This window comes from Actinacidiphila sp. bgisy145, from assembly GCF_057708125.1.
The window spans coordinates 108,907-224,249 of the sequence record NZ_JBYIRL010000006.1 but is presented as its reverse complement, the minus strand read 5'-3'; the positions used below and the strand labels follow the sequence as shown (position 1 = coordinate 224,249).

General features: G+C 71.0%; 74 protein-coding genes, 3 tRNA genes and 7 pseudogenes (2 of these 84 only partly in view). 47 read left to right on the top strand and 37 right to left on the bottom strand.

What is annotated here, in order from left to right:
* The 3 genes in view from AC3ERT_RS08290 to AC3ERT_RS08280 are tightly spaced (at most 45 nt apart) and all read left to right on the top strand, a layout consistent with a single transcriptional unit that may run on beyond the window.
* Positions 1 to 9,128, top strand: the 3' portion of a protein-coding gene (locus AC3ERT_RS08290; protein ID WP_435173440.1) for a type I polyketide synthase. Its footprint begins 4,816 nt before the window's first position; only the last 9,128 of its 13,944 coding nucleotides appear in the window; its start codon lies beyond the left edge, outside the window; it ends in the stop codon at positions 9,126 to 9,128.
* A gap of 45 nt (positions 9,129 to 9,173) precedes the next feature.
* The gene (locus tag AC3ERT_RS08285; protein WP_435173438.1) at positions 9,174 to 20,273 is read left to right on the top strand and encodes an SDR family NAD(P)-dependent oxidoreductase; all 11,100 of its coding nucleotides are present in this window, start codon (positions 9,174 to 9,176) and stop codon (positions 20,271 to 20,273) included.
* The gene (locus AC3ERT_RS08280) at positions 20,270 to 23,479 is read left to right on the top strand and encodes a non-ribosomal peptide synthetase (protein ID WP_435173436.1); all 3,210 of its coding nucleotides are present in this window, start codon (positions 20,270 to 20,272) and stop codon (positions 23,477 to 23,479) included. The genes AC3ERT_RS08285 and AC3ERT_RS08280 overlap by 4 nt, the downstream gene beginning before the upstream one ends.
* A gap of 88 nt (positions 23,480 to 23,567) precedes the next feature.
* Here the strand turns inward: AC3ERT_RS08280 and AC3ERT_RS08275 are convergent, their stop codons facing one another.
* The 3 genes from AC3ERT_RS08275 to AC3ERT_RS08265 form a co-directional block, all read right to left on the bottom strand.
* Positions 23,568 to 24,233 carry a response regulator transcription factor gene (locus tag AC3ERT_RS08275; RefSeq protein WP_335984239.1) on the bottom strand — a complete coding sequence of 222 codons (666 nt, stop codon included), beginning with the start codon at positions 24,231 to 24,233 and terminating at the stop codon, positions 23,568 to 23,570.
* Positions 24,218 to 25,564: a sensor histidine kinase gene (locus AC3ERT_RS08270; RefSeq protein WP_435173434.1), complete on the bottom strand. Its 1,347-nt coding sequence runs from the start codon at positions 25,562 to 25,564 to the stop codon at positions 24,218 to 24,220. The genes AC3ERT_RS08275 and AC3ERT_RS08270 overlap by 16 nt, the downstream gene beginning before the upstream one ends.
* A 374-nt stretch (positions 25,565 to 25,938) precedes the next feature.
* Positions 25,939 to 26,631, bottom strand: coding sequence for a 4'-phosphopantetheinyl transferase family protein (locus AC3ERT_RS08265; protein WP_435173432.1), 693 nt, complete (start codon positions 26,629 to 26,631; stop codon positions 25,939 to 25,941).
* Positions 26,632 to 26,852: 221 nt separating this feature from the next.
* On the opposite strand from AC3ERT_RS08265, the gene AC3ERT_RS08260 reads away from it, so the two are divergent.
* Positions 26,853 to 27,314: a hypothetical protein gene (locus tag AC3ERT_RS08260; RefSeq protein ID WP_335984235.1), complete on the top strand. Its 462-nt coding sequence runs from the start codon at positions 26,853 to 26,855 to the stop codon at positions 27,312 to 27,314.
* An 83-nt stretch (positions 27,315 to 27,397) separates the two neighbouring features.
* On the opposite strand, the gene AC3ERT_RS08255 is transcribed toward AC3ERT_RS08260, so the two are convergent.
* A complete protein-coding gene (locus AC3ERT_RS08255) occupies positions 27,398 to 28,165 on the bottom strand; it encodes a thioesterase II family protein (protein WP_435126763.1) in 768 nt (255 codons plus the stop codon).
* Between the two features lie 1,068 nt (positions 28,166 to 29,233).
* Between AC3ERT_RS08255 and AC3ERT_RS08250 the strand changes: the two genes are divergently transcribed.
* The 3 genes from AC3ERT_RS08250 to AC3ERT_RS08240 all read left to right on the top strand — a co-directional run bounded on the left by AC3ERT_RS08250 (position 29,234) and on the right by AC3ERT_RS08240 (position 34,048).
* Positions 29,234 to 30,151 (top strand): ParB/RepB/Spo0J family partition protein, encoded by a 918-nt coding sequence (locus tag AC3ERT_RS08250; protein WP_435173430.1) that lies wholly within the window; start codon positions 29,234 to 29,236, stop codon positions 30,149 to 30,151.
* A 175-nt stretch (positions 30,152 to 30,326) separates the two neighbouring features.
* On the top strand, positions 30,327 to 32,060 hold the full coding sequence (locus AC3ERT_RS08245) for an ABC transporter ATP-binding protein (RefSeq protein ID WP_435126761.1): 1,734 nt from the start codon (positions 30,327 to 30,329) through the stop codon (positions 32,058 to 32,060).
* A gap of 11 nt (positions 32,061 to 32,071) precedes the next feature.
* Complete coding sequence (locus AC3ERT_RS08240) at positions 32,072 to 34,048, top strand: ABC transporter ATP-binding protein (RefSeq protein WP_435126808.1); 1,977 nt, start codon at positions 32,072 to 32,074, stop codon at positions 34,046 to 34,048.
* A gap of 48 nt (positions 34,049 to 34,096) precedes the next feature.
* On the opposite strand, the gene AC3ERT_RS08235 is transcribed toward AC3ERT_RS08240, so the two are convergent.
* The 3 genes from AC3ERT_RS08235 to AC3ERT_RS08225 form a co-directional block, all read right to left on the bottom strand.
* Positions 34,097 to 35,125, bottom strand: coding sequence for an RNA polymerase sigma factor (locus AC3ERT_RS08235; RefSeq protein ID WP_335984231.1), 1,029 nt, complete (start codon positions 35,123 to 35,125; stop codon positions 34,097 to 34,099).
* Positions 35,126 to 35,299: 174 nt separating this feature from the next.
* Positions 35,300 to 36,097, bottom strand: coding sequence for an ABC transporter permease (locus AC3ERT_RS08230; protein WP_335984228.1), 798 nt, complete (start codon positions 36,095 to 36,097; stop codon positions 35,300 to 35,302).
* Positions 36,098 to 36,131: 34 nt separating this feature from the next.
* Entirely contained in the window at positions 36,132 to 37,046 is a 915-nt protein-coding gene (locus AC3ERT_RS08225; RefSeq protein ID WP_335984227.1) for an ABC transporter ATP-binding protein, read from the bottom strand.
* 641 nt (positions 37,047 to 37,687) lie between these two features.
* Here AC3ERT_RS08225 and AC3ERT_RS08220 point away from each other — a divergent pair.
* The gene (locus tag AC3ERT_RS08220) at positions 37,688 to 38,020 is read left to right on the top strand and encodes a hypothetical protein (protein WP_335984226.1); all 333 of its coding nucleotides are present in this window, start codon (positions 37,688 to 37,690) and stop codon (positions 38,018 to 38,020) included.
* A 195-nt stretch (positions 38,021 to 38,215) separates the two neighbouring features.
* On the opposite strand, the gene AC3ERT_RS08215 is transcribed toward AC3ERT_RS08220, so the two are convergent.
* Together AC3ERT_RS08215 and AC3ERT_RS08210 are read right to left on the bottom strand one after the other, a co-directional pair.
* A complete protein-coding gene (locus AC3ERT_RS08215) occupies positions 38,216 to 39,664 on the bottom strand; it encodes an FGGY family carbohydrate kinase (RefSeq protein WP_435173429.1) in 1,449 nt (482 codons plus the stop codon).
* Positions 39,665 to 39,751: 87 nt separating this feature from the next.
* Positions 39,752 to 40,048: a YtxH domain-containing protein gene (locus AC3ERT_RS08210; RefSeq protein ID WP_335984224.1), complete on the bottom strand. Its 297-nt coding sequence runs from the start codon at positions 40,046 to 40,048 to the stop codon at positions 39,752 to 39,754.
* 179 nt (positions 40,049 to 40,227) lie between these two features.
* Between AC3ERT_RS08210 and AC3ERT_RS08205 the strand changes: the two genes are divergently transcribed.
* From AC3ERT_RS08205 to AC3ERT_RS08195, 3 genes are all read left to right on the top strand, one after another.
* Positions 40,228 to 40,300, top strand: a tRNA-Asn gene (locus AC3ERT_RS08205).
* A 4-nt stretch (positions 40,301 to 40,304) separates the two neighbouring features.
* Positions 40,305 to 40,377 (top strand) — tRNA-Asn (locus AC3ERT_RS08200).
* A 164-nt stretch (positions 40,378 to 40,541) separates the two neighbouring features.
* Positions 40,542 to 40,615 (top strand) — tRNA-Ile (locus AC3ERT_RS08195).
* Between the two features lie 134 nt (positions 40,616 to 40,749).
* On the opposite strand, the pseudogene AC3ERT_RS08190 reads toward AC3ERT_RS08195, so the two are convergent.
* A pseudogene (locus AC3ERT_RS08190) lies at positions 40,750 to 41,901 on the bottom strand (tyrosine-type recombinase/integrase); the annotation flags it as partial.
* Between the two features lie 172 nt (positions 41,902 to 42,073).
* Between AC3ERT_RS08190 and AC3ERT_RS08185 the strand changes: the two are divergent.
* The gene (locus tag AC3ERT_RS08185) at positions 42,074 to 42,220 is read left to right on the top strand and encodes a hypothetical protein (protein WP_435126756.1); all 147 of its coding nucleotides are present in this window, start codon (positions 42,074 to 42,076) and stop codon (positions 42,218 to 42,220) included.
* Positions 42,221 to 42,366: 146 nt separating this feature from the next.
* Here the strand turns inward: AC3ERT_RS08185 and AC3ERT_RS08180 are convergent.
* From AC3ERT_RS08180 to AC3ERT_RS08170, 3 genes and pseudogenes are all read right to left on the bottom strand, one after another.
* Positions 42,367 to 43,464 (bottom strand): annotated as a pseudogene (locus AC3ERT_RS08180) (MAB_1171c family putative transporter); the annotation flags it as partial.
* A gap of 542 nt (positions 43,465 to 44,006) precedes the next feature.
* A complete protein-coding gene (locus AC3ERT_RS08175) occupies positions 44,007 to 46,691 on the bottom strand; it encodes a family 78 glycoside hydrolase catalytic domain (protein WP_435173428.1) in 2,685 nt (894 codons plus the stop codon).
* Between the two features lie 17 nt (positions 46,692 to 46,708).
* Entirely contained in the window at positions 46,709 to 47,746 is a 1,038-nt protein-coding gene (locus AC3ERT_RS08170) for a LacI family DNA-binding transcriptional regulator (RefSeq protein WP_435126750.1), read from the bottom strand.
* 312 nt (positions 47,747 to 48,058) lie between these two features.
* Between AC3ERT_RS08170 and AC3ERT_RS08165 the strand changes: the two genes are divergently transcribed.
* The 9 genes and pseudogenes from AC3ERT_RS08165 to AC3ERT_RS08125 all read left to right on the top strand — a co-directional run bounded on the left by AC3ERT_RS08165 (position 48,059) and on the right by AC3ERT_RS08125 (position 59,135).
* Positions 48,059 to 49,558 (top strand): ABC transporter substrate-binding protein, encoded by a 1,500-nt coding sequence (locus AC3ERT_RS08165; protein ID WP_435173427.1) that lies wholly within the window; start codon positions 48,059 to 48,061, stop codon positions 49,556 to 49,558.
* An 11-nt stretch (positions 49,559 to 49,569) separates the two neighbouring features.
* Positions 49,570 to 50,613: a carbohydrate ABC transporter permease gene (locus AC3ERT_RS08160; protein WP_435173426.1), complete on the top strand. Its 1,044-nt coding sequence runs from the start codon at positions 49,570 to 49,572 to the stop codon at positions 50,611 to 50,613.
* Between the two features lie 3 nt (positions 50,614 to 50,616).
* Positions 50,617 to 51,510 (top strand): carbohydrate ABC transporter permease, encoded by an 894-nt coding sequence (locus AC3ERT_RS08155; RefSeq protein ID WP_435173425.1) that lies wholly within the window; start codon positions 50,617 to 50,619, stop codon positions 51,508 to 51,510.
* A gap of 79 nt (positions 51,511 to 51,589) precedes the next feature.
* Entirely contained in the window at positions 51,590 to 53,530 is a 1,941-nt protein-coding gene (locus tag AC3ERT_RS08150) for a heparinase II/III domain-containing protein (RefSeq protein ID WP_435126742.1), read from the top strand.
* Positions 53,531 to 53,655: 125 nt separating this feature from the next.
* Positions 53,656 to 55,899: a glycoside hydrolase family 5 protein gene (locus tag AC3ERT_RS08145; protein WP_435173424.1), complete on the top strand. Its 2,244-nt coding sequence runs from the start codon at positions 53,656 to 53,658 to the stop codon at positions 55,897 to 55,899.
* A gap of 80 nt (positions 55,900 to 55,979) precedes the next feature.
* Positions 55,980 to 56,969 carry a hydroxyacid dehydrogenase gene (locus AC3ERT_RS08140; RefSeq protein WP_435126738.1) on the top strand — a complete coding sequence of 330 codons (990 nt, stop codon included), beginning with the start codon at positions 55,980 to 55,982 and terminating at the stop codon, positions 56,967 to 56,969.
* Positions 56,970 to 57,054: 85 nt separating this feature from the next.
* Complete coding sequence (locus AC3ERT_RS08135; RefSeq protein ID WP_435173422.1) at positions 57,055 to 58,023, top strand: acetylxylan esterase; 969 nt, start codon at positions 57,055 to 57,057, stop codon at positions 58,021 to 58,023.
* 129 nt (positions 58,024 to 58,152) lie between these two features.
* A pseudogene (locus AC3ERT_RS08130) lies at positions 58,153 to 58,487 on the top strand (DDE-type integrase/transposase/recombinase); the annotation flags it as partial.
* A 222-nt stretch (positions 58,488 to 58,709) separates the two neighbouring features.
* Entirely contained in the window at positions 58,710 to 59,135 is a 426-nt protein-coding gene (locus AC3ERT_RS08125; RefSeq protein ID WP_435126733.1) for a Rossmann-fold NAD(P)-binding domain-containing protein, read from the top strand.
* A 116-nt stretch (positions 59,136 to 59,251) separates the two neighbouring features.
* On the opposite strand, the gene AC3ERT_RS08120 is transcribed toward AC3ERT_RS08125, so the two are convergent.
* Together AC3ERT_RS08120 and AC3ERT_RS08115 are read right to left on the bottom strand one after the other, a co-directional pair.
* The gene (locus AC3ERT_RS08120; protein ID WP_435126730.1) at positions 59,252 to 60,319 is read right to left on the bottom strand and encodes a LacI family DNA-binding transcriptional regulator; all 1,068 of its coding nucleotides are present in this window, start codon (positions 60,317 to 60,319) and stop codon (positions 59,252 to 59,254) included.
* The gene (locus AC3ERT_RS08115; protein WP_435173420.1) at positions 60,316 to 62,805 is read right to left on the bottom strand and encodes a glycoside hydrolase family 2 protein; all 2,490 of its coding nucleotides are present in this window, start codon (positions 62,803 to 62,805) and stop codon (positions 60,316 to 60,318) included. Before AC3ERT_RS08115 ends, AC3ERT_RS08120 begins: the two co-directional genes overlap by 4 nt.
* 329 nt (positions 62,806 to 63,134) lie before the next feature.
* Here AC3ERT_RS08115 and AC3ERT_RS08110 point away from each other — a divergent pair, with 329 nt between their 5' ends.
* From AC3ERT_RS08110 to AC3ERT_RS08095, 4 genes are all read left to right on the top strand, one after another.
* Positions 63,135 to 64,091 (top strand): ROK family protein, encoded by a 957-nt coding sequence (locus AC3ERT_RS08110; protein ID WP_435173418.1) that lies wholly within the window; start codon positions 63,135 to 63,137, stop codon positions 64,089 to 64,091.
* 194 nt (positions 64,092 to 64,285) lie between these two features.
* A complete protein-coding gene (locus AC3ERT_RS08105) occupies positions 64,286 to 65,608 on the top strand; it encodes an ABC transporter substrate-binding protein (RefSeq protein WP_435126724.1) in 1,323 nt (440 codons plus the stop codon).
* A gap of 127 nt (positions 65,609 to 65,735) precedes the next feature.
* Positions 65,736 to 66,701: a carbohydrate ABC transporter permease gene (locus tag AC3ERT_RS08100; RefSeq protein ID WP_435173416.1), complete on the top strand. Its 966-nt coding sequence runs from the start codon at positions 65,736 to 65,738 to the stop codon at positions 66,699 to 66,701.
* Positions 66,698 to 67,561, top strand: coding sequence for a carbohydrate ABC transporter permease (locus AC3ERT_RS08095; protein ID WP_435126718.1), 864 nt, complete (start codon positions 66,698 to 66,700; stop codon positions 67,559 to 67,561). Before AC3ERT_RS08100 ends, AC3ERT_RS08095 begins: the two co-directional genes overlap by 4 nt.
* A gap of 77 nt (positions 67,562 to 67,638) precedes the next feature.
* Here the strand turns inward: AC3ERT_RS08095 and AC3ERT_RS08090 are convergent, their stop codons facing one another.
* Positions 67,639 to 68,664: a LacI family DNA-binding transcriptional regulator gene (locus AC3ERT_RS08090; RefSeq protein WP_435173415.1), complete on the bottom strand. Its 1,026-nt coding sequence runs from the start codon at positions 68,662 to 68,664 to the stop codon at positions 67,639 to 67,641.
* A gap of 418 nt (positions 68,665 to 69,082) precedes the next feature.
* Between AC3ERT_RS08090 and AC3ERT_RS08085 the strand changes: the two genes are divergently transcribed.
* On the top strand, positions 69,083 to 70,702 hold the full coding sequence (locus AC3ERT_RS08085; RefSeq protein WP_435173414.1) for a cellulose binding domain-containing protein: 1,620 nt from the start codon (positions 69,083 to 69,085) through the stop codon (positions 70,700 to 70,702).
* Positions 70,703 to 71,139: 437 nt separating this feature from the next.
* Here the strand turns inward: AC3ERT_RS08085 and AC3ERT_RS08080 are convergent, their stop codons facing one another.
* Together AC3ERT_RS08080 and AC3ERT_RS08075 are read right to left on the bottom strand one after the other, a co-directional pair.
* Positions 71,140 to 72,435, bottom strand: a complete 1,296-nt coding sequence (locus AC3ERT_RS08080; RefSeq protein WP_435126710.1) for an MFS transporter — start codon at positions 72,433 to 72,435, stop codon at positions 71,140 to 71,142.
* Positions 72,432 to 72,872, bottom strand: a complete 441-nt coding sequence (locus AC3ERT_RS08075; protein ID WP_435126708.1) for a MarR family winged helix-turn-helix transcriptional regulator — start codon at positions 72,870 to 72,872, stop codon at positions 72,432 to 72,434. The genes AC3ERT_RS08080 and AC3ERT_RS08075 overlap by 4 nt, the downstream gene beginning before the upstream one ends.
* A 305-nt stretch (positions 72,873 to 73,177) precedes the next feature.
* Here AC3ERT_RS08075 and AC3ERT_RS08070 point away from each other — a divergent pair, with 305 nt between their 5' ends.
* From AC3ERT_RS08070 to AC3ERT_RS08055, 4 genes are all read left to right on the top strand, one after another.
* Entirely contained in the window at positions 73,178 to 73,693 is a 516-nt protein-coding gene (locus AC3ERT_RS08070) for a TetR/AcrR family transcriptional regulator (protein WP_435126705.1), read from the top strand.
* A 205-nt stretch (positions 73,694 to 73,898) separates the two neighbouring features.
* The gene (locus tag AC3ERT_RS08065; protein ID WP_435173412.1) at positions 73,899 to 75,320 is read left to right on the top strand and encodes an MFS transporter; all 1,422 of its coding nucleotides are present in this window, start codon (positions 73,899 to 73,901) and stop codon (positions 75,318 to 75,320) included.
* A 152-nt stretch (positions 75,321 to 75,472) separates the two neighbouring features.
* Positions 75,473 to 76,705, top strand: coding sequence for a metal-dependent hydrolase family protein (locus AC3ERT_RS08060; protein ID WP_435126699.1), 1,233 nt, complete (start codon positions 75,473 to 75,475; stop codon positions 76,703 to 76,705).
* A 44-nt stretch (positions 76,706 to 76,749) separates the two neighbouring features.
* Entirely contained in the window at positions 76,750 to 77,685 is a 936-nt protein-coding gene (locus AC3ERT_RS08055) for an alpha/beta fold hydrolase (RefSeq protein WP_435173411.1), read from the top strand.
* Between the two features lie 93 nt (positions 77,686 to 77,778).
* Here AC3ERT_RS08055 and AC3ERT_RS08050 read toward each other — a convergent pair whose 3' ends face one another.
* On the bottom strand, positions 77,779 to 78,327 hold the full coding sequence (locus AC3ERT_RS08050; protein ID WP_435173410.1) for an Lrp/AsnC family transcriptional regulator: 549 nt from the start codon (positions 78,325 to 78,327) through the stop codon (positions 77,779 to 77,781).
* Positions 78,328 to 78,466: 139 nt separating this feature from the next.
* Between AC3ERT_RS08050 and AC3ERT_RS08045 the strand changes: the two genes are divergently transcribed.
* Entirely contained in the window at positions 78,467 to 79,552 is a 1,086-nt protein-coding gene (locus AC3ERT_RS08045) for a Glu/Leu/Phe/Val family dehydrogenase (protein WP_435173408.1), read from the top strand.
* Between the two features lie 27 nt (positions 79,553 to 79,579).
* Positions 79,580 to 81,265, top strand: a complete 1,686-nt coding sequence (locus AC3ERT_RS08040; protein WP_435173407.1) for an alpha-keto acid decarboxylase family protein — start codon at positions 79,580 to 79,582, stop codon at positions 81,263 to 81,265.
* 562 nt (positions 81,266 to 81,827) lie between these two features.
* Here AC3ERT_RS08040 and AC3ERT_RS08035 read toward each other — a convergent pair.
* On the bottom strand, positions 81,828 to 81,956 hold the full coding sequence (locus AC3ERT_RS08035; protein WP_435173405.1) for a hypothetical protein: 129 nt from the start codon (positions 81,954 to 81,956) through the stop codon (positions 81,828 to 81,830).
* A gap of 466 nt (positions 81,957 to 82,422) precedes the next feature.
* Positions 82,423 to 83,322, bottom strand: a complete 900-nt coding sequence (locus tag AC3ERT_RS08030) for an NADP-dependent oxidoreductase (protein WP_435173404.1) — start codon at positions 83,320 to 83,322, stop codon at positions 82,423 to 82,425.
* Between the two features lie 239 nt (positions 83,323 to 83,561).
* On the opposite strand from AC3ERT_RS08030, the gene AC3ERT_RS08025 reads away from it, so the two are divergent.
* A complete protein-coding gene (locus AC3ERT_RS08025; protein ID WP_435126679.1) occupies positions 83,562 to 84,227 on the top strand; it encodes a TetR/AcrR family transcriptional regulator in 666 nt (221 codons plus the stop codon).
* Positions 84,228 to 84,656: 429 nt separating this feature from the next.
* Here AC3ERT_RS08025 and AC3ERT_RS08020 read toward each other — a convergent pair whose 3' ends face one another.
* Positions 84,657 to 85,112 (bottom strand): MarR family winged helix-turn-helix transcriptional regulator, encoded by a 456-nt coding sequence (locus AC3ERT_RS08020; RefSeq protein WP_435173402.1) that lies wholly within the window; start codon positions 85,110 to 85,112, stop codon positions 84,657 to 84,659.
* Between the two features lie 105 nt (positions 85,113 to 85,217).
* Between AC3ERT_RS08020 and AC3ERT_RS08015 the strand changes: the two genes are divergently transcribed.
* The 3 genes and pseudogenes from AC3ERT_RS08015 to AC3ERT_RS08005 all read left to right on the top strand — a co-directional run.
* A complete protein-coding gene (locus AC3ERT_RS08015) occupies positions 85,218 to 86,690 on the top strand; it encodes an MFS transporter (protein WP_435173400.1) in 1,473 nt (490 codons plus the stop codon).
* Complete coding sequence (locus tag AC3ERT_RS08010) at positions 86,687 to 87,262, top strand: YbhB/YbcL family Raf kinase inhibitor-like protein (RefSeq protein WP_435173398.1); 576 nt, start codon at positions 86,687 to 86,689, stop codon at positions 87,260 to 87,262. The genes AC3ERT_RS08015 and AC3ERT_RS08010 overlap by 4 nt, the downstream gene beginning before the upstream one ends.
* Before the next feature lie 224 nt (positions 87,263 to 87,486).
* A pseudogene (locus AC3ERT_RS08005) lies at positions 87,487 to 88,119 on the top strand (helix-turn-helix domain-containing protein); the annotation flags it as partial.
* On the opposite strand, the gene AC3ERT_RS08000 reads toward AC3ERT_RS08005, so the two are convergent.
* Complete coding sequence (locus AC3ERT_RS08000) at positions 88,058 to 88,588, bottom strand: hypothetical protein (protein ID WP_435126668.1); 531 nt, start codon at positions 88,586 to 88,588, stop codon at positions 88,058 to 88,060. The pseudogene AC3ERT_RS08005 and the gene AC3ERT_RS08000 sit on opposite strands and share 62 nt — an antisense overlap.
* Before the next feature lie 64 nt (positions 88,589 to 88,652).
* Here AC3ERT_RS08000 and AC3ERT_RS07995 point away from each other — a divergent pair.
* Positions 88,653 to 89,051, top strand: a pseudogene (locus tag AC3ERT_RS07995) (Tn3 family transposase); the annotation flags it as partial.
* A gap of 158 nt (positions 89,052 to 89,209) precedes the next feature.
* On the opposite strand, the gene AC3ERT_RS07990 reads toward AC3ERT_RS07995, so the two are convergent.
* The 5 genes from AC3ERT_RS07990 to AC3ERT_RS07970 all read right to left on the bottom strand — a co-directional run bounded on the left by AC3ERT_RS07990 (position 89,210) and on the right by AC3ERT_RS07970 (position 96,780).
* Positions 89,210 to 89,797 carry a cysteine hydrolase family protein gene (locus AC3ERT_RS07990; RefSeq protein WP_435126665.1) on the bottom strand — a complete coding sequence of 196 codons (588 nt, stop codon included), beginning with the start codon at positions 89,795 to 89,797 and terminating at the stop codon, positions 89,210 to 89,212.
* Between the two features lie 92 nt (positions 89,798 to 89,889).
* Complete coding sequence (locus AC3ERT_RS07985) at positions 89,890 to 91,314, bottom strand: MFS transporter (protein ID WP_435126662.1); 1,425 nt, start codon at positions 91,312 to 91,314, stop codon at positions 89,890 to 89,892.
* Positions 91,315 to 91,345: 31 nt separating this feature from the next.
* Positions 91,346 to 91,804 (bottom strand): MarR family winged helix-turn-helix transcriptional regulator, encoded by a 459-nt coding sequence (locus tag AC3ERT_RS07980; protein ID WP_435126658.1) that lies wholly within the window; start codon positions 91,802 to 91,804, stop codon positions 91,346 to 91,348.
* 468 nt (positions 91,805 to 92,272) lie between these two features.
* A complete protein-coding gene (locus AC3ERT_RS07975) occupies positions 92,273 to 95,233 on the bottom strand; it encodes an acid phosphatase (RefSeq protein WP_435173396.1) in 2,961 nt (986 codons plus the stop codon).
* Between the two features lie 68 nt (positions 95,234 to 95,301).
* Complete coding sequence (locus AC3ERT_RS07970; RefSeq protein WP_435173395.1) at positions 95,302 to 96,780, bottom strand: glycoside hydrolase family 76 protein; 1,479 nt, start codon at positions 96,778 to 96,780, stop codon at positions 95,302 to 95,304.
* Positions 96,781 to 97,157: 377 nt separating this feature from the next.
* Between AC3ERT_RS07970 and AC3ERT_RS07965 the strand changes: the two are divergent.
* A pseudogene (locus AC3ERT_RS07965) lies at positions 97,158 to 97,856 on the top strand (Tn3 family transposase); the annotation flags it as partial.
* 2 nt (positions 97,857 to 97,858) lie between these two features.
* On the opposite strand, the gene AC3ERT_RS07960 reads toward AC3ERT_RS07965, so the two are convergent.
* Positions 97,859 to 98,983, bottom strand: a complete 1,125-nt coding sequence (locus AC3ERT_RS07960; protein WP_435126650.1) for an FAD-dependent oxidoreductase — start codon at positions 98,981 to 98,983, stop codon at positions 97,859 to 97,861.
* Positions 98,984 to 99,077: 94 nt separating this feature from the next.
* On the opposite strand from AC3ERT_RS07960, the gene AC3ERT_RS07955 reads away from it, so the two are divergent.
* On the top strand, positions 99,078 to 99,803 hold the full coding sequence (locus AC3ERT_RS07955) for a TetR/AcrR family transcriptional regulator (protein ID WP_335983312.1): 726 nt from the start codon (positions 99,078 to 99,080) through the stop codon (positions 99,801 to 99,803).
* A gap of 619 nt (positions 99,804 to 100,422) precedes the next feature.
* Here AC3ERT_RS07955 and AC3ERT_RS07950 read toward each other — a convergent pair.
* Positions 100,423 to 101,348, bottom strand: a pseudogene (locus tag AC3ERT_RS07950) (DUF5655 domain-containing protein).
* A gap of 230 nt (positions 101,349 to 101,578) precedes the next feature.
* On the bottom strand, positions 101,579 to 102,532 hold the full coding sequence (locus tag AC3ERT_RS07945; RefSeq protein WP_435126644.1) for a GlxA family transcriptional regulator: 954 nt from the start codon (positions 102,530 to 102,532) through the stop codon (positions 101,579 to 101,581).
* A 72-nt stretch (positions 102,533 to 102,604) separates the two neighbouring features.
* Here AC3ERT_RS07945 and AC3ERT_RS07940 point away from each other — a divergent pair, with 72 nt between their 5' ends.
* Positions 102,605 to 103,294, top strand: coding sequence for an HD domain-containing protein (locus tag AC3ERT_RS07940; protein WP_335983304.1), 690 nt, complete (start codon positions 102,605 to 102,607; stop codon positions 103,292 to 103,294).
* A 77-nt stretch (positions 103,295 to 103,371) separates the two neighbouring features.
* A complete protein-coding gene (locus AC3ERT_RS07935) occupies positions 103,372 to 103,797 on the top strand; it encodes a RidA family protein (protein ID WP_335983302.1) in 426 nt (141 codons plus the stop codon).
* Between the two features lie 51 nt (positions 103,798 to 103,848).
* Here the strand turns inward: AC3ERT_RS07935 and AC3ERT_RS07930 are convergent, their stop codons facing one another.
* The 4 genes from AC3ERT_RS07930 to AC3ERT_RS07915 form a co-directional block, all read right to left on the bottom strand.
* The gene (locus tag AC3ERT_RS07930; RefSeq protein WP_435173444.1) at positions 103,849 to 104,679 is read right to left on the bottom strand and encodes a dioxygenase family protein; all 831 of its coding nucleotides are present in this window, start codon (positions 104,677 to 104,679) and stop codon (positions 103,849 to 103,851) included.
* Between the two features lie 104 nt (positions 104,680 to 104,783).
* Complete coding sequence (locus AC3ERT_RS07925; RefSeq protein ID WP_435173393.1) at positions 104,784 to 105,638, bottom strand: dioxygenase family protein; 855 nt, start codon at positions 105,636 to 105,638, stop codon at positions 104,784 to 104,786.
* 24 nt (positions 105,639 to 105,662) lie between these two features.
* The gene (locus AC3ERT_RS07920) at positions 105,663 to 106,652 is read right to left on the bottom strand and encodes an amidohydrolase family protein (protein ID WP_435173392.1); all 990 of its coding nucleotides are present in this window, start codon (positions 106,650 to 106,652) and stop codon (positions 105,663 to 105,665) included.
* A 6-nt stretch (positions 106,653 to 106,658) separates the two neighbouring features.
* Positions 106,659 to 107,222 (bottom strand): NADPH-dependent FMN reductase, encoded by a 564-nt coding sequence (locus AC3ERT_RS07915; protein WP_435173391.1) that lies wholly within the window; start codon positions 107,220 to 107,222, stop codon positions 106,659 to 106,661.
* A gap of 130 nt (positions 107,223 to 107,352) precedes the next feature.
* Between AC3ERT_RS07915 and AC3ERT_RS07910 the strand changes: the two genes are divergently transcribed.
* A complete protein-coding gene (locus tag AC3ERT_RS07910; RefSeq protein WP_335983286.1) occupies positions 107,353 to 107,838 on the top strand; it encodes a MarR family winged helix-turn-helix transcriptional regulator in 486 nt (161 codons plus the stop codon).
* Between the two features lie 247 nt (positions 107,839 to 108,085).
* Positions 108,086 to 109,222 carry a glycosyl hydrolase family 18 protein gene (locus AC3ERT_RS07905; RefSeq protein ID WP_435173390.1) on the top strand — a complete coding sequence of 379 codons (1,137 nt, stop codon included), beginning with the start codon at positions 108,086 to 108,088 and terminating at the stop codon, positions 109,220 to 109,222.
* 65 nt (positions 109,223 to 109,287) lie between these two features.
* Here AC3ERT_RS07905 and AC3ERT_RS07900 read toward each other — a convergent pair whose 3' ends face one another.
* Positions 109,288 to 110,508 (bottom strand): phosphatidylserine decarboxylase, encoded by a 1,221-nt coding sequence (locus tag AC3ERT_RS07900; RefSeq protein WP_435173389.1) that lies wholly within the window; start codon positions 110,506 to 110,508, stop codon positions 109,288 to 109,290.
* A 259-nt stretch (positions 110,509 to 110,767) separates the two neighbouring features.
* Between AC3ERT_RS07900 and AC3ERT_RS07895 the strand changes: the two genes are divergently transcribed.
* The 3 genes from AC3ERT_RS07895 to AC3ERT_RS07885 all read left to right on the top strand — a co-directional run bounded on the left by AC3ERT_RS07895 (position 110,768) and on the right by AC3ERT_RS07885 (position 112,904).
* Positions 110,768 to 111,772: a YihY/virulence factor BrkB family protein gene (locus AC3ERT_RS07895; RefSeq protein ID WP_335983280.1), complete on the top strand. Its 1,005-nt coding sequence runs from the start codon at positions 110,768 to 110,770 to the stop codon at positions 111,770 to 111,772.
* Positions 111,773 to 111,988: 216 nt separating this feature from the next.
* The gene (locus AC3ERT_RS07890) at positions 111,989 to 112,252 is read left to right on the top strand and encodes a hypothetical protein (RefSeq protein WP_435173388.1); all 264 of its coding nucleotides are present in this window, start codon (positions 111,989 to 111,991) and stop codon (positions 112,250 to 112,252) included.
* A gap of 10 nt (positions 112,253 to 112,262) precedes the next feature.
* Positions 112,263 to 112,904 (top strand): carbonic anhydrase, encoded by a 642-nt coding sequence (locus AC3ERT_RS07885; protein WP_335983278.1) that lies wholly within the window; start codon positions 112,263 to 112,265, stop codon positions 112,902 to 112,904.
* Positions 112,905 to 113,137: 233 nt separating this feature from the next.
* On the opposite strand, the gene AC3ERT_RS07880 is transcribed toward AC3ERT_RS07885, so the two are convergent.
* A complete protein-coding gene (locus tag AC3ERT_RS07880) occupies positions 113,138 to 114,037 on the bottom strand; it encodes a LysR family transcriptional regulator (protein WP_435173386.1) in 900 nt (299 codons plus the stop codon).
* A gap of 121 nt (positions 114,038 to 114,158) precedes the next feature.
* Here AC3ERT_RS07880 and AC3ERT_RS07875 point away from each other — a divergent pair, with 121 nt between their 5' ends.
* Positions 114,159 to 115,343: the 5' portion of an MFS transporter gene (locus AC3ERT_RS07875; protein WP_435173384.1), read on the top strand. It continues 99 nt past the right edge of the window; the window shows 1,185 of its 1,284 coding nt (coding positions 1-1,185); its start codon is at positions 114,159 to 114,161; its stop codon lies off the right edge, out of view.

The window sequence follows — 115,343 nt, the reverse complement described above, 5'->3', positions numbered from 1 at the left end:
ATGAGGTGTGTGGGGTGTTGTCGGGTCTGGTGGGTGGGTCGGTGGGTGCGGTGGTGCGGGGTGAGGGCGAGGAATCGTGGCTGGGTGGGGGTGATGTGAATGAGACGGTGTGGGCGCAGTGCGGGTTGTTCGCGGTTGAGGTGGCGTTGTTCCGTCTGTTGGAGTCGTGGGGTGTGGTCCCGCAGGTCGTCGGCGGTCATTCGATCGGTGAGTTGGCGGCGGCTTATGTGGCGGGGGTGTGGTCGTTGGGGGATGCGTGTCGGGTGGTGGCGGCGCGGGGTCGGTTGATGCAGGGGTTGCCGTCGGGTGGGGCGATGGTGGCGGTGGAGGCGTCGGAGGTGGAGGTGCTTGAAGCCCTGGCGGGCCGTGCCGGTGTGGGGGTTGCGGCGGTGAATGGTCCGCGTGCGGTGGTGGTGTCGGGGGTGGAGGACGAAGTGCTGGCGGTCGCGGGGGTGTTGGCGGCGAGGGGTGCGCGGACGCGGCGGTTGCGGGTGTCGCATGCGTTTCATTCGCCGTTGATGGAGCCGATGTTGGCGGAGTTCGGCGAGGTCGTCGCGAGTGTGGAGAGCCGGCGTCCGCGCCTGGTGATGGTGTCGGGGCTGACGGGTGGTGTGGTGTCGGAGGAGGTCACCGACGCCTCCTACTGGGTGCGGCATGTGCGTGACGGCGTGCGGTTCGCGGACGCGGTGGAGGCGATGCGCGCCGCCGGAGTAGGGACGTTTGTCGAGGTCGGTCCCGATGGTGTGTTGTCGGGTCTCGGGCCGCTGACGCGAACGGAAGACGCGGACGACTCCGACGTGGTGGAGTCGTGGACGCCGGTTCTGCGGCGCGGCCGGGATGAACCGCGGGCGCTGCTGACGGCGTTGGCGAAGGTGTTCGTCCGCGGGGTCCCGGTGGCCTGGGAGAAGGTCTACGCGGGGACGGGCGCGCGTCGGGTGGACCTGCCGACGTATGCGTTCCAGCGTCGCCGCTACTGGCTGAACCCGGCCACCAGCAGCCGCGCCGAGGACCTCGGGTTGGCGGGTCCCGGGCACGCGCTGCTGGGTGCGTCGGTGGTGTTGCCGGCGAGCGGTGGTGTGGTGCTGACCGGGCGGTTGGCGCTGTCGTCGCAGCCGTGGCTGGCCGATCACGCGGTGGCCGGTCGGACGGTCGTGCCGGGTGCGGCGCTGGTGGAGATGGTGGTGCGGGCCGGTGACGAGGTGGGGTGCTCCCGTGTCGAGGAGCTGCTGAGCGAAGCCCCGCTCGTGCTGCCCGCGCACAGCGGGGTACGGGTCCAGGTGACGGTGGCGGAGCCGGACGACACCGGACGCCGTACCGTCACGGTCCACGCACAGGACGAGGCTGCCCCGGCCGAGGGCGAGTGGACCCGGCTCGCGAGCGGCGTGCTCGCCCGCTCCGGTGAGATCCCCGCGGCAGGGGAAGCGGCTCCGTGGCCGCCGTCCGACGCCGAGCCCGTCGAACTGGAGTCCCTCTACCCGGAGTTGGCGGCGCGCGGCCTGAGCTACGGGCCGGTGTTCCAGGGGCTGCGCGGCGCCTGGCGCAAGGGCGCGGAACTCTACGCCAAGATCGCGTTGCCGGAGGACGTGAGCACGGCCGGGTTCGGCCTGCACCCGGCGCTGCTCGACTCCGCGCTGCACGCGATCGTCGGCGCGGGGAACCGTACCGCCGGGCTGGAGGTGCCGTTCGCCTGGCGGGACGTCGAGCTGTACGCGACGGGTGCCAGGGCGGCCCGCGTCCGGATCGCACCGGAGGCCGACGGCGAAGGGGACGCCCTGACCCTGGCGGACAGCGACGGAACCCTGATCGCCCGCGTCGGCGGTGTCACCCTGCGCCCGTTCAAGGCCCCCGCCCTCGCCCCCGCCCCCGCAACGGACCACGGGCTGTACGGCGTCGAGTGGGCGCCCGCGAGCCTTCCTGACCAGGCCCCGGAACCGGCCGGTGGGCGCTGGGCGGTGATCGGCGGCGCGGACGCCGTACCCGCGCTGCCGGAAGCCGCCGCGTACCCCGATGTCGCGGCGCTGGCGGCGGCCGTCGCCGCAGGCGCGCAGGTCCCGGAGACCGTCGTGGCCCTGGCCCGGGCGGCAGTTGAGCCCCAGGACGAGGGCACGGCCCAGACCGCCCGCCGCGCCGCCGCGGACGCCCTGGCGCTGGTGCGGCAGTGGCTGGCGGCCGACGCGCTGTCCGGCGCCCGGCTGCTGCTGGTCACCCGGCGCGCGGTGGACGCGGGGCCCGAGGTACCCGTGGACCTCGCCGCCGCCACGGTTTGGGGCCTGGTGCGGGTCGCGCAGACGGAGCACCCGGGCCGGATACTGCTGGCGGACGTCGACGAGGCCACCGGCGGGGCGACGGTCGAGGCCCTGCGGACCGCCGCGGCCCTGGAACTCCCGCAGTGCGCGGTGCGGGACGGCCGGACACGCGTGCCGCGGCTTGCCCGTACGGCGGCCGCGCTGCCGCCCGCCGAAGCGGAGCGCAGCCGCCCGGGCACCGTGCTCGTGACCGGCGCCTCCGGCGCGCTGGGCCGGCTGGTCGCCCGGCACCTCGCGGAGAGCGGTCAGGCCGAGCACCTGGTGCTGCTCTCCCGCCGCGGCGGCGACGCCCCCGGCATGTCCGACCTCGTCTCCGCCCTCCATGAGGCGGGCGCGCGGACCACCGTCGCCGCATGCGACGCGGCGGACCGCGACCGCCTCGCCGAGGTCCTGCACGGCCTGCCGCTGACCGGGGTGGTGCACGCCGCCGGGGTACTGGACGACGGGCTGGTGTCCGCACTGACCCCGGACCGGCTGGAGTCGGTCCTGCGGCCGAAGGTGGACGCGGCCTGGAACCTGCACGAGCTGACCCGCGACCTGGACCTCGACACCTTCGTGCTGTTCTCCTCGATCGCGGGCGTGCTCGGCAACGCCGGGCAGGCCAACTACGCGGCGGGCAACACCTTCCTGGACGCACTGGCCGCGTACCGGCACCGGCAGGGCCTGCCCGCGGTGTCGCTGGCCTGGGGCCCGTGGGAGGACGGGATGGCCGGCGCGCTGAGCGACGTGGACCGGCTCCGGATGGCCCGGCAGGGGCTGCGCCCGCTGTCCGCGCCGGACGGCCTGACCCTCCTGGACGGCGCGCCCCGCACCGGTCACGCCTTGCTGGTCGCCGCCGCACTGGACCTGGCCGCGCTGCGGGGCGCGGGCGAGGTCCCGCCGTTGCTGGCCGGCCTGCTGCCGCAGACGCGCCACGGCCTTGCCCCCACCCGTCGCACCGCCGCCGCCCTGGCCGCCGGCGGCCGGAGCGCGCTGGCCGCACGGCTCGCCGGACTCGGCCCCGACGAGCGGACCGAGGCCGTCCTCCGGATCGTCGCCACCCAGGCCGCGCTGGTGCTGGGGATGGCCGGCCCCGAGGCCGTCGACACCCGGCGCTCGTTCCGCGACGTCGGCTTCGACTCGCTGACCTCCGTCGAACTGCGCAACCGGTTGAACACCGCGACCGGCCTGCGGCTGCCGGCCACCGCGGTCTTCGACCACCCCACCCCGGCCGCACTGGCCCACCGCGTACGGGCGGAGTTGCTCGGCGAGGACGAAGAGGGCGGCGGGGACGGCGGGGACGGCAAGGTCACGGCTGCCTACCCGAACACGTCCGGCGCGGTGACCCGCGCCGTGCCCGCGGAGGACGATCCCGCCGTCATCGTCGGGATGGCGTGCCGGTTCCCGGGCGGGGTGGCCTCGCCCGGCGACCTGTGGCGGCTGCTGGAGGCGCGCGGCGACGGCATCGGCCCCTTCCCCGCGGACCGCGGCTGGCCGACGGACCTGGTGGACCCCGACCCGGACGCCCTGGGCAAGTCCGTCTCGGGCGAGGGCGGGTTCCTCTACGGCGCCGCGGACTTCGACGCGGAGTTCTTCGGCGTCAGCCCGCGGGAAGCGGTCGCGATGGACCCGCAGCAGCGGCTGCTGCTGGAGACGTCGTGGGAGGCGCTGGAGGACGCGGGCATCGACCCGACCGGCCTGCGGGGCAGCGCCACCGGCGTGTTCGCGGGGCTCTTCTACCACGACTACCTGCCCTGGCACGCGGTCCCGCAGGAGGTCGAAGGCTACCTGGGTACCGGCAGCACAGGCTCCGTGGCATCCGGCCGGGTGGCGTACTCGCTGGGCCTGGAGGGTCCGGCGGTGACGATCGACACGGCGTGCTCGTCGTCGCTGGTGGCGTTGCACCTGGCCGCGCAGTCGCTGCGCTCGGGGGAGAGCACGCTCGCCCTGGCCGGCGGCGTGACGGTGATGTCCACCCCCGGCACCTTCATCGACTTCTCGCGGCAGCGCGGGCTGGCTGCGGACGGGCGCTGCAAGGCGTACGCGGACCGGGCAGACGGCACCGGCTGGGGCGAGGGTGTCGGTGTGCTGGTGGTGGAGCGGTTGTCCGATGCGCGGCGCAACGGGCACCGGGTGCTGGCGGTGGTGCGGGGGAGTGCGGTCAATCAGGATGGCGCGTCGAACGGTCTGACGGCGCCGAACGGTCCGTCTCAACAGCGGGTCATCCGGGCGGCGTTGGCGGACGCGGGGTTGGCGTCGGCTGATGTGGATGTGGTGGAGGGGCACGGTACGGGGACGGCGTTGGGTGACCCGATCGAGGCGCAGGCGTTGTTGGCGACCTACGGTCAGGGCCGTCCGGACGACCGGCCGTTGTTGTTGGGTTCGGTGAAGTCGAACATCGGGCACGCACAGGCCGCCGCGGGGGTGGCGGGCATCATCAAGGTGATTACTGCGATGCAGCACGGGGTGGTGCCTGCAACGCTGCATGCCGAGGTGCCGTCCTCGCATGTGGAGTGGGACGCGGGTGCGGTGGAGTTGGTGACGGAGGCGGTGCCGTGGCCGGAGACGGGCGGGCGGCCGCGTCGTGCGGGGGTGTCGTCCTTCGGGTTCTCCGGTACGAACGCGCACGTGATCGTGGAGCAGGCTCCGGTCGAGGGTGCGGTTGAGGAAGAGCCGACCAGTGGTGTGGGGTTGCCGGTGGTGCCGTGGGTGGTGTCGGGTCGGTCGGTTGAGGGGTTGGCGGGGCAGGCGGGGCGGCTGCGGGGATGGGTGACCGAGCATCCGCACCTTGAGCCTGCGGAAGTCGGGTGGTCGTTGGTGTCGTCGCGTGCGGTGTTGGAGCATCGTGCGGTGGTGCTCGGGGTGGATGGGGCGGAGTTGTGTGCGGGGTTGGGCGCGGTGGCGGAGGGGGCCGAGGCGCCTGGTGTGGTCAGTGGTGTGTCTGGTGGTGTGGGTCGGTTGGGGTTGGTGTTTACGGGTCAGGGTGCGCAGCGGGTGGGGATGGGGCAGGGGTTGTATGGGGCGTTTCCGGTGTTTGCGGAGGCGTTTGATGAGGTGTGTGGGGTGTTGTCGGGTCTGGTGGGTGGGTCGGTGGGTGCGGTGGTACGGGGTGAGGGCGAGGCGTCCTGGCTGGGTGGCGGGGATGTGAACGAGACGGTGTGGGCGCAGTGCGGGTTGTTCGCGGTTGAGGTGGCGCTGTTCCGTCTGCTGGAGTCGTGGGGCATAGCTCCGCAGGTGGTGGGTGGTCATTCGATCGGTGAGTTGGCGGCGGCTTATGTGGCGGGGGTGTGGTCGTTGGGGGATGCGTGTCGGGTGGTGGCGGCGCGGGGTCGGTTGATGCAGGGGTTGCCGTCGGGTGGGGCGATGGTGGCGGTGGAGGCGTCGGAGGTGGAGGTGCGGGAGGCGCTGGCGGGCTTTGCGGGTGTGGGGGTTGCGGCGGTGAATGGTCCGCGTGCGGTGGTGGTGTCGGGGGTGGAGGACGAAGTGCTGGCGGTGGCGGGGGTGTTGGCGGCGAGGGGTGCTCGGACGCGGCGGTTGCGGGTGTCGCATGCGTTTCATTCGCCGTTGATGGAGCCGATGTTGGCGGAGTTCGGCGAGGTCGTCGCGAGTGTGGAGAGCCGGCGTCCGCGCCTGGTGATGGTGTCGGGGCTGACCGGTGGTGTGGTGTCGGAGGAGGTCACCGACGCTTCGTACTGGGTGCGGCACGTGCGTGACGCGGTGCGGTTCGCCGACGCTGTGGAGGCGATGCGCGCCGCCGGCGTAGGGACGTTCGTGGAAGTGGGCCCGGACGGTGTGCTGTCCGCGTTGGGGCCCGCGACGCGAACGGAGGCCGCGGACGCCGCCGTTGAGTCGTGGACGCCGGTTCTGCGGCGCGGCCGGGATGAACCGCGCGCGCTGCTGACGGCGTTGGCGAAAGTGTTCGTCCGGGGCATCCCGGTGGCCTGGGAGAAGGTCTACGCGGGCACCGGCGCCCGCCGGGTGGAGCTGCCGACGTATGCGTTCCAGCGCCGCCGCTACTGGCTCAACCCGACCGCCGACACCGGCACCGACCCGGCCGGGCTCGGCCAGTCCGCCGTGCACCACCCCCTGCTGGGCGCGGCGGTGGTGTTGCCGGCGAGCGGTGGTGTGGTGCTGACTGGGCGGTTGGCGCTGTCGTCGCACCCGTGGCTGGCGGACCACACGGTGGCCGGCCAGACCGTCGTGCCCGGTGCGGCGCTGGTGGAGATGGTGGTGCGGGCCGGTGACGAGGTGGGGTGCTCCCGTGTCGAGGAGCTGCTGAGCGAGGCTCCACTCGTACTGCCCGCGCACAGCGGCGTACGGGTCCAGGTGACGGTGGCGGAGCCGGACGACACCGGCCGCCGTACGGTCACGGTCCACGCCCAGGACGAGGCCGCGCCGCCGGACAGCGAGTGGACCGCGCACGCGAGCGGCGTGCTCGCCCCGCCCGGCGAGGTCCCCGCAGCGGCGGAAGCGGCCCCGTGGCCGCCCTCCGACGCGGAGCCCGTCGAACTGGACGGCGTCTACCCTCAGTTGGCGGAGCACGGCCTCGGTTACGGGCCGGTGTTCCAGGGGCTGCGCGGCGCCTGGCGCAAGGGCGCGGAACTCTACGCCGAGGTCGCGTTGCCGGAGGACGTGGGCGTGGCCGGGTTCGGCCTGCACCCGGCACTGCTCGACGCGGCGCTGCACGTGATCGTCGGCGCGGGGGACCGTACCGGCGGGCTGGAGGTGCCGTTCGCCTGGCGGGACGTCGAGCTGTACGCGACGGGTGCCCGGGCGGCCCGCGTCCGTGTCGTCCCGCGTGAGGACACCGTCGCCTTGACGTTGGAGGACGCCGGCGGGACACCGGTCGCCTCGGTGGGAGCGCTCGTCCTGCGGCCGTTCGACGCGACCGCCGCCGCCGTACTCCCCGAGGGCCTGTACGCGGTGGAGTGGACGCCCGCCGCGGGCACGTCGGGTTCCGGCGCCGGGGAGGGGCCGTGGGCGGTGCTCGGCGAGGAGGTCCCCGGCACGGCGGCCTACCCGGACCTGGCCGCTCTGGTGGCGGCGGTCGAGGCAGGGGCCGAGGCCCCGCGGACCGTCGTGGTGCGCGCCGTACCGGACCCGGCCGCCGGGGACGTGGCCGCGGCCGCCCACCGCACCGCGGCCGACGTCCTGGAACTGGTGCGCGACTGGCCGTTGGTGGACGCGCTGTCCGGCGCGAAGCTGCTGGTGCTGACCGAACGCGCGGTGGACGCCGGGCCCGAGGCGCCGGTGGACGTGGCGGCGGCCCCTGTGTGGGGCCTGGTGCGGGTGGCGCAGGCGGAGAACCCCGGCCGGATTCTGCTGATGGACGTGGACGACACGGCCGTCCCCGACGCCGAACTGGCCGGCTGGCTGCGCGCCGGAGTGGAGCTGGACGAGCCGCAGTGGGCGGTGCGGGGCGGACAGGTCCGGGTGCCAAGGCTCACCCGCGCGGCGTCCGGCGCCGCTGAAGCGCCGGCCGCCGGCGCCGGGAGCCGTGCGGGCACCCTCCTGATCACCGGTGCCTCCGGTGTGCTGGGCGGCCTGGTGGCCCGCCACCTCGCGCGGACCGGGCGGGTCGAGCACCTGGTGCTGGTCTCCCGCAGCGGCGGTGAGGCCCCCGGGCTGCCGCAGCTCCTCGCCGACCTCGACCGCTGCGGCGTCCAGGTCACCGTCGCCGCCTGCGACGCGGGCGACCGCTACCAACTCGCCGACGTGCTCAAGGGCGTGCCGCTGACGGGGGTCGTGCACGCGGCCGGCGTGCTGGACGACGCGCTGCTGGCGACCCTCACGCCCGAGCGGCTGGCGGCGGTGCTGCGGCCGAAGGTCGACGCGGCCTGGAACCTGCACGAGCTGACCCAGGAGATGGGGCTGGAGCTGGACACGTTCGTGCTGTTCTCCTCCATCGCGGGCGTGGTCGGCAATGCCGGTCAGGCCAACTACGCCGCCGGGAACACCTTCCTGGACGCGCTGGCCGCCCACCGCCGGCAGCAGGGCCTGCCCGCCCTCTCGCTGGCCTGGGGCCCCTGGGAGAACGGCATGGCAGGCCGCCTCACCGACGCCGAGCACCGGCGGCTGGCCCGGCAGGGGCTGCTGCCGCTCACCGACGCGCGCGGCCTCGCCGTCCTGGACGCCGCCCTCGGCCGGTCCGAACCGCTGCTGGTGGCCGCCGAGTTGGACCTCGCCGCGCTGCACCGCTCCGGCGAGGTCCCCGCGCTGCTGTCCGGACTGGTGCGCGGCCCGCGCGCCACCGGGACCGCCCACCAGGCCCCCGGCGGCCGGCGCAGCGTCTCCGGCCAGGCCGCGGCGCGGCAGGAGTTCGCCGAGCGGCTGGCCGCGATGGGCCGCGGCGAGGCCGTCGAGACCCTGCGCGACCTCGTCCTGGCGCAGGCCGCCCGGGTCCTGGGCATGTCCGGGCCCGGCCGGCTGGACCCGGAGCGCTCCTTCCGCGACGTCGGCTTCGACTCGCTCACCGCCGTCGAACTCCGCAACCGGCTGAACGAGGCCACCGGACTGCGCCTGCCGCCCACCGCGGTCTTCGACCACCCCAGCCCGGCCGCGCTCGGCGGGCTCCTCGCGGAGGAGATGCTCGGCGCCCCGCCGGAGGAACCCGACGCGCTCGCCGCCCACGCGGGACTCGACGCGGTCGAGGCGTCCCTCGCCGGGCTGATGGCCGACGAGTCCGTACGGACCCGTGTCACGGCCCGGCTCAGGGACCTGCTCGGCGCGCTGGACACCACCGCGGCCGACGGCGACCACGGCAGTTCCTCGGTCGCCGACCGCATCCAGTCGGCCAGCGACGACGACATGTTCGACTTCATCGACAACCAGCTCGGGCTCTGAGTACGTCGCCGTACCACCGTGCGTAGCAAGGAAGGCGTCCATCGGATGGCGAACGAAGAGAAGCTTCGCGACTACCTCAAGCGGGTCACCACCGACCTCGCCCAGGTCAGGGAGCGCCTGCGGGAGGTGGAGGAACGCCGGCCCGAGCCGGTGGCGATCGTCGGGATGGCGTGCCGGTTCCCGGGCGGGGTGTCCTCGCCCGGCGACCTGTGGCGGCTGGTGGAGTCGCGCGGCGACGGCATCGGGCCCTTCCCCGACAACCGCGGCTGGCCGACGGACCTGGTGGACCCCGACCCGGACGCCGCCGGCAAGACACTCTCCGGCGAGGGCGGCTTCCTCTACGACGCCGCGGAGTTCGACGCGGCCTTCTTCGGCATCAGCCCCCGCGAGGCCCTGGCGATGGACCCGCAGCAGCGGCTGCTGCTGGAGACGTCGTGGGAGGCGCTGGAGGACGCGGGCATCGACCCGATCAGGCTGCGGGGCAGCGCCACCGGCGTCTTCACCGGGCTCTTCTACCACGACTACCTGCCCTCCCACTCGATGCCGGAGGAGGTGGAGGGATACGTCGGCGTCGGCGCGACCGCCTCGGTCGCCTCGGGCCGGGTGGCGTACTCGCTGGGCTTCGAGGGTCCGGCGGTGACGATCGACACGGCGTGCTCGTCGTCGCTGGTAGCGCTGCACCTGGCCGCGCAGTCGCTGCGTTCGGGCGAGAGCACGCTCGCCCTGGCCGGCGGCGTGAAGGTGATGTCCACCCCCAACACCTTCATCGACTTCTCGCGGCAGCGTGCCGTCGCCGTCAACGGGCGCTGCAAGTCCTACGCTGAGGGCGCCGACGGCACCGCGTGGGGCGAGGGCGTGGGTGTTCTGGTGGTGGAGCGGTTGTCTGATGCGCGGCGGAACGGGCATCGGGTTCTTGCGGTGGTGCGGGGGAGTGCGGTCAATCAGGATGGTGCGTCGAACGGTCTGACGGCGCCGAACGGTCCGTCCCAACGGCGGGTGATCCGGGCGGCGTTGGCGGATGCGGGGTTGGCGTCGGCTGATGTGGACGTGGTGGAGGGGCACGGTACGGGGACGGCGCTGGGTGATCCGATCGAGGCGCAGGCGCTGCTGGCGACCTACGGTCAGGATCGTCCGGAGGGACGGCCGTTGCTGTTGGGTTCGGTGAAGTCGAACATCGGGCACGCACAGGCCGCCGCGGGTGTGGCGGGCATCATCAAGGTGATCGCCGCGATGCAGCATGGGGTGGTTCCCGCGACGCTGCATGCCGAGGTGCCGTCCTCGCATGTGGACTGGGACGCGGGTGCGGTGGAGTTGGTGACGGAGGCGGTGCCGTGGCCGGAGACGGGTGGGCGTCCGCGTCGTGCGGGGGTGTCGTCCTTCGGGTTCTCCGGTACGAACGCGCACGTGATCATCGAGGCGCCCGAGGTGCCTGAGCCGGTCGAGGAGGGTGTCGAGGTTCAGGGTGCGCCTGGGCTCGTGGGCGGGGCCGGTGTGGGGTTGCCGGTGGTGCCGTGGGTGGTGTCGGGTCGGTCGGTTGAGGGGTTGGCGGGTCAGGCGGGGAGGTTGTTGGAGTTTGTGGGGGAGGGGTGTGAGCGGGCTGATGTGGTGGATGTGGGGTGGTCGTTGGTGTCGTCGCGTGCGGTGTTGGAGCATCGTGCGGTGGTGCTTGGTGTGGATGGGGTGGAGTTGTGTGCGGGGTTGGGTGCGGTGGCGGAGGGGGTCGAGGGGCCTGGTGTGGTGTCGGGTGTGGTGGGTGGTGTGGGTCGGTTGGGGTTGGTGTTCACGGGTCAGGGTGCGCAGCGGGTGGGGATGGGGCAGGGGTTGTATGGGGCGTTTCCGGTGTTTACGGAGGCGTTTGATGAGGTGTGTGGGGTGTTGTCGGGTCTGGTGGGTGGGTCGGTGGGTGCGGTGGTGCGGGGTGAGGGTGAGGCGTCGTGGCTGGGTGGGGGTGATGTGAACGAGACGGTGTGGGCGCAGTGTGGGTTGTTTGCGGTCGAGGTGGCCCTGTTCCGTCTGCTGGAGTCCTGGGGTATAGCCCCGCAGGTGGTGGGCGGTCATTCGATCGGTGAGTTGGCGGCGGCTTATGTGGCGGGGGTGTGGTCGTTGGGGGATGCGTGTCGGGTGGTGGCGGCGCGGGGTCGGTTGATGCAGGGGTTGCCGTCGGGTGGGGCGATGGTGGCGGTGGAGGCGTCGGAGGCCGAGGTGCGCGAAGCGCTCAATGGACGGCCGGGTGTGGGGATCGCGGCGGTGAACGGTCCCCGGGCGGTGGTGGTGTCGGGGGTGGAGGACGAGGCACTGGCGGTGGCGGAGACGCTGGCTGCGAAGGGTGCCCGCACGCGGCGGTTGCGGGTGTCGCATGCGTTTCATTCGCCGTTGATGGAGCCGATGTTGGCGGAGTTCGGTGAGGTCGTCGCGAGTGTGGAGAGCCGGCGTCCGCGCCTGGTGATGGTGTCCGGGCTGACGGGTGGTGTGGTGTCGGAGGAGGTCACCGATGCTTCGTACTGGGTGCGGCACGTGCGTGACGCGGTGCGGTTCGCGGATGCGGTGGAGGCGATGCGCGCCGCGGGCGTAGGGACGTTCGTGGAGGTCGGGCCGGACGGTGTCCTGTCCGGGCTCGGGCCGCTGACGCAAACGGAGGCCGCGGAGGACACGGAGGCGAACGGGGACATCGTCGAGTCGTGGACGCCGGTTCTGCGGCGTGGCCGGGATGAACCGCGGGCGCTGCTGACGGCGTTGGCGAAGGTGTTCGTCCGCGGGGTCCCGGTGGCGTGGGAGAAGGTGTACGCGGGGACGGGCGCGCGTCGGGTGGACCTGCCGACGTATGCGTTCCAGCGCCGCCGCTACTGGCTGGGAGTGGCGGCCAGCAGTCGTGCCGAGGATCTCGGGTTGGCGGGTCCCGGGCATGCGCTGCTGGGTGCGTCGGTGGTGTTGCCGGCGAGCGGTGGTGTGGTGCTGACCGGGCGGTTGGCGCTGTCGTCGCACCCGTGGCTGGCCGATCACGCGGTGGCCGGTCGGACGGTCGTGCCGGGGGCGGCGCTGGTGGAGATGGTGGTGCGGGCCGGTGATGAGGTGGGGTGCTCCCGTGTCGAGGAGCTGCTGAGCGAGGCCCCGCTCGTGCTGCCCGCGCAGGGTGGCGTACGGGTCCAGATCGCGGTGGCGGAGCCGGACGAGGACGGGCGCTGCGCGTTCAGCGTCTACGCCCAGGACGAGGACGTGCCCCCGGAAGGCGAGTGGACCCGGCACGCGAACGGCGTGCTCTGCGCCGCCGAGGCGGTGGCGGAGGAGACCGGCGACGGTTTCCGTCCGTGGCCGCCCTCCGACGCCGAGCCCGTCGAACTGGACTCTCTCTACCCGGAGTTGGCAGCGCGCGGCCTGAGCTACGGGCCGGTGTTCCAGGGGCTGCGCAGCGCCTGGCGCAAGGGCGCGGAACTCTACGCCGAGGTCGCCCTGCCCTCCGACGTGAGCGTGGCCGGGTTCGGCCTGCACCCCGCGCTGCTCGATGCCGCCCTGCATGTGGCGGCGGCGGACACCGGCGACGGCCTGACACTGCCGTTCGCCTGGAACGACGTCACCGTGCACGCCTCGGGAGCGACCGCGGCCCGCGTACGGGTGGCGCCCGCCGCCACCGGCGAAGGGCTCACGGTGACGCTGGCCGACCTCGGCGGCGGCCTCGTCGCCACGGTCGGCAGGCTGGCGGTGCGCACCGCCTCGCCCGCCGAACTCGCGGCCGGTGCGCACACGGCGGACGACGCCCTGTTCGGGGTCGAGTGGGTGCCTGCCGCGGCTCCGGCGCCGGACGGGCAGCGGCAGCCCGCGGGCAGTTGGGCCGTACTCGGCGGAACGGCGCACGGCGCCGCCCTCGAACTCCCGGGCGCGGCGGCGTATCCGGACCTGGCCGCTCTGGTGGCGGCGGTCGAGGCAGGGGCCGAGGCCCCGCGGACCGTCGTGGTGCGCGCCGTACCGGACCCGGCCGCCGGGGACGTGGCGGCGGTCGCCCACCGCACCGCGGCCGACGTCCTGGAACTCCTGCGCGGCTGGCCGGCCGCGGACCTGCCGGACGAGACGCGGCTCCTCGTCCTGACCGAACGCGCGGTGGACGCGGGACCGGAGGCCCCCGTGGACCTCGCCGCCGCCACGGTGTGGGGCCTGGTGCGGGTCGCGCAGACGGAGCACCCCGGCCGGATACTGCTCGCCGACATGGACGACGTGTCAGGCGGCGCGGCGGACCGGCTGGCCGCCGGCGTGGAGTCGGGCGAGCCGCAGTTCGCCGTCCGGGACGGGCAGCTGCGCGTGCCGCGGCTCACCCGGGTACGGTCCACGACCCCGCCCGCCGAGCGGGCAGGCCGCCGCGGCACCGTCCTCGTCACCGGTGCCTCCGGTGTGCTGGGCGGCCTGGTGGCTCGCCACCTCGCGCGGACCGGGCGGGCCGAGCACCTGCTGCTCGTCTCCCGCCGCGGCGGCGAGGCGGCCGGGATGCCGCAACTCCTCGCCGCCATCGAGGAGTACGGCGTCCAGGCCACCGCCGTCGCGTGCGACACCGCCGACCGTGCACAGCTCGCGGACGTGCTCAAGGGCGCGCCGCTGACGGGGGTCGTGCACGCGGCCGGCGTGCTGGACGACGGCCTGCTGGCGACCCTCACCCCCGAGCGGCTGGCGGCGGTGCTGCGGCCGAAGGTCGACGCGGCCTGGAACCTGCACGAGCTGACCCGCGACCTGGACCTCGACACCTTCGTGCTGTTCTCCTCGATCGCGGGTGTGGTCGGCAACGCCGGTCAGGCCAACTACGCCGCCGGGAACACCTTCCTGGACGCGCTGGCCGCCTACCGGCACCGGCAGGGCCTGCCCGCGGTGTCGCTGGCCTGGGGCCCCTGGGAGAACGGCATGGTCGGCGACCTCTCCGAGGCCGATCTCCAGCGCATGGCCCGCCAGGGACTGAAGCCGCTGTCCGGCACCCGGGGGCTCGCGGTGCTGGACGCCGCCGCCGACCGGGCCGAACCGCTGCTCGTGGCCGCGGCACTCGACCCCGGAGTGCTGCGCCACTCCGGCGAGGTCCCGCCGCTGTTCTCCGGCCTCGTCCGGGGCCGTACGACCGCGCAGGCCGCCCGTCGGACGGCCGGCCAGCCCGCCGCCGAGGACCGCAACGCCCTCGCCGCGCGCCTGGCCGGGCTGAGCCGGGCCGAGGGCCACGACGTCCTCCAGGACCTCGTCGTCACCCAGGCCGCCCTGGTCCTGGGCATGTCCGGCCCCGGCAGCCTCGACGCCGACCGCCCGTTCCGCGACGTCGGCTTCGACTCGCTGACCGCCGTGGAACTGCGCAACCGGCTCGGCAAGGCCACCGGCCTGCGGCTGCCGGCCACCGCCGTGTTCGACTACCCGACCCCTGCCGCGCTGGCCGGCTACGCCCTGACCGAACTCGTCGGCCGGCTGGACGCGGCGGACACCGCCCGCCCGGGTGCCGCGGGCGCGGCCACGGCGGGCGGCGGCGCGGTGGACGACGACCCGGTGGCGATCGTCGGGATGGCGTGCCGTTTCCCCGGCGGCGCCGCGTCCCCGGCCGACTTCTGGCGGATGCTGGCCGCGGGCGAGGACGGGGTGGGCCCCTTCCCCGCGGACCGCGGCTGGTCGACGGACCTGGTGGACCCCGACCCGGACGCCGTGGGCAAGACCGTCTCCGGCGAGGGCGGGTTCCTCTACGACGCGGCCACGTTCGACGCGGAGTTCTTCGGCGTCAGCCCCCGCGAGGCCCTGGTGATGGACCCGCAGCAGCGGCTGCTGCTGGAGACGTCGTGGGAGGCGCTGGAGGACGCGGGCATCGACCCGGCCGGGCTGCACGCCAGCGCGACGGGCGTGTTCACCGGCATGTTCCACCACGACTACCTCTCCGCTACCGGACTGCCGGAGGAGGCCGAGGGATACGTCGGCCTCGGCGCCACCGGATCGGTCGCCTCGGGCCGGGTGGCGTACTCGCTGGGCCTGGAGGGTCCGGCGGTGACGATCGACACGGCGTGCTCGTCGTCGCTGGTGGCGCTGCACCTGGCCGCGCAGTCGCTCCGCTCGGGCGAGAGCTCCCTCGCCCTGGTCAGCGGCGTCAACGTGATGTCCACCCCGGTCACCTTCATCGACTTCTCGCGGCAGCGCGGGCTGGCCTCGGACGGGCGCTGCAAGGCGTACTCGGACCAGGCGGACGGCACCGGTTGGGGCGAGGGCGTGGGTGTCCTGGTGGTGGAGCGGTTGTCGGACGCACGGCGCAACGGACACCGGGTGCTGGCGGTGGTGCGGGGGAGTGCGGTCAATCAGGATGGCGCGTCGAACGGTCTGACGGCGCCCAACGGACCGGCCCAACAGCGCGTCATCCGAGCGGCGTTGGCCGACGCGCGCCTGACGCCGGCCGATGTGGACGTGGTGGAGGGGCACGGCACCGGTACGGCGCTGGGTGACCCGATCGAGGCGCAGGCGCTGCTGGCGACCTACGGCCGCGACCGTCCCGCCGACCGTCCCCTCTGGCTCGGGTCGGTGAAGTCGAACATCGGGCACGCACAGGCCGCCGCGGGCGTGGCCGGGGTCATCAAGACGGTGCTGGCGCTCCAGCACGGTCTGGTCCCGCGGACCCTGCACGCCGACACCCCGTCCTCGCATGTGGATTGGGACGCGGGCGCGGTGCGTCTCGCCACCGAGTCCGTGCCGTGGCCGGAGACGGGTGGGCGGCCGCGTCGTGCGGGGGTGTCGTCCTTCGGGTTCTCCGGTACGAACGCGCACGTGATCATCGAGGCGCCCGAGGTGCCTGAGCCGGTCGAGGAGGGTGTCGAGGTTCAGGGTGCGCCTGGGCTCGTGGGCGGGTCCGGTGTGGGGTTGCCGGTGGTGCCGTGGGTGGTGTCGGGTCGGTCGGTTGAGGGGTTGATGGGGCAGGCGGGGCGGTTGTTGGAGTTTGTGGGGGAGGGGTGTGGGCGGGCTGATGTGGTGGATGTGGGGTGGTCGTTGGTGTCGTCGCGTGCGGTGTTGGAGCATCGTGCGGTGGTGCTTGGTGTGGATGGGGCGGAGTTGTGTGCGGGGTTGGGTGCGGTGGCGGGGGGTGTGGAGGGGCCTGGTGTGGTGTCGGGTGTGGTGGGTGGTGTGGGTCGGTTGGGGTTGGTGTTTACGGGTCAGGGTGCGCAGCGGGTGGGGATGGGTCAGGGGTTGTATGGGGCGTTTCCGGTGTTTGCGGAGGCGTTTGATGAGGTGTGTGGGGTGTTGTCGGGTCTGGTGGGTGGGTCGGTGGGTGCGGTGGTGCGGGGTGAGGGTGAGGCGTCGTGGCTGGGCGGGGGTGATGTGAACGAGACGGTGTGGGCGCAGTGTGGGTTGTTTGCGGTTGAGGTGGCGTTGTTCCGTCTGTTGGAGTCGTGGGGTATAGCCCCGCAGGTGGTGGGTGGTCATTCGATTGGGGAGTTGGCTGCTGCTCATGTGGCGGGGGTGTGGTCGTTGGGGGATGCGTGTCGGGTGGTGGCGGCGCGGGGTCGGTTGATGCAGGGGTTGCCGTCGGGTGGGGCGATGGTGGCGGTGGAGGCGTCGGAGGCCGAGGTGCGCGAAGTGCTCAATGGGCGGCCGGGTGTGGGGGTTGCGGCGGTGAATGGTCCGCGTGCGGTGGTGGTGTCGGGGGTGGAGGACGAAGTGCTGGCGGTGGCGGGGGTGTTGGCGGCGAGGGGTGCTCGGACGCGGCGGTTGCGGGTGTCGCATGCGTTTCATTCGCCGTTGATGGAGCCGATGTTGGCGGAGTTCGGCGAGGTCGTCGCGAGTGTGGAGAGCCGGCGTCCGCGCCTGGTGATGGTGTCCGGGCTGACCGGTGGTGTGGTGTCGGAGGAGGTGACGGATGCTTCGTACTGGGTGCGTCATGTGCGTGACGCGGTGCGGTTCGCGGATGCGGTGGAGGCGATGCGCGCCGCGGGCGTAGGGACGTTCGTGGAAGTGGGCCCGGACGGTGTGCTGTCCGCGTTGGGGCCCGGGACGCGAACGGAGCCTGCGGAGGCCGCCGTTGAGACGTGGACGCCGGTTCTGCGCCGGGGGCGGGATGAACCGCGGGCGTTGCTGACGGCGTTGGCGAAGGTGTTCGTCCGGGGTGTTCCCGTCGCGTGGGAGAAGGTCTACGCGGGGACGGGTGCGCGTCGGGTGGACCTGCCGACGTATGCCTTCCAGCGCCGCCGCTACTGGCTCAACTCGACCACCAGCAGCCGCGCCGAGGATCTCGGGCTGGCGGCTCCCGGGCACGCGCTGCTGGGTGCGACCGTCGACCTGCCGGCGTCCGGGGAGACCGTGCTGACCGGGCAGCTGGCCCTGTCCGCGCACCCGTGGATCGGCCGCTCGACGGTGGCGGGGCGGGTCGTACTCCCCGCCGCCGCGCTGCTGGACATGGCCGTGCGGGCCGCCGACGAGGTCGGCTGCGACCGCGTCGAGGAACTGCTCGTCGACACGCCCCTGGTGCTCCCCGCGCACGGTGGCGTACGGGTCCAGGTGACCGTGGGCACCGCCCGCGCGGACGGGCTGCGGGACGTCGCGGTCCACGCACGGCTGCCCGAAGGCGCGTGGGTGCGGCACGCCTCGGGCACCCTCGCCCCGGCCGGCGCCGGCACCGGCCCGGACCGCGGGCCGGACGACAACGCCACCGCGGACACGGCGCCCTGGAGCACCCCGTGGCCGCCGGCCGGCGCCGACCCGGCCGACGTGGCCGGGCTGTACGACGCGCTGGCGGCCGCCGGACTCGACTACGGCCCGGAGTTCCGGGGCGTGCGGGCCGCCTGGCGCCATGGTGACGAGGTGTTCGCGGAGATCGCCCTGCCCGAGGGCACCGACGTGTCCGGGTTCGGCGTCCATCCCGCGCTGCTCGACGCCTCGCTCCACCTGACCGCCCTCGCCGAGGCCGAGCAGCGCCGGGCCTCCGACGACGGGCCCCCGCAGCCGCTCGCCTGGAGCCGCGTACGGCTGCACGCGTCCGGCGCGACGGCCGCGCGGCTGCGCGTTTCGCCGTCGGCCTCCGGCGAGGGCGTGTCGGTGGAGCTCGCCGACCCGGCGGGCCGGCCGATCGCCTCGGCCGGTTCGGTGGCCGTGGTGCCGCTTGCCCCCGAGGCTCTCGACACGGCCGCTGGAGCAGCTCACGACGGGTTGTTCCGGGTTGCCTGGTCCGTCGCGGACACGGCGCCCACCTCCGCCGCGCCCGAACGCCCCTGGGCCGTGCTCGGCGACGAGGGCGGGGCGGACGTCCCGGGCGCCCAGGTCTACGCGGACGTCGCCGAGTTGGCCGCGGCGCTCGACGCGGGTGCGCCGGTACCCGGCACGGTGGTGTTCCGTGGCCTGCCGGACCCCGGACCGGACGAGGAACCCGCGGCCGTTCCCGCTGCCGTTCCCGTTCCCGCTGCCGTGCCCGCGCCCGTTCCCGAGACCGCACGCCGGGCCGCCGTGCGGACGCTGGAGACCCTCCGTGCGCTGCTGTCCGCGCCGCGGCTGGACGGCGCCCGGCTGGTGGTGGTGACCGAGTGCGGCGTGGACGCGGACTCCGGCACCGCGATACGGCTGGAGCACGCGGGCGTCGTCGGCCTGGTGCGTACGGCCGCGGCCGAGCATCCGGAGCGGATCGTGCTCGCGGACGTCGACCGGCTCGCCGGCTGCGGTCCCCTCCTGGTAGCCGGAACCGTCCTGGACGAGCCGCAGTTCGCGGTGCGCGACGGCCGGGTGCGGGTGCCGCGGCTGGCCCGCGCGGCCGGGGACGGACCCGCCCGCCCGGACGGCGAGGTGTCCGGGCAGGACCCGGCCGCGACAGCCGGGGAGACCGCGGACCCGACACCGTCCACCACCCCCGGGACGGTGCTGCTGACCGGCGCCTCGGGCGCCCTCGGCGGACTCCTCGCCCGGCACCTGGCGCGCACCGGCCGGGCCGGGCGGCTGCTGCTCACCTCGCGCCGCGGCCCGGTTGCCCCGGGCATGGCGCGGCTGGCCGCGGACCTGGCCGCGGCGGGCTGCCCGGCCCAGGTGCTGGCCTGCGACGTCGCCGACCGGGCCGAGTTGGCCGCTGTGACGGCCGGCGTCCCCGCGTCGGCGCCGCTGACCGGTGTGCTGCACACCGCGGGCGTCCTGGACGACGGCGTACTCGACTCGCTGACGCCCGAACGCGTCGACCAGGTGATGCGGCCCAAGGCCGACGCGGCCTGGCACCTGCACGAGCTGACCCGCGGCATGGACCTGGACACCTTCGTCCTGTTCTCCTCGGTCGCCGGTGTCCTCGGCACGCCGGGGCAGGCCAACTACGCGGCGGGCAACACCTTCCTGGACGCCCTGGCGGCCCACCGCCGGCAGCAGGGCCTGCCCGCGGTGTCGCTGGCGTGGGGCCCCTGGGAACAGGGCATGGCGGGCCGGCTCACCTCCGCCGACCGGCGGCGGATGGCCCGCCAGGGGGTGCGGCCGCTGTCCGACGCCGACGGGCTCGCCCTGTTCGACGCGGCGCTCGACCGGAGCGACCCGCTGCTGGTCACCACCCGCCTCGACCCGGCCGCGCTGCGCGGTGCCGGCAGCGCGGTGCCGGCCCTGCTGACCGGCCTGGTCCGCCCGGGCCGGCGCACCGCGGGCGGCGCCGGCGGCGACGCCGGCCGGAACCTGCTGAACCAGCTGGCGGCGCTGCCGGCCGCGGAACTCCGGGCGGCGGTGCTGGACCTGGTCCTCACCCAGGCCGCCCTCGTCCTGGGCCGGCCCGGCCCGGAGTCCATCGCCGCCGCCCGCTACTTCCGCCAGCTCGGCTTCGACTCGCTGACCGCGGTGGAGTTCCGCAACCGGATGAGCACCGCGCTCGGGCTGCGGCTGCCCTCGGCCGTGGTGTTCGACTACCCCACGCCCGCGGAGCTGGCCGACCACCTCCAGGAGCGGATCGCCCAGCAGGAGATCGACTACGCCCCGGTGCACGGCACCCTCGACCGGCTGGGCACGATGCTCGACGGGATCGTCCGGCGCGGGGGCAGGAAGGCCGACATCATCAGCCGCCTCGAACACCTCATGGAGGAGTTCCGGGGGGCGGAAGCGGACGACGCGTCGTCCGACGAGGACATCATCGACGCCACCGACGACGAGATGTTCGACCTCATCGACAAGGAGCTGGGAATCCAGCCGGGCACCGGAGGAGGAGCGGCGTGAGCAACCCCGCAGCAGGGCACACGCCGGCGAAGGCGTCGGACGGGTCCGGTGCCGCACCGGTGCCCCGGCACCCCGGCGGGGACGTCTCCCCGGAGGAGGAGGCGCTGTGGCTCCTGGAGTCGCTGGCGCCGGGCACCGCCGTGAACAACCTGTCCGTGGCGTTCGCCGTCGCGGGACGGGTGGACGCGGTACGGCTGCGGGCGGCGCTGGCCGCCGTCGCCCGGCGGCACGAGGCGCTGCGCACCGTCTACCGCGGCGACGGCGCACGGCTCACCAAGGAGGTGCTGGCCGCCGAGGCACTGACCGTCCCGCTCACCGAGGCCGAACTGCCCGGTGAACCCGCGCCCGCGGACCTCGCCCCCGTGACCGCCGCTCCGTTCGCGCTGGACGGCGGGCCGATGGTGCGGGCCGCGCTGTTCCACGGCACCGGGGCACCCGGCAGCCGCGACGTGGTCTGCGTCACCGCCCACCACCTGGTCCTCGACGAGGTCTCCGGGCCGCTGCTGAGGTCCGAACTGGCCGCCGCCTACGACCAGGACGGCACCGGCGGGGACCCCGTGCCGGTGCCGGGCCTGAGCAGGCCCGCGCCCCGCGCCGAAAGCCGCGCGTTCTGGCGGGCGGAGCTGGCCGGCACCGTCGCCGGGGCCGGCGAACTCGCCTGCGCCGCGCCCGAACCCGACCGGCCGACCCTGGCCACCGCGGAGGTCGACCGCACCCTCCCGCCGCACACCGCGCAGGCCCTGGACCGGCTCGCGGCGGCGACGGGCGTGCCCGAGGCCGCGATCCTGCTCGCCGCTTTCCACGTGCTGCTGGAGACCCACGGGGCCGGCTCGGACGTGCTGGTCGGCGTGCCCGTCGACCTGCGTCCCGCGGCCGCGGCCGGCGCCGTCGGCCGGCACACCCACCACGTGCCGCTGCGGCTGCGGGCCGCGTCCAAGGAGAGCATCCGCGACCTGGTGGTGCGCAGCGCCGAGCGGCTTGCCGCGGCCACCGCGCACGCCGACGTCGCCGTGGACGCGCACCCCGACCTGCTGCCCGCCCGGGCTTCCGGCCGCCACTCGCTGCCGTTCCGGTACGCCTTCGAGTACCGCGCGCCCGACGGCCCGCCGGGGTTCTCCTTCGGCGGGCTGCCCGCCGAGCCGTTCCCCGCGACCAGCGGCGCCGGCCGCTTCGACCTGCACCTGGCCGCGACCCGGCACCCCGGCCCCCAGGGCACCGTCGGGCTGCGGCTGCGCTACCGCACCGAGCTGTTCGACCCGGCGCCGGCCGCCCTGCTGCCGGCGCGCTACGAGGCGGTGCTGGCCTCGTTCGCGGCCGACCCGGACCGGGCCGTCGGGGACGTGGACTGGTGGAGCCCCCAGGACCACGCGATCATCGGCGCGGCCAACGACACGGCCGGTCCCGTCGAGCCCGCCACCGTGCTGGCGGCCGTCGAGCGGCAGGTGCGGCGCACCCCCGCCGCCGTAGCGGTCGTGGACGGCGACGACACCCTGGACTACCGGCAGTTGTGGCACGCCGCGCACACCGCGGCCGCCCTCCTGCGGGACGCGGGCCTGCGGCCCGGGGAGACGGTGGCGATCGCCCTGCCGCGCGGCGCCGAACTGGCCGCGGCGGTCCTCGGGACCTGGCTGGCGGGCGCGGCGTACATGCCGCTGGACGCCGCGCACCCGAAGGAGCGGCTGCGCCACCAGCTGTCCGACTCCGGCGCGCGGCTGCTGGTGGCGAACGGCGACACCGCGGCGCTCGGCGGCCCCGACGGTCCCGCGGTGCTGCTCGCGCCGCCCGCCCGCGACGCGGCGCCGCGACCGGAGGCCGACGCCCCGGCCGGGGCGGTAGGGGCGGCGGACTGCGCCTACCTGATGTATACCTCCGGGTCGACCGGGCGCCCGAAGGGCACCCGGGTCGGCCACGCCGCGCTGGCCAACCTGGTCGTGCACTTCGCCGAGCAGCTGGCCGCGGCCCCCGGGGACACCATGCTGTGGACCACCACGTTCGCGTTCGACATCTCCGGGCTGGAGCTGTTCGTGCCACTGGTCTCCGGCGGCACCGTGGTGGCCGCACCGGACCGTGCCAGGAGCGACGGCCGGGTGCTGCGCGCGCTGCTGGAACGGCACGACGCGCGGTTCGTGCAGGCTACCCCGACCGCCTGGCGGCTGGTCATCGACCGGGCCGCGGACAGCCTGCGCGGCCGCCGTGTGCTGGTCGGCGGCGAGCCGGTGCCGCTGCCGCTGGTCCGCCGGCTGCTGGCCGCCGGCTGCGAGCTGCACCACGTCTACGGCCCCACCGAGACGACGATCTGGTCCACCTCCCGTGTGATCGCGGCCGACCCCGGCACCCGCCTGGACGTGGGCCGACCGATCCGCAACACCCGCCTGCACGTCACCGACCCGCACGGCCGCGACCTGCCCGTCGGCGTACGGGGGGAGCTGTGCGTCTCCGGCACCGGCGTCGCCCTGGGCTACCACGGCCGGCCCGACCTCGACGCGGAGCGCTTCGGCGTCCACCCCGAGCACGGCCGCTTCTACCGCACCGGCGACATCGCCTGCTGGCGCGCGGACGGCCTGATCGACCTGTTCGGCCGGACCGACCGCCAGGTCAAACTGCGCGGCAACCGCATCGAGTTGGGCGAGATCGAGGCGACGCTGCTGGCGCACCCCCAGGTCGGTGCCGCCGCGGTCGTCCTGGTCGGCGACCCGAGCGGCGACGGAGTGCTCGTCGGCTGCCTCGAACCGGCCGGCGCCGAACTGGACCTCGCCGACGTGCACGCGCACGCCCGCGCCCGGCTGTCCCGCGCGATGCTCCCCGGGGAGCTGGTCGCGGTCGACGCCATGCCGGTCAACGGCAGCGGGAAGGTGGACCACCGGGAGCTGGCCCGTGTCGTCGAAGCCCGGCGGCCCCGGCCCGCCGTACCGGGTACGTCTGCCGCACCCGATGCGCCCGGCGGGCCGGAAAGCCCCACCGAACGGCTGACGGCCCAGCTGGTGGCGGTGTGGCGGCGCATCCTGCGCCGCGAGGACGCCGACGCCGATACCGACTTCTTCGCCGGGGGCGGGAACTCCATGCTGGCCGCCGTGGCGCTCCAGGAGTTCCAGAACGCCAGCGGGCGCTCACTGAGCCTCACCGAGATCTTCGAGCGGCCCACCCCGCGGGAGCTGGCCGCGCACGTCACCGACACCGCACCGGACGCGCAGGCGCCCGCCGGGTGAGACCCGGCGCGGTGTCCGGCCGGCGGCCCCGACGTGTACGACGCGCACGACGTGTACGCGTGTACGTCGGGGCCCCGGACGGCAGCTGTCACGACCCGTCGGCGGTGCTCTCGGCGTCGAGGTAGGCCAGCACGGCGCGGACCCTGCGGTTGGTGTCGTCGTCCGTGCCCAGTTCGAGCTTGGCGAAGATCGCGGTGGTGTACTTGCTGATGGCGCCCTCGCTGAGGAACAGCCGGCCCGCGATGGCCGCGTTGGACAGCCCCTCGGCCATCAGCCCCAGCACCTGCCGCTCGCGCTTGGTGAGCGACGCCAGCGGATCGGCCCGGGTCGGCCGCGCCAGCAGCTTCGAGACGACCGTCGGGTCCAGGGCGGTGCCGCCGTTCGCCACCCGGCTGACCGCGTCCAGGAACTGCTCGGCGTCCAGCACCCGGTCCTTGAGCTGGTAGCCGATGCCGCCGTGCCCGTCGGCGAGCAACTCCCGCGCGTACAACTGCTCCACGTGCTGAGAGAGGATCAGCACCGGAAGCCCCGGGATCTGGCGGCGCGCCGCCAGCGCCGCCTGGAGGCCCTCGTCGGAGAAGCTCGGCGGCAGCCGGACGTCCACGATCGCGACGTCCGGCCGGTGTTCGAGCAGCGCCTCCAGGGTGGCGGGCCCGGAGTCGACCGCGGCGACCACCGTGTGGCCGTACGCCTCGACGAGGTGCACCATCCCGTTCCGGAGCAGGAAGAGGTCTTCGGCTACGACAATTCGCACGGCACCGCCACGGTGATTCGAGTAGGTCCGCCGACGGGGCTGTCGATCTCCAGCCGTCCGCCGAACGCGTTCATACGGCGCTCGAGGCCGCGCAGCCCCGAGCCGGACGAGGGGTCGGCCCCGCCCACTCCGTCGTCCTGCACGCTCGCGGTGAGCACCCGCCCGTCATAGCCGAGCTCCACCGTCACGCGCCGCGCCGCCGCGTGCTTCGCGGCGTTCGCCAGCAGCTCCGCGACCGCGAAGTACACCGCCGACTCCACCGGCCGCTCGGGCCGGGAGGGCACCTGGCTGTGCACGTCGACGGCCACCGGCGAGTCGAGCGCGAGCGCCTGCACGGCGTCGACCAGACCGCGTTCGGTGAGCACCGGCGGGTTGATCCCGCGCACCAGCGTGCGCAGTTCGTCGAGCGCCGTCGCGGAGGAGGCGCGGGCCTCCGCGAGGATCGCCTTCGCGGCCTCCGGCTTGGTGTCGACCAGCTGCTCGGCGATGCCCATCGACATGCCCATCGCGACCAGCCGCGCCTGCGCCCCGTCGTGCAGACCGCGCTCGATCCGCTCCAGCTCCGCGGCCTGGGTCTGCGTGAGATCGGCGCGGATGGCCTCCAGTTCCGCCACCCGCCGGCCCAGCCGGGTGCTCGGGACCGGGCCGAGGAAGCGGGCCGCGACCGGGCGCAGCACCCGCCACGCGAACGGCGCCGCGGCCAGGCCCGCCACGATCGAGGCGGCGCCGTAGCCGGCGAGGGCGGGGGTGAACAGCAGGAAGACGCCGTACCCCAGACCGAGCAGCGGCAGCGCCGCGACCGGGAACACGGTGACCGACGCGACCACCGCCCACAGGCCGTCCCAGTGGAACTGCGGGTCCCGGAACCAGGCGTGCACCTTGGCACGGCGGCGGGCCTCCCGCTCGGTCTTGTGGTACTCGTGGCCGTCCCACCAGAAACCGGTCGCCATGCGCGTCACCGGCGGCACGGCGCGGTAGGCCACCTCGAGCCGCAGGTCCAGCCAGTCGGCGGCGCGGCGGCGCGCGGCCCCGGCCAGCGGCCGGCTCGCCAGCGGGTGCACCACCCACAGGGCGATGGCGACCCAGGCGATCACCACCAGGGTCTCCCCGAGCGTCGCGAGCACGCTGACCACCAGCGGCTCGCGCCGCCCCGCGCTCCAGGAGTAGGCCACCTCCGAACCGCCCACCCCCACGGGCACGGCGACGAGGGCCATCACGCAGGTGAGGCCCACCAGGACCGCGGACCGGTACAGCCCCCGCGCGGACGCGGCGCACCACCCCAGCGGACCGCCTCCAGGAGACATCCTCATCCGCTCGTTCCCTTCACCCACGGCGATCATTGTGTCAGCCGGGACGGCGGTCCGGGCCGACACGATCGACGGTACGCAGCCCGCGCCGCCCCCGATAGCCTGCTACGCCCCGCCGCCCGTGGGCCTAACCCCACCCGGCGCCGCCACCAGAGGCCGTGGCTGACGAATCCTGCCCGGCCGGCGGGGCCTGGCCCGCCCGCTCTCCCCCTGCCTTCGGCGGGTTGCGCCCCAGCGTTGCCGGTCGTCGGCGCAGCGCGCCGCGCTCTGTTCCCCAGAGCTTCGCCGGGGAGGGGCACCGCCCATGCTGGAGGCCACGGGGGAGCACCAGCCCCCGTCGGCCTGCGCCCGTTGGTCGGAACGACGCTGTCCGCCGGCCACGGCCTCGGCGCCCGGGATCAGGGATGCGGCACCGTCACCGCGGTGGCGGCCACGCCCCCGCCCACGATCCACCGCCCCTCGAAGTGCTGGAGCCGCCGCCCGCCCACCACCGGCCCGGGAACGAGCAGTTCGGCGCGGAACCGGCCCTGCGCCGCGTCACCCGCGGGCGCCCGTACGTCGATGTCCGCCTCGACGTCCGCCTCCTCGAAGCCCAGCCACCGCCCGGTCAGCGGGAACCACGCCTTGTAGACCGACTCCTTCGCGCTGAACAGCAGCAGGTCCCAGTGGACGTCCGGCCGCCGGGCCGCGAGAGCGGCGAGCCGCTGCCGCTCCGCGGGCAGCGAGACCGTCCTCAGCACCCCGTGCGGCAGCGGCGCGTGCGGCTCCGCGTCGATGCCGAGGGAGGCCAGGTCGGCGGCGCGGACCAGGGCGGCGGCCCGGTATCCGGCACAGTGCGTCATGCTGCCGCGCAGGCCCTCCGGCCAGCACGGGGCGCCGCCCTGGCCGGTCGGCACCGCCTGCGGCGGCACGCCCAGCTTCACCATGGCGCGGCGGGCGCAGGCACGCACGGTGGCGAACTCGCGGCGGCGCCTGTCCACCGCCTTCGCCACGAGCGCCGCCTCCTGCGGATACAGCGCGAGGTGCGCGGTCTCGTCGTCGCCGAGCGCCTCCACGACCGCCACCGGTTCGGGGAGGACCTGTTCGAGCACGAAGACCCCCTTCACCGGCAGGGCGCGATACGGCCCGTCCGGTTCGGCAGCAGTCCTACCAGAGCGCCGACACCCGGGCGGGCCGCGGACCGGGGCGGTTGAACACCGCGTGCGCCGGCCCGGGGGTGGGACTGGCCCCACCCAAGCGTGTGCCCAGGCCCATACCGGGCCCGCCGCGCCCTCCGTAACGTCGGCAGCACGTTCAGACGGAGGAGAAGGACATGGCGAACACCAGCGTCACCACGACCACCACCACGGCCCCGGCGACCGTCGAGGACCCCCGGGTCCAGGAGGCGTTCAACACGGCGAAGAAGTTCCTCGTGGTCTACGGCGTGATCAGTGTCGTCTGCCTCGGGACGGTCGCCGGGATGGCGATCGCCGGCCATGACACCAGCCCCTTCATGTGGGTGCGGGGCGCCATCCTGCTGCTCATCGCCCCCTGGCTGTACCGGCTGGCGACCCGCGCCCCGCAGGGCGACGCGCGCGCCTACGACCGGCTGGCCACGGTGACCGCGATCCTGCCGATCGCGATCATCGTCGTCGACGCGATCCCCGGCCTCTGCCCGGCCTGGTACGCCGCGATCCAGGGGGTGTCGGCGCTGGCCCTGATCGGCGCCGCGGTGCTCACCCGCGGGTCCGCGGTGCGCGGCGTCTTCCCGAAGCCGGCGAAGAAGAAGGCATGACGGGCCGACCGGACCCGCGGCGCCCCGGTGTTCAACCGATGCGCCCCGGGCATCCGGTCCGCCGGTGGTGGTGAGCGCCCCGGTCAGCCGGCGTGGCGTGCGCCCTGCTCCCGGAAGTGGTCCTCGAGGACCCGCATGACCTCCGCGGCGCGCTCGCTGATGAAGAAGTGCCCGCCGGTGAACACCCGCAGGTCGCAGCCGCCCCTGGTGTGCCGGTCCCACGCCTTCGCCTCGTCCAGCGTGGTCTTGGGATCGCTGTCCCCGGTCAGCACGGTGATCGGGGTGTCCACGGCGACGTCGGGCCCGCACCGGTACGTCTCGACGGCCCGGTAGTCGGCGCGGAGCGCGGGCAGCGCGGCCCGCATCATCTCGTCGTCGCTCAGCAGGGACGCCGCGGTGCCGCTCAGCTCGCGCACCTCGGCCATGATCGCGTCGTCGCTGCCGAAGGTGCTCTCGTCCCGGTGGGTACCCGGTGCGCGCCGCCCGGAGGCCATCAGCCGTACCGGCCGCACCCCGTCGGCCTCGAAGCGGCGGGCGAGTTCGAAGCCGATCACCGCGCCCATGCTGTGGCCGAAGAGGGTGAGCGGAAGCTCGGGCTGGCGCCGGAGCACCTGGTAGATGCCGTCGACGAGCACCGACAGGTCGTCGAGGGGGGCCTCCGCCCGGCGGTCCTGCCGGCCGGGGTACTGGATCGACACGACGTCGACCTGCGGACTGAGCGCTGCCGCCACCGGCAGGAAGAAGGGTGCCGAACCGCCCGCGTGCGGAAGGCACACCAGCCGGGCGGCCGGGTTCGGGGCAGGGCGGAAACGCCTGCACCACAGGTTGTCTCCGGACGAGGGCTGGGACATGCCGCTCCTGAGGTCGTCACACCGAATCGTCAAGTGGGACGAGAACGTAGCCAACCGCCGGAACCCCTGCAAGGCTCGCGGCCGCCGCACGCCGCCCACCCGGAGGCCACCCAATGAACAGGGGGGAAAGGGCAGTTGAACGGTGAGGGTGGCTGCGCCCCCGCGCCCCTTGATAGGAAGGACGGGACGGGGCCCGCCTGTTGCGTCGTCCCCCCGACGCGAAGCTCCGAACCGGGACGAAGTTCCCATCCCCCGTACGGCGGCCGCCTGTTCAACTGATGCGCCGCGCGCGGTTGAGCGCGCCGCGCGGAAGCCGTCGTCGAAGGACGTACGCACCCGGGCGCCGGCCGAGTTGAACGGCCGGGCGGTCCGCCTCTCCCCTGCCCCGCGGGCAGCGGCACCGCCGGTCGTCCGCGGATTTCCGCATGTCGGGCCGCGGACGCGGCGGAGCGAGGGATTCCGCCACGCGTGCGGGGAACCGGACGGACGGTGCGTGGCGTGTACCGGAACATGCCCGGCGGCAGAACGCTGTGTATCCGCTCGGGATTCCCGAGGGGCCTCATTCGGCCCTGCACCTTCAGGTTGAACGGGGATACACTCGCGATGTCCGGTTGACACCGCAGGCATTATCGCCGCAGGTCGGCGGAGGTCATCAGGCGGAGTTTGCTGCGGCGTGCAAATCTATTCACGCGGTGTCTACGGGGCGTCAGCGCCGCACAGCTTACCGTGATTGGCGAGAAATAGGAGAAATTTCGGGTTCACGCTCACTCCCGGTGATGGGCCGGGGCCCCGGCTCCTGCCGGGCGTCCACCGGACACAACGTGAGCTGCCGTGAACTACGGGGAAGTGTACGACGTTTCAGACATACCGCATGACCTCGGTATGTCTCGAGAGCCGTGGCAGGCGGCGTCTGGAGGCTTTTGGCTGCGCATGGCAAGCACGAGTTGTCAGGGGGAGGCAATGGTAGGTCTCGCTGAGACAAGCAGAGCGGTGGCCGCTGTGGTCGCCGTCCGGGGAGAACGGGGAGAACGGGGAGATGACGGACCGGAGATCGTTTCCGTCCCGATCATGCAGATTCTGCCCGGGGACTCACCGCGCCTGAAAGGTGAGGACAAAGGCCACGTACTGCAATTGGCGGCCATAGACGGCCCACTGCCGCCGATATTGGTCGACCGAAGAACGATGCGGGTCATCGACGGTATCCATCGTCTCATGGCGGCCTCCCTCAAGGGCCATAAGTACATCGACGTCAAATTCTTCGACGGCAGCCGTGAAGAGGCTTTCCTCATTGCGGTCGAGGCAAACGTCACGCACGGACTTCCGCTGTCGCAGGCCGACCGCACGGCCGCCGCGCTGCGCATCCTCAAGTCGCACCCCACGATGGCCGACCGGGTCATCGCCAAGTCGACCGGCCTGGGCGCCCGTACGGTCGCGGAACTGCGGCGCTCGTCCGACTCGGTGCCGCAGTCGGACTTCCGCATCGGCCGGGACGGGAAGGTCCGGCCGCTGGACGCGGCGCAGGGCAGGCTGCGGGTCGCCGAGCTGATCAGGGACAACCCGAAGGCGTCACTGCGTCAGGTGGCCCGGTCGGCGGGCATCTCACCGGCCACGGCGCTGGACGTCCGCCGCCGGCTGGAGCGCGGCGACGAGCCCGTACCCAGCCAACGCGGCCGGACCAGGGCCGAGGAGGGCAGCGCGCGCCCCGCACCGGCCGACCCGGACCCCATGGTGGCCAACCCGCCCACCGCCGCCACGCTCGAAAAACTCATGCGCGACCCGTCGCTGCGCCAGAGCGAGCTGGGACGGCGGCTGTTGCGGATGTTCCGGGAGAACGTGGTCGGGGCCAACGAGATGAACGACATCTGCGCCTCGGTGCCTTTGCACTGCATCGAACTCATCATCGAACTGTCCCGGCGCAATTCGCAGATCTGGGAAGGGTTCGCCCAGGAGCTGAACCGGCGGGCGCGGATCGTGAACCCCGACTGACCGCACCGGAAACGGAACCCGCCTGCCCGGACGGGGCGCCGGGGGGACACTTGAGGGCGGGGCCGGCCGCACGGCGACGCTGCGGCCGGCCCCCGCTCAACCTCCGGACGGCCCGCCGCGTCCTGTTGAGCGTCCCCACCCGTGCCCTGCCCGAGGCAACCCGAGGTACCCGCCCGTGCTGATCAGACTCCTGAGATCCCACCTCAGACCGTACAGACGCCCCATCGTGCTGCTGGTCTTCCTCCAACTGCTGTCCACCATCGGGGCGCTGTACCTGCCGACCCTCAACGCCGACATCATCGACAACGGCGTGGTCAAGGGCGACACCGGCTACATCCTCGGGATGGGCGGGGCGATGCTCGGGGTGACCGTGGTGCAGATCGCGTGCGCGATCGGCGCGGTCTTCTTCGGCGCGCGCACCGCGATGTCGGTCGGACGCGACCTGCGCCGGTCCGTCTTCACCCAGGTGCAGCGCTTCTCCGCCCGCGAGGTCGGCCAGTTCGGCGCGCCGTCGCTGATCACCCGCACCACCAACGACGTCCAGCAGGTCCAGATGCTGGTGCTGATGAGCTGCACCCTGATGGTGCCCGCCCCGATCATGTGCGTGGGCGGCATCATCATGGGCCTCGACCAGGACGTGCCGCTGTCCTCGCTGTTCCTCGTCGTGGTGCCGCTGCTGGGCATCACCTCGGCCCTGATCGTGCGGAAGATGCGGCCGCTGTTCCGCACCATGCAGGGGCGGGTCGACGCGGTGAACCGGGTACTGCGCGAGCAGATCACCGGCATCCGGGTGATCCGCGCCTTCGTCAAGGACGGATACGAGAAGGACCGGTTCGGCTCCGCCAACGACGAGTTGACCGCGGTGTCGCTGGCCACCGGCCGGCTGATGGCCCTGACCTTCCCGACCGTGATGGCGATCGTGAACCTCTCCAGCGTGGCCGTGCTCTGGTTCGGCGCGCACCGGATCAACAGCGGCGGCATGCAGATCGGCGCGCTGACCGCGTTCCTCACCTACCTGATGCAGATCCTGATGTCGGTGATGATGGCCACCTTCATGTTCATGATGCTGCCGCGGGCCGAGGTGTGCGCCGACCGCATCGAGGAGGTGCTCGGCACCGACTCCAGCGTGGTGCTGCCGGCCGCGCCGGTCACCTCGCTGCGCCGGCACGGCCATCTGGAGCTGCGCGGCGCCACGTTCGCGTATCCCGGCGCCGAGGCCGCGGTGCTGGTCGGTATCGACCTGGAGGCCAGGCCCGGGCAGGTCACCGCGGTGATCGGCTCCACCGGCAGCGGCAAGTCCACCCTGCTCGGGCTGATCCCGCGGCTGTACGACGCGACCGCGGGCCGGGTACTGGTCGACGGGGAGGACGTCGCCGCGCTCGACCCGGCGCTGCTGGCCGAGACGGTCGGGCTGGTGCCGCAGAAGCCGTACCTGTTCTCCGGGACGGTGGCGAGCAACCTGCGCTACGGCCGGCCGGACGCCACCGACGAGGAGCTGTGGCACGCGCTGCGGGTCGCGCAGGCCGAGGACTTCGTCCGGAAGCTCGAAGGCGGGCTGGAAGCGCCGATCGCGCAGGGCGGCAGCAATGTCTCCGGCGGGCAGCGGCAGCGGCTGGCGATCGCCCGCTGCCTGGTGCGGCGCCCGGAGATCTACCTCTTCGACGACTCCTTCTCGGCACTGGACTACGCCACGGACGCGGCGCTGCGGCAGGCGCTGGCGGCGGAGACCGCGGAGGCGACGGTGGTGATCGTGGCCCAGCGGGTGTCCACGATCCGTGACGCGGACCGGATCGTGGTCCTCGACGAGGGCCGCGTGGTCGGCACCGGTACCCACAGCGAGCTGATGCGGGACAACCCGACCTACCGGGAGATCGTGCTGTCGCAGCTCACCGAGCAGGAGGCGGCGTGAGCGGCGGGGGCATGAGCGGCGGGGGCGGGGACCGGCTGAAGAAGGCGCCGGCGCAGCGCGGACCGGCCCCGGCGGCGGGGCCGGCCCGGTTCATGGGCGGCGGACCCGTCGAGCGGTCGATGGACTTCAAGGGCTCGCTCAAGCGGGTGATCGGGCTGATGCGCCCGGACCGGCTGTGGTTGTGCCTCGTGCTGGCGGTCGGCGTGGTGAGCGTCGCGCTGACGGTGTCCGGGCCGCGCATCCTCGGCCGCGCGACCGACCTGATCTTCGCCGGGGTGATCGGCCGGCAGACCGGCGGCGGCAGCCGGGAGCAGGTCCTGGCGGACCTGCGGGCACACGGCAACGGCAAGCTCGCCGACGTGATGTCCGGCATCGACTTCACCCCCGGCAAGGGCATGGACTTCGGCGCGATCGGCACCGTGCTGCTGGTCGTACTGGCGGTGTACCTCGGCGCGGCGGTGCTCAGCGTGGTCCAGATGCGCACCGCGACGAAGGTGATCAACCGCGCGATCTACCGGCTGCGCCGCGACTGCGAGGCCAAGCTGTCCCGGCTGCCGCTGTCGTACTTCGACCAGCAGCCGCGCGGCGAGGTGCTCAGCCGGGTCACCAACGACATCGACAACATCGGCCAGACCATGCAGCAGACCATGGGCCAGCTGGTGAACTCGCTGCTGACCATCGTCGGCGTGCTGGCGATGATGTTCTGGATCTCCTGGCTGCTGGCGCTGGTCGCGCTCGTCACGGTCCCGGTGACCCTGCTGGTGGCGACCGTGGTCGGCAAGCGGGCGCAGCCGCAGTTCGTGCAGCAGTGGAAGACCACCGGCAAGCTGAACGCGCACATCGAGGAGATGTACACCGGGCACTCCCTGGTGAAGGTCTTCGGCCGGGCGGAGGAGTCCGCGGCGGTCTTCGAGGCGGAGAACGAGGCGCTGTTCCGCTCCGGTTTCCGGGCGCAGTTCATCTCCGGCACGATCCAGCCGCTGATGATGTTCATCGGCAACCTCAACTACGTGCTGGTGGCGGTGATCGGCGGTCTGCGGGTCGCCTCGGGCACGCTGTCCATCGGCGACGTGCAGGCGTTCATCCAGTACTCGCGGCAGTTCAGCCAGCCGCTCACGCAGGTCGCGAGCATGGCGAACCTGATCCAGTCCGGGGTGGCCTCCGCCGAGCGGGTTTTCGAACTCCTCGACGCCGAGGAGCAGTCCGACGAGCCTGCGCACCCCGCCCGCCCGCAGCAGCTGCGCGGCCGGGTCACGCTGGAGGACGTCGACTTCCGCTACCTGCCGGACCAGCCGCTGATCGACGGCCTGTCGCTGGCCGTCGAGCCCGGCCAGACGGTGGCGATCGTCGGGCCGACCGGCGCGGGCAAGACCACCCTGGTGAACCTGCTGATGCGCTTCTACGAGGTCTCCGGCGGCCGGATCACCCTGGACGGCACCGACATCGCCGCGATGTCCCGGCAGGAGCTGCGCGCCGCGATCGGCATGGTGCTCCAGGACACCTGGCTGTTCGGCGGGACCATCGCGGAGAACATCGGATACGGCCACCAGGACGCGACCCGCGAGCAGATCGAGGAGGCCGCCCGCGCCGCGCACGCCGACCGCTTCATCCGCACCCTGCCCGACGGCTACGACACCGTCATCGACGACGAGGGGACCGGCGTCAGCGCCGGCGAGAAGCAGCTCATCACCATCGCCCGGGCGTTCCTGTCCGACCCGGTGATCCTCGTCCTGGACGAGGCGACCAGCTCCGTCGACACCCGCACCGAGGTCCTCATCCAGCGCGCGATGGCCAAACTCAGCCACGGCCGGACCAGCTTCGTCATCGCCCACCGGCTCTCCACGATCCGCGACGCCGACGTCATCCTCGTCATGGAGTCCGGTGCCATCGTCGAACAGGGCACCCACGACCAGCTCCTCGCCGCCGACGGCGCCTACGCCCGCCTGTACTCCGCCCAGTTCGCCCAAGCCGTCGCCGAAGTCGACTGACCCCGCACCCGGGAGCCCCGTACCCGGGAGCCCCGCCCCGCGGCCGCCTCAGTCGAGGTAGCCGCGGAGGTGGGCGGTGTAGGTGTGGTCGCGGAGCTTGGTGAGGGTCTTGGACTCGATCTGGCGGATGCGTTCGCGGGTGACGCCGAAGATCTCGCCGATCTCCTCCAGGGTGCGGGGGCGGCCGTCGGTGAGGCCGTAGCGGAGCTGGACGACCTCGCGTTCGCGGTCAGCGAGGGTGGACAGCACCGCTTCGAGGTGCTCGCGCAGCAGCAGGAAGGCGGCGGACTCGACGGGGGAGGCGGCGTCGCGGTCCTCGATGAGGTCGCCGAAGGCGATGTCCTCCTCGCCGACGGGCGCGTGCAGCGAGACCGGTTCCTGGGCCAGCCGCAGCACCTCGGCGACCCGCGACGCGGGCAGCCCCAGGTGGTCGGCGACCTCCTCCAACGTCGGCTCGCAGCCGCGCTCCTGGACCAGCGCGCGCTGCACCCGCACCACCCGGTTGATCAGCTCCACCACGTGCACCGGCACCCGGATCGTCCGGGCCTGGTCGGCCAGCGCCCGGGACATCGCCTGGCGTATCCACCAGGTCGCGTACGTGGAGAACTTGTAGCCGCGCGCGTAGTCGAACTTCTCGACCGCGCGGATCAGGCCGACGTTGCCCTCCTGCACCAGGTCGAGCATGGTCAGACCGCGGCCGATGTAGCGCTTGCCCACCGACACCACCAGCCGCAGGTTCGCCTCGATCAGCCGCCGCTTGGCCATCCGGCCCATGACCACCAGCCGGTCGAGGTCGACCGCGAGCTGCGAGTCCAGGTCCGGGAAGGCCGCCAGCCGCTCCTCCGCGAACAGCCCCGCCTCGACCCGCCGCGCCAACTCGACCTCGTCCGCGGCGCTCAGCAGCGGGATACGGCCGATCTCCCGCAGGTACTGCCGGAACAGGTCGGCCGACGGCCCGGCCGCGGCGTCCGTACGGCGGCCGGGCAGCTCGCCGACGGGATCGGGCACCACCGGCTCGTCGAGGGCAGGGGGCACCGGCTCGTCGGGCGTGACCTGGACCTGGGCGTCTGTCCGCACGGAAGCGACCTCCGCGGTGAGCGCGTCGTCGGGCTCAAAAGAGGGCTCGGCACCGGGACCCCAGTGTGACCCACGACGCCGCCCGCCACGAGGGTGCTGCGGACCCTTTTTTCACGCCATGTCACCGCCTGCGCCCCGCCTGTCACCGCAGTGCCGGCCGGACCTGCCTGCGCGTCACTCCCACCGGAACAGCTTGGCCGAGGCGCCCAGCAGCACCACCGCCCACGCCACCAGGGTGAGGATCTGCATCCCGTGCGGCCAGTCGCCCTGCGAGGCGTCCTGGAGCGCCTGCACGGCCGCGCCCAGCGGCATGGCGTGGCTGAGGTGCTGGAGCGCCTTGGGCATCGCCGCGATCGGCATCCACAACCCGGCGAAGAACATCATCGGGTAGAAGAGGATCTGGCCGGCGTTCTGCGCGGTCTTCGCGGAGGGCGCCACCGACGCGATGAACAGCCCGATCCCCATCAGCGCGAGGTAGGTCAGGACGACCGCCAGCACGAATCCGCCGACCTGCTTCGGCAACGGCACGCCGTACCCCAGCCGCCCCACCACCAGCAGCACGACCGCGGTGACCAGCGCGATGCCGAGGTTCACGATCAGCTGGGCCGCCAGCACCCGCGACGGCCCGGCCGGGGTGGTGCGCAGCCGGCGCAGCACCCCGCGCTCGCGGTAGTCCGCCAGGGTCTGCGGCAGCCCGGTCAGAGCCAGCAGCGCACCCGAGAACGCGACGAGGATCGGCACGTACACATCGAGCGTCGTCTCGCCGTGGAAGGTGTCGCTGGCCTTGTTGAAGGACGGGATGGCGCCGAAGATGACCAGCAGGATCAGCGGCAGGGCGACCCCGAAGACCAGGCGCATACGCTCGCGGACGAGCAGCTTCAGTTCTATGGCGGTCAGCTGCCACAGCGCGTTGCGGCGCGGGGCGGTTCTGGTGGCACTGGCCATCGCGGTGCTGGCGGTGGTGGTCGACACGACGGGTCTCCTCGGGATCTCTTACTGCGCCGGGCTACTTCGAGTGGTGGTCGTTCTGCGTCAGGGCGAGGAACGCGTTCTCCAGCGTGGCCTGTTCGACGCGCAGGTTCATCGGCTCGACCTTCGCGTCCGCCAACGCCGAGGTGACGACGTTGAGGGAGTTGTTGTTGCCGGTGACCACCACGTACTCACCCTGGCGGGCCACCGAGGTCACGTCGGGCAGCCGGGTGAGGAGGCTGTCGTCGAAGGAGGTGGACGGCCGGAAGTGGATGCGCTGCTCCGACTCGACCCGGGAGATCAGTCCCGAGGGGGTGTCGATGGCCGCGACCCGCCCCTTGTCGATCAGGGCGATCCGGTCGCACAGCCGCTCGGCCTCCTCCATGAAGTGGGTGACCAGCAGGATGCTGACGCCGCTGGCCCGGACGGTCTCGATCAGCTCCCAGGTCTCGTGCCGCGCCGCCGGGTCCAGCCCCGTGGTCAACTCGTCGAGCACCGCCACCTTCGGGTTGCCGACCAGCGCCAGCGCCACCGACAGCCGCTGCTTCTGACCGCCCGACAGCTTGCTGTACGGCGTCTTCGCCTTGCCGGTCAGGCTCAGCGCGTCCATCAGCTCCTGCCAGTCCCGGGGGTTGCTGTAGAAGGAGCTGTACAGCGACAGCGCCTCCGCCACCCGCATCCGGTCCGGCAGTTGGCCGTCCTGCAACTGGACGCCGAGCTGGCGGGTGATCTCGGCGCGCTCCACCTGCGGGTCGAACCCGAGCACCGTGACCTCGCCGCGGTCGCGCTGCCGCAGCCCTTCCACGCATTCCACGGTCGTGGTCTTGCCGGCGCCGTTCGGACCGAGAATTCCGAAGATCTCGCCTTCCTCGATGGAGAAGGAGACGTCGTCGACCGCGACCGTGTCCCCGTACTCCTTGTGCAGGTTCCGCACCTCAACCACAGCCGTCATTGGGGGTTTCCTCCGAGTTTTCCGCGCTCCGCCGACCATGTCTTCCCGCCGACTTCCGCTGCGCGCTCAGCCTGTGAAGTTCCGGCGATATCGAGAACGTACCGGCGGCGCGGTTCCGGCGTAATCCTGTTACGCCCCGGACCGGGTGGGCCTGCACCCACCTTTTCGCCGGTGGCGCGCGGCGCCTGAGGCCGCGTCAGGTCTGGGCGGGCGGTCGGCGGCCACCGGCCACCGGCCGCGCGACCCGCCTGCCGCGCCCGGTTCCCACCGCCGGCGTCCATGGCTGCTCCCGTCACCGGCGGGGCCGGGTCCGCCCGGTCGGCAGGCCGAACCTATCGCCGCCGCCCGCCGCGGGACATCCCGCTACACCCCGTCCGCGGTGGGTCCAGGCCCACCCGCCCCGCTCCGGACCTGCGACGTGCGGTGCGGCCGCTCAACCGAGGGGGCCGCGGCAGTTGAACGGCAGCGGGCCGATCGCGCGGCTGAACGGACCCGACTTCCCTGCCCGCGCCGGTCCGTGGGCGGTCGCGATCCCGCCCGCTGTTCGCCGGCGCTCGGGCGGACCTGCTGAGCATTGCGTGCGCGCGGAAGCTCCGGCTAGCGTTTCTCATAAAGTCGCGACGATGAAGAGGTGACGCACAGTGGGGCACAAATTCTCACTGATTCTCAGCCGGGAGATCACCGACGAGGAATCAGTCACGTTCAAGCAGGCCGGCGGCGGCAGCGCCGTTTTTCTCGCCGACACGCTTCCGACCAATTCCGCCGTCTCCGTCACTCGGATCGACTTCGACGACGCGGTGACGGAGACCCTGGCCGAGTCGATCCAGTCGGCGCTGGACGTCGCCGGGGAGATTCCGGACCTGACGGTTCCCGGGCTCAGCGTGCCGGCCGTGCCGAAGGAGGAGCCGCCGGCGGGAGAGGCGGCCGAGGGCGAGCTCGCGGAGAGCGCGCAGGCCGTCGCCGCAAGCGTGTAGCCACGTTTTCCGGGTTCGGAAGACATCGATATGGCGGCGCCGTCCCGGTCGCCGCAGCGCCGTTCCCCCGCAGTCCGTTCCCAGGCGGGGGAACGGCTTTTCCGCCCCCGGCCCCCGGCGGCTTTCGTGCCCACCCCGCCAGGGGTACCGCCCCGGATGCTGCCGTCCGCCCCGGGTGTCGCCGTCCCCGCGGGCTCAGCGCAGCGCGTCGAAGGCGCCCGGGTGCGTGTGCTCGCGCACCGACGTGTACTGCTGGCGGACCGCGGTGCCCACGGCCGCGTCCTCGCCCGGCTCGAAGTGCCGGGCGCCCTCCAGCGCCCACGGCGGCGGCTCGCTCTGCGTCCGCGACCCGAGCACCGCGCCCAACGACCACGCGGCCTGCCTGGCGGCGCCCAGCGCGGCGTACTCCCCGGCCTGCGGCACCACCACCGGCGCGCCGAACAGCGGCGGCGCGATCCGCTGCACCGCGGGCAGCTCGGCCGCCGGGCCCAGCAGGAACACCCGGCGCACCTCGACGCCCTTGCCGCGCAGCACGTCCAGCGCGTCGGCGAGCGCGCACAGCATCCCCTCGAACGCCGCCCGCGCCAGGTGCTCGGGCTTCATCGAGTCCCGCCGCAGCCCGCTGAGGGTGCCCGCGGTGTGCGGCAGGTCGGGGGTGCGCTCGCCCTCCAGGTACGGCAGCAGCACCAGCCCGTAGGAGCCCGGCGTCGAGGTCAGCGCCCGCTCGGACAGGCCCGGCAGGTCGGTGCCGAGCAGTTCGGCGGTGCCGCGCAGGGTCCGGACCGCGTTGCGGACCTGGAGCAGCGGCAGGTGGTGGCCGGTCGCGTCGGCGTACGAGGTGATAGTGCCGGTCGGGTCCGGCAGGGCCGCGGTGTGCACCGCGAAGACGGTGCCGCCGGCGCCGAGCGAGACCACCGCGTCGCCGGGGCCCAGGCCCAGGCCCAGCGCGGCGGCCATCGCGTCGCCGGTGCCGGCGGAGATCAGCAGGCCCTCGGGGGTCTGCCCGGCCGGCTCGGCGGGGGCGAGCACGTCGGGCAGCCGGGCGCTGTGGCCGAGCGCGCGCTCCACCAGGTCCGGGCGGTACTCGCCGGTGGCCGCCGACCAGTAGCCGGTGCCGGAGACGTCGCCGCGGTCGGTGGTGCGGCGGTCCGGGCGGCCGAGCAGCTGCCAGACCAGCCAGTCGTGCGGGAGCAGCACCTCGGCGACGCGCTGGGCGGCGGCCGGTTCGTGCTGGGCCAGCCAGCGCAGCTTCGCCACCGGGAACGACGCCTGCGGCACCGCGCCGACCGCCTCGGCCCAGCCGGCCGGGCCGCCCAGCTCCTCCACCAGGTCCGCCGCCTGCACCTGGGCCCGCTTGTCGCCGCGCAGCAGCGCCGGGCGCACGGTGACACCGCCGGCGTCCAGCGCCAGCAGGCCGTGCTGCTGGCCGGCGATGCCGATCGCCTGCACGCCCTCCAGCACGCCGCCGCCGGCCGCCTCGCCCAGCGACAGCAGCCACGCCTGCGGATCGATCTCGGTGGGCTTCTCGCCGTCGTCGAGGGGGTGCGGGGCGTGGCCCTGCCGCAGCACCGCCCCGGTGTCCGTGTCGCACACGACGATGGTGGTGCCCGTGGACGAGCTGTCTATGCCGGCGACTTTCCCCATGGGCGAATGATGCCGTACGGCGGGGGCGCGCCGCGCGGGGGTCCGCCCTCGGCACCGGGCGGGGTGGCGGGCCGGGGGCGGTACGGGTCAGGTGTTCGAGGTGCCCCACTCGCTGTCGGGGCCGTGGCCGTTGCGGCTGGCGCGGATCTTCCCGGCCAGGGCGTCGGGCATCCGGTCACCGACCTTGGCGGTCACCGTCTCCTTCGCCCGGCCCGCCGCGGTGCGGCCCTGCTGCATGGCGGACTCGGCGGTGTTGCGCACCGCGGGGTTCTGCGCGACCTTGCGGGCGGCCTCGCGGATCTGCTCGTACCGCTCCCGCCCGGCGCGGGCCCCGAGCACGAAACCGACCAGGGCTCCCGTGATGAACGTCAGCCGGTAGCGCATGGCTCCACCCTTCCTCACTCAGGTTCTGCCGGTCTCTAGGCGCCTTACCCTGCGTCGCGGGGTGCAACCCCCTGCAAGCGGTTGGCGGAGCACCCCCCTGCTTGCGCTAATGTATGTGTCGCACCGAGCGTGCGCCCGCCGGGAGGTCCCTGTGGGTGCATTCGGCGCACACAGTGCGATCCCCTGTAGCTCAATTGGCAGAGCAGCCGGCTGTTAACCGGCAGGTTACTGGTTCGAGTCCAGTCGGGGGAGCTGGTCCCCTGTAGCTCAATTGGCAGAGCAGCCGGCTGTTAACCGGCAGGTTACTGGTTCGAGTCCAGTCGGGGGAGCGCAGGATCAGGACCCTCCGGGGTCCTTTTTCGTCTCCCGGCCACGCCGCGCCGTCAGTTCGGGCCGCGCCGCGTCCACCTGACGACCTGTCCGTACACCCGCGAGGGCGACAGATCGTATGAGCGGCTATGCTGCGGCAGACGGCGTGCACGGCACGCCGTACGGGGCGGTAGCTCAGCCGGTTAGAGCAGCGGACTCATAATCCGTCGGTCGTGGGTTCGAGTCCCACCCGCCCCACCCCGCGGCACCCCGCTCCCAGCGGCTTCCACCTGGGGAAACGCGGTTTCCCTAGCGGTTCCGGGCGAGCCCTTGGGGGTGGCTGGAAGGCCCTGTGAGCCCGGTGTGAGCCCGGGGGCGCCGCCTCCCCCGATCGGCCGAGCGCGCGGCACGATCCTGGCGGCCCTCTCGGCCACCGCGCGGTCAACCTCGGGCAGCAGGCTCGTGTACGTGTCCGAGGTGAGCGTGATCGTGGAGTGCCGCAGCATCTCCTTGATCGTGTGGAGGTCTCCGCCTCCCGCGTGAGCGAGCGTGGCCGCCACGTGGCGGAGGTCGCGGAGATTGATCGGCGGCAGGTTGGTGGCCCTCCGGACGCGTCGGAAGGCGTCGGACAGCATCTCCGGGTGGAGAGGGCTCCCGTCCTCCTGCGTGAAGACCTTGCCCGAGTTCTGCCAGGACCTTCCCCAGCTGAGGCGTTCTTTGCGCTGGCGGGCGCGGTGCAGACGCAGCACCCGCACGGTCAGGCTGTCGATGTGGATGGGTGAAGCGCTCCCGTCGGTTTTGGGCGCCGACTCGTACGGAGTCCACCCGTCCTGGACGATCTCCTTCGCCGGCGTCAGCAGACCCGCCTCCAGGTCGATGTCGACCCACTCCTGGCCGACCGCTTCCCCCCGGCGGAGGCCGCGGAACGCGATGAGATGGAAGGCCGCGTAGAGGCGGTCGTCCGCTGCCTCGTCCAGGAAGACACCCAGCTGAGGCGGCATCCAGACCATCACCCGCCCTGGTATTTCGCCGGTCTCCTGCCACCTGCGGACGCGTTCATCCGTCCACAGCAGTGGCTTGGGTCGCCTGCCGGAGTCCAACTCGACGTGTTCCGCCGCGTTGAAGATGATCAGCTGGCGCGCGATGGCCGCGTTCAGCGCGGCTCGAAGTGTGGAGCGGATGCGCTGTCGTGTCGCTGCTCCCGTGACCAGGCGGTACGGCGGCATCTTGGCGAGTGCCGCTCGCTTGGCCGCGAGGCGCGTGCGCTCTCCCGCGGTCGGCGCGCCCGGCTTGCCAGGGGTGCACCGTGCCACCTGTGCCCGGCGTGCCGAGTTCTCGGCGAGGATCACTTCGTTGTGGTCTTTGATGGCGTCGAACATCTCCTGGATGTGGCCGACGTTCAGTCGGTCCAGGCGTATGTGGCCGATGCGGGGCTTCAGGTGGTTCTCGATGTGCGAGGCGTATCCCCGCGTTGTCGTACGGCGGGTCTTCTTCGCGTTCAGCCAGCTGTCCAGCCACTCGCCCACGGTCATGTCCGACCGTAGATCGACTGCCGAGTAGAGCAGGTCCCGCCGCCCCGCCAGGTACCACAGGGCTTCGGCGAAGTGGAACACCGGATTGGCCTTCCGCGCGGCCAGGTACGGCAACCGCTGTCCGCCGTGTGCTCCACGCTGCCACCCGATTTCGCCGAACGACCACGAACAGGACACCCGCACGATGAACCCCGCGGTCCCCGCGCCCACTGCTTTACCCGCCAAAGAGCCCGACGCCACCACCGGCTCGGTACGGCAGTGGGCGATCACTACGACCACCGGAGAGCGCACCACCAGGTCGGGCGCTGCCGGGAAGGCCAGCATCCAGTAGTAGGCCCGATGCCCTGGACCCCATCCCGGCCGCTCCCAGTGGTTCGTCATCCGCGTCCGCCCGCTCCTGGCTGTCGTCCGCGTCGACCTCGTGAACCTCTTCCCTGGATGAGGTCGCCGAGCGCACGGGCGAATCGGACTTCGCCGTCAGACTCCGGCCGGCTCTGGCGGAGCGTCGTCGCGGACATGGATGCCGAGGCGTGTGTAGGCGGCGGCGACGCGGACGAGCCACTCGGTGTCTTCGCGGAGGTCTTCGCGGGGCACTGTGTCGACCCGCGGCTGTTCGACGTCTTGGGCGAGGTGGCCGGCGCGCATCGCGGTGAGTGCCGCGTTCACGGCAGCGGCCTCGACGAGCGCGTCTCGCTCGTACGCATCGACGTCAGCGGCGCGTTGGGCGCTCACCAGGGCCTGCTGGGAGCAGTAGGGGCGGAGGGCGAGGAGGGCGTCGTTGATCTCGACCACGCGGCGCTGGAGCCTGAAGTCCGGTTCGGCTGCGGGGCATCGGTCGTGGTGCAGGACGATGTGTGGCATCGCGGTGGTCAGGTCGTTCCACAGCGGGCCGAGCGCGGCGAGGGAGCGCTCCTCCCAGTGGCGGCGGCGGGCCTGGCTGATCGGGTAGGCCACGGCGGGCAGCGTCAGTCCGATGCAGAGAAGCAGCATCGAGAGCAGCGGGCATGTCATGCCGAAGAAGCACGGCGCGGTGACCAGTGATGAGCATCCGGTGTTGTCCGGGATGGCGTTCAGGCCAAGGCCCAGGGAGGCCACGACGCTCAGCTTGTACGCGGTGTACATCAGGGCGAAGGCGCAGCTGCCGGTGGCCAGGCCCAGGCCGAGTCGGACGCTGCTGCGGCGCGCGGTTGCCGACTGCCGCAGCGTCTGCTGCGCGAAGCCGATGATGGCGTAGCTGAGGTAGGAGATGTACAGCAGCACGTAGAGCGCGTACGCCTGCGGGGAGTCGTGGACCGTCTGCCGGTAGGTGAACAGCGTGGTCATCCCGAGGACTGTGGCGGCGAGGAGGGCCAGGTTGATCCGGACCAGGCGTCGTGCCTGCGCGGGTTCGACGGTGAGGTGGACGCACACGGCGAGGGTGAGGTGCGCGGCCGTCAGCGAGGAGCAGTTGCTCAGCAGCAGGTCCAGGTGCGGTACCGCCGTGTCGGCGGCGTTCGCGCCCAGTGGTGAGTTGAGGGCGAAGGCGATCGCGAAGGAACCGAGGAGCGCTCCGACTGTGCGGGTGCGGGCTGGGCGCGGCGTGCCTCGGCCGAGGCTCCAGTAGCCGCGGCCGCGGCGAGCAGGCTGTCACCACCCGGCCACCGGCCTGGGCGCCCAGTCCCTGTAGTCGGCATCAGCCAGGATCTCGACTACAGGCCCGTCGGCCAAGAGCTGACCACCCCCCCGCACCGCACGTGCAAGAAGAGCGCCCCGGACCGGTACGAGGAGATCCACGAGGGCCAGCGCAAGGCGCACTCATCACGACGTATCCGTGCCGAGCACGGCATCGCCCATCTGAGGAACTGGCGAGCCCCGGCCCGCCATCACGGCCGCCGCGAGCGTATGGGCGGCACCCTCCAAGCCATCGCCGGCCTGCTGGCCCACCAGCAGAGCGCGGACCCGAACCCGACATGGCACATGTGAAGCCGGGGCGCACCGAAGTTCGCGACGTCTCACCGCTTACCGTGCACGAGTTCGCCAGGCGGTGGTGCCCGGGCGCACAGTCGCTCGACGGGGACGAGTCCGCGCAGCGCGGGTGGAGTTCTCTCTGACGACCTGGACGTGGGATACCGCTCACCTCATGGCATGGGGGAGTGGAGGAGGGTGAACTCGTGGCGGCCCGGCCCGACGTAGAAGGGCGGCTGACCATCGGGGAGGTGGACCTGGGCCCGGGTGTTCGGCGGTATCAGTGCCGTGACGGTGAGGGTGCCGCCGTCGAGTCGCCAGTCGGCCTCTGCCCTGCCGTACGGCGTCTCGTGGGCGGCGCGGGCCCAGGTGAGTCCGGCGCCGGGGATGGGGGCGATACGGATGCGCCGCCAGCCGGGAGCGGCCGCGGCGAGCCCGGCAACCGTGCGGTGCATCCAGTCGGCGACGGCGCCCAGGGCGTAGTGGTTGAACGAGGTCATCTCGCCCGGGTTGATAGTTCCGTCGGGCAGTATCGAGTCCCACCGTTCCCATACCGTGGTGGCCCCCATCGTGACCGGGTAGAGCCAGGACGGGCAGCCGCGCTCCAGCAGCATGCGATAGGCGAGGTCGGGTTCACCGATGTCGCACAGCGCGTCGCAGATCAGAGGGGTGCCGGCGAAGCCGGTGGCGATCCGGAAGCCCGACGCCCGGACGATCTCGGCCAGTCGGCGGCCCGTACTCTCCTTCCTGCGGACGTCGGGTAGCAGGGCGAAGCGCACTGCGAGTGCGTACGCGGTCTGGGTGTCGCTGGACAGCCGCCCGTTCGCGGTGGCGAACTCGGCGCAGAACGAGTCCCTGACCCGGTCGGCCAGCATCCGGTAGGCATCCGCGTCCTGCCGCTTGCCCAGCAGGTCCGCGACGTCGGCGAGTACGTCGGCGGATCGCACCAGGTAGGCGTTCGCGACCAGGTCCCCGTCGGTCCGGGACGATCCCGGCTCGTCGGCGGGGGCGGCTGGGTCGAGCCAGTCGCCGAACTGGAAGTCCTGCCGCCACAGGCCGCCGCCCTGCTCGGCAAGAGTCGCAACCTTGTCGACCCACGCGGTCATGCTCGGGTACTGCGCCCGCAGCAGCTCCTTGTCGCCGAAACGCGTGTACAGCGTCCACGGCAGCAGCACGGCCACATCGCCCCACACGGCGTACATCTCCCCGACCCCGAACCCCGGCGGCAGCGCCTCCGGCACGACCAGCGGCGGCACCCGGTCGGGCCGGGCGAACTGCTCGGCGGCCAGGTCGCGGAGCCAGCCGGTGAGCATTCCGGAGCAGTCGTACAGGAAGCTCGCGGTGGGCCCGAAGACCTGGATGTCGCCGGTCCAGCCGAGGCGTTCGTCGCGCTGCGGGCAGTCCGTGGGGATATCGAGGAAGTTGCCGCGCATGCCGCGCACCACGTTGTCGTGCAGTCGGGTGACGAGCGGGGCGGAGCAGGAGAACCATCCGGTCCGCCGCATGTCGGTGTGCAGCACGACGGCCTCGATGTCGGCGGGGTCCAACGGGCCCGGCCAGCCCTCGATCTCGGCGTAGCGGAAGCCGTGGAAGGTGAACCGGGGTTCGTATGTCTCGCTGCCGCCGCGCAGTGTGTACCTGTCGGTGGCAGCGGCTTGCCGCAGCGGGCGGTAGGCGGGTTCACCGTTCTCCAGGACTTCCGCGTGGCGCAGCGTGACGGTGTGCCCGGCCGGGCCCGACACGCGTACCCGCAGCCGCCCGACGAGGTTGCAGCCGAAGTCCAGCACGGTGCGGCCGGCCGGGGTGCGCAGTACTTCCACCGGCCGCACGATCTCGGTCCGGCGTACCGGCGGTCCGGTGGGGGCGACCAACTCGGCCGTGGGCAAGGGGAGGTCTTGCACGCGTTGCCAGCCCGCCAGGTCGTGCCCGGGTAGTGACCACCCTGGGCGTTCGAGCCGCGCGTCGTACGTTTCGCCGTCGTACAGCTCCGAGCGGAGCAACGGCCCCTCGGCTGTGCGCCATTGGCGGTCCGTGCCGACGAACGTCGTGCTGCCGTCGAGGTGCCGGACCTCCAGTTGGGCGAGAAGGGCACGCCTGGTGCCGTAGCGGTTGCGGACGCCGCCGCCGAAGCCGAGCCGCCCGGTGTACCAGCCCTCGCCGAGGAGCGCGCCGATCGTGTTCCGGCCGGGACGTAGCAGGGCGGTGACGTTGTAGGTCTGGTAGCGCAGCCGGTGGTGGTAGGAGGTCCAGCCGGGTGCGAGAACGTGATCGCCGACCGGCTCGCCGTTGAGTTCCATCTCGTACACCCCGTATGCCGTGGCGTACAGCCGGGCGGAGACGGCGGGGGAGTGGAGGGTGAAGTCGCGTCGCAGCATTGCTACCGGAAGCGGCCCGGCGGGATCGTTCCAGTCGGGGGTGATCGGGCACGCCTTCCAGTCGGCGCGCTCCAGTAGGCCCGTCTCGACGGTCGTGGCCGCTGACCAGGCCGAAGGCGTCTCGTCCGCGGAGCCCCACACGCGTACCCGCACGTCCACCCGATCCCGTGAGCGCAGCGGGGCCCCGGGCCACGGCACGAGCACGGACTGTCCGCCCGGCATCCGTCCCGTGCGATGCAGGACGTGGTCGACCGCATCGGACGGGACGGGCGTACCGTCGGGACCGGCCGAGCAGACCGGGGTGCGGGAGTCGACCGTTCGGTCCCTGCCGACGACCTCGATCTCGTACCCGCCCTGCATCCAACCCGGCTGCCCGGTGACGGTCCGCCAGCTCAGGCGGGGCCTGCTCTCCCCGATGCCCACCGGCTCGCGGTGGTGCTCGACCGTCGGTGCCTCGACCCGCACGATGTCGGCTGTCTCCACCCTAGCCCTGAGCCCCCTCACGCCCGAGGCACCGCGGTGCTGCCGCGCACCAGCAACTCGGTGGTGGTGCCCCGCAGATGGCCGGCCTCCTCGCCGTCGACCAGCAGCACGAGCTGCCGGGCGGCGGCCATGCCGTACTGGAAGAGATCACGGTGCAGGGTGGTCATCGCCGGCCTGACCACCTCGGACAGTACGGAGTCGTCCCAGCCGATGATGGACAGGTCGTCGGGCACCGCGATGCCGCGGTGCTGGAGGTCGAACATGGCTTCCACCGCGAGGGTGGGGTCTTCGTGGATGAGCGCGGTCGGCGGATCGTTGGAGCGCAGCCAGCGGGAGAGGATGTCCTCCTCGCCGGAGTCGGACTTGTGGTGATAGCCCATCAGGTCCGCTGCCAGACCAGCATGTTGCATGGCGTCGCGGAACATCTGCTCGCGGGCGAGCGAGTGCCGGTACTGCGAGCGGACCCCGATCCGGCAGATCCGGCGATGTCCGAGGGCGGCCAGGTGTTCGACCGCGAGGTTCATCGCCGCCTCGTCGTCGGTCCACACCGACGGGATCGTCGACACCTCCCTGGTGTCGCCTATGATCACGGCGGGCAGGCCGATCTGCTCCAGGAAGGGCAGCCGTGGGTCGTCCTGGTAGGGGTTGAGCACCAGCACACCGTCCACTCGGCGCTCGTCGCGCCAGCTCTGGTATGTACGGTTGGCGGTGGCCAGGTCCGGGACGTTGTGCATGATCAGCAGGATGTCGCGGGCGGCTAGCTCTTCTTGGATGCCCGGCAGGAAGCGCAGCAGGAACTCGGGCAGCGCCCCCTTGATCTGGTTGGAACCGACAAGCACGATGCCGACCGCATCGACGCGTGAGCGGTGCAGAGCTCGGGCTGAGCTGTTGGGGCGCCACCCCATCCGGTCGGCGATCTCCAGGATGCGCCGCCGGGTCTCCTTGCTCACCCCGGGTAGATCATTGAGCGCGTACGAAACGGTGGCCGTGGACACCTGCGCCTGCCGCGCGATGTCGGTGATGGTGGCTCGTTTCGGCTCTCGCCTGGTGCCCATGTCCCGCACGCTCCTGATGGTGTGTGTGGTGCTGTCCGACTCGGTGCGGCCGTGCGGAGCCTGTTCGGGCAACTGTGTCCGGCCTCTTGCATCTTAAAGCTTTAAGGTGTTTCATCACCGTAACACAAGCCAAGGCGGCCGTGAGGTCGACCGAGAGAGCCACACGTACGCGCCGATGCGGTACTCGGAAACCGCCAACCCCTATGCACCGAGTTCGCCGCGGTGGGCGCGTCACCGAGAATCCCCCTGTTTTTTCAGACCGCCGGGGATGATTCCTGCCCATCGCATTAATCGATTAAGCCTGGAGAGACGATGTCCGCTTCGGACCCTTCGAGAACCCATCTCAGCCGGCGCGGCCTGCTCAGGTCGGCCGCAGCGCTCGGCGGAGCGGCCGCACTCGGCGGCGCACTCAGCGCGTGCAGCTCCTCGTCGGGTGGTAGCGGCGGCACCGCGATCACGCACTGGGACTACTACGACTCCCAGGAGCCGTGGGTGAAGAACGAGCTGGCGCTCTTCGGCAGGGCGCACCCCTCGATCCACGTGAAGCGCACCAAGAACGCCCAGGCCAGTTACGACAACCTCTTCAACCTGGCCGAGCGCAGCAACCGGGCCCCGGACACCTTCTTCCTCACCAAGCAGACCGTGCCAATCAACCAGCAGGTGCAGAAGGGCTGGCTGCTACCGCTGGACAAGTACGCCACCGCCGAGTGGATCCGGAGCTTCCCGCCCTATTCCTTCGTCGAGGGCCTGAACGTCTTCGACGGCAAGATCTACTCCGCGCCCTTCACCGGCAGCGGCCCCGCCAACCAGCTCTACATCAACAACAAGGTCTTCAGGGACGCCGGCCTCACCAACCCCGACGGCTCGGTGCAGGTGCCGAAGACCTGGGACGACATGAGCCGTGCGGCCGCCACGATCAAGGCCAAGAGTGGCGGGAAGACCTACGGGCTGGGCTTCGGCAACGGCTCGACCAACCTGTTCGCGTGGTGGTTCGACGTCCTGGTGCGCGCCGCCGGCAGCCCTGGTGGCGCCACCGGCCTCGACATGCGCACCGGAAAATACACCTACGGCACCGACCGCAACTACGCCGACCTGATCGAGCTGATCATGGGCTGGAAGAAAAAGGAGTATTTCTACCCGGATTCGCTGAGTATCTCCGACGAGATCGCCCGCGCCTACTTCGAACGCGGCAAGTTCGGAATGACGGTCGGCGGCGTGTGGAACGAAGCCGAGTGGACCTCGCACGGATTCACCGATTACAGCATCACCACGCTCATCGGGCCCGAGGAGACGAGAAAGGGCTATTTCTACACCACGCCTGCCAGTAGTCCCCTGCTCGCCATCAACGCGCATACGAAACATCCCGACGCCGCCTGGGAATGGTTCTCCTGGTGGTACGGCAAGGACGCCGGTGTGCGGTGGACGCAGAAGTACCACGAGGACCTGTCGGTCCACCCGGAGGCGAACGACGCGTCGAAGATCTCTTTCAAGCCGTTCGCGGACTTCGTGGCGCTGGACAAGCTCGCGATCGGCGGCCCGCAGCCGTGGATCCGCAACCCCGCCACCTCCAGCGTGGTAGTCCCCCCGGTGCAGCCTGACCTGGGCGCCGTGGTGGCCGGCGTCTACAGCGGCCAGATCAAGAACGTCAGCAGCGCGCTGAAGTCGCTCGGCGACCGCAGCCAGTCCGCGCTGGAACAGGGCATCCAGGAGGCGAAGAAGCAGGGCCTCAAGGTCAGCGCCGCTGACTGGGTGTTCAGCGACTGGGACCCCACCAAGCCCTACAAGTGGGACATCCCGGAGTACCCGAAGTGACCGAGCACCTGGTGAGACCACCTCGCACCGGACCACCGCCACCAGCCTCCGGCCGTCCGCGAAGCGCCGCGGTCCGGCCTGCGCGCCGCACCGGCTCCGGGCTACTCGCCCGGGTCAAGGCCGGCCGCTGGTCCTATCTCTACCTGACGCCGTTCGTGCTGCTGGTGGCGGCGTTCACGCTGTATCCGATCGGCGCATCGCTGGTGTACACGCTGTTCCAGTGGAACGGCGTGGGCTCGCCCAGCCACTACGTAGGGCTCGCGAACTTCCGCCAGGTCATCCACGACCACGTTTTCTGGCGGTCCTTCGGCCACACGTTCCAGTACACCCTGGTGCTGGTGCCGTTGCAACTCCTGCTGGCGCTGGTGCTCGCGGTGGTGCTGAACAACAAGAAGCTGCGCTTCTCCACCTTCTACCGCTCGGTGTTCTTCCTTCCGGCGGTGATGTCTCCGGCGATCATCGCCGTGGTCTTCCAGCTGATGCTGAGCAACTTCGGTGACAGCATCAACGCCTGGCTGATCAAGGGCCACCTGATGCACCACCAGGTGGACTGGCTTGGCGATCCGCACACCGTGATGTGGGTGGTCATCGCCATCGGTATCTGGAACACCCTCGGCTACAACCTCGTCTACTTCCTGGCCGGCCTGCAGTCCATCCCCGAGGAGTTGTACGAAGCCGCGTCGCTCGACGGTGCCGGTGCGTGGAGCAAGTTCTGGCACGTCACCCTGCCGGGGCTGCGCGAGGTCGGGTTGATGATCCTCTTCCTGGCGACTCTCGGCAGTCTCCAGGTCTTCGACCTCGTCCAGGTCCTCACCGGCGGTGGACCGTACTACTCCTCCAGCGTCGTCAACACCTACATCTACCAGGAGGCGTTCGGCGGGGGACTGTCCGCCGGCGGCGCCGGGATCAACGTGCAGCCGAACGTGGGGTTCGCCTCGGCCGCGTCGTTCTTCTACGGGCTGATCCTGATGGTGATCACGGTGTCGCAGGCGCTCCTGTTGCGGCGGATGCGTGCACGCAGGAACGCCGCCCGCGGCGTACGAGAAGGGCAGTGAACCATGGCCTCCACCGCCACCACACCCCCGCCGGCCGTGCGGCCGCGCACGGCGCGGAGCGCCCCCCGCCGTGGGCCCGGCCTGGCCCGGATGCTGCCGCACGTGGTGCTGCTGCTGTGTGCCCTCGCGTGGCTGTACCCGCTGCTGTGGGGCCTGTCCGGGTCACTGAAGAGCAACGCGGGCTTCCTCGACTCCGGCCTTGGCCTGATCCCGCACGAGTACCGCTGGCACAACTTCGTCGACGCCTGGAACGGCGCGAGCATCGGCACGTACTTCGTGAACACGGTGCTCATCACGCTGCTGACGGTAGCCTTCACGCTGTTGTTCTCCTCGGCGGCCGGCTACGTGCTGGCCCGCACCGACTTCCCGGGCCGCCGGGCGCTGCTGGCCGTGATCGCGGTGACGTTCTTCCTGCCCCGCGGCTACACGATCATCCCGATCTACGACCTGGTGAACCATCTCGGGCTGCTGGACTCCATCTGGTCGGTGGTGCTGGTCCAGGTCGCGAACGGCATGGTGTTCAACACCTTCATGTTCATGGGCTACTTCCGCACCGTCACCAAGGACATCGAGGAAGCCGCCATGGTCGACGGCGCCGACTTCCACCAGCTCTACTTGCGCATCGCGCTGCCGCTGGCCAGGCCGATGCTCGCGACTCTCGGCTTGTTCGTGTTCATCAGCTCCTGGAACGACTTCCTGATCCCCCTGGTGTTCACCCTCGGCCGCCCGGAGCGCCAGACCATCTCGGTGGGCTTGTACTCCTTCATCGGCCAGACCTCCACCGACTGGAGCGTGCTGTGCGCCGGCTCGGTCATCTCGCTGCTGCCGATCGTGCTGGTCTTCGCCTTCGCCCAACGGCATGTCGTCTCCGCCATCGCCGGAGCAGTCAAGGGCTGAGCACCGCCGACTGTCCCCACAGCCGCTCCACACCCTCCGCCGGACCCAACCAGCCGGGGACGTACCCAGGAAGCAGACCATGACCTCACCACGCCTCGACACTCAGACGGAACGGCCGGTGCTGGCCGAGTTGTTCTCCGGCCCTCTGCCGCGGGGTTGGACTCCGGCGCCTGCCGCCTCGGACCGCGCGGCCTGGGCGCACGTACCCGACGCCACCCGCGAGCACATCACGCGCACCGCTGCCGGCGATCTCGGCAAGCCGTGGACGGCGCTGCCCGCGTCGCTCTTCGCCCGGTTCCAGCGCGACGGCGACCGGGCCGCGTACGAACAGCCTTACTTCGCCCGCCGCCACCGTCTGGCCTGGGCCGTACTGGCCGCGGCCATAACCGGACCCGCACCCGGACCGGACCCCGCAAATGGAACCGGAACCGCGCTGCGCGGCCGCCTCCTCACCGACATCGTCGACGGTCTGTGGCTGTTGTGCGAGGAGTCCACCTGGTGCTTGCCCGCCCACGACCCCCGCACCTACCTGGAGGACCACCCACTGGCCGACCCCGCACGCCCCCAACTCGACCTGTTTGCCGCCGAGACCGCCGCACTGCTGGTCCTCACCGACGGCCTGCTCGCCGACGACCTTGACGTGTACGACCCGGTGGTGCGCCGCCGCCTTCGCCAGCAGGTCCGCGAACGGGTGTTGCGGCCCTACCTGGAACGCACCGACCTGGGCTGGTACGACGGCACTACCGTGCCCGCCAACAACTGGAACCCCTGGATCCACTCCAACCTGCTGCTGGCCGCGCTGCGCTGCGCCGAGTCCGACGAGGCGCTGGAGACCGTGGTGCGCAGGGTGCTGCGCGGCCTGGACCACTACCTGGCCGGCCAGCCCGCCGACGGCGGCTGCGACGAGGGCCTGCGCTACTGGTGGCGGGCGGCCGGGAGTCTTTTCGAGTGTCTGGAGACGCTGACCGCCGCAACCGGCGACGACGAGGGCGTCTTCGCGCACCCTTTGCTGCGGGCCATGGCCCGGTACCCTCTGACCGCCGCCATCGGCACCGGATGGGTGATCAACTTCGCCGACGGTCCGGCTCGCAGTGAGGATGGTGCCTTCGGGCTGTTGTACCGCTTCGGCCGCCGCACCGGAGGGCCGGAGATCAGCGCGCACGCCCGGGCCCTGCGTGGCGAGGGCGGCCCGATCCCCGCCGACTACAGCGGCATCGTGCTGCGCCGGGCCCTGGACGACCTGCTCGACCGGCAGTGGGTACAGGCGCCGCCCGCCGACTTCCCGCTGCCCCTGCAGACCTGGCTGCCGCACACCGAGGTCCTGGTCGCCCGCGAGCAGGCCGGCACCATCGGCGGGCTGCTTCTGGCGGCAAAGGGCGGCCACAACGACGAGAGCCACAACCACAACGACGTCGGTTCCTTCGTCGTCGCCCTCGACGGGCGCCCGCTGGTGGTGGACGCCGGCGTCGGCACGTACCGGCGCGAGACCTTCAGCCCCACTGACCGCTACTCCATCTGGACCATGCGCAGCGCCTACCACAACGTCCCGCTGGTGGATGACGTCGAGCAGGCCGCCGGCGCCCGGTACCGCTCCCACGCTCCGGAGTGCGCACTCGGTCCGGACGAGGCCGAACTCGGCTTGGACCTGGCCGCCGCCTACCCCGAGACGGCCGGGCTGCGCAGCTGGCGGCGGACCTTCCGGCTGAACCGCGCCGCTGGGGAGATCACTGTCCACGACACCTGGCGTACAGCCGTACCGCCCGGCTCCCTCGCACTCCACCTACTGCTCAGCGGCGACCTCGAACTCAACGGCGTCGGCCGGGCCGTGCTCGCCGCTGACGGCGTGCGGCTGGGCTTGCGATGGAACGGTGACGCCTTCACCGCCCGCGATGAGGCCGTGTGCATCGACGACCCGCTGATCAGCCAGGTTTGGGGACCGGTCCTCCACCGCCTCGTGCTCACCGCGCGCCACCCAGCATCCGAAGCCGAGCACACGCTCGTGCTGCGGCGCGCCGATTGAGCCCCGCCTGACCGGACCCACCGCCCCCTGGAACCTGCATCCGATTCCCGACCGATCAACCAGCAATCCGAACAGGGCCCGGCCGACGACCGAGCCCACCCCCCACCCCGTACGGAAGGGCCGCCATGACCGCTCACGATCGGACACTCGCTACCCACAACTCCGACCCCTCTGCCACCCACGCGGCTGGCCTCACCCGCCGCGGGCTACTCGCCGCGAGCGGCGCGACCGCCGCGGCCCTCGCGCTCGGCGGCACCCTGGCCACCAGGGCGAGCGCAGCCACACCCGCCTTCTACGCCGGCGCCAACCTCTCCGGCCTGGAGGTCAACACCAGCGCCATCCCCGGGGTCGCACGCACCGACTACGCCGTGCCCACCACCACCGAACTGGACTACCTCAGGGCGCACGGCATCGGCGTCATCCGGCTGCCGTTCAACTGGCAGCGCATGCAGCCCACCCTCGGCAGCGACCTCGATCCCACCTACCTCGGCTTCGTCAACACCCTCGTGGACTACGCCGGCGCCCACAGCCAGGCCCTCATCCTGGACGTGCACACCTTCGGCTCGTACGGCAGCGACAAGATCGGGAGCGACGCCGTCACCACCGCCGACTTCGCCGACCTGTGGACCAAACTGGCCACCGAGTTCGCCGGCCGCCGGGGTGTCGCCGGGTACGACCTGATGAACGAGCCCAACGCGATGCCGACCGCCACCGCCTGGCCCGATGCCGCCCAGGCCGCCGTCGACGCGATCCGCGCGGTGGACAAGCACACCGCGATCTTCTGCGAGGGCGACAACTGGTCCTCCGCGGCCAGCTGGCAGTCCGTCAACGGCGACCTGGACATCACCGACCCCGGCAACAACCTCATCTACTCCGCCCACGTCTACTTCGACCGCGACTCCTCCGGCACCCACTTCGACTGGGCCACCGAGGTCGCCGCCGGGGACACCCTGCACAGCCCGCCCGCCGCCCTCACCACCGACATCGGCGTGCAGCGCATCACCGGCTTCGCCGACTGGTGCGCACAGAACGGGCACTACGGCCACATCGGCGAGATCGGCACCGCCAACACCGACCCGAACTGGCTGACCGCCCTCGACAAGACCCTCGCCTTCTGCCAGACCAAGGGCATCGGCGTCACTTACTGGGCGGCCGGCGCCTGGTTCCGCAACTACCCCATGGGCATCGAGCAGCAGGCCGACGGCCGCGACACCGTACAAATGGCAGTGCTGGAGAAGTACACCGCCGCCGCCGCCCCCAAGCAGCTCTACCTCAGCGGCCCCCAGCGCGGCAGCGCAGGCGAAGCGTCCGCCGCCTTCACCGCCGACTACCGCGGCTACCACACCGCGGCGCTCACCGTGGTGCCCACCGACTCCGGCGCCGGCGGCACCTTCAGCCCGGCCACCTTGAGCATGCCCGCCGGATTCAACGGGCTTGCCACCTTCACCTACAAGGCGGCCGGCGCTTCGACGTACGACATCGGCCTTACCAACTCCTCCGGCCTGACCAATCCGGCGCCGGTCGGCTACTCCACCCGCACCGACCCCTACAGCGCGCTCGACCCCGCGACCGTCCTGAACGTGCTCGCCACCCAGCGCCTGTACAGCCCGTACGTTGGTGACGCGGTGACCCTGCGCCGGGCGTCCGACGGGGCCACCAAGAGTTTCGGCTTCACGGCAGCCGACGCCCTCGACACCGCCGCCGTCACCGCCTGGGCCGGTGTCTCCACCGTCAACGTCGTCACCCTCTACGACCAGGGACCCAAGGCCGGCCACGCCGGAGTCATCGTCACCTCCAACCACGAAGGCAGCGGCAACACCCAACTGCCCTCCTCCACCGCCGACTACCCGCAGCTGGTGCTGGAGGGCCTGGGCAGCGCGCCGGTACTGCGCTTCAACAAGAACCGGATGGACGCCGTCTCACCGATCGACGGCCTGACCGGCTTCACCTGCTTCACCGTTGCCAAGCCCACCACCAAGTCCTCGATGAACCGGCTGCTGAGCTGGCACCTCACCCAGTACCTGCTGATGACCGGCGGCGCGGCCGGCACCTTCCAGATGACCGGCGAGCCCGACCTGGACATGGGTATCGACCCCAGTGCCTGGCACATCTACGCCGTGCGCTGGTCCGGCGGCGGCACGCTGGCCACCTACGTCGACGGTGTACAGGTCGCCACCGCCACCGCACAGACCAGCAAGATCACCTTCCAGTACGACAACCACGTCAACATCGGCTACTTCCGCTGGTACCCGAACGTCTACTACGCCGGCGACGTGTGGGGCATGTTCCCCTTCTCCGCCGCCCTGACTGACGCGCAGATGTCCGGCATGTGGACGGGGCTGTCGAACGCCACCGGCATCACCGTCTGACCGGGCAGTGGCGCCGCACCGCACGGGCGGTACGGCGCCGCTCCCACCCGCCCGCACCCCCGTACGAAAGGCCTTTCCGGATGGCGCTCCTGCCCCACGCGGTTTTCGCACTCGAGCCCGGGCTGATCCCGCGGCTCTTTCCGGCCGAGACCCTGGCGCGCCTGAGCTGGAGCGTTCGCTGCGACCCGGGCCACGCGCTTCGCACCCTGGACGACCCCATCCTGCGCACTGCCAGCCTGCTGATCACCGGCTGGGGCGCTCCCCACCTCGACGCCGGCCTGCTTGGCCGGGCCCCGGGCATCGAGGCCGTCATCCACACCGCGGGCAGCGTGAAGGAACTCGTCAGCCCGGTACTGCTCGACCAGGGTGTGGCGGTCTCCTCGGCGGCGTCAGCGAACGCCCGCCCCACCGCCGAGTTCGCCGTCGCCGCGATGCTGATGGCGGCCAAACGGACCTTCTCCGCCGCCCGGGGCTTGGCCGCCGGACTACCGCCGGCCGAGGACACCACGGACTCCGGCTGGTACCGCCTTACGGTCGGCCTGATCGGCGCCTCACGCGTCGGCCGCATCGTCATGGAACTGCTGCGCGGCTACGACGTGCGGGTGCTGGTCTGCGACCCCTACCTCAACCCGGCGCAGGCGCAGGCGCTCGGCGCGACCCTCACCGACCTCGACACGCTGTGCGCCGGCTCCGACGTGGTGAGTGTGCACGCACCCCAACTGCCTACCACCACTGGCATGCTGGGAGAGCGGCAGCTTGCCCTGATCCGCGACGGCGGCATCGTCGTCAACACCGCGCGCGGCGCCCTCATCGACACTGAAGCCCTCACCCGGCACTGCGCCACCGGACGGCTCGACGCCGTACTCGATGTCACCGAACCCGAACCGCTGCCGCCCGGCCACCTCCTGTTGCATTTGCCCAACGTCCTGGTCACCCCTCACCTTGCCGGCTCGCGCGGCCGCGAACTGCGCAGGCTCGGCGAGTTCGCCGTCGCGGAGGTGGAACGGCACCTCGCCGGGCAGCCGCTGGCCGGCGCCGTCACTCCCGAGGAATTGCCCCGCAGCGCCTGAGCCCTGCCCCGTCGGGCGCGCGCCCCGACCGGACCACGAACCAGCCTCCCCCTACCGCCCAGCCGCCCTCACCGACAGGACCACCGTGCCGCACTTCGACATGTCCCTGGACGACCTGCGCCTGTACCGACCCGCCCGCGATGAACCCGACGACTTCGACGCCTTTTGGCAGCGCACCCTCGAGGAGGCCGCCGGCCAACCCCTGGGGGCACGGTTTGCGCCCCACAACGCGTCACTGAGCACCGTTGACGTCCAGGAGTGCTTCTTCAGCGGCTGGGGCGGCCACCGCGTCCGCGGCTGGATGCTCCTGCCGGTCGCCGGCAACGGCCCCTACCCCTGCGTGGTCCGCTACCTCGGCTACACCAACGGCCGCGGCACCCCCTACGACCACCTGGTCTGGCCAGCGGCTGGCTGGGCCGTGCTAGTGATGGACACTCGGGGCCAGGGCGCCGTCAACTCCCGTACCAGCGGGACCACCCCGGACCCGTACGGCGGCACCCACCCTGAGGGCAACGGCTTCATGACTCGCGGCCTGCTCGACCCCGACACCTACTACTACCGACGCGTCTTCACCGATGCGGTCCGGGCTGTCGACGCGGCCGCCACCCACCCCGCCGTCGATTCCGGCCGGATCGTCGTCCAGGGCGAGAGCCAGGGCGGCGGCATCGCCACCGCAGTCGCAGCGCTCCACCACCGCGTGCGCGCCGCGCTCGTCGACGTGCCGTTCCTGTCCCACTTCCGCCGCGCGGTCACGCTCACCGACCGGGCCCCTTACAGCGAGATCACCGCCTTCCTCGCCACCCAGCGCGGCACCGACGACGAAGTCTTCCGCACCCTGTCCTACATGGACGGCGTCAACTTCGCCGCTCGCGCCGACGTTCCCGTACTCCACTCCGTTGCGCTGATGGACGCCACTTGCCCGCCCTCCACCATCTTCGCAGCCCACAACCACTGGAAGGGCCCCAAGCGGATCAAGGTCTACCGCTGGAACGACCACGAGGGCGGCGCCGCCCACCACCGGGAGATCCAACTCCGCTACCTCAAGACGCTCTGACGGAAACCAGTCGTCTGCGTCTGGCCCGTTGCGTCGTGGACGACGCATGGCTGGCCGCTGCGGAGATGAACGCTTCCAGGTCTCGCCGACCACGGCCCAGCGCTGGGCCGGCCGCTACCGGGCTACGGGCGAGGCGGACATGAGCGACCGGTCCCCGGCTACGGCTTCATCCACACCGCCGTCGACGACCACTCCCGCCTGGCCTACAGCGAGATCCTCACCGATGGAAAACAAGGAGACCGCCGCTTCTGGACTCGCGCACAGGCCTACTTCGCCTCGGTCGGCATCACCGTAGAACGCGTCCTGACAGACAACGGCTCCTGCCACTCCTCCCGCCTTTGGCGCGAGACCCTCACCGCAGCCGGGATCACCCACAAGCGCACCCGGCCCTACCGACCCCAGACCAACGGCAAAGTCGAACGCCTCAACCGCACCTGCTCGAGGAATGGGCCCACGCACGCCCAATACAGGCTGCTGGACCTGGACAAGTCCAGTACGACGGGCCTGGTCTCCCGGGCCGAGCGTCGCGGACTCGTGGAACGAGTCGGAGGGCCCGAGGATGGTCGCGCGGCCTGCGTGCGGTTGACCGAACCGGGCCGGCGGCTCGCCGACTCGTACGTCGCCGAGGTCGGGCACTGCCGCGCACCAACCACGGCGAGGGTGACCAGGGCTTCATCGCGACCTGGGTGCGGACCGCCCGCGACCACGGCGTGGCGGGCTACTACGGCGACGGCACCAACCGCTGGCCCGCCGTCCACCGCCTGGACTCCGCGCACCTGTTCCGCGTGGCCCTGGAGAAGGCAGCCGCGGGATCGACGCTGCACGCCGTGGCCGACGAAGGAGTGCCTCTGCGGGAGATCGCCGAGGTCATCGGCCGCCACCTGGGCCTGCCATCGACCTCCGTCCCTCCCGAGCACGCCCAGGACCACTTCGGCTGGCTGGCCACGGTGATGGACACGGACCAGCCGGCCTCCAGCACGCTCACCCGCGAGGTCACCGGCTGGCAACCCACAGGCCCAGGGCTCCTGTCCGACCTCGACGCAGGCCACTGCTTCCGCGCCGAGGCAAAGCCCCACACCACGGCGAGCCGAACCCAGGGCCGCGACTCGTAGATCACGCGGCCGGGACCCTGTCCGGGGCTTGATCGCGGAGACGCAGAGCGCTTACCTGGATGGTGGAGATCACCTGAGTCCTGTCCCGATCCGCCCTCGAGCGCGCCCCGGGCTTCTCACGTGCTGTTGGCTTTCCGAAGTTGATCGCTGTGTCCCTGCTGGTGGAGCACGGACGTGGAGCCTCGCGGCTGGAGGGTTGTCACGACGGGGGGATCGGGCCGTATCCCGGACCCCTCGACGACGCCGAGGATGCCCCGGGCTGTGCGTGCGCCGTAGTCGTACAGGTCGTGGCGTACGACGGACAGGGCTGGTTGGGTGACCTGGCACAGCGGGGAGTCGTCCCAGGCCAGGATGCTGAGTGAGCCCGGTACCCGGATTCCCATGTCCTTGGCGACACCCAGCGCGGCGATCGCGGCCATGGTGCTCTCGTGGATGACGGCGGTGGGCGCGCGCTCGGCTGCCAGCAGCGCTCTGGTCGCACGGCCGACGTCCGGGTCGGCACCCTGGGTGGCCGTGACGGCCTCCAGGCCCAGGTCGTCGGCGGCGCGGGTGAACGACTCGGTGCGCACCACCGCGTGGCCGAGCGCGGGGTTGTCCGTGACCCAGGCGATCCGCCGGTGCCTCATGGCGGCGAGGTAGCGGACGACGGTGTCCATGCACGCTTCGTCGTTGCTCCACACCGCGGGAATGCCGCCGGCGAGGTGCGGTGGGCCGGCGATGACGGCGGGCATGGACAGTTCGCGCAACAGGCGCAGGCGCTCGTCGTCGTGCCGTACGTCCACCACGATGACTCCGCAGACCCGCTGCTGCGCCCACCACTGCCGGTAGACGCGCGACTCGTGCTCCGCGTCCGAGGCCAGGCACAGTTTCAGCGCGTGGCCGGCGGCGCCCAGTTCCTTCCCGATCCCGGCGATGAAGTGCGTCCAGAACGGCTCGTGGCTCAGTTGCCTCGGTGAGCGGGTGATCACCAGGCCGACCGCGGTGTCGTGGACCCCGCGCAGAGCCCGGGCGGCGTGGTGCGGACGCCACCCGAGCTCTTCCGCCGCGGTCAGCACCCGGGCCCGCGTGGCAGCCGCGACACCGGGCTTGCCGTTGACGCTGAGCGACACCGAACTCCTGGAGACCCCTGCTCTGAGCGCGACATCGTCGATGGTGACCGAGCGGCGGCTGCGGGCGGGGCTCATTCCGCTCGCCGGCCTGGCCCCGAGTTGACGCAGAACAGGGCCTCCTGGACGGCAGCCGGGTCGGGGCGGGACCAGCCGGTGACGCGGAAGACGGCCTTCTCACCCGGCAGCAGCGTGACACGGCCGTGGTCGGTGACGGCCGCGGGGTCGAGCCGGTCGGCCTGGAGGAGCAGGTCGCGTACGACCGTCAGCGCGGTGACGGTGACCTCGACGGCCTGCTCTTCCGTCCCGGCCGTGCCGACCGGTGCCAGTTCCACGTCGTACCGCGCTTCGGGGTGGGCGAAGTCCTTGTCCTCCGCGCTGTACCGCACGGCCCGCAGTCCGTCGCAGTCGGCGACCCAGAACTCCTTGGTCGGGTCGGCGCTGCGTGTCAGCTCGTCGGGCAGCGGCAGGTGCGCCACCGCCCGGGCGGCCGCTTCGAACCGGAGCAGGCCGCGGGCGGTGATCGTGCCGTCGGCGCGGACCCGTGCGACCTGGGCCTCTCCCGACCAGGGCTGTGCGCCCTGGTTGACGACGGTGAGGGCCGCGGCCCCGTCGGCGTCGCGCAGCACCAGCAGCCGGTCGGCGTACAGCCTGCGCAACTCGTGGTAGAGCGGCTTGAGTCGGCCGTCGCCGTCGATGGCGGCCCAGGAGGTCACCGGCCAGCAGTCGTTGAGCTGCCAGACGATACTCCCGGCGCACAGCGGCCAGTGGGCACGCCAGTGCTCGATGCCGGTGGCGATGGCCCGGGCCTGGTTCAGCTGGGTGAGGTAGTGCCACTGGTCGAAGGAGGCGGGTTCGTCGAAGTGCGGGGCAAGGCCCCGCTCGAGCTTGCCGTTGCCGTCCTCGGCCTTCTGGTGGTGGAGCATGCCCGGCGAGTCCGGGCGCAGCGGGCGGTCGCTGATCGAGCGGCGGACCGTGGCGAACGCCGGGGGCGCCTGCCAGCCGAACTCGGCGACGAAGCGGGGCACGTGGGCGAGGTAGTCGGAGTAGTCTCGCCGGTTCCACGTCTCCCACAGGTGCGTGGTGCCGTGGCCGTAGTCGTTGGGGTGGATGCCTTCGTCGCCCGACCAGGGTGAGCCGGCCCAGTACGGCCGGGTGGGGTCGAGTTCGGCGACGACGCGGGGGAGCAGGTCGAGGTAGTAGCCGCGTCCCCAGGAGGCCCCGGCCAGTTCCTCCTTCCAGTCCCAGTCCTCGTGCCCCCACAGATTCTCGTTGTTGCCGTTCCACAGCACCAGGGAGGCGTGCGGCATCAGCCGTACCACGTTCTCGCGTGCTTCCGCCTCGACCTCGGCGGGCAGCGGACCCTCCTCGGGGTAGGCGGCGCAGGCGAACAGGAAGTCCTGCCAGGCCATCACCCCCAGTTCGTCGCAGGCGTCGTAGAACGCGGTGTCCTCGTAGATGCCGCCGCCCCACACCCGGACCAGGTCCACATTCGCGTGCCGGGCCTGCTCCAGGCGGGTCCGGTAGCGCTCGGGGGTGACGCGTGAGGGCAGGGCGTCGTCGGGAATCCAGTTCACGCCGCGGGCGAAGAGCGGTATCCCGTTGATCCGGAGGGTGAAGGCGCTGCCGAAGTCGTCGGGGGTGGTGTCGAGTTCGACGGTGCGGAAGCCGATCCTGCGCTGCCAGCGGTCCAGGGTCTCCCCGGTTCCGGTGTCCTGCAAGGTCACCTCCAGGCCGTGGAGGTTCGGTTCGCCGAGCGTGTGGGGCCACCACAGGGCGGGGTCGGGGACGCGCAACAACACAGTGCCATCGGCCCGTCCTGGGGGGATCGCGGCTTCCGCACGGTGCTCGCCGACCACGGCGATCACCCGCAGCTCCCTCGAGGCGCCGGCCGCGGTACGCTCCACGGTCACGTTTACGGTGACGTAGCCGTCGCTGTCGCGCACCACCACCTCGGGGCGCACCGTGTCCAGCCGGGCGGTGCTCCAGCGCTCCAGCCGCACCGGCCGCCACACGCCTGCGGTCACCAGCGTCGGCCCCCAGTCCCAGCCGAAGCTGGAGGCCATCTTCCGTACGTAGTTGAACGGCTCCGGGTACGCGTTCGGGCGCGGACCCAACTCCTCGCGGAGCGCTTCCGCGACGGTGTAGGCGGAGTCGAAGTCGATGACGAGGTCCGCAGGGCCTGCCGCGAGGTCGCCGGTGACGTCGAAGCGGAACGAGCGGTGCATGTTCGCCGTCCGCCCCAGGTGCCGACCGCCCAGGCGGATGTCGGCGAAGGTGTCCAGCCCCTCGAAGACCAGGTCGGTGCGCTCGTGGCTGCCGTCCACCGCGTCCAGCGAGGTGGCGTACGTCCACGCGCTGCGCCCCACCCAGGCCACCGCGTCCTCGTTGCTGTCCAGGTACGGGTCGGGCAGCACTCCCGCCGCAAGCAGGTCGGTGTGCACACAGCCCGGTATCTGGGCGGCGTAGACGGCGTCCAGGACCGCGGACGGAGCGCCGCCGCCCGCGGGAGGGGCGCACATCCGAACCGACCAGGGGTGCCGCAGGGCTGACTCGACCAGCATGAAGACTCCAAAGAAAGGACAAGGGGCTGATGTTCGGCTCCGGACGGGCGCGCGCCGGTCCGGAGCACCGCACGGCTTTCGCGGACCCGGGCAGGCCACAGCCGTCCGGAGCGCGGTGGAAGGGCCGCCGCCTCGGCCGGCTGCTGGTCAATTTAAGCCGCCTGTACCGTGGATGTCTATTAACCGGTCTAGTTATGATGCCCGGGAAGCGGTGGACGGACTCCTCGCCCACCGCTCAGGCCCGGCGGGCGGGCGGCTGCCCGTCCGCCCCGCAGCTGCGTCTCCACCGCCGTCAGCGCAACCTCCACCGTCTCCGGAAGGGCTCCGCCATGCTCAGACAACCCTCAGCCGCGAGCCACGCGGCTCCTCTGACCGCGGCCCTGGACATCGGCGGTACCAAGATCGCCGCCGCCCTCGTCACTCGCGAGGGGGCGGTGGCCGTTCGCGCCCAGCGGCCCACGCCGCGCACCGCGGACGCGGAAGCCGTGCGCGCCGCCGCCGTGGACTGCCTGCTGGAGCTCGCCTGCCGTGAGGAGTGGCGGCAGGTCGGGGCCCTGGGGGTGTGCAGCGCTGGACCGGTCGACCGGGTGCTGGGAACCGCAAGCCCGGTGAACATCCCGGCATGGCGGGAGTATCCGCTGCTCAAGGAGTTGTCTGTGGTCCCCGAGGTCTCGGGCCTGCGCACCGTTTTCGGCGGCGACGCGGTTGCGATGACGGCCGGCGAGCACCTCTTCGGCGCTGCCAGGGGGCACCGGAACGCGTTGTGCATGGTGGTGTCCACCGGGGTGGGGGCCGGCCTGGTGCTCGACGGGGCGGTCCGCTCCGGACGCACCGGAAACGCGGGTCACCTCGGCCACGTCACGGTCGACCTGGACGGCGAGGTGTGCCCCTGCGGATCATCCGGCTGCCTCGAGCGGATCGCCTCGGGTGAGGCCATCACCCGCCGTGCGCTCACCATGGGTTGGCTCCCGCCGGGCGGTACGACGCCGTCGACCGCGCTGGTCGCGGAATCGGCGAGAAGGGGACACATCGCAGCCCTGGAGGCGTTCGACCGGGCCGCTCGCGCACTCGCGGCGGGTATCGCCGGTTGCGCCACGTTGCTGGAACTGGAGGTCGCGGTGCTCGGCGGGGGCGTGATGCACGCCTCTGACCTGCTGATTCCGCGCGTCAGGCGGCACATGCGGCGGTATGCGCCACTGCCTTTCGCCAGGCTCGGCATCGTCGGCGCCGAGCTTGGCTCAGACGCTGGACTGGTGGGCGCCGCTGCTCTCGCCCAGGGCGGCTGAAGCGGTCTATGCAGGAAAACCACAGGTAGATCGATGATATCTGCCCTGATGCCGAGTACGACATGTAACGGTTACGTATCGAGGCTGATTCCGGGGCTTTACCATCCGAAAGTCTCGTGGAAGGGTTCCCGTCAACTAAAGCGCTTAAGCGTGAGGGATCGGGGCCCGTGTGCGGGCGTGAACAGGAGAGAGACATGCGCAGAAGAGTCCTGCCGGCAGTGGCGCTGGCGGCCTCCGTCGCGGTGATGGGCACGGCGTGTTCGTCGTCGGGAGGGGGATCGACGTCAGGAGCCGCCGCGACAGCAGCTTCCGATCCCTCGACGGTCTCCGGCACCATCACGGTGCTGACGAACCGCACGGACCTGATCGGCGACGGCACGATGAAGAAGTACGCCGCCGAGTTCAAGAAGACCTACCCGAAGGTCAACGTCAAGTTCCAGGGCCTCACCGACTACGAGGGGGAGGTCAAGATCCGTATGAACACGAAGAACTACGGAGATGTCCTCCTCATCCCCACCGCGGTGGACCGCACCGACTACCCGAAGTTCTTCGCGTCGCTCGGCAGCTCCAGCGAGCTCTCCTCGAAGTACCAGTTCACGGACTCCGGCACGGTGAACGGCAAGGTGTACGGCCTGGTGTCCTTCGCCTCGGCCAACGGCTTCGTCTACAACAAGAAGGTCTGGCAGCAGGCGGGCATCACGAAGTGGCCGACCACGCCCGCGGAGTTCCTGAACGATCTCCAGCAGGTCAAGTCCAAGACCAAGGCGACGCCGTACTACACGAACTACAAGGACGGCTGGCCGCTGACCGCCTGGACCAACGTCCTGGGCTCGGCGACCTGTGACTCGCAGGCGAACAACGAGCTGACCTCCCAGGACCCGTGGAAGAAGGGCGGTGACCTGCGGACCGGGGACACGCTGCTGTACAACATCGTGCACAAGAAGCTGTCCGAGGACGACCCGACCACCACCAACTGGGAGAACTCGAAGAACCTCCTGGCGACCGGGAAGGTGTCCAGCATGTGGCTCGGCACCTGGGCGGTACCGCAGCTTCAGCAGGCAGCCAAGAAGGCCGGCGCGGACCCGGCCGACATCGGCTACATGCCCTTCCCGGCCCAGGTCGGCGGCAAGTACTGCTCGGTGGAGGCGCCTGACTACCAGTACGGCGTGAACATCCACTCCTCCCACAAGGCCGCCGCACGGGCCTGGATCGACTGGATGCTCGACAAGTCCGGCTTCGCCACGTCGGTCTCCGGTGTCTCGTCCGTCAAGGGCTCGACGCTTCCCGAGATCCTTCAGCCGTTCCAGGCCGCGGGCGTGAAGATGCTCACGGTGAGCCAGGCCAAGACCCCGCAGGTCAACGACATCGACAAGGAGGCCGAGGTCGGCCTGCAGTCCCCGGACTACCGGCAGAAGCTCATCGACGCCGCCCGCGGAGCCGGCGGCGGGAGCCTCGACTCGATCCTGTCCGACCTGTCCAAGAAGTGGAAGTCGGCCCAGCAGACCGCCGGTCTGTGACCGAACGACAGGGCCCGGGTCGCCGCACGGCCGTCACGCCGTGCGGCAGCCCGCGGACGCGGGGGACAGCCGGGGCGGCCGTTCCCCGCGCGGCACGCGTCCGATGCAGCGAGGAGCAGCTACGCCCATGAGCGAAACACGTACCACTTCCGGCCCGGCGGACCTGGACGCCGCCCGGCCGCCAAGCCCATCCCGCCGGCGGCGCGCGAAGCCCACCAGGTCGCGCACTCCGTGGGGAGTGCGGCTCACCCCCTGGTTGTTCCTGGTGCTGCCGATCGGCTTCCTGGTGGTCTTCACCTACGTGCCGATCGCCAACATGGTGAGCTACAGCTTCACCGACTGGGACGGCATCAGCCCGGACAAGGCGTGGGTGGGACTGAAGAACTACACGGAGATCTTCACCCGGCCCGAACTCTTCCAGGTGTTCTACGTCAGCATCTACTACCTGGTCGCCTCGGTGCTGCAACTCGCCCTGGCCGTCTACTTCGCCACGATCCTGAGCTTCAACACCCGGTTCCGGAACCTCTTCAAGGGAATCCTGTTCTTCCCCTACCTCATCAACGGCGTCGCCATCGGGTTCGTCTTCCTGTACTTCTTCCAGTCCGGCGGCACGCTCGACACCGTGCTGTCCGCCTTCGGGGTGCACGGCAAGCACTACTGGCTCGGCAACCCGGACCTGGTCAACATCTCCCTGTCCGGGGTGTCGGTGTGGCGGTACATGGGCCTGAACTTCGTGCTCTTCCTCGGCGGCATCCAGTCGATCCCCGATGAGCTCTACGAGGCGGCGGCGCTGGACGGCGCGAACCGCTGGGAGCAGTTCCGGTTCATCATCGCGCCGAGCCTGCGGCCGCTGATCAGCCTGAGCGCGATCCTCGCCGTGTCCGGGTCGCTCGCCGTCTTCGAGATCCCATACATCATGACCGGTGGCTCGGGGAAGAGCGAGACCTTCGTCATCCAGACGATCAAGATGAACTTCGAATTCAACAAGACCGGGCTGGCGTCGGCGATGGCCGTGGTCCTGCTCGGGTTCGTCCTGTTGGTGACCTGGGTGCAGCGCACCCTGGTGCCCGAAGAGAGGCCCGATCCGGCATGAGCAACCTTCCCGTGTCCGCGCCCCGCGGCCGTGCGACCGGCTGGGTCGCGCCGTTCCTCAAGTACGCCTCGCTCATCGCCGCCAGCCTGCTGGTCCTGCTTCCGCTCGTCGCGGTGTTCCTGACCTCGCTGAAGACGCACAAGGAGATCGCCGGCGGAAGCGGCGCGCTGACCCCGCCGCACGACTGGTTCAACTTCGGCAACTACAAGACGGCGTTCGTCGAGGGCCACATGCTGCGCGGCCTTGGCAACACCCTCTTCATCCTGTTGTTCTCCGTGGTGGGCAGTGTGCTGATCGGCTCCATGGCCGCCTACGCCATCGACCGCTACCGGTTCCGGCTGCGGGGCCCGATCCTGGCGGCGTTCCTGGTGGCCACGCTCGTCCCGTCGGTGACCACGCAGGTCGGCACCTTCCAGGTGATCAACAAGTTCGGGCTGTTCGACACCCGTTGGGCGCCGATCCTGCTCTACACCGGCACCGACATCGTCTCGATCTACATCTTCCTGCAGTTCATGCGGAACATCCCGGTGTCGCTGGACGAGGCGGCGCGGATCGACGGGGCCTCGCCGCTGCGGATCTACTGGACGGTCATCATGCCGCTGCTGAAGCCGGCCATCGCCACCGTGGTGATCGTCAAGGGCATCCTGGTCTACAACGACTTCTACTACCCGTTCCTGTACATGCCCTCGGACAGCCTCGGTACGATCTCCACCTCGCTGTTCCGCTTCAAGGGCCCCTACGGAGCGGAGTGGCAGGACATCTGCGCGGGCGCGATCCTCGTCATCGTCCCCACCCTGGTGATCTTCCTGTTCCTCCAGCGCTTCATCTACAACGGGCTCACCCAGGGCGCGACGAAGTAGGGCGATCCGGCCGACCTGTCCCGTACCGGGCCGGGCGGCCGGATCGCACGGTCCCCGGTGTCGGGGAGGCGGCCGGTTCAGGCCGGGGAGAGCGGAGGGGCTGTGGAGTCGCGCGGCACCAGGGTCGGCCCGGTGGCAGGCCGGGACGACGTCTCGCTGCCGTTGAGGACCTCGAAGAGCAGCGTCGCGGCCTGCGCGCCGAACCGGAACACGTCATGGCTCATCGCGGACAGCCGGGGCCGGACCAGCTCGCACAGCTGCGAGTCGTCCCAGGCCAGCAGGGACAGTTCGGTGGGCACGGCGATGTGCATCTCCGCCGCCACGCCGAGGCCCGCCACGGCCATGATGTCGTTGTCGTAGATGATCGCGGTCGGTCGCTGAGCGGACGTCAGCAGCGAACGCGTGGCCCGTGAGCCGTCGTCCCCGGAGAAGTCCGACGGGACCACCTTCGCGTCGGCGAGCCCGAGTTCGGCCGCGGCGCCCAGGAACGCCTCCGTACGGATGGCACTGTGTCCCAGCGCAGCCGGCCCGCCGACACGGGCGATCCTGCGGTGCCCGAGTGCCGCGAGGTAACGGACGGCCTCCCCTATGGCGGCGCCGTCGTCCGTCCACACCGCGGGGAACGGGCCGGCCAGGGAGGGGTGCCCGACGACGACCGCAGGCAGCCCTATCGACGACAGGGTCCCGATCCGGGGATCGTCGGCCTGGAGGTCCACCAGCAGGCTGCCGTCCACCCGGCGGCCCTGCCACCACTCGCGTTGGACCTCGACCTCGTCCTCGACGCTGTCCACCAGCCGCAGCAGCAGGGAGTAACCCTGTTTCAGCAGCACCGACTCGACGCCGCCGATGAACTCCATGTAGAACGGCTCGCGTCCCAGCATGGGTGCCGGCCGTGCCAGCACCAGCCCCACGGTGTGCACCTGAGCGGCCGACAGCGACACCGCCGCGGTGTTCGGCGTCCATCCCATCTCCCGGGCCACTGCCATGATCCGCCGGCGCGTGCCGTCCGAGACACCGGGCCGGTTGTTGAGTGCCAGCGACACCGCGGCCGACGACACCCCCGACTCGCGTGCGACATCGCGAATCGTCACTCTGCGCCCCATCTTCACTACGCACCTTCCGCTACGCGCGTGGACCCCCGCCCACCCGGGATCGTGCTCAACCTATTTGTTGAACTAAACATAAGTCCCAACGTCCCCCATGTCCATAAACCGCTTGAGCCTTGGACTTTTGCGGGCGTGGAGAGTCCGCGGACCGGGCGGGCCCGACGTCGCGCCGGGTCGTGAAGGGGGGCCATATCGGTTCCAGACATGACATTGGGAAGAGGAGTCGCCGCGGAACCCTGTCATTTCCGCCCAGGAGGCACCGATGTTCGCGCGACCCCTTGACGCGGCCTCGACTTCCCGGCACCTTGCTCGTGCTTAACCGGTAAAGGCACGTGTGCGCCGTACGGAGCGGGACGCCGCGCGGTGGTACACGGCCTTACTCGTCATGTCCGTTTGTGCCTCAGAAGGAGCACGCATGACATACAGAGCACGACGCCTTCCCACGGCGGCACTCGCCGCCGTGCTCACCGTCCTCGCGGCCGGCCTGGTCATCCTGGCCGGCGGAGGCAAGGCCAAGGCGGCCACCGCGGACTTCGTGCAGAGGTGCGGCACGCACTTCTGCGTCAACGGGGAGACCGCCTACTTCGCGGGCGCCAACTCCTACGACCTGTTCACGTACGGCAGCGGCTCGGGCGACACCGAGACGCAGTACATGGACAAGGCGGCCATCGACCAGCAGATGGCGAACATGGCCGCGGACGGCGTCACCGTCGTCCGGACCTGGATGTTCGACCACGAGTCCTGGCACGGCTTCGAGACCGCGAAGAACACCATGAACGACCAGGAGTGGGCGGAGTTCGACTACATCCTCTACTCGGCGGCCCAGCACGGACTGCGGGTCATCCCGACCTTCGAGAACTACTGGACAGCCTACGGCGGCGTCAACACGATCCTCGGCTGGGAGGGCGCCGACACCAACAACCCCGGCAACTTCTTCAACTCCAGCAAGTGCGCCGGCTGCCTCGCCGACTACGAGTACTACGTCAAGTACGCGCTGAACCGGGTCAACCACTACACGGGCGTCGCCTACAAGGACGACCCGACCGTCTTCGCCTGGGAGTTGATGAACGAGCCGCGCTACCAGGACGTCGACTCGGCCGACAACACCGTGGGTGCGACCTTCCGCGCCTGGGAGGACACCGTCGGGGCGTTCATCAAGAACATCGACCCCCACCACATGATCGACAACGGCATCGAGGGGCAGGGAACGGACTACGGCTACGGCAGCGACAACGGCGTGCCCTACGTCCACGAGTGCGAGTCGGCCTACATCGACTTCTGCTCGGCCCACATCTACCCCACCGAGTACTGGGCCGACCTGTCCGCGGCACAGACCCAGTCGCTGGTCGCGAAGTACATCAGCGACGCCCACAACACGGTCGGGAAGCCCTTCTTCCTGGGCGAGTTCAACACCTCGACCTCGACGAGACAGGAGTACTGGAAGGCGATCTACTCCACCATCGAAGCGAACGACGGAGACGCCGACGCCTTCTGGTGGTACGAGAACAGCGGCAAGGACGGCACATACGGCGTGCTCCACGGAGACTCCGTGCTGGCGACCTTCACCGCGCACTCCGACGCCGACAAGGCGAAGAGCGGGGACACCGCCACCACGACTCCTCCCACGACGCCACCCACGACGCCACCCACGACGCCACCCACCACGCCACCCACCACGCCTCCGACGACACCTCCCACCAGTCCGCCGGCATCGGCGGCGTGCAGTGTGCACTACGGCCTGTCCGACTGGGGGTCGTCCTTCAACGGAGACGTGACCATCACCAACACCGGCTCGACCGCCGTCAACGGCTGGACGCTCGTCTTCAGCTTCCCGGGCGGGCAGACCATCAACTCCATGTGGAACGCGACCTACACGCAGAGCGGCAAGGAGGTCACCGCGAAGAACGCTGACTGGAACGCGACCATCGCCCCGGGTGCCAGCGTCAACTTCGGCCTCAACGGGACCTCCACCGCCGGCACGAACGGAGTACCCAGCACCTTCACCCTCAACGGTGGGGCATGCAGCATCTCGTGACGAGCCGCCAGTGAGCAGCTGACCTCGTTCCGCACCGAGAAGCCCTCGGTGCGGAACAAGGGCTTGTCAAGGGACCGACGACGGCAGAGACCGCGCGTCCCCCACGAGATCGCTCACCCCCACCAACGACTCGGAACCAGAAGGACGGCGGCGGGCCGGCGGACGGTCAGGCAGGCGCACGGGTGCCGTTCGTGCGCTCGCCACCGGCGTGTCGATGTCGGCCGGCGGGCACAGGCGGGACACCGCGTGCAGCAGTTCCAGGAGACAGATGTCACGCGGACTTCCCCGTCGGCGAACGCGCTGCCGCCTGAGCGCTCTGCTGCGTACCGGTCGGGGGCAACGGCCTCGTCCGGCGGGCGGAGGGCCGCCATGATGCGGTCGGAGTGGTTGGCAGTGGCCGTCCTTGAAGCCTGACGCCCGGTGGATGCCCGAGAGAGTCAGGCTCGGCCTGCGGTCCCGGGGGTGAGCGCGTGATCGGCCGTGTCGGTCATCGAGAGGTGGACGCGCCGCCCGTCGCGGCGGAGGCGGAGGTGCTGGTGCCGGGTCAGGTGGAGGATGCCGACGGCCAGGGCGGCAAGGCCGGACAAGGCTCCCACTGCGACGGCCCAGCGGGGGCCAAAGGTGTCCCCGACCAGTCCGATGACGGGGGCGCCGACCGGGGTACCGCCGAGGCCCACCGCGAGCATGATGGCCATCGCTCTTCCGCGCATCGCCGGGTCGGTCGAGAGTTGCACCAGGCTGAAGGTCGCGGTGGTGAAGGTCTGAACGGTGATTCCGACCACGGCCAGCGCGAGCGAGAACAGCAGGTAGGTCGGTGCGAGGGCGCCGGTGCCGAGTCCGGTGGCGAAGACAGCCGTCGCCCACAGCAGCAACGTGATCCTGGGTTTCTCGCGGCGTGCGGCGAGCAGAGCCCCTACGACCGATCCGACGGCCAGCACCGAGCTGAGGATCCCGTAGGAGCCCGCTCCACGATGGAAGACCGAGACGGACATGGTGGGGATGAAGATCTGGAAGTTGTCGCCGAAGGTTCCGGTGAGGAAGAACATCAGGAGCATGGCCCGAAGATCCGGCCTGCTCATCACGTAGCGGAATCCGTCGGCGAGGCCGCTGGATGTCGTGGCCGCCTGCCGGCGGGAACGGTGGAGTTCGGCGACCCGTATACAGAGCAGCGAACCGAGGACGGCGGCGAACGTGGCGGCGTTGGCGATGAACACCCAACCGGTGTCGACGACGGATATGAGGACGCCGGTGACGGCCGGCCCGATCATGCGCGCGATGTTGAACGAGGTGGAGTTGAGCGCCACCGCGTTGGGCAGGTCCGGGGCCTCGACCAGTTCCCCGACGAACGTCTGACGGGCGGGCGAGTCGAAGGCGGCCGCGGAGCCGAACAGGAACGCGAAGACATCGACCTGCCAGAGCCGTACAGCCCCGGTGACGGTCTGGAGGCCGAGGAACAGGGACAGTGCGCCCATCGTCGCCTGGGTCGCGATGAGCAGCTTCCGGCGGTCGAGTCGGTCCGCCGCGAGACCGGTGAGCGGGAGGAACACCACCTGCGGTGCGAACTGGAAGGCGATGACGACACCGACGGCGGTCGCGTCGTGGTGGGTGAGCCGGGTCAGGACGATCCAGTCCTGCGCCGTGCGCTGCATCCACGTCCCGACATTGGAGACGAGGGCCCCTGACGCCCAGATCCGGTAGTTGCGGACGGCGAGCGACCGGAACATCGCGTTCATGATTCGGCCAGTGCGTTGAAGATCAGCGCGGCCTCAGCCAGTACCTCGCGTTCATGATCGGTCATGTGTTCGAGTCTGGTGATCAGCCATTGGTGTTTGAGGCGCCGCCTCTCGAAGGTCAGGGCTCTTCCGGCGTCGGTCGCTGCGATCAGCACCTTGCGTCCGTCATTCGGATCGGGCCGCCGTGTGACCAGGCCCGCGTCCTGCAGCGCGTTCACGGTTTGGTTCATGGCCGGCGGCGATACCCGTTCGCGCTCGCTGAGCGCGCGAAGTGCCTGGGGCCCGTGCTTCACCACGTGGGAGAGCACTGAGGACTGCGTGCCGCCCAGTTGGTCATCCTGCGTCTCGGAGCGCACGCGGCGGTAGATTCGCGCGACCGCCCCCTGCAGATCGGCGGAGAGATCGGCCACGCACTGCCTGTTCGTAGCATCGGTCATGTTCGTTAAGGTACTTCATTAAGTTGCTTAATGGAAACTCCGGCGGTGCCGCAGCGGTGCCAGGACCGACCGCCCGGTGGCATGGCGGAGCCCTACGCGGCCAGCGGTGGCCGGCCGGGGAGGCGCCTGCTGTGGTCGCATCGGCCACGCAAGATCCTCAGCTGCAACCGGCGGCGACGAACGGCCCTCAGCAGACGTCGCCCGGCTCGCCCCACATGCTGCCGCCTTGACCGGTGCTAGAGTTTCGGCTCATGGCGACGGCTCGGCGTGGGACAAGCAGAGCCCGGGATCGCCTTCTCGACGCTGTGATCGTTCTCCTGCTTGAGGAGGGCATATCGCAGAAGTCGCTGCGCCAGATCGCGACCGAGATCGGCAGCAACCACCGGATGCTGAGCTATCACTTCGGCGACCTCCCCGGGTTGATCTCGGCAGCCGTTGCCGAGCTCCGTCGCAGGGAAACGGAGGCATTCGACGACTTGCTCGCGCAGAGTTCCGCCTTGGATGGCCGGGCGGTTCTGGAGCTGTTCTGGGAGCACAACGCCTCACCCGAGCTGCGGAACTACTTCCGCCTGCTGTTCGAGTACTGGGGAACCGCGCTGGCGGACCGGGAGCACTTCGAGGGGCTGCTGTCCGGGATCGTCTCCGCCTGGACCGAGCGGCTTACTTCGATCCTGGAGGCGAACGGCGCCGGCCCTGAAGCGGCGACGTCGGCCCGTCTGGCGGTCGGCGCCCTGCGCGGCCTCCTTCTCGACCTCGTGACCACCGGTGACTTCGCAGGGGTTGACGCCGCTTTCCGGCACCTCATCGCTCGTCTCACCTGAGCCGAGACCGCGAACGAGCCCGCCTGCTCCCAACCCACCCGACGGGGTGCGAAACCTCCTAGTGTTCCAGTTGGAACATCTCCGCAATCCGGGGTCTGTAGCTTCCCAAAAAGTGTTCCACGTGGAACACTTTTGGCGGCCTTCCCCGCGCCTGCTAGCGGCTCCAGCCCGGCCGGCCTGGGGTGCCCGTAGTTCGGAGCGTTCCATGAATCCTCCCGAGACCGTACCCGCCGTTTCGTCCTCGCCTTCTGATCGCGTTGCCGCGATCGAAAAACCGCTCCTCGTCCCGGTCCTGGCCGCGCTTGCGACGGTCTACACCGTCCTCGAGTCGATGCTGGGACCCGCCGTGCCATTGATCGAAAGCTCGCTGCACACCACGACTGCTGCCGGAACCTGGGTCTTCACCGGCTTGACGCTGGCCGGCATCGTGAGCACTCCGCTGGTCACCCGCCTGGCAGACGTGCGCAACAAGCGCTCGCTCCTGCTGGCCGTCTGGACGATCGCGACGGTGGGCGTGCTTGTCGGCTCCGTGGCCCCGGACATCCAGACCCTTGCCGTCGGGCAGGTCCTGCAGGGGGTCGGGCTGACGACCATTCCGCTGTCGATCGCCATATTCCGCGAGTCCCTCCCCGATGAGCGCCTGAAGCGCGCGAACGGCGTGATCATCGGGGCCACGTCCGTCGGATCGGCCATCGGTTTCCTCCTGGCCGGCCCGGTCACCGACTCGTGGGACTTCCGCTGGCTGTACCGCCTCCCGCTGATCGTGCTGGTGGTGCTGCTGCTGGCGGCCTTCAAGGTGGTGCCGTCGATTCCGGCCCGCCGGCGCGAGCCCGTGGACGTCGCCGGCGCGGCCTTGCTCGGGGTGAGTCTGACGACTCTCCTCGTCGGGCTGACGCTGGCGCCGACCCACGGCTGGACCTCCGCCCTCTTCGTCCTGTGTGCGGCTGCCGCGGCAGTCCTGTTCGCCGCGTTCGTCGGCTGGGAGCGGCGCACTGCCCATCCCCTGGTCGACCTGCGCCTCGGCGGCCGGGTCGTGTTGACCGTCTGCGCGATCTCCTTCGCAGTCGGCTGGGCCAATATGACCCTCTTCGTGGCCGTCCCGCTGATCGCGGAGGTGCCCAAGGCGACGGGATACGGCCTGGGCGGAACCGCGACGCTCGCCGGCTGGCTTCTTCTCCCCATGGGCGCTCTGGGCGCTGTCGCCGCCGGAGTCACGCACCATGTCCGACGTACCGTCGGCGCTCGGGGGACGATGATCGCCTCGGGGCTGCTGCTCCTGGGGTCGATGCTCGTATTGACACTGAGCCTCGCGCTTCCGGCCCTCATCGTGGTCACCGTCATGATGGGAGCAGGGCTAGGGCTCGGACTGACCGAGGCGCTCAACCTGCTGGCCGAGCACGTGCCCGGTGACCGCGTCGCGAGCGCTTCGGGACTGGTGTTCATGGTGCGCAACACAGGCTCCACGTTCGGCGCTCAGGTGGGCGGCAGCATATTGGCCAGCTCTCTGCTGGTGGGCCTGCCAATCGCGTCCCGGCACGGGATGGAAATCATGTCGGCCGTGGCGCTCGCCGTGGCCGCCGTCGCGGCGCTGGGCGCCGTCACCCTGCCCCGCGCACGTCGCGGCTGACGGGCTGCCGGCAGCCGAAGCGACATCCGGGCCGGCATCCGCCGTGCCCGACGACCAATGGGACACAGGCCTCCGCCTGTGTCAAAGAGGGTGCGGACCCCGGTCGTTGCGCCTCATCGAGACGACCGGGACACCGCTGAGGGAGGCTTGAAGTGAACGACAAGACCTGGACCCTGCGTAATGTCGCGGTCATCGACGGAACCGGTGCGCCGCGAGAGGTGAACCAGGCGCTGGTCGTGGACGACGGGCGAGTCGCCTGGCGGGGGCCGGCGGAGCTCGCCCCGCCGTTCGAGCGCGGCCGGGTGATCGAGGGCGCCGGCATGACGCTCGTCCCCGGCCTCGTCAACTCACACGTCCACCTGGTCGGGGCCTGCACGGGGGATCTGGCACAGCAGGTGGCGAGTGACTCCACAACGCTCTCAGCGGTGCGCGCGGCGCGTAACGCAGCCGACACCCTGGAATGCGGCATCACGGCGGTCCGGGACTGCGGTGCGCGCGATGGCGTCGTCGTGGAGCTGGCCAGAGCCGTCGCCGCGGGACTGACGCCAGGGCCGCGGATCGTCCCCGCGGGCCGAGTGATCACGATGACAGGCGGGCACGGGCACTTCATGGGCCGTGAGGCCGATGGAGCCGATGCCGTATGCCGGTCGGTGCGCCGCGAAATCAAGGATGGCGCACACTTCATCAAGATCATGTCGACCGGCGGCATCGTCACGCCCGGCGTGGATCCCGGCCAGACGGGACTGGGGCTCGACGAGCTCCAGGCGGCAACCCGCGCTGCCCACGCCGCGGGCAAGCGGGTTGCGGCGCACGCCATCGGTCGCGAAGGGATCAAGAACGCGCTGCTGGCGGGCGTGGACTCGATCGAACACGGATTCTGGCTCGATGAAGAGCTGTTCGACATCGCCGGGGAGCGGGGGGTGTTCCTGGTCCCCACCTTGCTGGCTGTGCGCAGCATCGTCGAGCACGGTCCGCTTGGTGGAGCGCCCGGCTGGATGCTGGACAAGGCGGGCGCGGTGAGCGAGCGGGTGTCGGACATGTTCGCCTCCGCGGTCCGGGCGGGGATGAACATCTCCGCCGGAACCGATGCCGGTACCCCGTTCAACCCTCATACCGATCTGGTGCGGGAATTGACTCTCATGGTCCAGATCGGCCTGTCCCCGATGGACGCTCTGATGTCGGCGACGAGCCGGGCCGCGACGAACCTGGGGATCGACGACATCACCGGAACCGTCGAAGTGGGCAAGCAGGCCGACCTCGTGCTTGTCGGGTCCGATCCGCTGCAGGACATATCTGTGCTCCGGTCCCCGCAACTGGTGTCCATAGGGGGTCGGTTCGCCGTCGACCGAGTCAGCCAACGACACCGCGAGCCGGTCGCCTGCTGAAAAGGCCGGTTCGACTTCGACTGTCAGGGAATAGGATGAGGAAATTGAGCCACACCGAGCCCGAGTCGGCCGAGCCGACACCGCATCTCCCGATGCACACGCTTTCCTTGCCCGACGGGCGGACGCTTGCCTGGGACGAATTCGGAGATCCGCAAGGACCCGCCGTTTTCCACTTCCACGGGTCACCGGCGTGCCGCCTCATGTGGGATGGCGCGAAAAGGTCCGCCGAGCAGCACGGCGTCCGGTTGATCTCGGCTGACCGGCCGGGTATCGGTGACTCCGCCTTCGACCCGCACCGCACGATCGGCAGTTGGGCCGGCGATGTCGCCGCCATCGCGGATGAGCTCCGCATCGAGCGCTTCAGCGTCGTCGGGGCCTCCGGCGGCGGGCCGTACGCGTTGAGTTGCGCGGCCGGACTTCCGGACCGGGTCGCCGAGGCATATGTGCTCTGCGGGGTCGGGCCGCTTGACAGCGTGGAAGCCCGATCCGCCATGAACCCCATCAACCGCGGGTTCTTCGAGGCGGCTGCCCTCGGACCGTCGTCCGCGATTCCCGGCGTTGACGTCTTCCTCGGAAAAGCGGCCGCGTCCGGGGCGCCGGTGATCTCCATGGACGAGATGCTGGCGGCCACTCCCGCGCAGGACCTCGCCGCCATGAAGGCACGGCCGTCGTTCATGGCGGCGATGGCCGAGACGCAGGCGTTCATGGGAGCAAGGGACTCGCTCGGGCCGGCTTATGACCTGTGGCTTTACACCCGTCCATGGGATTTCGACCTGGCGTCGATCGCCGTGCCGGTTCATTTCCACGCGGGCGCCCACGACACCAATGTCCCTCTTGCCCACGTGCAGTTCCAGTACGGCGCGGTGTCCGGAAGCACCCTCACCGTCTGGCCCGACGAGGGGCACCTGGTGGGCACCGTGCGCCTGCCCGAGGTGCTCGAGCAGATCGCGGGCCGGGAAGGTCGCGCCACGCCTGGCTGAGTACGAGGCGTTCAGGAACGACGCCACCTGATGGTGCGAGACCCACCGGTCGCCGACGGCACCGCCTGGGCCGCGGGTTCCCTTCGGGTGGCGTCATCGGGGGGCGGCCGGGGTCGACCGTCCCCACCCTGTGCCCCGTGCCACCTCCTCAAGAAGCGGCTGCACCCGGTACGGCACGGGCGTGGACACCATGAACGTCGAGGTCGTCTTGCGCACCCCGTCGATCGCCACGATCGCTATCGTGAGCTTCTGGTGGTCTTCGAGCGACTCGATCGCCACGTGCACGAGTAGGTCCTCCCGCCCGGACTGGATCCGCACCTCAAGGACGGACGGCAATTCCCGCAGACCCCGCACGATCGACGGCAGGAGCCGCTGGTCGACCTCCAGGCTCACGAGCGCCTGCAGGGGGATGCCGACCGCCGGAAGGTTGATGATCGGCTGGAAGCCGAGCAGGATCCCCTCGTTCTCCAAGCGGCGCATCCGGATCTGCACGGTTGCCCGGCTGACGCCGAGCGCGGCCGCGATCTCGGCGATGCCCGTGCGGGCGTTCTCCGTCAGCCTGGCCAGGATCTCGACGTCCAACTGGTCGATGGCTGCCAATGTGCGCACCTCCGACTCCCGGCCGAGCTTGCAGATGAGCAAGATGCCATGTTGTGAGCGATTTTATTGACTGTGATGTGAGGCTATCACAGTATTTGATTGTCAATTCGTTGTTCATATCCGTTCATGGCGCGCAGACTGCACATCGCTCTGTCGCCGCTTATGGGGAGCGTGCACCTGCATGTCTGCTGACATCCTGACTCTCCGACAGGGAGTCTTCGAACGTGACGACGAGCTTGCCGCCGCAGGACACGAGCAGATCGTGTTCTGTCGCGACGATGCGTCCGCGCTGAAGGCGATCATCAGCATCCACGACACCACCCTGGGCCCGGCCCTGGGCGGTACGCGGTTCTACCCGTACGCCACCGAATCCGAGGCCCTGCGGGACGGCTTGCGGCTGTCGCAGGGCATGACCTTCAAGAATGCCGCCGCCAACCTGCCTCTCGGCGGGGGCAAGGCCGTGATCATCGGTGATCCGACGACCGCCAAGACACCCGAACTGCTACGCGCCTACGGCAGGTTCGTGGAACGGCTGAACGGGCTCTACGTCACCGCCGCCGATGTGGGAACCGACTCCGACGACCTGGACGTCATCGGCCGGGCAACGTCGCATGTGGTGGGCCGCAACGCCGCCGCGGGCGGATCAGGGGACAGTGGTGGGTCGACCGCGCTCGGCGTCTTCCACGCGATGCGGGCCGCCGCAGAGTTCACCTGGGGATCCGACGGGCTGAACGGGCGCACCGTCGGGGTGGAGGGCCTGGGCAAGGTCGGCCGCGTACTCGTCGACCTGCTTCGGCAGGAGGGCGCGACGCTGGTCGTCACCGACCCGAGCGACGAGGCCGTCCGCCGGGTGGCGGAGCACGGCGACGCGGTCCGTGTCGTCGGCTCGCTGGCGGGTGTGGCCATGGACGTCTACGCTCCCTGCGCGCTCGGCGCCACACTGACGGCAGAGTCCGTCGGCGCACTGCAGGCATCGCTCGTCTGTGGTGCGGCGAACAATCAGCTGGCCACCGGCGACATCGGCGCGCTGCTGTTCCAGCGGGGCATCACCTGGGTGCCGGACTACGTCGCGAACGCAGGTGGCGTGATCCAGGTCGGCGGTGAACTCCTCGGCCACACACCGGAACAGGTCCTTCACGACATCTGCCGCGTCGGCGACACCACCCGGGAGATCCTGACCCGCTCCGCCGAGGCGGGCATCCCGGCCGGCACGGCCGCGGCCGATATCGTCAACGCCCGCCTGCAGGCCGCCCGCGACCGGTCTTGACCGATGAACTCCGGAGAGACACCTCCCATGATGACAGTCGGCCGCTATCTGGCGACCCGTTTGAAGCAGCTCGGCGCCGGCCACGTCTTCGGCCTGCCAGGCGACTTCAACCTCAACCTCCTCGACGAGATCCTCGCCGCCGACGGCCTGACCTGGACCGGCTCGGCCAACGAACTCAACGCCGCCTACAGCGCGGACGGCTACGCGCGGGCAGGCCGCCGGGTCGGAGCGCTGGTCACCACCTACGGCGTCGGCGAACTGTCGGCGATCAACGGAACCGCGGGCAGCTTCGCAGAGCACGTGCCGGTCGCCCACATCGTCGGGATGCCGCCCCGCGCGGCACTCCTGTCCGGCGCCCGCGTGCACCACTCGCTGCTCGACGGCGACCACTACCATTTCGTCCGCATGTTCGACGAGGTGACCGCAGCGCAAGTGGTGCTGGGGGAGGACCCCGCATCCGCCATCGACGACATCCTCACCACGATGCTCACCAAGAGCAGGCCCGTGTACATCGGAGTGCCGCTCGACGTCGCGCAGGCCCTCGTGCCCAGCGACCGGCTGCACACGAAGATCACCCCGGCAGCCAGCGATCCCGCAGCGGTCGCCGCCTTCGAGTCCGCGCTCCGGGCGCGCCTGGACGACGTCCCCGGAGTCGTGCTGCTCGTCGGACACGGCGTGCACCGCCGTGGCCTGGAACCGGACATCGAGACCCTCGCCGGGTTCCCCGGCGTCCGTATCGCCACCCAGGCCGGGGCCAAGGCGATCCTGGACGAAGGCCACCCGGCGAGCCTGGGCACCTACTTCGGCGCGGAAACGCTGACGGCCAGCACGCGGAGGCTGGTGGACGAAGCCGCGCTCCTGGTCATGGTCGGCACCGCAGTCAGCGACTTCATGACGGGCTTCTTCACCCACGGCTACACGCCCGAGAACGCAGTCGAGCTTGCCCTGGACCACGCCAGGATCGGCCACGCCGTCTACCCCGGCGTACGGCTCGCGGACTCTCTGGCGAGCCTGCGCCTGGCGATGGCAGAAACGAAGTTCACCCCGGTGTCAGGCGTCAAGCCGGACGAGCGTGACCGGCCGACCGGGCGCAGGCCGCAGTCAGCACCCCTCGACCAGCAAACCCTGTGGCAGGAACTGCAGGAGTGGCTCGAGCCTGACACCATCGTGATCGCCGAGGCGGGCACTGCCTTCTACGGCGCGCTTGACCTGACCCTGCCCGAGCGCAGCGACCTGCTCGGCCAGCCGGTGTGGTCGTCCATCGGCTACACGATCCCTGCCACTCTCGGCGCCGCGCTTGCCCGCCCGGACCGCAGACCTGTCCTGTTGGTCGGCGACGGCGCCGCCCAGTTGACCGTACAAGAATTCGGACGCCTGTTTGGCCAGGACAACAAGCCGGTCGTCTTCCTCCTCGACAACGACGGGTACACCGTGGAGCGGAAGATTCAGAGCCCCGATGCTTCCTATCAGGACATTGTCAGATGGGACTGGTCGCTGGTCCCCAGAGCCCTGGGCGCGGCCGGGGCACAAGTCCACGACGTGCGCACCGTCGGTGAGCTGCGGGCCTCTCTGCGAAAGGCCCGCGACCGGACGGCAGGCCACTTCGTACGGCTGCGCCTGAACAGACATGACGCCCCCCGCCTCCTGCTCGCCTTGGCCGCCGGCATCACCGGAGCCAACCGCGAAGCCCGACCCGGAAGTCCGCGACACTAATGTCGACACATCTGCTGCATCTGACCGCTACCGACAGCCCGTTGGTCCCTGCGCAAGTCTGTGGGCTGCTGGCCCAGCGGCGCGTGCCCGTGAGCGGCATCCAGGCCGCCCGCGGCACGGGGAATCGGTGGTCGTTGCGCCTGCGGTTGGACCTGCCGGAGCCACAGCGCCTCGCACTGGTCGTAGAGCAACTCAGGCGCCTGGTCGACGTCACGAATGTCGTCGAACGGGACTGCTCCGTCTCGTATCCGGGTGACGGAACGTGGTGAGGGTCGTCGACCCTCGTGGGCGGAGTAGCGCTCGGCGTCTGAGCGAGCGGGAGATCGACGATTTCCCGGACCGCTTCTCGGACAAGCGGTACATGATTCCGCCAGAACAGTAGTTGTCAAGCCAAGTGAGGTCTGTATGCGAGATCGATGGGAAGCTGGGAGCCTCTCTTGCTGGTCATTGAGGTGCGGCGGTCGGCGTGCACCGTCTCGGGCACGATGCCGGTGTGCCCGACGATGTGGCGGCTGTAGATAGCGTGGGCGTGGAACCAGATGCCCTTGGCCGGTCCGGGCAGTCAGGTGACGTACCAGGTGGACACCTGCGAGGGGCCGGTTGCGACGAGTTCGGGGACTGTCCTGGACGGGTGGATGGCGTGGCGGCGGTGTTCGCCGTTCTGCCCGGCGAGGGACAGGATCCGGTACATCGTGCGCTGCGAGCACCAGTAATTCCCGGCGTCCAGCTCAGGTGCCCGGACCTGAGAGGGCGGCAGATCGGCGTGCTCCGGCCGGTTCAGCAGCGCCAGGATTTCGCCCCGCTCGGCAGGTGAGAGAGCCGAGGCGGGCGTGGGTCTCGGGCACGGTTGGGGCTTCGGCTTCGGGTTGAGGTGGCGGAAGTGGGTGGCGCGCGAGGGGCCCGGTCAGCTGGCAGGCCGCCGCAGTCCCCACCCGCGCGCTCGCGAACGCCTCATCGGCCACCGGCTGGGCGACGCGCTTCATTCCGCGGAGAACGTCCGCCGCTTCGGCTTCGGCGCCGGCTGGTCACCGGCAGCGGGTATCGGAGTGGTGCTGGCCATGCCGAGGGGATCTCCTATCTCGCCCATTCGGACCAACCCGGCCAACCGGGTGCCTCGGCCGAGACTCTCAGAGAGGGGCTGGGCGGTTTCCCGCGCGTCAGGGACGCACCACGGCCTTGCCCCGGACGCTGGTCTCCTGGGCCGCCGCGATCTCGCTGAGCCGATAGGCGGCCGTGACCTCGACCCGGAGGGTTCCTTCGGTGACGAGCCGGGCGAGCGCTTCCAGCGGCGCCCGGAGCGGCTGTCGGGCCACCGCGAGCGTGCCGACCAGCCGGGCCTCGAACCCGCCGGGTGGCGGCACGGGCGGATCAAAGAGACTGATCGCCAGGCCGCCCGGTCGGATCGCCGGATAGAGAGCAGACAGGCTCGCGGCGCTCACCCCGTCAATGACCAGATCCAGGCCGTCGAGCCGCGCGGCCCAGCCCGGTTCGTGATAGTCGATCACCTCGTCCGCGCCGAGCGCCCGGACGAAGTCATGGTTGGCCGGGGACGCCGTCGCGATCACATGCGCGCCCTGCATCTTGGCGAGTTGGACACCGAGGTGACCGACCCCGCCCGCAGCACCCTGGACCAGGACGCGCTGCCCCTGTCGTACCCGGCCGTCGTCGAGAACAGCCACGCGCGCGGTGATTCCGGCGACAGGCAGCGCCGCGGCCTCGTCGAAACCCAGCCCCTCAGGCTTGCGGGCGAGATCCGCCGCGTCGAAAACGGTGTACTCGGCGTAGGCGCCGCTGGTCGGCCACAGCGCGCCGAACACGGCGGTACCGGGCGGGAGATCCGCACCGTCCCCGGCCGCCTCCACCACTCCGGAGAAGTCGCTGCCCCCGGTGTAGGGGAGGGGCAGCTGCTCGTCCATGTAGCCCTGCCGCACGCGCCGGTCAACGGCGTTGAGGGCGGCCGCCCGGACGCGGACGAGCACCTGCCCTGGGCCCGGAACGGGGCGGGGGACGCGTCGCTGGATGAGCTGTTCCGGTCCGCCCCAGGCGTCGATCTGCACGGCGTTCATCAGAGGTTCGGCGGGTGACGGCATGCGGAGTGTCCTTGTCGTGAGAGTGGTTCGGGTCTATGAGGTGCGGGGTCGTCACGGACGGTGGTCCGGATGCCGGGCTGGCAGGCGGCGGTGCGTGACTTCCCGCTCAATACGTAGGGGCCCCTCCGTTTTGATTCTAGCCGAACCCACGGGCATATGCCGCAGCCCGTCGGCCGCAAGCGGGGAGAAGCTCTAGGGTGGGCGGCATGCCTGCCAAACCCGCCCGGACTGTCCGCAAGGACGTGGTGCGCAACCGCGAAGTACTGGTGGCGGCGGCGCGGGCGGAACTGTCGGTGCACGGCCTCGGGATGAGCCTGGAACAAGTGGCTCGGCGGGCCGGCGTCGGCATCGCGACGCTCTACCGGCACTTCCCCGAACGCGCTGTACTCGTCGACGCCGTACTCGTCGAGGCCGTCCAGCAGCACGCGGAACTGTCCGAAGCCGCGCTGCGCGAGCCGGACCCGTGGACCGCGTTCGCGACGTTCCTGGAGCGGACCGCCGAGTTGGAGAGCACCAACCGGGGCCTCAACGACCTGCTCTCCGTTCAGCTCGACGGAATGCCCGCGTGCCGCGCGGTAAAGCTGCGGCACTACCGCAACATCCGCACGATCGTCGCCAGAGCGCAGGAGGACGGCTCGCTGCGATCGGACCTACGAGCGGAAGACCTGGTCTTCATCACCTGGGGCAACGCCGGCATCCTGGAGGCATCCGCGCTCGCCGACGAGCCCGAGATCTGGCGGCGTCATCTGTCGTTCCTGCTCGACGGGCTCCGCGCCGGCGCGGCCACCCCAGCGCCCCTGCCGCCCATGGAGCCGGCCGAGATGCAGCGCGTCATGAAACGCCTCGGCGAGAGGCGGACAGGCCGGACCTGACGCCGGTCACGGCGCCGGACGGCAGCGTGACCAGGGGAGACGCGCCGGAAGGCGGCCTGGCGCTCAAGCGTCCACCGTCTTTCTTGTGTGTGACCACTCCTGCGGATCTCAGCGATTCCCGCTGGACCAGCGGCGCGAGCATCACCGGCGCGGATCGTATCGGCTTGCGGGCCAGGCCGCCGGTTCGGGGAAGTAGCGCTCTTCGGGCTCCATCCCGGCCTTCGCGGGCGGGGCGCCGCTCGGAGTCGACGGGGCCAGCAAGTACTCGCGGGAGCAGGACGGCGCCAATGGCGGAGGGCGCAGCCGCGCCCTTGTAAACGGACTGACCGCAGAGACAGCGGCGGGCGTTCGACGACCCGGCCCGGAGCGGCCGGGTACCGGCACGGGAATGCTCGATCATCATGGCGGGACCGATTCTCATCACCATTTTCAGGCGTCGGCGAGTCGGCGCATGATTCGGGAAGCCTGCAGGAGCGTCAGTCGCTCTTCGTCGGACAGTTGGGCGAGCTGCCCCTCCAGCCAGTCCTGACGCGTTGCCAGTGCTCCACGAGCGACTTCGGCGCCGGAAGGGGTGAGGCGGAAGAGGACTCGACGCCCGTCCTCTGGGTCCTTCTGCCGCGTCGCGTGCCCGCCGGCGACGAGTCGGTTGACGGTCTGACTCATGGAGCTCGGTGTCACCCGGGCGCGGCGGCTGAGTTCGGTCAGGCTCTGCGGGCCTTGCTTGAAGAGTGCGGTGAGCACGATGACAGCCGCCTCGGCCATCTCGCCTTCGCCGCGTTCGGAGCGGAAGCGGCTGTAGATCCGGGCCACCGCGACCCTCAACTCGCTGCCGAGGACCTGGGTGCCCTCGTCGGACGGATCGCCGGATTTTGCGTTCACGCTCACGGTTCCTTAGTATAACGAAGGAAGATGTTTCGTACTAAGAAAGATGTGTCTTCGGGGGCGCCCCGCTTTGGCGCACTGCTTCCGCCCCCTGACCGATGAGGCCCCATGTCTCTCTCACCTCCCTCGCGCCCTGGCACGCCCGACGAACCGGCGGCAGCCTCCGATGACGGGTTCGGCCTGCGGTTCGCGTTCCCGTTGATGCTGGGCACGTCCTTGAACCCGGTGAACAGTTCCATGATCGCCACCGGTCTCGCCGGGATCGCCGCCGACTTCCACCTGGGTCCTGGCCCGGCCGCGTCCCTGGTGTCCGTGTTGTACTTGTGCAGCGCGGTGATGCAGCCCACCATGGGCAAGCTCGCCGCCATCTTCGGCCCCCGGAAGATCTTCCTCAGCGGCGTGGCCATCCTCCTGGCCGGCGGCGTGATGGGCGCCGTCGCCCCCGGCTTCCAGGTCCTGCTGCTCTCCCGCGCTCTGATCGGCATCGGCTCGTCCGCCTGCTACCCCGCCTCCATGGCGCTGGTGCGCCGCCGGGCCGAGCGGCTGAAGACCGGCGTGCCCAGCACCGTGCTGGGCAACTTCTCCATCGCCTCGCAGATCGTCGCCGTGCTCGGCCTGCCACTCGGCGGTGTTCTGGCCGGCGCTTTCGGCTGGCGTGCCCTGTTCCTCGTCAACGTGCCCCTGGCCGCCCTCGCCCTGGTCTTCGCCGCCAGGAACGTGGAGAAGGACCCGCCCGCCAAAGCTCGCGGCCTCAAGGGCTCTCTCGCGTCCGTCGACCCCCCCGGCATCGCCCTGTTCGCCCTGTCCGTGGTGTGCCTGCTCCAGTTCCTCAACGACCTCGACCACCCCGCCTGGCCACTGGGGGCGATCGTCCTCGTCACGCTCGCCGCGTTCATCTGGTGGGAACGGCGCACCGCCTCACCGCTGATCGACGTCCGCGCCCTCGCCCGCAACCCGGCGCTGTGCCGTACCTACATACGCCAGATGCTGGTGGGCCTGGGCGTGTACGCCTCGATGTACTCCCTCACCCAGTGGCTGGAGGGCAGCGCGGGCTACTCCTCCTTCCAGGCCGGCCTGATCCTGTTGCCGATGTCCGCGGTCAGCATGATCCTCGCGCGCCTCGTCTCCCTGCGCGGCTGGGTGCGCGGGCCACTGCTGACCGGGAACCTCGCGCTGATGGGGGGTGGACTCCTCATGCTCACCGCACACGAGGGCAGCCCCCTGATCCTGGTGCTGCTGACGACCGGCGTCCTCGGCTTCCCCAACGGCCTGTGCAACTTCGCCAACCAGACCACCTTGTTCGTCCAGACCTCCGCCGACGAAGTCGGCGTCGCCGCAGGACTGTTCCGCACCTTCGGCTACATCGGCGCGATCTTCTCCTCCAGCGTCATCGCCCTCAGCTTCGGCGACCACGTCACCGACGCCGGCTTCCACCACATGGGCTGGGTCGTCCTCACCCTGGGCGCCCTCACCGTTCTGACCACCCTCTTCGACCGCACCATCCCCACCACCGTGTCCCAGGACAAGGACTCCGATACTGCCGACAACTCCGGCACCGCAACCGAAGGAACCCCCCGATGAAACTGCTCGCAATCCTTCTCTACCCGCTCGGCCTGCTGCTGCGCCGCAAGCGCGCAGGCACCACGCACAGCATCAGCAACGCCCCCGAACTGGCCACCGCCCCAACAGGCACGCTCGGCCTCATCTCGCCCGCCTTCACCCACGGCGCAACGATCCCGTCGCACCACGCGACCATGGACCTCGGCCCCAACATCTCCCCGGCCCTGTCCTGGGAAGAACCGCCCGCAGGCACCCGGCAGATGCTCCTCGTGATGGAAGACACCGACACCCCCACATCCAGGCCGGCACGGCACATGGCCGCCTTCTTCGCACCCGAGCCGCCCAGTATCGAGATGGGCGAGCTCACCGAGGACAACCCGCGATTCACCTATCTGCCCGACCACCGGGGCCGAGGCGGCTACCAAGGTCCCCGCCCGCTGCCGGGCCATGGCACGCATCACTACCACTTCCATCTCTACGCGCTCGACACGGCGACCGACGCCTCCGCGGCGAAGGACCTCGACGCCCTGCTCCCGCAGCTCGCCGGGCACGTCCTGGCATCAGGCCACCTGGTAGGCACGCTACGCGGATAGCCGGAAACAGCGGCCACGCCCGCAGCCAGCAGGAACAAGGCACGCATCTGTTCAACAGTGCCGTCGCGGCGGACAAGCCCACATCAGGGCGCCGCCCCGCGCACGCCAGACGGCCCGGCCGCACGCCCTCACCTCACTCCAGCCTGACTACCCACCTGACGCCGCTGCCCTCCCTCCCTCCCGAGGGTGGCGGTGCACAGGTTCACCACATTGCAGAGGTCTTCATGCCCCACCCAAATGCTCGCCTGGCCATCCATGGCACACGACTCCTGATCGGCCGGGTCCGGGCCGGGAGGCCCGCCGCCCACGTGGCAGACGAGATGGGTATATCCCGCGCTACGGCCTACAAGTCGGTCCGCCGCTGGCGGACTGAAGGCGACGCGGGGCTGCACGACCGCTCCAGTCGCCCTCTGACGACACCACGCCGAACCCCCGCCGACGTTGAGAGACGCATCTGCGCGCTGCGCCGCGAACGGAAGCTCGGCCCCGCACGGATTGGACCGATTCTGGCCGCACCTGTCTCTACGGTTCATCGCGTGCTGGCACGCCACCAACTCAACCGGTTGCGCTGGATGGACCGTCCTACCGGGCAAGTCATTCGGCGCTACGAGCGAGAGCGCCCCGGCGAACTGGGCCACGCCGACATCAAGAAACTCGGCAACATCCCGGACGGCGGCGGACACGGGTCATGGCCCCGCAGCAGGCCGCCGACAACCGGCAAGCCACAACCGACGCGCGTAAAGGCGGTAGCCCCGTGATCGGTTACAGCTCTGTCCACACCGTTTACCCAGACCCTCAGCGCCGCCGGGATCGTTCACAAACGCACCCGCCCCTATCGCCCGCAGACGAACGGCAGGGCCGGAGCGCCTCCTTGGCAAGGGCCTGCACCTCAAAGGCGTACCGCGCCGCGTGGGGGATGCGTTGTTGGCGCGCGTAAGCTGGGAACTCCCGCGGCCGGTCGATCAGCAGCACGAGTTCGAGCGCGTGCCCGACCAGGAACCCCGGGGTCGGGTCCAGCTCCACCAGGTTGTCGTCGGCCGGGTCTTCCGGGTCGCGGTTGACGCCTTCCTCCTCGGTGTCCTTGCCGTATGCCTGCATCTTCAGCCGTACGTAGCGGGCAAGAGGCTCTGCGTGTTCGGTGACCAGATCGGCGAGTTCGGCCACCGTCACTCCGGCGAGGCCTAGCGACTCTGCGTCGATCGCGGTGACCATCGGATGCTCGACGGGGTTCAGCGTCAGCCCGCTCAGCGTCAGCGCCCGGTCCAATGCCGCTCGGTACGGCGGCGAATTGATGAGGCTCCGCAGGGCGTCGAGGTCGTTCGGCATTCCCCGACGGTACGCGGCGCCGCCCGGCGACGTGGCGCCGGCCGTGTGATCCCGCACCGTACAGCTCCTGCGCTGCCTCTCGGATGCGCCGCTTCGCCGCTGGGTGACCGCGGCGATCAACAAGGTGGAGTCGGTCAACCGGTTCCAGTGGAATGGCCTCGGTGACAGCGGGGACATCGACGACAACGACCCCGTCGAGCAGGAGAAGGCGACGAAGTACAACGCGCTACCCACCAACGCGGTGAGCTTCCACGATCCCCTGGACAGCGCGGAGATCGGCGGTACCTGTGGAGGAGGGATGGGAGATCGCCGGAGAAGACCTGGCGCACATCTCGCCGTACCTGCCTGGGACACATCAACGCAAGGCGAGCACGGGCCGTACAGTCGAAGCGGCGCCCGAGCCGCCTCTTGTGTCTTCGGGCGTCGCTTCTCGTGGTGCGCTGTCAGGTGCGGGTGGATGTAGCGCCGGGGCGGCAGCCATGAGGCCGAAGGCCGGGGGAGAGTGAGACGCCTCGGATCATTGATCACGACTCCACGCAAGCCGTCGGGGCCGGACAAACTCATGGCGAGGTAGTACCTCCCGTGATCCACCACCCGAAACCGTGTGGGTGCCGGCCCTGCCTAGACCGCCAGGGCCGGCAGGTCGGGGGTGGTGATGACGTCGGCCTGGGTGGGGAAGATCTTCTCGGTCAGGACCCGGTGGATCTCGGCGTCGGGGTCGGCGGTGGCGTCCGCGAGCACGAAGGTGCGGTAGTCCGCGTCGGCGGCGTGCCGCACGGTGGACAACACGGCGCCGGAGGTGGCGATGCCGGCGAGGATCAGCGTGTCGATGCCCCGCGCGTGCAGGCGGGTGTCGAGGTCAGTGGTGCTGAAGGCACCGACGCGCGTCTTGCGTACCACCAGGTCCTCCTCCCGGACGTCCAGCGAGGGGTGGACCTGCGTCTCGGGGGTGTCGGCACCGAAGAGCTTGTGCTGTCCCACGGGAGCGAAGGTCTTGTTGTGCGGCGGGATGTCCTGGTGGTCCTGCTCGGTGAAGGCGACGCGCACGAAGCACACCTGGACCTGTGTCTTGCGGGCCCAGGCGAGCGCATCGCCGACGCGGGCCAGCAGCGTCTCGAAGTCCGGGAACATCCCCAGGCCGCCGGGCTGGAAGTCCATCAGCACCAGAGCGGTACGGGTCGGGTCGATGGGGGTTCGGGTGTCCGTCATGGGTGTGTTCTCTCTCTGCTGGGTGGGTTGGTGGGTTGTCGGCCGGGCCGGCCGACCGGTTGATCGCCGCGCGGGCCCCCGGGGGAGGGGATCTAGGCGGCGGTCCTGCTCGGGAGGGTGCGGTCGAGGACGGAGAGCAGGAGCAGGACCAGGCTGACGCCGATCATGATCCAGGCGATCAGGTGGACGCCGGAGTCGCTGACGCTGGTGTGGAAGACGAGTCCGGTGATGGCCGAGGAGGCGATCGAGCCGACGTAGCCGAAGGTACGCAGCAGTCCGGAGGCGGTGCCGAGTTGGTCCGGCGGCGCCTGGGCGTACAGGGCGGTCTGGTTGCCCGCGGCGGCGAAACCCACCACGAGGCCGAAGAAGAGGGTGATGACCACGACCCAGCCGATCCAGGCGGACGCGCTGAGAACGAGCACCCCGGCGGAGCCGACCACGCAGGCGATCGCGGCGGCGACGACGGGTCCGCGGACCAGGTTGCGCCGCGCGACGGGCGAGATGATCAGGCCGGAGACCAGCGTCATCGGGAGCAGCAGCAGGCCGGCCTGTGTCTCGCTCAGGCCCCGCACGCCCTCGACCCACTGGGTGATGCCGTACAGCACCACGTACTGGCACAGCAGGGCCAGGCCGAAGCGCAGGTAGGTGCTGGAAAGCGCTTTGTTGGAGCTGAGCATCCGCACGTCGAGGAAGGGGGCGGTGGCGCGCAGTTCCCACAGCACCAGGGCGATCCACAGTACGACGGAGACGCCCAGCAGGTACCAGTGCGCGGTGGGGAGGAAGAACAGGAACAGCAGCAGGGCGATCATCGCGGTGGCGAACCCGGTGATGCCGACGGCGTCCAGGCGGACGGCCAGTTCGCGCGGTCGGAGCGGGTGCTTGAGCGGCCCGTCGGGCGAGACCCACAGGAGGGTCGCGGCGAGGGCCACCAGCCCGACCGGCACGTTGATGAGGAAGACCGAGCGCCAGCCGAGTCCGCCGACCAGGACGCCGCCGAGCGGGAGGCCGAGGGAGGCGGTGGCGATGCCGGCGATCTGCAGACCGCCGAGCACGCCGCCCGGTGGCTTGTCCAGTCCGGCGTCGTGAGCCCGGCGCTGGATGAGGAGCATGGCGGTCGGGTAGGCGCAGGAGGTGCCAAGGCCGATCAGGACGCGGCTGATCAGAAGGGTGATCAGGTCCTGGGCCAGTCCGCCGAGCAGGCCGCCGACGGCGACCAGGATGGTCCCGGCCAGGAAGACCCGGCGTGGTCCGAGGACCTCGGCGGCCTTGCCCGCCGTGGGCTGCGCGATCGCGCTGGCCAGGTAAAGGGCGGTGACCAGTGCCGCGGTCTGGCCGATCGGCACGCCGATGCCGTGCGCGATCGGCAGCAGGGCGGTGGCGATCAGCGAACTGTTGACGGGGTTGAGGGCCGAGCCGATGAACAGCGGGGTGGTGAACCGCCACGAGAACGCTCGCTCCCGCAGAATCGCTGTGTCGCGGGTCGCGACGGAGGGGCGGGCCCCGGATGGTGCGGGCATTGAGCCTCCCGGTGGTGCGGGGAAGTTGGTGCTAGAGGAGTTCCGCGAGCCGCTCGATCAGGGGCGCCGCAGCGGAGAGGGTTTCGATGTCCGCGTCGGCGAAGGAGTCCTGGAGGACTGCTGTGACCTTGTCGACCACGGCATTGCGTCCGGAGTGGACGGCTACCTCACCGTCCGGAGTGAGGCTCAGGTGCGAGCGACGCCGGTCCGTCATGTCCGGGCTGCGCGAGACCAGGCCGAGTTCCTCCAGGCTCGCGATGGTCGCCCCCATCGCCTGCGGGGTGATCTGCTCGCGCCTGGCCAGGTCGGAGATCGTCATAGGGCCGAGCCGGTCGAGCCGTGACAGAGCGGTGAGCTGCGGGTTGGTGAGCTCATCAACAGTCGTCACTTCCTGGATGCGGCGTTTGAACGCGCCGATGGCCATCCGCAGCCGATTGGCCGTCTCGCGGACGGCCGGCGCCTCGCTCGGCCGGTTCTCAGCTTCACTCATACCTTAAGCCTAAACTGAACAGCCTAGGCTTGCAAACCTGCCCTTCATGAGTTGCGGGCACTCCGGGGCCTGCCAGCTGGCGGCGCAGAGTCCGGTCTGCACGGGGACATGGCGCACTGCCCGCGAACGGGAATGGAGTGCCGAGCGATGCTTGGGGCTGCGCTCACCATCGCGTACGTCGGTCCGCCGCGCCCGCGTCGTAGCGCGGCGGTCGAGCGCTACCTCACCGACGTGCGCGCCGCGAGGCACTCCGTGCGCATCTACCGGATCGCCCTCATGACGAGGGGATGGAGACTCTGCCTCACCGACGGCAAGCGTGACGGGGGAGCAATCGACGCTGGACCTGTGGCTTGGTGACCGCCGAGCCGCTGTCCAGCTGACAGGGTCGGGACACCGTGTGGGCCCGGCACCGGAGATGCCCCGGTGCCGGGCCCGCGCGTGCGCTGTGCCGTGCGGCTGTCGTGCGGCTCAGCGGTGCGCCGGCCGCCCGTCGGCGGTCACGGCGACGCCGTTCACGGTCATCGCCCCGGACCGGCTGACGCTGACCTTCGCGGTCATCGCCGCCGCCAGGTCCAGCCGCTGCCAGCTGCCCCCGCCGCTCTCCTCGTCCATGACGTAGCCCGAGGGGATCTCGGTGGCGGCCAGCACCGTGGTCCGCTGCGCCGCCGTCAGGTTCGGGAACGCGGTGAGCAGCAGGTTCTCCGCGCCGTCCGGCACCGACGGTGCGAGGCCGGTGGCGCCGACCTGCGGGAAGCCGTACGTCATCCGCTGCCGGAAGACGCTCAGCGCGTCGCTCGTGCTGAGGTACGGCTGCTCGTTCGCGACGCACTGCGCGAGGGTGTCACCTGCGCCGACCTCGCGGCACTTCTGCGCCAGCACCGTCTGCACCTCGCTCTGCGCCTGCTCCAGCAGCGACCGGAACCGCGGGTCGGACCAGCGCATCTGGGCGGTGTCCTCGCCCACGATCCGGCCGCCCATGATGTCGGTCGGGTAGTGGAAGGCCAGCACGATCCGGTTGTTGCCGTACTCCGAGGCGCGCGCCAGGATCTGCGGCGCCAACTGCGGCAGCAGCGTGGCCATCACGATGCCCTGCGCGTAGCCGTGGCTGGTGTGGCCGCTCGGGAACGAGCCGTCGCCGGCCAGCCCCGCGTAACCGCTCGCGCTGTCCCACTGCTTGATCAGGCCGCTGTCGCCGGTGAAGCCCATCCGCACGAACGGCCGCTTGTACTGGTAGGTGTTCTTGGCGGTCTGGTACCAGTCGGCCGACGAGGTCGGCGTGTGCTCGATCCGCCCGCTCAACAGCGCCTGCGTCTTGGGCAGTTCGCCGTCCTTCAGGGCCTGGAGGTACAGCGGCCCGAGTACCTTGCCGAGCCCGTCGGCCATCGTCTTGTACGGGCTGTTCGCGCCGTCCACCAGCGCCTTCTGCACCTGCGGGTCGGCGACCGACTGGTAGGCGTTGTTGATGTCGACGACCGTCCGGTCGTCCAGCGCGGTGAGCTGGTCGTAGGTGGTGCCCTTCGGCAGCACCGCGTTGGCGCCCATGATGCTCGGCGTGTTCTCCGCGTCGGTGAACGACCGCAGCAGCCAGGTGAAGTAGTCACCGCCGTCCGGCGCGGACGGCTGGGTGTCCGAGGCGTAGGAGGTGTTCAGCTGGGTGTCGCTGAACGGTAGCGACGCGTCGGTCTGGGCCAGCGACGGCAGCCCGAAGTAGACGTCGGAGCTGGTGCTGTTGCACTGGTGGACCTCCACCGCCAGCGTGTTGGTGCCCGCCCGCAGGTCGGCCGCCGGGATCGCGAACGCGGACGCCACCGGGTCGCCCGCACCCGCGGTGCCGTCCGGCGTCTCGTACTGGAGGTTCGTGGTGATCTTGCCGTCGTTCCAGCCCGCCACGCGGGCGCCGTTGACGTAGATCGTCGCCGTGTCGTCGTAGACCACGCTGCCGACCAGGCCGGTGATCGAGTCGAGCGTCGCCTGGTCCATGGTGAACGACGTGCGGAAGAAGTACGCCTCTAGGTCGTCGCCGGTCGAGCCGTTCTTGCGCAGGTCCAGCTTGGTGGTGACCGGGAAGCCCGCGCCCAGGTCGGTGCCGTCGTCCTTGGCGCCGAACGGGCCGGCCGCGGTGTGCCACGGCGCGCTGCCGGTGTCGAAGTCCGGCCGCGTCCACGCCGTGCGGTCGGCTGCGCCGCCCGCCGGGTCGACGCCTGGCGCGTCCAGATAGTCCCAGCCCGTCGCGGTGTCCACCGCCTGGTGGCCGAGCGAGACCGCGTCCACCCAGCCGGAGACCGCGCCGGCCGCGGCCGACGGGTCGGCGTAGTCGAGCAGCACCTCGTGGACGTGCTTGCCCGCCAGCGAACCGAGGCCGACCGACACGGTGTTCCAGGTGCCCGGGGTCAGCGCCCTGCCCTGCGCCGCGGCGCGCAGCGGGTGCCCGGCGGAGTCGCGCGCCCCGCGCAGCGCGCTCAGCCGCTTGGTGTGGCGGCCGTTCGCGTCGGTGTACACCACGTCGAGCGCGGCGTACGCGGAGGCCGCGTCCGTCGGGCGGATCGCGTAGCTCAGCGTCGAGTCCGCGGCCAGCGGCACGTCCAGACCTGACTGCAGCACCACCGAGGAGGACGCGGCACCGGAGTGCAGCACCCGGCCGGCATACCGCAGGGCGCCGGTGCCGGCGGCCGCGCCGACCGACTCGGCGTCCTCCACGGACGCGCCGAGCGCGCTCGGCGCGGTCCCCGCGGAGGTGCGCAACGTCCAGTCGGCGATCTGGAACTTGCTGTAGTCGCCGGATGAACCCGTGCAGTCCTGGGCGCAGTTGGCGGTGACCCGCAGCTGGTAGTAGCGGTAGCCGCCGGTGCCGGCGGCCGGGTAGAAGTTCGTCTGGCCGCGGGCGCCGAAGCTCTGCCCGCTCTCGGTGTCCAGCGTCTTCCACGACGGGTCGTCGGCATCGGTGGCGGCCGAGGCGCTGTTGCTGCCCAGCACCGTCCACGCCCGCGGGTCGCGCGGCGGGGTGTCGTTGCCGGAGGTGATCGAGTAACCGGTCACCGCGGCGGCCGATGTGAGGGTGTAGATGGCGTACACCGGGTGGTCCGCTGTCGGTTGGCCGCTGCCGCTGGCGTACCACTTGGTCGAGCTGTCGTCGTCGGTCAGGCTCTGGACGTGCTCGGTGGTGCTGGTGGCGTTCGGGTAGTTCGACGCCACCGACTGGACGGTGGTGTTGACCTGCGTGGTCTCGCCGCGCAGGTCGGTGGCCGGTCCGGCGGCCGGGAACCCGGCGGGCCGGGCCGCGCCTGCCTCGTAGGAGGTGCCCCAGTAGCCCCCGACGGCCGGCGCGGTGCCGGCCCCCGCGGTGGCGTGGGCGGCCTGGACGCCCAGCGGGAGCACCAGGAGCGAGGCCGCGATCGCCGCGACCCCGCGTCTTCTGCTCGTCTTGTGCACGCGCACGGTTCCCTCTCTCGTCGACTGCGGTCGGCGGCCCGGGCCGGGGCCGCCCGTCGTGGAGTTGGTCACGCTTCCTGCGCCGCGTTCAGCAGGTCGAGCGCGCTGTGCTGGCAGCCGTTGCCGGTCACGGTGTACGCCCCGGCCCAGTGCGGACCGTACTGGTCGAGCGCGTCCCGGTCCTTGGCGTGCAGCGTGGCGGCCTGCGCCTTGAGGTAGGAGCTGTAGGGGTGATCGGCCAGCTGCTTGTTGAGCAGGCCCAGGCCCCTGGCGTACTCGCCCTTGAACGAGTCGCCGTTGGAGGTGCAGCCGGTGCCGTCCGGCTCGTACGGCTCGTGCAGGGTGCCTCCCGGGTTGAGGTAGCTGGAGGAGGTGGAGGCGTCGGCGAGGGTGCGCGCGCTGTCCAGCACCGCGCTGTCGCCGGTGGCCTTGTACAGCTCGGTGAGGCCGCCGAGGATCACGCCCTGGTTGTAGGTCCAGGTGGTGTCGCCGTTGTTGGCGCAGGAGCCGTTCAGGCCGTCGTTGACGGTGTGTCCGGAGTTGATCAGGCCGCTGCCCTGGAACCAGGACCACTCGTCCTTCGCGCGCTGGACGTAGGTGGTGTCGCCGCTGATCCGGTTGTGCAGCGCCGCGTTGAGCTGGAGGTACAGCTCGTTGGTGATCGCGTTCTTGCCGGAGGCGGTGGTCTCCCACTGCACCCCGCCGCCGCAGGTGGAGGTCCAGTAGTCGTGCATGTGGTCGGCGTCGGTGCGGGCGGTGGCCAGGTAGCGGCTGTCCCCGGTGAGGTCGTAGGCGTCCACCCAGGCGAGGCCCCACCAACCGGTGTCGTCCAGGTAGGAGTTGGTGAAGTTGCCGTCCTCGGCGCCGATGAGCTTGTCGTACGTGGTGGAGATCGCGTACTTGTAGCTCGGCATCCCGCTGATCCGGATGTTGTCGATGATCGCGGTGAGCGAGGTGGCCGAGGTCCACCAGCCGGCGAACTTGCCGGTGCTCCGGTCGTAGTCCATCATCAGCGCGGTCGCGGCCGCCTCGCTCTGGCTGGCCGCGTTCCAGTCCACCCGCGCCCACTGGGTGCAGACCGTCACCGAGGCGCCGTTGGTGCGCGCGCAGGCGCGCAGCGCGCCGACGCCCGCGTTGTTCCAGTCGTCGACGTTGTACATCTGGCTGCGCCAACCGGTCCAGCCTGACGGGGTCTTGGTGTCGCCGAGTTTGCTGCCGTTGGTCCAGCTGACCCCGCCGTCGAAGGAGCGGTCCAGCCACACCTCGTCGCCGGCGGCGCCGCCGTCGATGGAGGCCCAGCCCATGACATCGTTGTCGGATAGATGGAGCGCAATCGTCCGGCCGTTGCTGGACGCCGTCACGGGGATGCGGTCGCTGGTCGCGTGCGAGGGGTCGCGGGCGTCGCAGTACTTGTTGCAGATCGACGAGTTGGCCGCGTGCGCGGGTGTCGAGGTGACGGCCGGCGCCAGGCAGGCGAGCAGGCCGGCGAGCACGGCTGCCCGGCGCAGCCGGGCCGGACGAGGGGCGGAATCGGTCGAGGGGGGCACGTCTTGTCTCCCGGTCACAGGGGGGGGCGGACGAAGAGCGGGTGAACCGTAGGCAGGTAAGCGGGCGCGGTTTCGCCTGTCAAGGGCGCCGGCGGGATCGCGGGCGCGGAGGCTGGGTCATACCGGGCGGTGCGCGGAGCCGTTCGTGCGGGTCGGACCTGGTGGGGCGTGGCGCTCCACGGCGTAGGCGGGTCGGGCGGGCTCGGTGCTGCCTGGGTGGTGGCCACGTCGGCGGCGCCGGAGGGAGCCCGAGCGGCTATGTCGGCCGCCGGCGCCGAGGTCCGGGACAGTGTTTCGCGCGGTCACCGGAGGGGGCGATGAGATCCGCGCGTTGGTGTCCGGGCCGGGCGCGGGTGTCGCGCGTCCCGCCGAACCGGCTGTCCGCGCCGGTGCGGCGGCGGGTGATGGGCAAGCCGCTGCCGCCGCGCGAGGTGGACGAGAGGCTGGTGCCGTCGGCGTGGCGCAAGGCGGTGTACGCGAACGCAGAGTTGTCGCGGGTCGGGGGACCGGGGCGCGTACGTGGTGTGCGTGCTGGAACGGAGCCGCACCCGACCCTGAACAACCGCAGCGTGTTCGCCTCCCCCTCGTACCGGTGGTCCGACCCGCGCCCGGCTCCTGGACGGTGCGGCGTGGGACGCGGTGTGCGAGGCCGTGCTGAGCCTGGGCACGCCCCGTCGCCGAGTACCTGGCGGGGCTGGTGCGGGCCCCTGGACGCAAATGGGAGCGGCCGGCCGAGCGCCTGGGGCAGGCGGGCAAGGACGTGAAGGTGTCCGCTCGACGTCCTGCTGGACGGCCGGGTGAAGCCGAACGAGAAGCTCGGGGCGCTCGGCGAGCCGAAGTCGCCGGCCTGGCCGCGCGTGCGGGTCGAGAAGATGCTCGAAATCGACCTGCCGGACCTGCTGTTCGAGGTCCACTCCTGGACCGGATTCCTCGGAGCCTTCGTCCGCCTCGGGGACGGCACCACCCCCATGCGGGACCTGACCACTTCGGCGGTCGCGCTGCTGGTCTCCGAGGCGCGCAACGTCGGCATGACCCCGGTTGCCGACCCCGGCCAGGAGCCCCTGACCTGTTCCCGGCGTCAGGAGAGCTTTGCCTCGGGGGCGAAGGCGGGCAGCTTCTCCAGACTGCTTCGCACGGCCTCGGCGCCGTACTCGAACATCTGCCGCTCGTAGTCGTCCACCGCGCCGAGCAGGTCTCGGCGGCCTTCTTCGGCCTGGATCAGGCAGCGGCGCAGCAGGTCGGCGTCGCGCAGGGCGGTGTTGGCGCCGTTGCCGCCGGTCGGGGAGGTGGCGTGGATCGCGTCGCCCAGCAGCGTGACCGGGCCGGGCGTCCAGCGCTGACCGGGCTTGACCACCCGAATGGACAGGAGCGTGCTGTTGTCCGGGTCGGCCTGCTCGATCAGCGCGCGCAGCTGCGGGTGCCAGCCTTCCATCCTGGACAGCACGGCGTCCTGCGCGGTCAGGTCTTCCAGTGAGCCCTTCGGGGGCAGGATCATGGCCCAGCGTACGTAGTCGCCGATGTCGGGCAGTGTGACGTCGGGAGCCAGCTGCTCGGCGGCCTGCTTGGGCGGGGTGCGGAAGCGCATCGCGCCCAGCAGCAGGCTGACGCCGTTGCCCGTGATCTTCGCGCCGTAGGCCTTGGACAGGGCGGCGAACTCGTCGGTCAGCGGGGTGCGGCCGATGACGAACCGGACGCCGGTGTCATGCGGGACGGTCTGGGGTGAGAGCACCCCGCGGACCGCGGAGGTGACGCCGTCCGCGCCGACGAGCAGGTCGGCGGTGGCCGGGCCGCGGCGGGCGAACCGGGCTTGGACCGTGCCGTCGGCCAGCGCGTCGTAGCCGGTCAGCGCGGAGTCGGTGTGCACGGTCAGGCCGGTCAGCAGCAGGTGCCGCAGCACCTGCCGGTCGACCACGATGCCGCTGCGGCCCCCTCCGAGCCTGCCGACCTCGTTCAGCTGCGGGTCCAGGACCAGCTGCTCGACGGCGGCATCCATGACGACCTCGTCCAGCAGCCGGTGCCAGCGCGTCGGCAGGCAGTCGCGCACCGCCTGGAAACCGTCCGGGTCCAGCACCAGCCGGTACCCCTGGAACCGTGCCACGATCCCCGGATCGCGCTCGAACACCTCGGCCTCGATCCCGGCACCGCGCAGGCCCTGCGCGAGAGCCAGACCTCCCAGACCGGCTCCGACGACGGCAACGCGCATCGCACACCTCCAGCAGACGGGACGAACTTAGTTCGTCTTGACGATCTAAGTTCTACAAAACGAACTTAGATCGTGTCAAGCTAGAGTGGTCGGTATGCCCGCCGATCCGCACCGAAGCCGTGCAGCGCGCCACGCCCGCCCCGCCGCGGAGGTCTCCGCGCCGGCACCGCGCAAGAAGCCGATCACCGTCGAACGGATTACCGACGCCGCCCTGGAAGTCGTCTCCACCGAGGGGTACGAGGCGCTGACCGTTCGCCGGATCGCCACCGTGCTCGGGACCGGCCCGTCATCGCTGTACGCGCACATCGTCACCAAGGACGACATCGACGATCTACTGATCGGCAGGCTCTACGCCGATGTCGTGCTCCCCGAACCGGACCCGGCCGCCTGGCGCGAGCAACTGCTCGGGGTGTACACGCAGATCCGCGACCTGTACCTGAAATACCCCGGAGTCCCGCGCGCCGCGCTGGCCATGGTGCCGACCCACCTGGAAACACTGCGTGTCGGCGAAGGAATCCTGGCGATCCTGCTCGCGGGCGGCATCGAACCGAGGACGGCCGGATGGGCCCGCGACGCGATGTCCCTCTACGTCAGCGCCTACGCACTGGAGCAGTCGCTGGTCCGGCACCGACGCCGACACCAGGACCAGGAATGGGCGCTTGGCCATCAGGAGTTGCTGGACCGCTTCACCGCACTCCCCGCCGAGGAGTACCCGCTCACCCGGCGCCATGCCGCCCAGCTGATCTCCGGAACCGGACACGCCCGCTTCGAGTTCGCCCTCGGTCTGCTCATGAACAATCTGCGGCCCACTTCCGATTGACCTGCGGAGTGCGCTGGCCGAGTGGCGCGAGACTAGCCGCTGATTCGACCCGTTCACGGCACCAAGATCAGGCCTGGGTCCGGCTCGTCCCTGACGTCGAGAGAGTCCGCGCGTCGGGCCGGGTGGGCCTTGCTGCCGCTCTGCTCGACGAGAGGCCGAGCGCGCCGCCGAGGCCGGACACCTGGCTTTGGCCGCGCCCGGTAACGCTCCCGGCCGTGGACGAACTCCGCGCCCGCGTCGGCGCTTCGCCTGATGGCCTGTGAGAAGAGTGCGTCCCAGCTCTCGGTGCCCCTGCCCGGTCGGCGGGACGGTGCTTCACGTTCGCGGTAGATGCGCTGGCGGATGATCGTCGCCATCGTCTCGGCTTCTCGTTCGTCGGCGGTCGAATAGCTCGTACGCCCCGACATGCGGATGGCCAGGGTGGGGTAGCAACTGCCAGAGGGTCATCTCCGCGTTGTCGTTGACCTCCTGGCCCTCATCGCCCCTGCGAGGAGCAGTAGCAGCCCTTCGTCCGAGGAAGGGCCAGCCGGTTCGACCGGTGCAACAGAGCTGAGCAGTCACGTTGCGGAAGGCAGCTCACACGTGAGAGGCGGGCTCCACTCCCGGCAGGTGCGTGCTGTCAGACGGCTGCGAATGCTTGTCTGATCAGCGGTTCGGCCTTCTCCAGGTCAGTTGCCGACGCTATCCGGACTTCCAGATCGCCGGTCCCGAGGTGCCCGATGTTGCGCATGTCTCGGGTGAAGTTCTCCTCCAGCACGACGGTGCGCGGGTCAACCCTGAGGTAGACGAGGATCGCCTCGTGCTTCGGGCGGAAGATCACCGAGGCGATGTTCACCAGCCGCCGGTAGGCGATGTAGTGCCGGAGCGGAGCCACTTCGACCTCGCCCCACCGCGTGAGGGCGTCGTCCACCTCCGCATACAAGTCCCGCAGAGACTCAGGGACCAGGCTGCTCAGCAACGGCACGGGAGCTGACGGCGCGATGACGTCCCGTGTGCTCCGGTGTCGGGTCCGTCGGGATGAAGCGGGATTCGCCGACCCGGGCGAGGAGTCCACGAGCAGCAGGCTCAGCAGGTCGTCCTCGAAGACGCGGTAGCGCACCAGATCGATCAGTTCGGGCAGCGCTGCACCGCCACGCGGTCGTGGTGGGAGAAACTGGCGGCGATGCAGACCATGCGAGGGCGGCGCCAGTCGATGGTCTGGGCGGCCTCGGCCCCGAGCACCTTCCGGACGAGCGCCTCGACCTCGTGATGTGCGGACTCCAGCCAGGCCAGGTAGGAGACGGCCTGTGACAGGACTCCGTTGTCGGAGCCCTTCTTGTACTCGATCACGACCGGGCTGCCGTTCTCGTCCAGCCCAAGGGTGTCGATGCGTCCGCGGTGCCACGGTCCCGTCGGGTACTCCGAGGCCAGGAACCGAATGCCCAGCATCGCCTCCAGGCCGGCCTCGACCCGCTTCTGCAACTCCCGCTCCAGTGCCACCGTCGAACCGGGCACCTCGGCGTCCCGCCCGTCGGCATCCCGCCGAAACAGCATCAGCTCGGCCATCGTCCCCCCTTCTTCCGGCAAGTGAGCTAATCCTCGACGGGTCCGATGTATTCCGTGCCCGCCGGGCCGAAACAGCCGTTTCACCAGTTCCAAGCGCTGGCGCACCGTTCTGTTTCGCCTACGAGTGCCTGCGGGCGCCGCGAGCGCCAGAGCGGCGCCCGTTCTGTGAGCCCGGTGTGAGCCCGGGGGCGCCGCCTCCCCCGATCGGCCGAGCGCGCGGCGCGGGCCGCTCAGTGGGTGAAGGTGCGCCGGTAGGCGGTGGGAGTGGTGTTCAGGGTGCGCCGGAAGTGCAGACGCAGGTTCGCCGCCGTGCCGAGGCCGCAGTCCCGGGCCACCTGGTCCACCGAGTGGTCCGTCGTCTCCAGCAGTTCGCGTGCCCTGCCCAGGCGGGCGCTGAGCAGCCACTGAAGTGGCGTGGTGCCCGTCTCCGCGGCGAAGCGGCGCATGAAGGTGCGTGGTGAGACGCCCCCGTGCCGGGCGAGCGCGCGGAGTGTGAGCGGCTCGTCGAGGTGGCGCAGGGCCCAGCCCCGGGTCTCGGAGAGCGAGGTGTCGCCGGCCACGGTGAGGGGAGCCGGGATGTACTGGGCCTGCCCGCCGTCGCGGTGCGGCGCCGCCACCAGTCCGCGGGCGATCCGGTTGGCCACGACCGCCCCCAGGTCGCGGCGTACGAGGTGCAGGCACAGATCGATGCCGCAGCACACTCCGGCCGACGTGAGGACGTCGCCCTGGTCGACGTAGAGCACGTCGCGGTCGACCGTGACGGACGGGAAGTTCCGCTCGAGTTCGCCGGTGTGCATCCAGTGGGTCGTGGCATGCAGCCCGTCCAGGACGCCCGCCTCGGCCAGCGCGAAGGCGCCCGTGCAGATCGACACCACCCGCCGGCCCCGGTCCCGCGCCTGGGCCAGCGCGTCGAGCACCTCCTCCGGTGGTCTGGCCGGCGTTGCGCTCCCCGGCTCGTATCCCGGCACGATCACGGTGTCGGCGGCGCGTACCTGGTCCAGGCCCCCTTCGGTCTCGAGGGAGAAGCCCGCGGTGGTCGCCACCTTGGAGCCGAGCCCGCACACGGTCACCTCGTAGGGGGTCTCCGGGCGGGCGGTGAAGATCTGCGCCGGGATCGCCAGGTCGAGCGGGGTGACCCCGTCCAACGCCAGGACAGCGACTCGGTGGGTGGTCGTGGCAGCCATGGCAATATTCTATTGACAGCGGGCAATATTGCCACTCACCTGGTCAGGGGCGCGCCTGCCAGCCTGGTGGACATGACCGGATCGATTCGCAGCCAGGTGGCCCCCGAGGCGGCCGCCGACCTGATCGCGCTGCCCGACACACCGCTCGCCGGTGCTGTCCTGCGGCTGATCAAGCCGGTGGAATCGCCCTCGGTGTTCAACCACAGCGTGCGCACCTACCTGTTCGCCCGGCTCGTTGCCGCGCGTCTCGAACTGACCGCCGGCCAGGACTACGACGACGACCTGCTGTTCGCGGCGTCCACGATGCACGACCTCGGCGTGGCGCCGGACGGCCCGCACACCCAGCGGTTCGAGGTCGAGGGGGCCGACCGGGCCGCCGCGTTCCTCCTCGACCACGGGCGGTCCGAGGCGGACGCCGACGAGGTCTGGCAGGCCATCGCCCTGCACACCTCGTCGGGCATCGCGGACCGCCGCGGCACGCTGTGCCTGCTCGTACGCGAAGGCGTCGCGCTCGACTTCGGCGGCCCGATGGGCGACACCTATGCCGACGTCCTCAGCGACGAGCAGGCCGACCTCGTCCACACCGCCTACCCGCGACTGGAGATGATCCGCTCACTCACCGACGCGATCGTCGCGCAAGCCGCCAAGAACCCGAAGAACGGCCCGCGTTACGCGATACCCGGTGAGTTCCTGCGCGAACGCGAGACCTTCGGCCGGACCCGGATGGAGCGCGCCTGCGACTCCTCCCGATGGGGCAACTGACCCGCCCTGCCCGGCCGGGCGCAAAGCAAGGCCGACCCGGAAGTCGGCCCGGACACCAGAGAAACGGACACACCGCAATGCCCATCCACCCCGTAGAGGTTCCCGACAACTCGCCGGTCTTCGGAGGGACCACCAGCGCCTTCGCGCGCTTCGGCCACGCCCCCGCGGTCCGTTCGCACGGGCACCTGTTCATCTCCGGCCAGATCGGCCGCCGCCCCGACGGCGTCCCCGGGGAGAGCGCCGAGGAGCAGACCGAGCTCGCCATCCGGCGCCTTGAGGAGATTCTCCGGCTGGAGAACCTCGACCTCGGCGACCTGGTGGACGTGACCAGCTACCACGTCGACATCCGCGAGAACATGTCCGGCTTCCTCGCGGCCAAGCAGCGCCTCGTCAAGGCTCCCTACCCCGCCTGGACGATCATCGGGGTCAGCGGCCTCGCCAGCCCGGAACTCCTCGTCGAGATCCAGGCGACCGCCGCCTATCCGGACGGCGCGGCCCGGTAGAGCGCGGCTCAGGGCCCCGGAGTCCCGGCTCCGGGGCCGGCGCCTGGCCTGTCAGGCGACTTGGAAGGACCGCTTGGACAGGCCGAACCGGTAGCCCTCGACCGTCATCCGGACGGGCGTCTCGGGGTCGGTCGCGGCTCCGAGGGTGACGAACATCGGCGTGTAGTGCTCGACGGTGGGGTGCGCGAGGTGCACCGCCGGGGCCAGGCCGCGGTAGCCGGCCAGGGTGTCCACGTCGCCGCGGGCGAGGGCGTCGGCCGCCCAGGCGTCGAAGTCGGCGGACCAGGACGGCACGACGTTGTGCACGAACTGCTCCCGGGTGAGGAAGGGGACCCCGTGTGTCATGTAGCCCGACCCGACCACGAGCACGCCTTCCTCCCGCAGGTCCCGCATCCGGCGGCCGATGTCCATCAGCCGGGCGGGGTCGTGGGTGGGGAGGGACATCTGGAGGACCGGCACGTCGCCGTAGGGGTACATGGTCTTCAACGGGACCCACGCGCCGTGGTCCAGGCCGCGGCGGGCCTGCTGGTGGACCGGTTCGGTGTCCGGCAGCGAGGCCCTGACGCGGGCGGCCAGCGCGCCGGCGTCCGGTGTCGCGTAGGTCATCCGGAAGTAGCGCTGGGCGAAGCCTCCGAAGTCGTAGACCAGCGGCGTGTTCGGGCCCGTCGCCGACAGGCTGAGCGGCGCGGACTCCCAGTGCGCGCTGACGATCAGGATCGCGGTCGGCTTGGGCAGCGCCTGCGCCCAGCCGAACAGTTCGCTCATCCATGGCGCGTCCTCGAACAGCGCCGGAGAGCCATGGCTGAGGTAGAGCGCGGGCATCGGGCCGTCGGCCGGCGTCCAGGGGCGCTGACCGCGGCTGGCGGGAGCCTGCTCGGTCATGAAGCGGTCGTAGGCGGCCGCGGGGTCGGCAGCAGCATTCATACGTGCCCTCGCTGGGTACTTGGGGGAGAGGGACAGGCGCCCGGCCGGCGGGTCGGCGTCGTTCACGGAGCCGTGGGGCGCAGGACGAAGTCGTAGGTGAGGGTGCGGTACGGCCGGTCGAGGCCGCGTGCGCGGTGATCGTCGTGGCGGGTGGTCGTCCTGACCGCGTCGGCGGGGACGTTGCCTTCGATGGTCCCGGCGACCAGGGGGTCGCCGTCGAAGTAGATCTGGGTGGTCAGCGGCAGGCATCCGTCGGCGGAGACGATGGCGTGGATGTGCAGCGGTCGCATGCCCTGGAGGCGCAACGCCCGGGTCAGCGCGGCAAGCGGGCTGTCCGTGGCCAGGCCGAAGGTCTCGGTGCCGGGCATCACCGTGCGGAACTCGTAGCGGCCCTCCGCGTCGGCGATGATCCGGGCGCGGAGGTTGTCGACGGGGACGCCGGTGGCGTCGTTGGGGATGTTCAGCGGCGCGAAGTCGCTGCTGTCCATGCCGGAGTAGACGTTGTCGGCGTCGATCTGCCAGATCTCGAGGGCTGCTGCGGGCAGCGGGGCACCGGTGGTGGTGCGCACGGTCCCGGAGACGACGAGGGGTTCGCCGGGTTCGTCGGGGCGCATGGGCAGTACGGCGGGGCTGTGCAGGACGGGAGCGCCGGGGCGGTGGGCGGGGCCTTCCATCTCCCAGTGGCTCGCGCCGTCCTTCTCCGGGTGTGCGTAGGTCGCGCCCACGGTTCCTTTGAGGACGGTCTTGTAGAAGAAGATGCTCGCGGACGGCAGTTCGCCGGCGTCGGCGACCTGCTGGAGCCACTCGATGGTGGCGAGCAACTCCTCGAGGGTGACCTGGTGTTTGAGGATGACGTCGTCGACGGCGCGGCGCAGGTCGGCGAACACGACCTGCAGCCGGCTTTGGGACTCGCTCACGTGCGGTGCTCCCTTCAGGATCGGTCAGCGACGGATACCGGCGATGAGCTCTTCCCAGTTCCGGTGGGCGATGCGCTCGCGGTCGGCCTGGGCGATCGGCGCGGTTTCCAGGAAGCGCCGCGCGGACCCGGCGCGCTCCCGGTTGAACGGGTAGTCGGAGGCGTACATGATCCGTTCGACGCCGACCGTCTCCAGGCTCCACCGCAGGTACCTGTGGCTGGAGATGCCGCCGGGGGTGATGAAGATGTTCGAGCGGAAGTACTCGGCGATCGGGCGCCGCAGCGCGGTGAGCTTGTCCATGGCCGCGATGCGGTCGAGGTAGAACAGCACGACCTCGCCCCAGTGCCCGAGGACGAGTTGCAGCCCGGGGAACCGGTCGAAGACGCCGGCGATGATCATCCGGAGGACGGTCAGCCCGGCGTCGTAGTGCCACCCGAACGCGCCGGTGGCCAGCATGTCGTCCACCGGCGGGCCGAAACCGCGGTAGTAGGCCCCGGTGACCGCCGGGAACGGGACGCTGGGGTGCAGGTAGACGGGTACGCGCAGATCCTCGGCAGCCTCGTAGATGTCCCAGAACTCGGGCGCGTCCAGCGCCCGGCCCCGGGAGTTCGCGTTGACCAGCGTGCCGTTGAGCCCCAACTCGGTGACCGCGCGCCGCAGTTCGGTGGCTGCGGCGCGCGGGGCGGAGGTGGCGAGCGCCGCGAACCCCTGGAACCGCCCGGGGTGGCGGCGTACGGCGGCGGCGATCGCGTCGTTCGTGGGCGCCTGGAGGGCGACCGCCTCGGCCGGGTCGAGGTCCTGCAGCCCCGGCGTCGTGAGGGACAGCACCGACACGTCGATCCCGGCGTCGTCCATCGCGGCGACGCGCTCGCTGCCGAGGTCCAGCAGCGCCGGCGTGATGTCGCTGGCGACCGCCCACTTCATCATCGGTGCGGCGAGCCGGGGGTCGTGCCGCTGCCACGCCTCGACCACGTCGGCGGTGACGAAGTGCTCCTCAAGACCGTAGAGCCGCACCGGGGTTCAGCTCCGCACGGACGTGAGTGCGCGGGCCCAGGACTCGAGCTGGTCGAACAGGACGGAGGCGGCGTCGTCGTGTACCGGGGAGGGCTTGAACACCGAGAAGTTCTCGAAGTCGGTGAACAGCGAGAACGACAACTGCTGGCGCACGTGGGCCAGTTGGAGTTCGCTCGCGATCGCCCGCAGGTGCTCGATCGCCCGCGTTCCGCCGAGCGAGCCGTAGGAGACGAAGGCGGCGGCCTTGTTGTTCCATTCGGCGTAGAGGTAGTCGATGGCGTTCTTCAGCACCCCCGAGGTGGAGTGGTTGTACTCCGGGGTGACGAAGATGTAGCCGTCGAACTCCCTGATCTTGGCGGACCAGGCCTTCGTGTGGTCGCTGGTGTACGCGCCCCGGCTCGCGGGCACGGCCTCGTCCAGGTGCGGCAGCGGGTAGTCGAGCAGGTCGATCAGTTCGTAGTCGGCGTCGGCGCGCTCCTTGGCCTTGGTCAGCACCCAGTTCGCCACCGCTTCGCCGTTGCGGCCGGGGCGGGTGCTGCCGAGGATGACGGCGATCTTGAGGTTGGTCATGGGATGTCCCTACGAAGGTGAGGCGGGCCGGACGATCCGAGCGGCACGCTTGAATGTTCAAGTCACACGCTAGTCCGCTTCACGTGAAGATTCAAGTCAGCCTCTCCGGTGGCGCCAGTAGACTGCGCGCATGTCTGTCCCAGGGGCGTCCGAGGCGTCCGAGCCGCGCTGGCTCACCGGCGACCAGCTGGCGGCGTGGCGCGGGTTCGTGAAGCTCCTCCAGCGGCTGCCGGCGGCGCTGGAGTCGCAGCTCCAGCAGGACGCCAGGCTCAGCTTCATCGAGTACCACGTGCTGGCGCACCTGTCCGACCAGCCCGAGCGCCGTATGAGGATGAGCGAGCTCGCGGTCATGGCCAACACGGAACTGTCCCGCCTGTCCCACATGGTCGGCCGGCTCGAGAACCGCGGGTTCGTGCGCCGCGAGCCCGATCCGCGCAACGGGCGCTACACCCAGGCGATCCTGACCGACGCCGGCCACGCCTACCTGGCGGAGGCGGCGCCCGGACACGTGGCCCGCGTGCTGGACCTGTTCGTCGACGTCCTGGACCCGGACGAACTGTCGACGCTGCACCGGATCTCCGACAAGGTGCTCGCCCGCATCGAGAGCGCGGGCTGAAACGACGGCGTACGGACGTACGCGCACCGGCCCCCGTACCGAATCGTGATCGCGCGTCCGCACCGCCGGCCCTTGACAGATGATTGGCCTAGACCAAATATGGGCGCAGTCGCGCGCGATCGGGTCGACTCCCCTCGCTCCGTTGGCCGTTGAGGCCCGACGAAACCGCCCGGACGTCCCTCGGCGTCCGGGCCCCGTGCTGTTCCGCTGGTGTGTCCTGGCTCTACTTCCTGTGGTGGGAGCGTTGATGAGACGAACTGGACCTGTTCGCGCGTTGCTGGCCGCCGCGGCGGCCGCCGCCGTGTCCGCCGGACTGGTGGTGACGGGAGGAGGCACCGCCCAGGCCGCCGCCCCGGCCCCCCGAACGACCCTGCCGGCCCACGTGGTCGCGCCGTACTACGAGACGTACTCCGGTGGCAGCCCGGCCGCCCTCGCGGCCGCGTCCCACAACGCGTACCTGACGCTGGCGTTCCTCCAGACGCCCGAGGCCGGTTCCTGCACGGCGACCTGGAACGGCGACCCCACGACACCGGTGTCCAGGTCCGTCTACGGCAAGGACATCTCGGCCCTCCAGGCGCGCGGCGGCGACGCCATCCCGTCGTTCGGCGGTTACGCGGCGGACAGCACCGGCACCGACATCGCCGACAGCTGCACCGACGTCAAGTCGATCGCGGCGGTCTACGAGAGCCTGGTCACCACGTACGGCGTGAGCCGGATCGACCTCGACGTCGAAGTCGACGCCCTGTCCGACACCGCGGGCATCGACCGCCGCAACAAGGCGATCGCCCTGGTCGACAGCTGGGCCCGACGCACCCACCGCAGCGTCCAGTTCTCCTACACGCTGCCGACGACGACGACCGGCCTCGGCGCCACCGGCCTGGCCGTGCTCCAGAACGCCGTCAAGAACCACGCACGGGTGGACGTCGTCAACATCATGGCGTTCGACTACTACGACGGCGCGGCGCACGAGATGGCGACCGACGCCGAGACCGCCGCGGCCGGCCTGCACGACCAACTCGCCGCGCTCTACCCGGCGGAGCCGTCGTCCCGGCTGTGGAGCCGGATCGGCGTCACCCTGATGCCCGGGATCGACGACTTCGGCGCCGCGGAGACGTTCACCACGGCGGACGCCGCCACCGTCGAGCACTGGGCCGCCGCCAAGCGGATCAACACCCTCTCCTTCTGGGCCCTCCAGCGGGACAACGGCACCTGCCCCGGCACGGCGGGCGCGGGCGCGTGCTCCGGCGTGGCGCAGACCGACTGGTACTTCAGCCACACCTTCGAGCGGTTCGCCCCCGCCGACCACGGCTGGACGCAAGGCCGTTCCTCCTCCGCGGGCCTCCCCGCCACCCCGCGCACACCGCAGCACGCCACCCGTATGTGACCGGGTCCGGGCTCCGGCCGCGCGCCGACCGCCGCCGCCGGAGCCCGGCCACCCCTGCGACCGGTTCAGGCGGCCGGTCGGCAGCGGGCGATGACGGAGCCGACGTGGCGGAAGTCCTGGCTGGTGTCGATGTCGGGTGCGGCGCCGTCCTGGAAGAGGACGATGATGTCGGAGCCGCCGAACTGGAAGTAGCCGAACTCCTCGCCTTTGGTGACGCGGGTGCCCTCGACGGTGGTGAGGTTCACGGAGGCGACATGGGCCATGCCCACCGCGACGACGGCGACGAGGCCCAGGTTGCCGTGCTCCGACTCCGCGGTGTCGAGGACGAGCACGCCCCTGGTCTGGGAGAACTCGTAGCCGCTCTTCGCGCTGTCCTTGGACGCGAGCTGCCCGTCCTCCAGGTCGACCTGCATGAAGACCTTGCCGCTGACCACGAAGGACTCCTTGACCAGGCCGGAGACGGGCACGTGGTAGCGGTGGTAGGCCGAGGGCGGCAGCATGTAGTGGGTGAAGGAGCCGCCCGCGAACGCGTCGGCGTACCGGCTGCCTTCGATCAGCTGCCGGATGTTCCCGTAGTGGTGCGTGCCCTTGACCGTGGTGCGGGGGATGTTCGACGCCTCGTCGATGCCGTAGGAGTGCTGGAACTGGCAGTCGGCCGGTGAGGTCACGACGAGGTTGTCCGCGGGGTCGCGGATGGGCCGCAGCCCGGGGTTGAGCTCGCGGGCGAAGAACTGGTTGAACGTCAGCCAGCCGCTGGGCATGTTCGGCCTGCCGCCGGCCAACGACTCCTCGACGTGGTACTCCGGGGCGTCCCGGAGGAACGACTCCAGGACCTCCTGGCTGAAGGACTCAGGGGTGTCCAGGAAGCCGCCCCACTGGCGGGCGAAGGCGGTGAGCCAGCCGCGGAAGGGCTCGCTGTTCTCGGCGATGGCGGCGCCGCCCCCGTCCGCTTCCCAGTCCGCCTTCTCGTCGACTTTCTGGTCGACCAGCCAGAAGAAGTGCGCCAGCCGGTCGCTGACCTCCTGGGCGTAGCGCTCGTGCGGAGCCGACTTCCGCCACGCCGCAGCGTCGGACTGGCGGGGCACCCAGCGGATGAAGCCCCGGAGGTAGTCGTAGTACTCCGGCAGGGACCGCGGCCAGTCCAGCGCGTCGCGCAGGTCGGGGTCCAGGTCCGCCTGGGCGCGTTCCCCTGCCCGGCGCAGCGATTTCACGAGCAGGTCGCCGAGAGCGGGGTCGCGGTCGAGGGTGGCTTGCAGCTCCTGGACGATCTGGTCGGGCCCGTTCATACCGGTCCTCCTTCTCGTGGGACGTCCGTCGGCGTCCGCGGTCCCGCACGGGCCGGCCGTCCCCGTGTCCCGGAATGTCGGTGGACCGGTCGGCGGGGCCCGTGTCCCCGGTGGTCGGGTACCCGGTCGTTCTTACGCCAAAGCTGGCAAAGTCACGGAAGTGTCGCCGCCGGTCCGGGGTGGCATCCCCGGCGCGAAGGGTCGAAATGCCATGTTTGCGTAGTCGTTCATGTGCCCGGCACGGTGAAGGAGGCGCAGGATGGAAGACGGCGAGCCGGAGCGTACCGGGTCCACCCGCCAGGGGGCCGAGGGAGCCGGGGCCGGAGCGGGCGGGACGGCGGGCGGGCCGGCCCCCGAGAAGCCGTCGGACCTGCCCAGCGGGTCGTCGCGCGCGATCCTCCGGCGCACGCTGCGGGAGTACAAGGCCGACAACCTGGCCGACTGGGCGGCGGCGCTCACGTACTACGCGATCCTGGCGGTCTTTCCCGCGCTCCTGGCCCTCGTCTCGATCGTGGGGCTGCTGAGCAAGTCGGCCGCCAAGTCGCTGACCGACAACATCACCAGCGTGGCGCCCGGCGCCGTCCGCCCCACCCTGACCGGCATCGTCAGCCAGGTGCAGGCCAGCGGCAACAAGGCCCTGATCCCGCTGATCGCCGGCGTCGTGGTCGCCCTGTGGTCGGCGTCGGGATACGTGGCGGCCTTCATGCGGGCGGGGAACGCCGTCTACGACATCGGTGAGGGGCGCCCCGCGTGGAAGACCCTGCCCGTCCGGTTCGCGATCACCGTCTTCCTCGTCATCGTCCTGGCCGCGATCTCGGTGGGCATCGTGTTCACCGGCAGCCTGGCCCGTAAGACGGGCAGCATCCTGGGCCTGGGCGACACGGCGGTGACGGTGTGGAACTACGCCAAGTGGCCGGTCATGGTGATCCTCTTCGCGCTGGTGGTCGCGGTGCTGCACTGGGCCGCACCGAACGTCCGGCGCCCCTTCGCCTGGGTCACCCGCGGCAGCCTGCTCAGTATCGTCATCTGGATCGTCGCCTCGGTCCTGTTCGCGCTCTACGTCGCGAACTTCGGCAGCTACAACAAGACCTACGGCACCTTCGCCGGGATCATCGTCTTCCTCATCTGGCTGTGGATCTCCAATATCGCCCTGCTCCTGGGCCTGGAGTACAGCGCGGAGTCCGAACGCGCCCGGGCCCACGAAGCCGGCCACCCGCCCGGCGAGGAGCCCTACGTCGAGCCGCGCGACCGCCGCAAGCTCTGAGGCGCCGCCGCCGGCTGCGCGGGGTGGCGGCACCGTCTTACGGTGAGTGATTCCGGAGAGCGTATACGCGAACCAAGCTTCGTGTATGGTCTTGCAGGGATCTCTGTGATCGCCGTCTGATGCCGTATGCACAGGCCCATGGACGTTCGGGCGCCCCGCTCCGGGCGGCCGTGGGTGCTCTTCTTGACCAGCGAAGACCGTAGAGGACGCGGGCCCATGGCAGGAACAGGGCGCGATCTGCGTGAGGGCGCGCGGTTCGCCGAACCCGGTGGCGACTTCGGCGCCGCGCCGTACGAGACGGGGCAGCTTCAGCGGTGCGCCCTGCGGCTGTACGCCGAGGACGCGCTCGCCCGCCGTCTCGGCGTGCCGGTGGGGATGCCGGGGGGCGTGCCGGCGGGGATGCCGGCGGGCTTGTCGGCGGGCGCCGAATGGCGGGCGGCAGCGTGGCCGACCCAGGTCCCGACTCTTCCTAGTGTGTGAGGTATTGACCATGACGCAGATAGAGACCAGTACGCCGCGTGAGGCCCTCGACCTGCTGATGGCCGGCAACCAGCGGTTCGTCGACGGCGCCCCGGAGCACCCCAACCAGGACGCCGCCCGGCGCGCGGAGACCGAGGCGTCGCAGCACCCCTTCGCCGTGCTGTTCGGCTGCTCCGACTCCCGGCTGGCCGCGGAGATCATCTTCGACCGGGGCGTCGGCGACCTGTTCGTGGTGCGCAACGCCGGCCACGTCGTCGGCCCCGAGGTGCTCGGCAGTATCGAGTACGGCGTGGACCTGCTGGGCTGCCCGCTGGTCGTGGTGCTCGGGCACGAGTCGTGCGGCGCGGTGGGCGCGGCCTGCTCCGTGCTCGACAACGGCGCGGCCCCGGGCGGCTACGTCCGCGACCTCGTCGAGCGGGTGGCCCCCAGCGTGCTGGCGGCCAGGGCCGCCGGGCGGGTGCGGCCCGACGAGATCCTTGCCGAGCACGTCCGCATGACCACGGACCTGCTGATCGACCGGTCCCGCGTGCTCGCGGAGAACGTCGCGGCCGGGCGCACGGCCGTGGTCGGCCTGCGCTACCGCCTCGCCGACGGCACGGCGCACCTCGTCGCGTCCCACGGCCTCGACGTCCAGGTCCCCGCCGCGTCCTGACGCGGCCCGGGCAGCGTCCCGCGGCAGCCCTGGCTCCAGCCAGGCGACGCCTGCGGTGCGGGCGCCGCAGGGGATCTGTTCGTGGAGCGCGGTGACCTGGTCGGGGTCGAGGGTGTAGTTCCAGGTCTGGAGGTCGCTGACGGCGCCGGTGGCCGCGGCGGTCCAGGGCGGGGCGGGAACTGGACTGCTGTTCTGCCACGGTGGAATCCGCTCATTGCATGGCGCCGGGGCGATCATGGTTCAGGTGTCTCGGGCTGTTCGGCCTGAGCGACCAGCGTCCGGAGTGCGCGTGCCGCGGCGGTGGCGTGGGTTTCGGGCATGGCGAGGAAGATCTTCCACAGCAGGTCCGAGTCGGCGATCGGGATGTGGACGAGTTCGGACGCGGTACGGCCGGAGGACTCCGGGAGCAGTGCGACGCCGAGGCCGTTGCGTACGTAGGTGGCGCCGTCCTCGACGTCGGTGATCTCGATGGCTACCTGCCGGTCGAGTCCGACCGTCTTGAACGCCTCGTCGGCGACGGCGCGGTTGCCGTAGCCGGCGGGGAAGTCGACGAACGCCTCGCGGGAGAGGTCGCGGATCGAGACGCTTGTGCGCTGCGCGAGCCGATGACTCCGGGGCGCGGCGAGCAAGAGCCTCGTCGAGGCGACCAGTTCCAGCCGCAGGCCCCGCGGCGGGGGGCCGATCAGGGAGACGAAGGCGGCATCGAGGTGCCCCTGATCGAGCGCCTGGACCAGACCGGGCGACCCGTCGGCGGACGTGGCCAGTCTGATCTCGACGCCGGGGTGGCGGCGGTGGAAGGTCCCGAGCAGCCGCGGTAGGTCCAGACCGGCCAGTGAACTCATCGTGCCCAGACGCAGAGTGCCGCCGATCGTGCCGGTGGCGGTGCCGACAGCGTCGCGGGCTGTCCGGGCCGCGACGAGTGCCGCGCGGGCCGGCTCGAGGAACGCGCGGCCGGCTTCGGTGAGCCGCACCCGGCGGGAGGTCCGCTCCAACAGCGTCGCGCCCAACTCACGCTCCAGTGAGGCGATGGTCGCCGAGACCGCGGACTGGACCACATGCACCCGCGCGGCGGCGCGGGTGAACGAACCCTCCTCGGCCACGGCGACGAAGCATTCCAGTTGCCTGAGTTCCATGCGGTCAGCATGACAGATCAATCTCGACGAGAGATCGATGCTAGCGGAATCATTCGTTCGCGCTGATGGAGGTCAGCTGTCACCGTAGAGGCATCCCTCCCTACAACCGCGGAGTCCCGTCGTGCCTTCACGCGCGCCCAGCAGCGCCACCCCCTCGGCCACCACGCCAGCCACCACGCCAGTCACCGCCCCGAACCGTTCCGCCGGTACCCGTATCGGATCGGCATCCCACGGAGCGAGCTTCTGGCTGGTGGCCGCGGCGTTCATGATCGCGATGGCGTTCAACGCCGTACCGTCTCCGCTGTACCCCCTGTACCAGCAACGTGACGGATTCGCGACGCTGATGGTCACCGTGGTCTTCGCGGTGTTCGCCTTCGGCGTGGCCACCAGCCTGATCATGGCCGGGCACCTCTCGGACTGGATCGGACGCAAGCGCATCCTGCTGCCGGCGCTGGGGCTCGAACTGGTCACCGACATACTGTTCCTGGCCAGCCCATCGCTTTCCGTGCTGATCGTGGCCCGGCTGCTCGGCGGCCTGGGCATCGGCATGATCACCGCGACCGCGACCGCCCATCTCCACGACCTCCACCGTGCGCACCGGCCACACGCCGGACCGGATCGGTTCGAGATCGTCTCCACCGGCGCCAACCTCGGCGGGCTCGCCGTCGGCCCCCTGATCGCCGGTGCGTTGGCGCAGTACGTCGACCACCCGCTGCGGGTGCCCTACCTCGTCTTCGGCGTCCTTCTCCTGCTCGCGATCCTCGCGGTCGCGGTCGCCCCCGAGACCGTCGAGCTGCTGACCTCCCGGCCGGCCTACCGTCCTCAGCGGGTCAGCGCCGACCACGGCGACCGCCCCGCCTACATCGCGGCTGCCGCCGCCGGGTTCGCCGCATTCGCGATCAACGGCGTCTACACCGCGCTGTCGGCAGGGTTCCTCCTCGGCGTACTGCACAAGCCCGGTCACCTGCTCGCCGGCGCGGCTGCCTGCGTCCTGATGGCCGCCGCCGTGATCGCCCAGACCGCGGCCAACCCGCTCAGCGCGAGCGTGCGTCGAGGACTGGGTCTGGGGCTCGGCGTGGCCGGACTGGTGCTGCTCGCGGTCGGCGTCCGGTCCGCCGACCTGACGATCTTCCTCGTCGCCGGAATCGTCGCCGGCGCAGGATCGGGCATCTTGACCAAGAGCGTCATCGGCGCCGTCGCGGCAATGGCCGAGCCCTGCAAACGCGGCGAAGCCATCTCGGGGCTCTTCCTGTTCTGCTACGCGGGCATGAGCCTGCCCGCCGTCGGCGTCGGCATCCTGAGCCAT

What these genes read in the sequence shown, in the direction of transcription:
- AC3ERT_RS08285 (WP_435173438.1), top strand. Translation starts at nt 9,174, where the DNA reads ATGGCGAACGAAGAGAAGCTTCGCGACTACCTCAAGCGGGTCACCACC.
- AC3ERT_RS08260 (WP_335984235.1), top strand. Translation starts at nt 26,853, where the DNA reads ATGGCGAACACCAGCGTCACCACGACCACCACCACGGCCCCGGCGACC.
- AC3ERT_RS08255 (WP_435126763.1), bottom strand. Translation starts at nt 28,165, where the DNA reads ATGTCCCAGCCCTCGTCCGGAGACAACCTGTGGTGCAGGCGTTTCCGC.
- AC3ERT_RS08250 (WP_435173430.1), top strand. Translation starts at nt 29,234, where the DNA reads ATGCAGATTCTGCCCGGGGACTCACCGCGCCTGAAAGGTGAGGACAAA.
- AC3ERT_RS08240 (WP_435126808.1), top strand. Translation starts at nt 32,072, where the DNA reads ATGAGCGGCGGGGGCGGGGACCGGCTGAAGAAGGCGCCGGCGCAGCGC.
- AC3ERT_RS08225 (WP_335984227.1), bottom strand. Translation starts at nt 37,046, where the DNA reads ATGACGGCTGTGGTTGAGGTGCGGAACCTGCACAAGGAGTACGGGGAC.
- AC3ERT_RS08215 (WP_435173429.1), bottom strand. Translation starts at nt 39,664, where the DNA reads ATGGGGAAAGTCGCCGGCATAGACAGCTCGTCCACGGGCACCACCATC.
- AC3ERT_RS08210 (WP_335984224.1), bottom strand. Translation starts at nt 40,048, where the DNA reads ATGCGCTACCGGCTGACGTTCATCACGGGAGCCCTGGTCGGTTTCGTG.
- AC3ERT_RS08185 (WP_435126756.1), top strand. Translation starts at nt 42,074, where the DNA reads ATGAACCCCGCGGTCCCCGCGCCCACTGCTTTACCCGCCAAAGAGCCC.
- AC3ERT_RS08170 (WP_435126750.1), bottom strand. Translation starts at nt 47,746, where the DNA reads ATGGGCACCAGGCGAGAGCCGAAACGAGCCACCATCACCGACATCGCG.
- AC3ERT_RS08165 (WP_435173427.1), top strand. Translation starts at nt 48,059, where the DNA reads ATGTCCGCTTCGGACCCTTCGAGAACCCATCTCAGCCGGCGCGGCCTG.
- AC3ERT_RS08155 (WP_435173425.1), top strand. Translation starts at nt 50,617, where the DNA reads ATGGCCTCCACCGCCACCACACCCCCGCCGGCCGTGCGGCCGCGCACG.
- AC3ERT_RS08150 (WP_435126742.1), top strand. Translation starts at nt 51,590, where the DNA reads ATGACCTCACCACGCCTCGACACTCAGACGGAACGGCCGGTGCTGGCC.
- AC3ERT_RS08145 (WP_435173424.1), top strand. Translation starts at nt 53,656, where the DNA reads ATGACCGCTCACGATCGGACACTCGCTACCCACAACTCCGACCCCTCT.
- AC3ERT_RS08140 (WP_435126738.1), top strand. Translation starts at nt 55,980, where the DNA reads ATGGCGCTCCTGCCCCACGCGGTTTTCGCACTCGAGCCCGGGCTGATC.
- AC3ERT_RS08120 (WP_435126730.1), bottom strand. Translation starts at nt 60,319, where the DNA reads ATGAGCCCCGCCCGCAGCCGCCGCTCGGTCACCATCGACGATGTCGCG.
- AC3ERT_RS08115 (WP_435173420.1), bottom strand. Translation starts at nt 62,805, where the DNA reads ATGCTGGTCGAGTCAGCCCTGCGGCACCCCTGGTCGGTTCGGATGTGC.
- AC3ERT_RS08110 (WP_435173418.1), top strand. Translation starts at nt 63,135, where the DNA reads ATGCTCAGACAACCCTCAGCCGCGAGCCACGCGGCTCCTCTGACCGCG.
- AC3ERT_RS08105 (WP_435126724.1), top strand. Translation starts at nt 64,286, where the DNA reads ATGCGCAGAAGAGTCCTGCCGGCAGTGGCGCTGGCGGCCTCCGTCGCG.
- AC3ERT_RS08100 (WP_435173416.1), top strand. Translation starts at nt 65,736, where the DNA reads ATGAGCGAAACACGTACCACTTCCGGCCCGGCGGACCTGGACGCCGCC.
- AC3ERT_RS08095 (WP_435126718.1), top strand. Translation starts at nt 66,698, where the DNA reads ATGAGCAACCTTCCCGTGTCCGCGCCCCGCGGCCGTGCGACCGGCTGG.
- AC3ERT_RS08090 (WP_435173415.1), bottom strand. Translation starts at nt 68,664, where the DNA reads ATGGGGCGCAGAGTGACGATTCGCGATGTCGCACGCGAGTCGGGGGTG.
- AC3ERT_RS08085 (WP_435173414.1), top strand. Translation starts at nt 69,083, where the DNA reads ATGACATACAGAGCACGACGCCTTCCCACGGCGGCACTCGCCGCCGTG.
- AC3ERT_RS08080 (WP_435126710.1), bottom strand. Translation starts at nt 72,435, where the DNA reads ATGAACGCGATGTTCCGGTCGCTCGCCGTCCGCAACTACCGGATCTGG.
- AC3ERT_RS08075 (WP_435126708.1), bottom strand. Translation starts at nt 72,872, where the DNA reads ATGACCGATGCTACGAACAGGCAGTGCGTGGCCGATCTCTCCGCCGAT.
- AC3ERT_RS08065 (WP_435173412.1), top strand. Translation starts at nt 73,899, where the DNA reads ATGAATCCTCCCGAGACCGTACCCGCCGTTTCGTCCTCGCCTTCTGAT.
- AC3ERT_RS08045 (WP_435173408.1), top strand. Translation starts at nt 78,467, where the DNA reads ATGTCTGCTGACATCCTGACTCTCCGACAGGGAGTCTTCGAACGTGAC.
- AC3ERT_RS08040 (WP_435173407.1), top strand. Translation starts at nt 79,580, where the DNA reads ATGATGACAGTCGGCCGCTATCTGGCGACCCGTTTGAAGCAGCTCGGC.
- AC3ERT_RS08035 (WP_435173405.1), bottom strand. Translation starts at nt 81,956, where the DNA reads ATGTACCGGATCCTGTCCCTCGCCGGGCAGAACGGCGAACACCGCCGC.
- AC3ERT_RS08025 (WP_435126679.1), top strand. Translation starts at nt 83,562, where the DNA reads ATGCCTGCCAAACCCGCCCGGACTGTCCGCAAGGACGTGGTGCGCAAC.
- AC3ERT_RS08015 (WP_435173400.1), top strand. Translation starts at nt 85,218, where the DNA reads ATGTCTCTCTCACCTCCCTCGCGCCCTGGCACGCCCGACGAACCGGCG.
- AC3ERT_RS08010 (WP_435173398.1), top strand. Translation starts at nt 86,687, where the DNA reads ATGAAACTGCTCGCAATCCTTCTCTACCCGCTCGGCCTGCTGCTGCGC.
- AC3ERT_RS08000 (WP_435126668.1), bottom strand. Translation starts at nt 88,588, where the DNA reads ATGCCGAACGACCTCGACGCCCTGCGGAGCCTCATCAATTCGCCGCCG.
- AC3ERT_RS07990 (WP_435126665.1), bottom strand. Translation starts at nt 89,797, where the DNA reads ATGACGGACACCCGAACCCCCATCGACCCGACCCGTACCGCTCTGGTG.
- AC3ERT_RS07985 (WP_435126662.1), bottom strand. Translation starts at nt 91,314, where the DNA reads ATGCCCGCACCATCCGGGGCCCGCCCCTCCGTCGCGACCCGCGACACA.
- AC3ERT_RS07980 (WP_435126658.1), bottom strand. Translation starts at nt 91,804, where the DNA reads ATGAGTGAAGCTGAGAACCGGCCGAGCGAGGCGCCGGCCGTCCGCGAG.
- AC3ERT_RS07960 (WP_435126650.1), bottom strand. Translation starts at nt 98,983, where the DNA reads ATGCGCGTTGCCGTCGTCGGAGCCGGTCTGGGAGGTCTGGCTCTCGCG.
- AC3ERT_RS07955 (WP_335983312.1), top strand. Translation starts at nt 99,078, where the DNA reads ATGCCCGCCGATCCGCACCGAAGCCGTGCAGCGCGCCACGCCCGCCCC.
- AC3ERT_RS07945 (WP_435126644.1), bottom strand. Translation starts at nt 102,532, where the DNA reads ATGGCTGCCACGACCACCCACCGAGTCGCTGTCCTGGCGTTGGACGGG.
- AC3ERT_RS07940 (WP_335983304.1), top strand. Translation starts at nt 102,605, where the DNA reads ATGACCGGATCGATTCGCAGCCAGGTGGCCCCCGAGGCGGCCGCCGAC.
- AC3ERT_RS07935 (WP_335983302.1), top strand. Translation starts at nt 103,372, where the DNA reads ATGCCCATCCACCCCGTAGAGGTTCCCGACAACTCGCCGGTCTTCGGA.
- AC3ERT_RS07930 (WP_435173444.1), bottom strand. Translation starts at nt 104,679, where the DNA reads ATGACCGAGCAGGCTCCCGCCAGCCGCGGTCAGCGCCCCTGGACGCCG.
- AC3ERT_RS07915 (WP_435173391.1), bottom strand. Translation starts at nt 107,222, where the DNA reads ATGACCAACCTCAAGATCGCCGTCATCCTCGGCAGCACCCGCCCCGGC.
- AC3ERT_RS07910 (WP_335983286.1), top strand. Translation starts at nt 107,353, where the DNA reads ATGTCTGTCCCAGGGGCGTCCGAGGCGTCCGAGCCGCGCTGGCTCACC.
- AC3ERT_RS07905 (WP_435173390.1), top strand. Translation starts at nt 108,086, where the DNA reads ATGAGACGAACTGGACCTGTTCGCGCGTTGCTGGCCGCCGCGGCGGCC.
- AC3ERT_RS07900 (WP_435173389.1), bottom strand. Translation starts at nt 110,508, where the DNA reads ATGAACGGGCCCGACCAGATCGTCCAGGAGCTGCAAGCCACCCTCGAC.
- AC3ERT_RS07895 (WP_335983280.1), top strand. Translation starts at nt 110,768, where the DNA reads ATGGAAGACGGCGAGCCGGAGCGTACCGGGTCCACCCGCCAGGGGGCC.
- AC3ERT_RS07890 (WP_435173388.1), top strand. Translation starts at nt 111,989, where the DNA reads ATGGCAGGAACAGGGCGCGATCTGCGTGAGGGCGCGCGGTTCGCCGAA.
- AC3ERT_RS07885 (WP_335983278.1), top strand. Translation starts at nt 112,263, where the DNA reads ATGACGCAGATAGAGACCAGTACGCCGCGTGAGGCCCTCGACCTGCTG.
- AC3ERT_RS07880 (WP_435173386.1), bottom strand. Translation starts at nt 114,037, where the DNA reads ATGGAACTCAGGCAACTGGAATGCTTCGTCGCCGTGGCCGAGGAGGGT.